The organism is Xanthomonas sp. NCPPB 3761 (assembly GCF_041475705.2).
In the GTDB taxonomy this organism is placed as follows: domain Bacteria; phylum Pseudomonadota; class Gammaproteobacteria; order Xanthomonadales; family Xanthomonadaceae; genus Xanthomonas; species Xanthomonas phaseoli.
In genome coordinates this window covers 1,727,607-1,841,913 of sequence record NZ_CM191262.1, presented here as the reverse complement: position 1 = coordinate 1,841,913, position 114,307 = coordinate 1,727,607, and the positions used below count along the sequence as shown (strand labels likewise).

General features: G+C 65.1%; 96 protein-coding genes, 1 tRNA gene, 1 other RNA gene and 5 pseudogenes (1 of these 103 running past the window's edge). 45 read left to right on the top strand and 58 right to left on the bottom strand.

Going from position 1 to position 114,307, the window contains the following annotated elements; translation table 11 throughout:
* Window positions 1-280: 280 nt before the first annotated feature.
* Entirely contained in the window at window positions 281-2,809 is a 2,529-nt protein-coding gene (rnr, locus tag ACCQ00_RS08095; protein ID WP_372354103.1) for a ribonuclease R, read from the bottom strand.
* A gap of 121 nt (window positions 2,810-2,930) precedes the next feature.
* On the opposite strand from rnr, the gene ACCQ00_RS08090 reads away from it, so the two are divergent.
* Window positions 2,931-3,017: transfer RNA gene (locus tag ACCQ00_RS08090), tRNA-Leu, on the top strand.
* Window positions 3,018-3,367: 350 nt separating this feature from the next.
* Here ACCQ00_RS08090 and ACCQ00_RS08085 read toward each other — a convergent pair.
* From ACCQ00_RS08085 to ACCQ00_RS08075, 3 genes and pseudogenes are all read right to left on the bottom strand, one after another.
* Window positions 3,368-4,888, bottom strand: coding sequence for a platelet-activating factor acetylhydrolase IB subunit (locus ACCQ00_RS08085; RefSeq protein WP_372354102.1), 1,521 nt, complete (start codon window positions 4,886-4,888; stop codon window positions 3,368-3,370).
* Between the two features lie 385 nt (window positions 4,889-5,273).
* A pseudogene (locus ACCQ00_RS08080) lies at window positions 5,274-5,360 on the bottom strand (acyl-CoA dehydrogenase family protein); the annotation flags it as partial.
* A 53-nt stretch (window positions 5,361-5,413) separates the two neighbouring features.
* Complete coding sequence (locus ACCQ00_RS08075; protein ID WP_017156817.1) at window positions 5,414-6,595, bottom strand: acyl-CoA dehydrogenase family protein; 1,182 nt, start codon at window positions 6,593-6,595, stop codon at window positions 5,414-5,416.
* A gap of 88 nt (window positions 6,596-6,683) precedes the next feature.
* Here ACCQ00_RS08075 and ACCQ00_RS08070 point away from each other — a divergent pair, with 88 nt between their 5' ends.
* The 3 genes from ACCQ00_RS08070 (at window position 6,684) to metH (ending at window position 11,885) form a co-directional block, all read left to right on the top strand.
* Complete coding sequence (locus tag ACCQ00_RS08070) at window positions 6,684-7,679, top strand: ArsR/SmtB family transcription factor (RefSeq protein WP_039569111.1); 996 nt, start codon at window positions 6,684-6,686, stop codon at window positions 7,677-7,679.
* A complete protein-coding gene (locus tag ACCQ00_RS08065; protein WP_017156815.1) occupies window positions 7,676-8,815 on the top strand; it encodes a homocysteine S-methyltransferase family protein in 1,140 nt (379 codons plus the stop codon). The genes ACCQ00_RS08070 and ACCQ00_RS08065 overlap by 4 nt, the downstream gene beginning before the upstream one ends.
* A gap of 316 nt (window positions 8,816-9,131) precedes the next feature.
* Window positions 9,132-11,885, top strand: coding sequence for a methionine synthase (metH, locus tag ACCQ00_RS08060; RefSeq protein WP_039569108.1), 2,754 nt, complete (start codon window positions 9,132-9,134; stop codon window positions 11,883-11,885).
* 140 nt (window positions 11,886-12,025) lie between these two features.
* Here metH and ACCQ00_RS08055 read toward each other — a convergent pair whose 3' ends face one another.
* The 12 genes and pseudogenes from ACCQ00_RS08055 to ACCQ00_RS08000 form a co-directional block, all read right to left on the bottom strand.
* The gene (locus ACCQ00_RS08055; RefSeq protein ID WP_039569106.1) at window positions 12,026-13,231 is read right to left on the bottom strand and encodes an AGE family epimerase/isomerase; all 1,206 of its coding nucleotides are present in this window, start codon (window positions 13,229-13,231) and stop codon (window positions 12,026-12,028) included.
* Entirely contained in the window at window positions 13,228-14,214 is a 987-nt protein-coding gene (locus ACCQ00_RS08050; RefSeq protein ID WP_039569103.1) for a carbohydrate kinase family protein, read from the bottom strand. The genes ACCQ00_RS08055 and ACCQ00_RS08050 overlap by 4 nt, the downstream gene beginning before the upstream one ends.
* Window positions 14,211-15,521 carry an L-fucose:H+ symporter permease gene (gene fucP, locus ACCQ00_RS08045; protein WP_033474070.1) on the bottom strand — a complete coding sequence of 437 codons (1,311 nt, stop codon included), beginning with the start codon at window positions 15,519-15,521 and terminating at the stop codon, window positions 14,211-14,213. Before fucP ends, ACCQ00_RS08050 begins: the two co-directional genes overlap by 4 nt.
* 13 nt (window positions 15,522-15,534) lie before the next feature.
* Window positions 15,535-16,710: a LacI family DNA-binding transcriptional regulator gene (locus tag ACCQ00_RS08040; RefSeq protein ID WP_039569098.1), complete on the bottom strand. Its 1,176-nt coding sequence runs from the start codon at window positions 16,708-16,710 to the stop codon at window positions 15,535-15,537.
* Between the two features lie 136 nt (window positions 16,711-16,846).
* A complete protein-coding gene (locus ACCQ00_RS08035; protein ID WP_039569094.1) occupies window positions 16,847-17,692 on the bottom strand; it encodes a transporter in 846 nt (281 codons plus the stop codon).
* Window positions 17,693-17,744: 52 nt separating this feature from the next.
* A pseudogene (locus ACCQ00_RS08030) lies at window positions 17,745-17,927 on the bottom strand (hypothetical protein); the annotation flags it as partial.
* Between the two features lie 91 nt (window positions 17,928-18,018).
* Window positions 18,019-18,753 (bottom strand): DUF2058 domain-containing protein, encoded by a 735-nt coding sequence (locus ACCQ00_RS08025; protein WP_335930296.1) that lies wholly within the window; start codon window positions 18,751-18,753, stop codon window positions 18,019-18,021.
* An 18-nt stretch (window positions 18,754-18,771) separates the two neighbouring features.
* Window positions 18,772-19,008, bottom strand: a complete 237-nt coding sequence (locus ACCQ00_RS08020) for a SlyX family protein (RefSeq protein ID WP_008576524.1) — start codon at window positions 19,006-19,008, stop codon at window positions 18,772-18,774.
* Window positions 19,001-19,222 (bottom strand): annotated as a pseudogene (locus ACCQ00_RS08015) (UDP binding domain-containing protein); the annotation flags it as partial. The gene ACCQ00_RS08020 and the pseudogene ACCQ00_RS08015, both read right to left, overlap by 8 nt.
* Before the next feature lie 56 nt (window positions 19,223-19,278).
* Window positions 19,279-19,350: pseudogene (locus ACCQ00_RS08010) on the bottom strand (hypothetical protein); the annotation flags it as partial.
* A 25-nt stretch (window positions 19,351-19,375) separates the two neighbouring features.
* Window positions 19,376-20,347: an FKBP-type peptidyl-prolyl cis-trans isomerase gene (locus ACCQ00_RS08005; RefSeq protein WP_022559647.1), complete on the bottom strand. Its 972-nt coding sequence runs from the start codon at window positions 20,345-20,347 to the stop codon at window positions 19,376-19,378.
* Window positions 20,348-20,437: 90 nt separating this feature from the next.
* Window positions 20,438-20,995, bottom strand: coding sequence for a glutathione peroxidase (locus tag ACCQ00_RS08000; RefSeq protein ID WP_372354101.1), 558 nt, complete (start codon window positions 20,993-20,995; stop codon window positions 20,438-20,440).
* A gap of 134 nt (window positions 20,996-21,129) precedes the next feature.
* On the opposite strand from ACCQ00_RS08000, the gene ACCQ00_RS07995 reads away from it, so the two are divergent.
* The 7 genes from ACCQ00_RS07995 (at window position 21,130) to ACCQ00_RS07965 (ending at window position 25,767) form a co-directional block, all read left to right on the top strand.
* Entirely contained in the window at window positions 21,130-21,378 is a 249-nt protein-coding gene (locus ACCQ00_RS07995; protein WP_015472303.1) for a hypothetical protein, read from the top strand.
* Window positions 21,379-21,380: 2 nt separating this feature from the next.
* Window positions 21,381-21,743: a GntR family transcriptional regulator gene (locus ACCQ00_RS07990; protein ID WP_022559650.1), complete on the top strand. Its 363-nt coding sequence runs from the start codon at window positions 21,381-21,383 to the stop codon at window positions 21,741-21,743.
* Entirely contained in the window at window positions 21,740-22,615 is an 876-nt protein-coding gene (locus ACCQ00_RS07985; RefSeq protein ID WP_005913764.1) for an ABC transporter ATP-binding protein, read from the top strand. Before ACCQ00_RS07990 ends, ACCQ00_RS07985 begins: the two co-directional genes overlap by 4 nt.
* Window positions 22,612-23,598: a hypothetical protein gene (locus tag ACCQ00_RS07980; protein WP_039569086.1), complete on the top strand. Its 987-nt coding sequence runs from the start codon at window positions 22,612-22,614 to the stop codon at window positions 23,596-23,598. Before ACCQ00_RS07985 ends, ACCQ00_RS07980 begins: the two co-directional genes overlap by 4 nt.
* 10 nt (window positions 23,599-23,608) lie before the next feature.
* Window positions 23,609-24,427: a DUF4097 family beta strand repeat-containing protein gene (locus ACCQ00_RS07975; protein ID WP_039569084.1), complete on the top strand. Its 819-nt coding sequence runs from the start codon at window positions 23,609-23,611 to the stop codon at window positions 24,425-24,427.
* A 31-nt stretch (window positions 24,428-24,458) separates the two neighbouring features.
* On the top strand, window positions 24,459-24,989 hold the full coding sequence (locus tag ACCQ00_RS07970; RefSeq protein ID WP_039569081.1) for a DUF2884 family protein: 531 nt from the start codon (window positions 24,459-24,461) through the stop codon (window positions 24,987-24,989).
* Window positions 24,990-25,344: 355 nt separating this feature from the next.
* Complete coding sequence (locus ACCQ00_RS07965) at window positions 25,345-25,767, top strand: hypothetical protein (protein ID WP_017156800.1); 423 nt, start codon at window positions 25,345-25,347, stop codon at window positions 25,765-25,767.
* A gap of 125 nt (window positions 25,768-25,892) precedes the next feature.
* On the opposite strand, the gene ACCQ00_RS07960 is transcribed toward ACCQ00_RS07965, so the two are convergent.
* Complete coding sequence (locus ACCQ00_RS07960; protein WP_372354100.1) at window positions 25,893-27,296, bottom strand: class II fumarate hydratase; 1,404 nt, start codon at window positions 27,294-27,296, stop codon at window positions 25,893-25,895.
* Between the two features lie 220 nt (window positions 27,297-27,516).
* On the opposite strand from ACCQ00_RS07960, the gene ACCQ00_RS07955 reads away from it, so the two are divergent.
* On the top strand, window positions 27,517-28,902 hold the full coding sequence (locus tag ACCQ00_RS07955; protein ID WP_039569078.1) for a hemolysin family protein: 1,386 nt from the start codon (window positions 27,517-27,519) through the stop codon (window positions 28,900-28,902).
* A gap of 10 nt (window positions 28,903-28,912) precedes the next feature.
* On the opposite strand, the gene ACCQ00_RS07950 is transcribed toward ACCQ00_RS07955, so the two are convergent.
* Window positions 28,913-29,896, bottom strand: a complete 984-nt coding sequence (locus tag ACCQ00_RS07950) for a CAP domain-containing protein (protein WP_039569076.1) — start codon at window positions 29,894-29,896, stop codon at window positions 28,913-28,915.
* Between the two features lie 165 nt (window positions 29,897-30,061).
* Here ACCQ00_RS07950 and purB point away from each other — a divergent pair, with 165 nt between their 5' ends.
* The 15 genes from purB (at window position 30,062) to ACCQ00_RS07875 (ending at window position 50,169) form a co-directional block, all read left to right on the top strand.
* Entirely contained in the window at window positions 30,062-31,429 is a 1,368-nt protein-coding gene (purB, locus tag ACCQ00_RS07945; protein WP_039569073.1) for an adenylosuccinate lyase, read from the top strand.
* Between the two features lie 259 nt (window positions 31,430-31,688).
* On the top strand, window positions 31,689-32,189 hold the full coding sequence (locus ACCQ00_RS07940; RefSeq protein WP_039569070.1) for a DUF3060 domain-containing protein: 501 nt from the start codon (window positions 31,689-31,691) through the stop codon (window positions 32,187-32,189).
* 245 nt (window positions 32,190-32,434) lie between these two features.
* Window positions 32,435-33,925, top strand: coding sequence for a ribosomal protein uL16 3-hydroxylase (locus ACCQ00_RS07935; protein ID WP_039569067.1), 1,491 nt, complete (start codon window positions 32,435-32,437; stop codon window positions 33,923-33,925).
* A complete protein-coding gene (locus ACCQ00_RS07930; protein WP_039583409.1) occupies window positions 33,922-34,851 on the top strand; it encodes a GNAT family N-acetyltransferase in 930 nt (309 codons plus the stop codon). The genes ACCQ00_RS07935 and ACCQ00_RS07930 overlap by 4 nt, the downstream gene beginning before the upstream one ends.
* Window positions 34,852-35,031: 180 nt before the next feature.
* Window positions 35,032-37,860 carry a 2-oxoglutarate dehydrogenase E1 component gene (locus ACCQ00_RS07925; protein WP_039569061.1) on the top strand — a complete coding sequence of 943 codons (2,829 nt, stop codon included), beginning with the start codon at window positions 35,032-35,034 and terminating at the stop codon, window positions 37,858-37,860.
* A 42-nt stretch (window positions 37,861-37,902) separates the two neighbouring features.
* On the top strand, window positions 37,903-39,117 hold the full coding sequence (gene sucB, locus ACCQ00_RS07920) for a dihydrolipoyllysine-residue succinyltransferase (RefSeq protein ID WP_039569057.1): 1,215 nt from the start codon (window positions 37,903-37,905) through the stop codon (window positions 39,115-39,117).
* A gap of 146 nt (window positions 39,118-39,263) precedes the next feature.
* Window positions 39,264-40,700 (top strand): dihydrolipoyl dehydrogenase, encoded by a 1,437-nt coding sequence (gene lpdA / locus ACCQ00_RS07915; RefSeq protein ID WP_039569054.1) that lies wholly within the window; start codon window positions 39,264-39,266, stop codon window positions 40,698-40,700.
* A 213-nt stretch (window positions 40,701-40,913) separates the two neighbouring features.
* Window positions 40,914-41,507, top strand: coding sequence for an LOG family protein (locus ACCQ00_RS07910; protein ID WP_039569051.1), 594 nt, complete (start codon window positions 40,914-40,916; stop codon window positions 41,505-41,507).
* A gap of 267 nt (window positions 41,508-41,774) precedes the next feature.
* Window positions 41,775-42,377, top strand: a complete 603-nt coding sequence (locus ACCQ00_RS07905) for an IMPACT family protein (RefSeq protein ID WP_039569049.1) — start codon at window positions 41,775-41,777, stop codon at window positions 42,375-42,377.
* A complete protein-coding gene (locus tag ACCQ00_RS07900) occupies window positions 42,374-44,143 on the top strand; it encodes an ABC transporter transmembrane domain-containing protein (protein ID WP_039569046.1) in 1,770 nt (589 codons plus the stop codon). Before ACCQ00_RS07905 ends, ACCQ00_RS07900 begins: the two co-directional genes overlap by 4 nt.
* A gap of 241 nt (window positions 44,144-44,384) precedes the next feature.
* Window positions 44,385-45,284, top strand: coding sequence for a hydrogen peroxide-inducible genes activator (locus tag ACCQ00_RS07895; RefSeq protein ID WP_039569043.1), 900 nt, complete (start codon window positions 44,385-44,387; stop codon window positions 45,282-45,284).
* A gap of 89 nt (window positions 45,285-45,373) precedes the next feature.
* The gene (locus tag ACCQ00_RS07890) at window positions 45,374-47,062 is read left to right on the top strand and encodes an ABC transporter transmembrane domain-containing protein (protein ID WP_017156784.1); all 1,689 of its coding nucleotides are present in this window, start codon (window positions 45,374-45,376) and stop codon (window positions 47,060-47,062) included.
* Entirely contained in the window at window positions 47,046-48,131 is a 1,086-nt protein-coding gene (locus ACCQ00_RS07885; RefSeq protein WP_017156783.1) for an efflux RND transporter periplasmic adaptor subunit, read from the top strand. Before ACCQ00_RS07890 ends, ACCQ00_RS07885 begins: the two co-directional genes overlap by 17 nt.
* On the top strand, window positions 48,128-49,531 hold the full coding sequence (locus ACCQ00_RS07880; RefSeq protein ID WP_039569039.1) for a TolC family protein: 1,404 nt from the start codon (window positions 48,128-48,130) through the stop codon (window positions 49,529-49,531). Before ACCQ00_RS07885 ends, ACCQ00_RS07880 begins: the two co-directional genes overlap by 4 nt.
* A 443-nt stretch (window positions 49,532-49,974) precedes the next feature.
* Window positions 49,975-50,169: a hypothetical protein gene (locus ACCQ00_RS07875; RefSeq protein WP_008577231.1), complete on the top strand. Its 195-nt coding sequence runs from the start codon at window positions 49,975-49,977 to the stop codon at window positions 50,167-50,169.
* Between the two features lie 279 nt (window positions 50,170-50,448).
* Here ACCQ00_RS07875 and ACCQ00_RS07870 read toward each other — a convergent pair whose 3' ends face one another.
* From ACCQ00_RS07870 to hrcA, 6 genes are all read right to left on the bottom strand, one after another.
* On the bottom strand, window positions 50,449-51,570 hold the full coding sequence (locus ACCQ00_RS07870; protein WP_039569036.1) for a prephenate dehydrogenase: 1,122 nt from the start codon (window positions 51,568-51,570) through the stop codon (window positions 50,449-50,451).
* Window positions 51,567-52,475 (bottom strand): pyridoxal kinase, encoded by a 909-nt coding sequence (gene pdxY / locus ACCQ00_RS07865; RefSeq protein WP_039569034.1) that lies wholly within the window; start codon window positions 52,473-52,475, stop codon window positions 51,567-51,569. Before pdxY ends, ACCQ00_RS07870 begins: the two co-directional genes overlap by 4 nt.
* A 513-nt stretch (window positions 52,476-52,988) precedes the next feature.
* A complete protein-coding gene (dnaJ, locus tag ACCQ00_RS07860; RefSeq protein WP_017156779.1) occupies window positions 52,989-54,116 on the bottom strand; it encodes a molecular chaperone DnaJ in 1,128 nt (375 codons plus the stop codon).
* A 159-nt stretch (window positions 54,117-54,275) separates the two neighbouring features.
* Window positions 54,276-56,201: a molecular chaperone DnaK gene (dnaK, locus tag ACCQ00_RS07855; RefSeq protein ID WP_017156778.1), complete on the bottom strand. Its 1,926-nt coding sequence runs from the start codon at window positions 56,199-56,201 to the stop codon at window positions 54,276-54,278.
* A gap of 141 nt (window positions 56,202-56,342) precedes the next feature.
* A complete protein-coding gene (gene grpE / locus ACCQ00_RS07850; protein ID WP_003483633.1) occupies window positions 56,343-56,861 on the bottom strand; it encodes a nucleotide exchange factor GrpE in 519 nt (172 codons plus the stop codon).
* A gap of 100 nt (window positions 56,862-56,961) precedes the next feature.
* Window positions 56,962-57,993 carry a heat-inducible transcriptional repressor HrcA gene (hrcA, locus tag ACCQ00_RS07845; protein ID WP_039570458.1) on the bottom strand — a complete coding sequence of 344 codons (1,032 nt, stop codon included), beginning with the start codon at window positions 57,991-57,993 and terminating at the stop codon, window positions 56,962-56,964.
* A gap of 137 nt (window positions 57,994-58,130) precedes the next feature.
* Here hrcA and recN point away from each other — a divergent pair, with 137 nt between their 5' ends.
* The gene (gene recN / locus ACCQ00_RS07840; protein WP_039570454.1) at window positions 58,131-59,795 is read left to right on the top strand and encodes a DNA repair protein RecN; all 1,665 of its coding nucleotides are present in this window, start codon (window positions 58,131-58,133) and stop codon (window positions 59,793-59,795) included.
* Between the two features lie 674 nt (window positions 59,796-60,469).
* On the opposite strand, the gene fur is transcribed toward recN, so the two are convergent.
* Window positions 60,470-60,880: a ferric iron uptake transcriptional regulator gene (gene fur, locus ACCQ00_RS07835; RefSeq protein ID WP_005988392.1), complete on the bottom strand. Its 411-nt coding sequence runs from the start codon at window positions 60,878-60,880 to the stop codon at window positions 60,470-60,472.
* Between the two features lie 104 nt (window positions 60,881-60,984).
* Between fur and ACCQ00_RS07830 the strand changes: the two genes are divergently transcribed.
* Entirely contained in the window at window positions 60,985-61,380 is a 396-nt protein-coding gene (locus tag ACCQ00_RS07830; protein ID WP_039570451.1) for an outer membrane protein assembly factor BamE, read from the top strand.
* Window positions 61,381-61,644: 264 nt separating this feature from the next.
* Here the strand turns inward: ACCQ00_RS07830 and ACCQ00_RS07825 are convergent, their stop codons facing one another.
* Window positions 61,645-61,932 (bottom strand): RnfH family protein, encoded by a 288-nt coding sequence (locus ACCQ00_RS07825; RefSeq protein ID WP_039570448.1) that lies wholly within the window; start codon window positions 61,930-61,932, stop codon window positions 61,645-61,647.
* 1 nt (window position 61,933) lies between these two features.
* Window positions 61,934-62,365, bottom strand: coding sequence for a type II toxin-antitoxin system RatA family toxin (locus tag ACCQ00_RS07820; protein WP_005913723.1), 432 nt, complete (start codon window positions 62,363-62,365; stop codon window positions 61,934-61,936).
* 60 nt (window positions 62,366-62,425) lie between these two features.
* Between ACCQ00_RS07820 and smpB the strand changes: the two genes are divergently transcribed.
* Entirely contained in the window at window positions 62,426-62,929 is a 504-nt protein-coding gene (gene smpB, locus ACCQ00_RS07815; RefSeq protein WP_005913721.1) for an SsrA-binding protein SmpB, read from the top strand.
* Window positions 62,930-63,099: 170 nt separating this feature from the next.
* Here the strand turns inward: smpB and ACCQ00_RS07810 are convergent.
* A pseudogene (locus ACCQ00_RS07810) lies at window positions 63,100-65,546 on the bottom strand (S8 family serine peptidase).
* Window positions 65,547-65,681: 135 nt separating this feature from the next.
* Between ACCQ00_RS07810 and ssrA the strand changes: the two are divergent.
* Window positions 65,682-66,078, top strand: a transfer-messenger RNA (tmRNA) gene (gene ssrA, locus ACCQ00_RS07805).
* 106 nt (window positions 66,079-66,184) lie between these two features.
* Here ssrA and ACCQ00_RS07800 read toward each other — a convergent pair.
* A complete protein-coding gene (locus ACCQ00_RS07800; protein WP_157926047.1) occupies window positions 66,185-66,361 on the bottom strand; it encodes a hypothetical protein in 177 nt (58 codons plus the stop codon).
* 76 nt (window positions 66,362-66,437) lie between these two features.
* Window positions 66,438-66,686 (bottom strand): hypothetical protein, encoded by a 249-nt coding sequence (locus ACCQ00_RS07795; protein ID WP_372354142.1) that lies wholly within the window; start codon window positions 66,684-66,686, stop codon window positions 66,438-66,440.
* Window positions 66,687-66,885: 199 nt separating this feature from the next.
* On the opposite strand from ACCQ00_RS07795, the gene ACCQ00_RS07790 reads away from it, so the two are divergent.
* A complete protein-coding gene (locus ACCQ00_RS07790; protein WP_039583920.1) occupies window positions 66,886-68,541 on the top strand; it encodes a sensor domain-containing diguanylate cyclase in 1,656 nt (551 codons plus the stop codon).
* 190 nt (window positions 68,542-68,731) lie between these two features.
* On the opposite strand, the gene ACCQ00_RS07785 is transcribed toward ACCQ00_RS07790, so the two are convergent.
* Entirely contained in the window at window positions 68,732-69,037 is a 306-nt protein-coding gene (locus ACCQ00_RS07785) for a hypothetical protein (RefSeq protein WP_017155753.1), read from the bottom strand.
* A gap of 94 nt (window positions 69,038-69,131) precedes the next feature.
* Here ACCQ00_RS07785 and ACCQ00_RS07780 point away from each other — a divergent pair, with 94 nt between their 5' ends.
* A complete protein-coding gene (locus ACCQ00_RS07780; RefSeq protein WP_017155752.1) occupies window positions 69,132-70,106 on the top strand; it encodes a GGDEF domain-containing protein in 975 nt (324 codons plus the stop codon).
* 246 nt (window positions 70,107-70,352) lie between these two features.
* Here the strand turns inward: ACCQ00_RS07780 and ACCQ00_RS07775 are convergent, their stop codons facing one another.
* The 6 genes from ACCQ00_RS07775 to ACCQ00_RS07750 all read right to left on the bottom strand — a co-directional run bounded on the left by ACCQ00_RS07775 (window position 70,353) and on the right by ACCQ00_RS07750 (window position 78,081).
* Window positions 70,353-71,777, bottom strand: coding sequence for an efflux transporter outer membrane subunit (locus ACCQ00_RS07775; RefSeq protein ID WP_017159387.1), 1,425 nt, complete (start codon window positions 71,775-71,777; stop codon window positions 70,353-70,355).
* Window positions 71,771-72,499: an SDR family oxidoreductase gene (locus ACCQ00_RS07770; protein ID WP_017159388.1), complete on the bottom strand. Its 729-nt coding sequence runs from the start codon at window positions 72,497-72,499 to the stop codon at window positions 71,771-71,773. Before ACCQ00_RS07770 ends, ACCQ00_RS07775 begins: the two co-directional genes overlap by 7 nt.
* Before the next feature lie 42 nt (window positions 72,500-72,541).
* Window positions 72,542-75,718: an efflux RND transporter permease subunit gene (locus ACCQ00_RS07765; RefSeq protein WP_039570440.1), complete on the bottom strand. Its 3,177-nt coding sequence runs from the start codon at window positions 75,716-75,718 to the stop codon at window positions 72,542-72,544.
* Window positions 75,719-75,896: 178 nt separating this feature from the next.
* Window positions 75,897-77,087: an efflux RND transporter periplasmic adaptor subunit gene (locus tag ACCQ00_RS07760; RefSeq protein ID WP_039570437.1), complete on the bottom strand. Its 1,191-nt coding sequence runs from the start codon at window positions 77,085-77,087 to the stop codon at window positions 75,897-75,899.
* Window positions 77,084-77,857 (bottom strand): SDR family NAD(P)-dependent oxidoreductase, encoded by a 774-nt coding sequence (locus ACCQ00_RS07755; protein ID WP_039570434.1) that lies wholly within the window; start codon window positions 77,855-77,857, stop codon window positions 77,084-77,086. Before ACCQ00_RS07755 ends, ACCQ00_RS07760 begins: the two co-directional genes overlap by 4 nt.
* Window positions 77,854-78,081, bottom strand: coding sequence for a hypothetical protein (locus ACCQ00_RS07750; RefSeq protein ID WP_039570431.1), 228 nt, complete (start codon window positions 78,079-78,081; stop codon window positions 77,854-77,856). The genes ACCQ00_RS07755 and ACCQ00_RS07750 overlap by 4 nt, the downstream gene beginning before the upstream one ends.
* Window positions 78,082-78,208: 127 nt before the next feature.
* Here ACCQ00_RS07750 and ACCQ00_RS07745 point away from each other — a divergent pair, with 127 nt between their 5' ends.
* A complete protein-coding gene (locus ACCQ00_RS07745) occupies window positions 78,209-79,243 on the top strand; it encodes an XC_2801 family transcriptional regulator (protein WP_017155746.1) in 1,035 nt (344 codons plus the stop codon).
* A gap of 832 nt (window positions 79,244-80,075) precedes the next feature.
* Here the strand turns inward: ACCQ00_RS07745 and ACCQ00_RS07740 are convergent.
* The 9 genes from ACCQ00_RS07740 to ACCQ00_RS07700 all read right to left on the bottom strand — a co-directional run bounded on the left by ACCQ00_RS07740 (window position 80,076) and on the right by ACCQ00_RS07700 (window position 92,589).
* Window positions 80,076-80,801, bottom strand: coding sequence for a YiaD family glycine zipper/OmpA-like lipoprotein (locus ACCQ00_RS07740; RefSeq protein ID WP_017155745.1), 726 nt, complete (start codon window positions 80,799-80,801; stop codon window positions 80,076-80,078).
* 271 nt (window positions 80,802-81,072) lie between these two features.
* Complete coding sequence (locus ACCQ00_RS07735) at window positions 81,073-82,491, bottom strand: cryptochrome/photolyase family protein (protein ID WP_039570427.1); 1,419 nt, start codon at window positions 82,489-82,491, stop codon at window positions 81,073-81,075.
* 105 nt (window positions 82,492-82,596) lie between these two features.
* Complete coding sequence (locus tag ACCQ00_RS07730; RefSeq protein ID WP_003483586.1) at window positions 82,597-84,027, bottom strand: replicative DNA helicase; 1,431 nt, start codon at window positions 84,025-84,027, stop codon at window positions 82,597-82,599.
* Window positions 84,028-84,248: 221 nt separating this feature from the next.
* On the bottom strand, window positions 84,249-84,803 hold the full coding sequence (locus tag ACCQ00_RS07725; RefSeq protein WP_017155743.1) for an NADPH-dependent FMN reductase: 555 nt from the start codon (window positions 84,801-84,803) through the stop codon (window positions 84,249-84,251).
* 168 nt (window positions 84,804-84,971) lie between these two features.
* Complete coding sequence (gene asnB / locus ACCQ00_RS07720) at window positions 84,972-86,912, bottom strand: asparagine synthase (glutamine-hydrolyzing) (protein WP_039583915.1); 1,941 nt, start codon at window positions 86,910-86,912, stop codon at window positions 84,972-84,974.
* A gap of 178 nt (window positions 86,913-87,090) precedes the next feature.
* Window positions 87,091-87,729: a glutathione S-transferase family protein gene (locus ACCQ00_RS07715; protein ID WP_039570421.1), complete on the bottom strand. Its 639-nt coding sequence runs from the start codon at window positions 87,727-87,729 to the stop codon at window positions 87,091-87,093.
* A gap of 125 nt (window positions 87,730-87,854) precedes the next feature.
* Entirely contained in the window at window positions 87,855-90,398 is a 2,544-nt protein-coding gene (locus ACCQ00_RS07710; protein WP_039570418.1) for a DUF3857 domain-containing protein, read from the bottom strand.
* 80 nt (window positions 90,399-90,478) lie between these two features.
* Entirely contained in the window at window positions 90,479-91,654 is a 1,176-nt protein-coding gene (locus ACCQ00_RS07705; protein WP_162292276.1) for an acyl-CoA dehydrogenase family protein, read from the bottom strand.
* A gap of 143 nt (window positions 91,655-91,797) precedes the next feature.
* The gene (locus ACCQ00_RS07700; protein ID WP_017155739.1) at window positions 91,798-92,589 is read right to left on the bottom strand and encodes a glycine zipper 2TM domain-containing protein; all 792 of its coding nucleotides are present in this window, start codon (window positions 92,587-92,589) and stop codon (window positions 91,798-91,800) included.
* A 145-nt stretch (window positions 92,590-92,734) separates the two neighbouring features.
* Between ACCQ00_RS07700 and ACCQ00_RS07695 the strand changes: the two genes are divergently transcribed.
* On the top strand, window positions 92,735-92,950 hold the full coding sequence (locus tag ACCQ00_RS07695; RefSeq protein WP_017158523.1) for a DUF6116 family protein: 216 nt from the start codon (window positions 92,735-92,737) through the stop codon (window positions 92,948-92,950).
* On the top strand, window positions 92,950-93,717 hold the full coding sequence (locus tag ACCQ00_RS07690) for a TatD family hydrolase (RefSeq protein ID WP_039570414.1): 768 nt from the start codon (window positions 92,950-92,952) through the stop codon (window positions 93,715-93,717). The genes ACCQ00_RS07695 and ACCQ00_RS07690 overlap by 1 nt, the downstream gene beginning before the upstream one ends.
* Before the next feature lie 55 nt (window positions 93,718-93,772).
* Here ACCQ00_RS07690 and ACCQ00_RS07685 read toward each other — a convergent pair whose 3' ends face one another.
* Window positions 93,773-94,603 carry a tRNA threonylcarbamoyladenosine dehydratase gene (locus ACCQ00_RS07685; protein ID WP_039583917.1) on the bottom strand — a complete coding sequence of 277 codons (831 nt, stop codon included), beginning with the start codon at window positions 94,601-94,603 and terminating at the stop codon, window positions 93,773-93,775.
* Window positions 94,604-94,677: 74 nt separating this feature from the next.
* Here ACCQ00_RS07685 and ACCQ00_RS07680 point away from each other — a divergent pair, with 74 nt between their 5' ends.
* Both ACCQ00_RS07680 and ACCQ00_RS07675 read left to right on the top strand, forming a co-directional pair.
* The gene (locus tag ACCQ00_RS07680; RefSeq protein ID WP_007966688.1) at window positions 94,678-95,106 is read left to right on the top strand and encodes a hypothetical protein; all 429 of its coding nucleotides are present in this window, start codon (window positions 94,678-94,680) and stop codon (window positions 95,104-95,106) included.
* Between the two features lie 132 nt (window positions 95,107-95,238).
* Window positions 95,239-95,718 carry a glycine zipper 2TM domain-containing protein gene (locus ACCQ00_RS07675; RefSeq protein ID WP_007966687.1) on the top strand — a complete coding sequence of 160 codons (480 nt, stop codon included), beginning with the start codon at window positions 95,239-95,241 and terminating at the stop codon, window positions 95,716-95,718.
* Window positions 95,719-95,855: 137 nt separating this feature from the next.
* Here the strand turns inward: ACCQ00_RS07675 and ACCQ00_RS07670 are convergent, their stop codons facing one another.
* Window positions 95,856-96,071 (bottom strand): cold-shock protein, encoded by a 216-nt coding sequence (locus ACCQ00_RS07670; protein ID WP_003483561.1) that lies wholly within the window; start codon window positions 96,069-96,071, stop codon window positions 95,856-95,858.
* Window positions 96,072-96,298: 227 nt separating this feature from the next.
* Between ACCQ00_RS07670 and ACCQ00_RS07665 the strand changes: the two genes are divergently transcribed.
* Entirely contained in the window at window positions 96,299-96,784 is a 486-nt protein-coding gene (locus ACCQ00_RS07665; protein WP_039569613.1) for a DUF456 domain-containing protein, read from the top strand.
* A gap of 257 nt (window positions 96,785-97,041) precedes the next feature.
* A complete protein-coding gene (locus tag ACCQ00_RS07660; protein ID WP_039569611.1) occupies window positions 97,042-98,175 on the top strand; it encodes a phospholipase A in 1,134 nt (377 codons plus the stop codon).
* A 391-nt stretch (window positions 98,176-98,566) separates the two neighbouring features.
* On the opposite strand, the gene ACCQ00_RS07655 is transcribed toward ACCQ00_RS07660, so the two are convergent.
* The 4 genes from ACCQ00_RS07655 to ACCQ00_RS07640 form a co-directional block, all read right to left on the bottom strand.
* On the bottom strand, window positions 98,567-99,205 hold the full coding sequence (locus tag ACCQ00_RS07655; protein WP_180301552.1) for a carbonic anhydrase: 639 nt from the start codon (window positions 99,203-99,205) through the stop codon (window positions 98,567-98,569).
* 185 nt (window positions 99,206-99,390) lie between these two features.
* Window positions 99,391-100,026: a glutathione S-transferase family protein gene (locus tag ACCQ00_RS07650; RefSeq protein WP_039569607.1), complete on the bottom strand. Its 636-nt coding sequence runs from the start codon at window positions 100,024-100,026 to the stop codon at window positions 99,391-99,393.
* A 109-nt stretch (window positions 100,027-100,135) separates the two neighbouring features.
* On the bottom strand, window positions 100,136-100,231 hold the full coding sequence (locus ACCQ00_RS07645; protein ID WP_039569605.1) for a hypothetical protein: 96 nt from the start codon (window positions 100,229-100,231) through the stop codon (window positions 100,136-100,138).
* Window positions 100,232-100,268: 37 nt separating this feature from the next.
* On the bottom strand, window positions 100,269-101,786 hold the full coding sequence (locus ACCQ00_RS07640) for a fumarate hydratase (RefSeq protein ID WP_017155728.1): 1,518 nt from the start codon (window positions 101,784-101,786) through the stop codon (window positions 100,269-100,271).
* A 297-nt stretch (window positions 101,787-102,083) separates the two neighbouring features.
* Here ACCQ00_RS07640 and ACCQ00_RS07635 point away from each other — a divergent pair, with 297 nt between their 5' ends.
* Together ACCQ00_RS07635 and ACCQ00_RS07630 are read left to right on the top strand one after the other, a co-directional pair.
* Window positions 102,084-103,964 (top strand): ABC transporter ATP-binding protein, encoded by a 1,881-nt coding sequence (locus ACCQ00_RS07635; RefSeq protein ID WP_039569601.1) that lies wholly within the window; start codon window positions 102,084-102,086, stop codon window positions 103,962-103,964.
* A gap of 241 nt (window positions 103,965-104,205) precedes the next feature.
* A complete protein-coding gene (locus ACCQ00_RS07630) occupies window positions 104,206-104,985 on the top strand; it encodes a ferredoxin--NADP reductase (protein ID WP_008571411.1) in 780 nt (259 codons plus the stop codon).
* Window positions 104,986-105,132: 147 nt separating this feature from the next.
* Here the strand turns inward: ACCQ00_RS07630 and ACCQ00_RS07625 are convergent, their stop codons facing one another.
* Complete coding sequence (locus ACCQ00_RS07625; protein ID WP_039569597.1) at window positions 105,133-105,618, bottom strand: glutathione peroxidase; 486 nt, start codon at window positions 105,616-105,618, stop codon at window positions 105,133-105,135.
* 375 nt (window positions 105,619-105,993) lie between these two features.
* Between ACCQ00_RS07625 and ACCQ00_RS07620 the strand changes: the two genes are divergently transcribed.
* Window positions 105,994-108,192: a M3 family metallopeptidase gene (locus tag ACCQ00_RS07620; RefSeq protein ID WP_039569595.1), complete on the top strand. Its 2,199-nt coding sequence runs from the start codon at window positions 105,994-105,996 to the stop codon at window positions 108,190-108,192.
* Window positions 108,193-108,425: 233 nt separating this feature from the next.
* On the opposite strand, the gene ACCQ00_RS07615 is transcribed toward ACCQ00_RS07620, so the two are convergent.
* From ACCQ00_RS07615 to ACCQ00_RS07605, 3 genes are all read right to left on the bottom strand, one after another.
* Entirely contained in the window at window positions 108,426-108,926 is a 501-nt protein-coding gene (locus tag ACCQ00_RS07615; RefSeq protein ID WP_017155724.1) for a MarR family winged helix-turn-helix transcriptional regulator, read from the bottom strand.
* Between the two features lie 66 nt (window positions 108,927-108,992).
* Window positions 108,993-109,838 carry a DUF3298 and DUF4163 domain-containing protein gene (locus tag ACCQ00_RS07610; protein WP_039569591.1) on the bottom strand — a complete coding sequence of 282 codons (846 nt, stop codon included), beginning with the start codon at window positions 109,836-109,838 and terminating at the stop codon, window positions 108,993-108,995.
* A 51-nt stretch (window positions 109,839-109,889) separates the two neighbouring features.
* On the bottom strand, window positions 109,890-110,159 hold the full coding sequence (locus tag ACCQ00_RS07605; protein WP_039569588.1) for a GNAT family N-acetyltransferase: 270 nt from the start codon (window positions 110,157-110,159) through the stop codon (window positions 109,890-109,892).
* Window positions 110,160-110,386: 227 nt separating this feature from the next.
* Here ACCQ00_RS07605 and ACCQ00_RS07600 point away from each other — a divergent pair, with 227 nt between their 5' ends.
* Window positions 110,387-110,575, top strand: coding sequence for a hypothetical protein (locus ACCQ00_RS07600; RefSeq protein WP_005911777.1), 189 nt, complete (start codon window positions 110,387-110,389; stop codon window positions 110,573-110,575).
* 303 nt (window positions 110,576-110,878) lie between these two features.
* Here ACCQ00_RS07600 and ACCQ00_RS07595 read toward each other — a convergent pair whose 3' ends face one another.
* Both ACCQ00_RS07595 and ACCQ00_RS07590 read right to left on the bottom strand, forming a co-directional pair.
* Window positions 110,879-111,487, bottom strand: a complete 609-nt coding sequence (locus ACCQ00_RS07595) for a rhomboid family intramembrane serine protease (protein WP_003483519.1) — start codon at window positions 111,485-111,487, stop codon at window positions 110,879-110,881.
* Window positions 111,488-111,494: 7 nt separating this feature from the next.
* Window positions 111,495-113,060, bottom strand: a complete 1,566-nt coding sequence (locus ACCQ00_RS07590) for a POT-type proton-dependent oligopeptide transporter (RefSeq protein ID WP_039583921.1) — start codon at window positions 113,058-113,060, stop codon at window positions 111,495-111,497.
* Window positions 113,061-113,418: 358 nt separating this feature from the next.
* On the opposite strand from ACCQ00_RS07590, the gene ACCQ00_RS07585 reads away from it, so the two are divergent.
* Window positions 113,419-114,307 carry the 5' portion of a M14 family metallopeptidase gene (locus ACCQ00_RS07585; protein ID WP_039569586.1) on the top strand. 881 nt of this gene lie beyond the right edge of the window, so only the first 889 of its 1,770 coding nucleotides appear in the window; it begins with the start codon at window positions 113,419-113,421; the stop codon falls past the right edge of the window.

Below are 114,307 nucleotides of genomic sequence, written 5' to 3'. Positions count from 1 at the left end.
CCTGCTCCGCGTCAGTCTATTACGGACACCATTGCAGATCCGCTTCCCTGCAACGGCCCCACCTGTTTCGCTAACAGCTAATAACACGACTGCGCTCATCACCAAGCGGACGCGGCCGGTAGTGGGAGGGGGACCTGGCCGGAAGCGCCGGCACGCAGCGGTTCATCAGCGCAGCCTACGCCCACCCGACCACCCGCACTCCATTGTTGGTGGCTGCTCTTGTCACCACCACCTCGCGTGGCGGGCTGCCGTTCGGCGGCCCGCAGCGGCGTTCTGCATCTCAGTACGATTTCTTTTTGCGCTTGGTCGGCTTCTCGCGTGGCGGCAGCGGCGCTTCGGGCGCTGCGCCATTTTCTTCGGCCAGGCGGAAGTCGATCTTGCGCTCCTCCATGCTGGCCTTGAGCACCAGCACGCGCACCGGGTCGCCAAGGCGGAACTCGCGACCACGGCGCTCGCCGCTGAGCGTCTTGCGAATCGGATCGAACTGGTAATAGTCCTGCGGCAGCTGCGTGACATGCACCAGTCCGTTGACCTTGGACTGCGTCAACTCCACGAACAAACCAAATCCTGTCACACCGCTGATCACGCCATCGAACTGGCCACCGACGTGCTTTTCCATCCACGCTGCGCGGTAGCGCTCATCCACTTCGCGCTCGGCTTCATCGGCACGCCGTCCACGCTCGGAGCATTGCAGCGCCAGTGCCGCCATCTGCCGCGGCGTGTAGATGAATTTTTCCGGGCTGGCGCCGGTCAGCGCGTGCGCGATCGCGCGGTGCACCAGCAGGTCAGGATAACGGCGGATCGGCGAGGTAAAATGCGCGTATGCCTCCAACGCCAGACCGAAATGGCCGTTGTTCTCCGGCGAATACACCGCCAGGCTCTGGCTGCGCAGCAACACCGATTCCAGCAACGCCGCATCCGGGCGGGCGCGCACTTTCTTCAGCAACTTGGTGTAGTCGCCGGGGCGCACCTTGCTCCATGCCGGCAAGCTCAGCTGGAACTCCTTGAGGAACTCCAGCAGGTCTTCGTACTTGCTCTCCGGCGGGCGCTCATGCACACGGTAAGGCGCGGGCACATGCACGCTCAGCAGGTAGCGCGCCGCCTCGACATTGGCGGCGATCATGCATTCTTCGATGAGCTTGTGGGCATCGTTGCGCACCAGCATGCCGGCCTGGGTGACTTCGCCGGTGTTGTCGAGCACGAAGCGCACTTCGGAGGTTTCGAACTCGATCGCCCCGCGCTGCGTGCGCGCCTTCGACAGCACGTGATACAGCTGATGCAGGCGCTGCACCTGCGGCAACAGCGGGCCGATGAAGGCCTTGGTGTCGGCATCGTCCTCGCCCACCGCCTTCCACACCTGGTTATAGGTCAGGCGTGCGTGCGAATTCATCACCGCTTCGTAGAAGCGCGAGCCGGTCACTTCGCCATCGCGGCCCACCTGCATATCGCAGACGAAACACATGCGGTCGACCTTGGGCATCAGCGAGCAGATGCCGTTGGACAGCGTTTCCGGCAGCATCGGCACCACGAAGCCGGGGAAATACACCGAGGTGGCACGCTTTTGCGCTTCGTCGTCCAGCGGCGTCCCGGGACGCACGTAGTTGGACACATCGGCGATTGCCACCACCAGACGGAAGCCGTCGGCGTTGGACTCGCAATACACCGCGTCATCGAAATCCTTGGCGTCTTCGCCATCGATGGTGACCAGTGGCATCTGCCGCAGGTCCACGCGCCCACCGATCATCTGTGGCTCGACCACCAGCGGCACGGCCGCGGCTTCGTCCAGCACTTCCTGCGGGAATTCGTGCGGCAGTTCGTGGCCGTGGATGGCCATTTCAACCACCAGCGACGGCGTCAGCTTGTCACCCAGCACCGCGATGATCTTGCCGATCGCCGGGCGGCGCGCGTCCGGCGGCGCGATCAGTTCGCAAACCACCAATTGGCCTTCGCGTGCCTCGCCGATACCGTCCGGGGCGATCTGCACATTGCGCTGGATGCGTTTGTCGTCGGGGTCGACGTAAGCCACACCGTGCTCATAGAAAAAACGCCCCAGCATGCGCGACATGCCACGCTCGAGCACGCGCGCGATGGCGCCTTCGCGACGGCCGCGGCGGTCGATGCCGGTGACATTGGCCAGCGCGCGGTCGCCATGCATGACCTTGCGCATTTCGAACGGCGGCAGGAACAGGTCATCGCCGCCCTCGTCGGGCTTGAGGAAACCGAAGCCCTCCGGATTGGCGATGACCACACCGGCGATCAGGCTGGTCTGCTGCACCGGCGCGTAGCCGCCGCGGCGGTTCTGCACCAGTTGCGCTTCGCGCACCATTGCGGCCAGGCGCTTGCCCAACGCATCGATGCGGCCGCTCAGATTGAGCTGCTCGGCAATTTCTTCGGCGGTCTGCGGACCGTCGCAGGCTTCAAGCAATTGCAGGATGGCCTCGCGGCTGGCAATCGGCTCGGCATACCGAAGCGCCTCGCGCTCTGCATGCGGATCCTTGAATTCGGCAGTCGCAGGCGCAGCGGTCTGGAAGCGTTCCGGCGGCGGCGCAGACGGGCCACTCTTGCGCGGATGCGGAGCGCGCGGCGCAGGCGGCGCGGTCGCCGGCTGCGGCGAGGCTTTGGAGGGGTTGGATGCTTTGTCGGCAGCGCGCTTGTTGGCGGACTTGGTCGATGCGCCGGCTGCGGCGCGGACCAGGAAGTCTGGCATCCAGCCCGGCAACTTCTGCTGTTCGGCAGTGCTGGAATCGCCTGCGCCGGTGGATTTGCGGCGACTCGGCCGATCGGAATCTGGGGTTTTTTTCTTTGTCATTGCCTACATGGTACTGCGTGGCGCGGCGAGATGGGCGGCAAGGCCGGCGCGACCGCCGAGGATTGCCGTATAGAAACCATTGACAAGGCTTCCAGGAGCCTGCAAAATTCACGGCTCACCTGCCCAGGTGGCGGAATTGGTAGACGCACTAGCTTCAGGTGCTAGCGGGGGCAACTTCGTGGAGGTTCGAGTCCTCTTCTGGGCACCAGTTTAAAAAGACCTCCGAGCAATCGGGGGTCTTCTGGTTTCTGGGGTTCGAACACGCAGTGCTCTGCACTCGAGCGCCGCGCCAAGCCCTTGCCGGGGGCCCGGCCCCCGGCTCGGCCGTTCGGCGTTGAAACCGCAGACCAGGCCATGCCCGGCCGTACCTGAGACGCAGAAGGCCCGGCTTGAGCCGGTTGGCCGTTACCAGCTCCATGCAAGGAATGCGGGCCCGCGCAATGCTAAAAATCAAGCGCGACTGTCGGCCCGCACGATGCAGCGGCGCGCGGACGGCCGCACTGCACCACTTACCAGCCGCGCTCGCCTTTCCATGAACGCCCCGGCGTGCCGCCCCCGTTACGGCGCAGCGGTAATCCCCGCGTCGCGCAGCGCCTGCGCCCAGATGCGGTAGCCGGACTCGCTGGGATGAGTGCCATCGGGCATCAACGCGTCGGGCAGCGTGCCGTCGGGCTGCAGCATCTTCGGGCCGATATCGACCAACTGCACCGTTGGATCCTTGGCATAGCGCGCAATCAGCAGTCGGTTTGTCTCGGCGATCGGTGCGCGCCGCGCATCGTCGGCGTTGCGGCCACGCGGCATGATTGCCATCAGGATCAGCTTGCTGTTGGGCAAGCGGCGACGCACCTCGGCGACCACCGCCTCAACGCCCTGGGCAGCTTCGGCCGGGGTGCTGGCGCGCGACTGCGCGGTGCCGGTGAGATTGTTGGTGCCGATATGCACCACCACCCATTGCGGATCCAGGCCGTCGAGTTCGCCCTGGCGGATGCGCCACAGCACGTTCTGGGTGCGATCCCAGCCGAAGCCCAGGTTCAGCACCGGCCGCTTGCCGTACAACCATTGCCAGGACTCCGGACCACTGACACGGGTGGCCTGCGGCGGCCCGGACCAGAAATGAGTGATCGAGTCGCCGATCATCACCACCTGCGGCTTCAGGCTGCGCGCAACGGCCAGCGCTGCGTGGTGGCGTGCGTACCAGTCGTAGGAGTCCTGCTCCAGCCAGTCGACCGGCATCAGCGAGGTCGCCGCGTCACGGCCGAGTTCGGCCACCGGCTTCACCGGTGGCTCGCCCAACAGCCGCGCCAGCGTGGGCTCGATCGCTTCGGCCAGCATGCGCTGCCCCCGCGTGTCCGGATGCAAGGCGCCGGCCGCCGGACGGAACCGGGTGTCGTAGAACAGCTCGGTGCGCAGCTTGCCGTCGCGCTGGAAGACCGAGCTCATATCCAGATAGGTCACGCGCGGGTTGTCGCAGTAGCGCACAGCCAGGCCCTGGTTGATCTGTACATCGCGACGCGATTTTTCGCTGGAAAGATCGCTTGGCAACACGCTCAGCAGCAGGATGTGCGTGCGCGGCAGCTTCTGCTCGATCGTCGCGACCACCGCATCGATACCGAGTTGGGTCTGTTCGGCAGTTTGACCGAGATGGCCGGTGTTGTTGGTGCCGATCAGCACCAGCGCGACCTTCGGCTGCAGCCCGTCGACTTCGCCATTGGCCAGCCGCCACAGCACGTTTTCGGTGCCGTCGCCACTGAAACCCAGATTGAGCGCACCGCGGCTGCCGTAGAAGGTTTGCCAGGTCAGTTGGAAGTCTTCGTCCGGCGCCTTGGCTTTTTCGTAGTTTTGAGTGATCGAATCGCCGATCAGCAGCAACTTGGTATCCGGGTGCTGCTTGACCTGTTCCAGCACCTGCGCATGCCGCTGCGCCCACCAGGACTCGCGCAGACGATCGGTTGGCACGATCGAAGGCGGGGTCTGCGCGCCTGCCGTGGCGCAGACCAGCAATAGCGCGCAGCACACCAGCGCGGGCGCGACGGCAGACAGCAAAGGACGGGAAAGCACAGCGTGCAACGACCGGAACATGCGCGCACCAGCAGCGGGAAGAAGCGGCGATTGTGGTCCGCGGGCGCAGCGAACGACAAGCGTGCCCATGCAGCGCCCGTGCTCAGGCGCTGCGCGATAGCGAATGTGTGCGGGCGGCTTGGCGGCTCACGCAAGGCAACTGCATCCAGGCCACGCGCGCCAGCCGGCGCAGGAGCATACCTGTGCGCGATGTGGACTGATCGACAACGCTTCGCCGCACGCGGGCACGCTCCTACCAAGCGATACCTGGCGATCGGGTACACACCGACGCCGGAGCGGCCACTACGGATTTCGGAAGCACCTTTGTGGATCTGGGCGATCGTGGCGTCGCGGAGAGCGCTCCAGCGTTGCCGCGCGTAGCGGCAGCGCTGGAGCGCGGTCGACCTCAGCGCAGGCCGGTCTCGCCGCGCGCGATCACCAGGCGCTGGATTTCCGAGGTGCCCTCGTAGATTTCGGTGATCTTGGCGTCGCGGAGAGCGCTCCAGCGTTGCCGCGCGTAGCGGCAGCGCTGGAGCGCGGTCGACTTCAGCGCAGGCCGGTCTCGCCGCGCGCGATCACCAGGCGCTGGATTTCCGAGGTGCCCTCGTAGATTTCGGTAATTTTGGCATCGCGGAAGTAGCGCTCCAGCGGCATTTCTTTCGAATACCCCATGCCGCCATGAATTTGCACGGCCTGATGGGTGATCCACATCGCCGCCTCGGATGCGGTGAGCTTGGCCACGGCCGCTTCGGTACCGAACTTCTGCCCCTGCCCCTTCAACCACGCCGCGCGCAACGTCAGCAGCAGCGCTGCATCCAGCTTGCACTTCATGTCGGCGATCTTGGCCTGGGTCATCTGGAACGTGCCGATGGCCGCGCCAAATGCCTTGCGTTCCTTCACGTAGGCCAGCGTGGCCTCATACGCCGCGCGTGCAATCCCGACCGCCTGCGACGCAATGCCGATGCGCCCGGCATCCAGCACGCTCATCGCAGTCTTGAAGCCCTCGCCTTCTACGCCCAGCACGTCGTCGGGCTGCGCAACGTAATCGGCAAACTCGATTTCGCAGGTGGCCGAGGCACGAATGCCGAGCTTGGGCTCGGTCTTGCCGCGGTGAAAACCGGCGCGGTCGGTGTCGACCATGAAGGCGGTGATGCCGCGCGAGCCCTTGTCCGGCTCGGTTACCGCAAACAAGACGATGTACTTGGCGACCGGGCCGGAGGTGATCCAGCTCTTCTTGCCATTGATGACGAAGCTGCCATCGGCCTGCTTGACCGCGCGGCAGCGCATTGCCGAGGCATCCGAACCGGACTGCGGCTCGGTCAGCGCGAATGCACCGATGTGGGTGCCTTCGGCAATCGCGCGCACATAGAGCTGCTTCTGCGCTTCGCTGCCGTTCTTCAGAATGCCGGTGCAAAACAGCGAATTGTTGACCGAGACGATGGTGGAATGCGCGCCGTCGGCCGCGGCGATTTCGATCATCGCCAACGCGTAGCTGATCGGGTCCATGCCGGCGCCGCCGTAGTCGACCGGCACCTCGATGCCCATCAGGCCGTTTTCGCCCAGCAGGCGGATATTTTCCAGCGGAAACTCGCCGCTACGGTCGAAGTGCTCGGCGCTGGGCGCGATCTTTTCCTGGGCGATGCGGCGCGCCACATCCTGGATCATCAATTGTTCTTCGGTAAAGCTGAAATCCACGTCGCACCCCTTCAGGCCTGAGCTGGGCCCCATTGTAGCGCCAACCATTCGCATGCGTATGTAGTTGACCGCACCTGCCGCCGGGCCGAAAATATCTCCATATCGCGATATAGAGATATTCATGGATCTGGAAGACTGGTCGGCCCGCCTGAAGGTGTTTGCCGACGCCACCCGAGTGCGCCTGCTGGCCTTGCTGGAGCAGGAAGAACTCACCGTGGCCGAGCTGTCGGCCATCACCCGCCTGGCGCAGCCGCGGGTGTCCACGCACCTGGCCAAACTCAAGGAAGCCGGGCTGGTCCGCGACCGCCGCGCCGGGGTGTCGGCGTATTACCGCTTCGACGAAGTGTCGCTGGACCCGGCCCAGCGGGCGCTCTGGCTGGCGCTGAGCACCGGCAGCGACGATCCGTTGTTGCGCCAGGATGCCGAGCGCGTGGCCGCCGTGCTGGCCAACCGTGCCGCGGACCAGAACTGGGCCGATTCGGTGGCCGGCGACATGGAACGGCATTACTCGCCCGGACGCACCTGGGAAGCGCTGGCGCGCACCGCCCTGCCCCTGCTGGAAACCGGCGACGTACTCGACATCGCTTCCGGCGACGGCGTGCTGGCCGAGCTGGTGGCACCGCATGCCACCCGCTACATCTGCATCGACACCAGCGCGCGCGTGGTTGCGGCCGCCAGCGAGCGCCTGCGCAAACTCCGCAATGTGGAAGTGCGCGAAGGCGACATGCATGCGCTGCCATTCCCCGATGCCAGCTTCGACCTGGTGGTGCTGATGCATGCGCTGACCTATGCGGCCAAACCGGCGCAGGCGGTGGCCGAATCGGCGCGCGTGCTACGCCCGGGCGGCCGCCTGCTGCTGTGCAGCCTGGCCAAGCACGAACACCGCGCCGCGGTGCATGCGTACGGTCACGTCAATCTGGGGTTTGCTGCCAAGGAGTTGCGCAAGTTCGTCGAAAAAGCCGGGCTGGACGTGTCCAGCCTGGAGACGGTGACGCGCGAAAAACGACCGCCGCATTTCGAAGTGATTTCGTTGATTGCGGTGAAGCCGGGAATTGGGAGTCGGGATTCGGGATTGGTGGAAAACAAAGACACCGCTGCACGGAGTACCGGGCCATGACGCACGCGCGAATCCCCAATTCCGAATCTCCAATCCCGTTTTCGCTGCCCTGGCTGCACCCCGAGCGCGCGGCCAAGCTGACTGCCGCGTTGCGCGAGCGCATCCTCATCATCGATGGCGCGATGGGCACCATGATCCAGCGCCACAACCTGCAGGAACCGGATTACCGCGGCACCCGTTTTGCCGACGGCTACGACAGTGCGCACGTGCACGCGCCCGGTTGCGACCACGCACACGTACCGCAGGGCCACGACTTGAAGGGCAACAACGATCTGCTGCTGCTGACCCGGCCGCAGATCATTGCCGGCATTCACCGTGCCTATCTGGATGCAGGTGCCGATCTGCTGGAAACCAATACCTTCAACGCCACGTCGGTGAGCCAGGCCGACTATCACCTGGAACATCTGGTGTACGAGTTGAACAAGGCCGGCGCACAGGTCGCCCGCGCCTGTTGCGACGAAGTGGAGGCGTTGACCCCGCACAAACCGCGCTTTGTGATCGGCGTGCTCGGCCCCACCAGCCGTACCGCCTCCATCAGCCCGGACGTCAACGATCCCGGCTACCGCAATACCAGTTTCGACGCGCTGCGCGAAACCTATCGCGAAGCGATCGAGGGCTTGATCGATGGCGGCGCCGATACGCTGATGGTGGAAACCATCTTCGACACGCTCAATGCCAAGGCCGCGCTGTATGCGATCGAAGAGGTCTTCGAAGCGCGCGGTGGGCGTTTGCCGGTGATGGTCTCCGGCACCATTACCGACGCATCCGGTCGCACCTTGTCCGGACAGACCGCCGAAGCGTTTTATGCCTCCGTCGCGCACGGCCGGCCGTTGTCGATCGGCCTGAATTGCGCGCTCGGCGCCAAGGAGTTGCGCCCGCACGTGGAAACGTTGGCGCAGATCGCCGACGCCTATGTCAGCGCACATCCGAACGCCGGTTTGCCGAATGCCTTCGGCGAATACGACGAGACGCCGGAAGAAATGGCGGCCACGCTGCACGAATTCGCACAGGCCCGCCTGCTCAACCTGGTCGGCGGCTGCTGCGGTACCTCGCCCGACCATATCCGCGCCATCGCCGAAGCGGTCGCCGATCTTCCGCCGCGCCAATTGCCTGGCACGCAGGAGTTGGCGGCGTGATGCGGCAAGTGAGCCCTCATCCGCCCTTCGGGCACCTTCTCCCGCTGGCGGGAGAAGGACAGCGCAGCGCTTGGGCTGCCACGAGGAAGCGCTATGCGCAGTACACACCCTGTCCTTCGCTGGAGGGAAAAGGGATCCGCATTGCTCGGCTTGCCGCAAGGATGCTCCGTGCGCAGCGCACTGCCCTTCTCCCGCCTTCGGGAGAAGGTGGCGCGCAGCGCCGGATGAGGGCCGCATTCCATCGCGCCGCATCGTTCGGCCATGCGCACCACCCCACCAAGACCGTCCGCGCCGTCACCGTCCAGCAGAGCCTTGCATGAGCACTCCCCGCTACACCCGCCTGTCCGGCCTTGAGCCGCTGGTCATTACGCCGGACCTGTTGTTCGTCAACGTCGGCGAGCGCACCAACGTCACCGGCAGCGCGCAGTTCCGCAAGCTGATCAAGGAGGAGCGCTACGAGGAAGCAGTGGAGGTCGCGCGTCAGCAGGTGGACAGCGGTGCGCAGATCCTCGACGTCAACATGGACGAAGGCCTGATCGATTCAGAGAAGGCGATGACGCGCTTTCTCAACCTGATCATGTCCGAGCCGGATATCGCGCGCATTCCGGTGATGGTGGATTCGTCCAAGTGGAGCGTCATCGAAGCGGGATTGAAGTGCCTGCAAGGCAAGAGCGTGGTCAACTCCATTTCGCTCAAGGAAGGCGAGCCAGTGTTCATCGAACACGCCCGCAAGGTGTTGCGCTACGGTGCCGCAGCGGTAGTGATGGCCTTCGACGAACAAGGCCAGGCCGACACCTGCGCGCGCAAGGTCGAGATCTGCACGCGCGCCTACACGCTGCTGACCGAGCAGGTAGGCTTTCCGCCGGAAGACATCATCTTCGACCCGAACATCTTTGCCGTGGCCACCGGCATCGAAGAGCACGACAACTACGCGGTGGACTTTATCGAAGCCACCCGCATCATCAAGGACACGCTGCCGCACTGCCATGTCTCCGGCGGTGTTTCCAACGTCTCGTTCTCGTTCCGCGGCAACGAAACCGTACGCCAGGCGATCCACTCGGTGTTCCTGTTCCATGCGATCAAGGCCGGCATGGACATGGGCATCGTCAACGCCGGCGGCATGCCGATCTACGACGAGCTGGATCCGGAACTGCGCGAACGCGTGGAGGACGTGATCCTCAACCGACGCCGCGACGGCACCGAACGCCTGCTGGAAATCGCCGAGCGCTACAAGGGCACCAAGGGGGCGGCGAAAGTCGAAGACCTGGCCTGGCGCGACAAGCCGGTGCGCGCGCGCCTGGCGCATGCGCTGGTGCACGGCATCGACGCATTCGTGGAAGCCGACACCGAGGAAGCGCGCCAACATTCCACACGCCCTCTGGACGTGATCGAAGGCCCGCTGATGGACGGCATGAACGTGGTGGGCGATTTGTTCGGCGCCGGCAAGATGTTTTTGCCGCAGGTGGTCAAGTCCGCGCGCGTGATGAAAAAGGCGGTGGCCTATCTGCTGCCCTTCATCGAAGCGGAAAAACTGCGCACCGGCGATGTCGGCAAGTCCAACGGCAAGATCATCATGGCCACCGTCAAAGGCGACGTGCACGACATCGGCAAGAACATCGTCGGCGTGGTGTTGGCCTGCAACAACTTCGATGTGGTGGATCTGGGCGTGATGGTCTCGGCGCAGGTGATCCTGGATCGCGCACGCGAAGAAAACGCAGATCTGATCGGGCTGTCCGGCCTCATCACGCCATCTCTGGAAGAAATGTCGCATGTGGCGCGCGAGATGCAGCGGCAGGGCTTCGACATTCCGTTGCTGATCGGCGGCGCAACGACCTCGCGCGCGCACACCGCGCTGAAGATCGACCCGCACTACAGCGCACCCACCGTGTGGGTGAAGGACGCCTCGCGTGCCGTGGGCGTGGCGCAATCGTTGATCTCGCGCGACCTGCGCCAGGCCTTCGTCGCCGCCAACGATGCCGATTACGCGGAAATCCGCGCACGCCACCGTAACCGCGGCGATGCCAAGCGCCTGGTGTCGCTCGAAAAAGCCCGTGCGCAGCGCTTCGATGGCGATTGGGACACTTACACCCCACCGGCCCCACGCCAGCCAGGCATCCGCGTATTCGGCGACTACCCGTTGCAGGAGCTGATCGAACTCATCGACTGGACGCCGTTCTTCCAGGCATGGGAACTGGCCGGCAAGTTCCCTGCGATTCTCAGCGACGACATCGTCGGCACCCAGGCCAGCGAGCTGTATCGCGACGCGCGCCGCATGCTCAAGCGCATCGTCGAAGAGAAGTGGCTGACGGCCAAGGCCGTGTTCGGGCTGTGGCCGGCAAATAGCGTCGGAGATGATGTCGAGGTGGTCCTGACGGACCACCGGGATTCGGAAGTGGAGATTGGAGATTGGCAGCGGCAGAGCCAATCCCGAATTTCCACTCCCCAATCCCGGCAACTCCTGCACTTCTTGCGCCAACAAGTCGACAAGCCCATCGACCGCCCCGACTTCTGCCTGGCCGATTTCATCGCTCCAAAGAGCAGCGGCAAGCAGGACTGGATCGGCGCCTTCGCGGTTACCGCCGGCATCGGTATCGATGCACATGTGGCGCGCTTCGAAGCCGCGCACGACGACTACAACTCCATACTGCTCAAGGCGTTGGCCGACCGTCTGGCAGAGGCGCTGGCCGAACGCCTGCATCAACGCGTGCGCACCGAGTTCTGGGGTTATGTCCAGGACGAAGCACTGGACAACGAAGCCTTGATCGCCGAGCGCTATCGCGGCATACGCCCGGCGCCCGGCTACCCGGCCTGCCCCGAACACAGCGAAAAACGCACCTTGTTCGATCTGCTCGATGCCGAGCGCAACGCCGATATGTCGCTGACCGAAAGCTTCGCGATGCTGCCCACTGCCGCGGTCTGCGGTTATTACTTCAGCCACCCCAAGAGCCAGTACTTCGTGGTCGGGCGACTGGGCAAGGAACAGGTGGCCGATTACGCAAAGCGCAAGGGCATCACGCTGGCACTGGCCGAGCGTTGGCTGGCATCGAACCTGGATTACGACCCGGAGTAAGGGGCATCTGCAGACCGCAGATATCGTAGGAGCGCACCCGGGCGCGACGAGGCTTTCCCGGTAGCGCCTCATCGCGCCCGGGTGCGCTCCTACGCTGCAACGCCGCCGCATTGCGCGGCGGCGCTTGGATCACGCCAACATCAAGCAGCCTGCCGCAACACGTTCAAGACTTCGTAGCACGCACCCATGGTGTGATAATCGGTCTTACCCGCCGGGCTTTTCTCATCGCTGTACTTGCGGTTGTCCGCATCCAGGATGCGATACCACGCGCCATATTGATGGTCGATCATGTGCGCCCACGAATAGGCCCACAGCGTGTCATACCACTGCCAGTAGCGATCGTCGCCGCTGCGCTGGGCCAGCAATGCGGCAGCGGCCAGCGACTCGGCCTGCACCCAGAAATACTTATCGTCGTCGCAAACATTCCCGTCGGGATCGAAGCCGTAATACAGCCCGCCGCGCTGCGTGTCCCATGAGCGCTCCACCGCCACATCGAACAGATGCTGCGCGGTGGGCAGCAACCAGTCGGCCGGTGCATAGCGATCCAGCAGCATCAGCAGCTTGGCCCATTCGGTCTGATGGCCGGGCTGAAAACCCCAGGGGCGGAACAGGTGCTTGGGATTGTCGCGGTTGTAATCCCAGTCGATATTCCACTGCAGGTCGTAATGCTCCCACACCAACCCATCGGCCTTGGCTGCCTGGCGAAGGGTCATGTTCTCCGCGAGCACCAGCGCGCGATCGAGATAACGCTGCTCGCCGCCGGCCTCGTACGCCGCAATCATCGCCTCGCACATATGCATGTTGGCGTTCTGGCCGCGGTAGCTGGTGAAATTGAACTGCGCGTCGGCCTCGTCGCGATACAGCCCGAACTGCGCGTCCCAGAAGTACTTTTCCAGCAGCTGCCAGGTCTCGTCCATCCACGCACGCGCCTCATCGACACCGGCCTTCAAACCACACGCATACGCCAGCAGCACGAAGGCCACGCCATAGCAGTGATTCATGTCGTCTTCGACCACGCCGTCGCGCAGCGTCCACGCATAGCCGCCGGTTTGCGGGTTGCGATGCACGTTGCGCAGATAATCCAGCCCGTGACGCACCGCCTGCAGGTACGCCGCATCGCCGAACTCGCGGTAGGCCATCGCGTAGTTGAAGACAAAGCGCGTACTGCTGACCAGGTGCCGATGCCCGGCGTCGTAGATCGAACCGTCATCGCGGAAATACTGGAAAAACCCACCTGCCGGATCGATCGCGCGCGGATGGTAGAACGCCATGGTATCGGCGATGTGCTGGCGCAAGACGTCAGCCGAACGGAAATCGGGTGCGGGTGTTGCAGGCAAACGGCTCATGATTGTTCCTGGATCAAGGAATGGACTTCATCGATGCTCGGCATTGCCGCGAACGCGCCCTTGCGCGTCACCGCCAGCGCGCCGACCGCGGCAGCAAACCGAATCACCTCATTGACTGCCGCAGGATCGCCGCATAGCTGCTCCAGCGTTGCAGCACGCATTGCCAGCTGATACAGCAGCCCGCCAACGAACGCATCGCCAGCGGCGGTGCTATCGCGCACCTGCACCTGGAACGCCGGCACCTGGCCCGAATCGGTGCGTGTCTGCCAATGCACCGGCCCGCCGCCATCGGTGACCAGCAACCAACTGGCCTTGCCCTGCCACAGCTTTTGCGTGACCGCACTGGCATCGCTGTCGAGCGTTCCCGCCAGATACTCAAGTTCCTCGCGCGACAGCTTGACCACATCGGCCAACGCCAGCGCCTCCCATAGCAGCAGCGCCGGGTTCACATCCTGCGGCCACAGCATCGGGCGCAGGTTGAGGTCCAGGCTGACGATGGCGCCATCGGCGCGCGCACGGCGCATGCCGTCGAGCGTGCACTGGGCAATCTCCGGCTCGGTCATGCTGTTGGAGCACACATGCAAGACCGCTGCCTGCTTAAACCCGTCCGCAGCGAAGTGCTCGGGACGGAACAACAGGTCCGCTGCCGGCGGACGGTAGAAACTGAAACTGCGCTCGCCCGCTTCGTCCAGCGCAACGAACGCCAACGCAGTCTTGGCCTGATCGGTGCGCACGATGCCGTCGGTCGCCACGCCGGATTGCTGCAGGCTTTGCAGCAGGAAATCGCCGAACATGTCGCGCCCGAGCATGCCGACAAAATGCGCAGCGCCCCCCAGGCGCGCCACCGCAACGGCGACGTTGGCCGGCGCACCGCCGGCATATTGCGCGAAGGTACGCGCCTGGTCCGGGTGGGTCTGCGGCAACGCCAGCATGTCGATCAGCGCTTCGCCGAAACACACCACCTGATGCTTGGTCGCACTCATGCGCGTGCCTCCGCCAGTGCGCCGCGCAAACGCGAGCCCCAGATACCGTAGAACACGATGTACAGGTAGCACAGCAATGGCAGCACGAACGACTCATGCAGGCCGATGCCATCGGCGAGCAACCCTTGCAGGTACGGCACGATGGCGCCGCCGACGATGGCCATGATCAGCAGGCTCGACGCGCGCCCGGTCAGCGGACCAAGCCGCTCGATGCCCAAGGTGAAGATGGTCGGGAACATGATCGAATTGAACAGGCCGATCGCCACCAGTGCATACACCGCCAACATGCCGCCGCTGGCCATGGTCAGGCCCAGCAACAGCGCATTGATTGCCGCGAACACCGACAACAACACGCGCGGCGACAGCTTGGCCAGCAGCGCCGAGCCGATGAAGCGGCCGATCATCGCCAGCGTCCAGTAGGCCGACACATACTTGGTCGCCTCGCGCTCGGTGAACCCACCGATCTGCGGCAACGAGAAGTAGTTGACCATCAGGCTGCCGATCGCCACTTCTGCGCCCACATAGAAGAAGATCGCCAGCACACCGAAACGCACATGCGGGTGTTGCAAGGCGTCGAGCAAGGAATGCGTGCTGTCGTCTTTCTGTGCACTGGCGTCGGTCAGCGCCGGCAGACGGAACAAGAACACGAAAACCGCCAGCAAGAACAGCACGATACCCAGCCCGATGTACGGGCCTTGCACAGCCTGCGCTTCCTGCACGCGGTAAGCCAGTTGCTCGGCTTCCGGCAATGCCTTCAGCTGGTCGCCGCTCATCACCGTGTTGGACAGGATCAACCAGCCGCCCAACAGTGGCGCGATGGCGGTGCCGAGCGAATTCAGTGCCTGTGCCAGGGTCAGGCGACTGGAGGCGCTGCGCTCCGGACCTAGCAAGGCGACGTAGGGATTGGCCGCCACCTGCAAGATGGTGATGCCGGTGGCCAGCACGAACAATGCGCCGAGAAATGCGCCGTACACGCGCAATTCCGCCGCCGGCCAGAAACCCAGCGCGCCGACCGCCGCCACCGCCAACCCCGCCACGATGCCCTGCTTGTAGCCCAACCGATTCACCAGCCAACCAGCCGGCAACGACATCAGGAAGTACGCACCGAAGAAGGTGAACTGCACCAGCATCGCCTGCGCGAAGTTGAGCTCGAACACCGCCTTCAGGTGCGGAATCAGGATGTCGTTGAGGCAGGTCAGAAAGCCCCACATGAAAAAGATCGTGGTGACCACCGACAGCGCGACGCCGTTATTGACGGGCGCCTTGCTGCCGCTGGGCACGGAGGATTGCGTGGAAAGGGAAACCATAGGAGTTGCCTGGTCAGCGGCCTGAGGCCTTGGTGGGGGAATGGGCGGGTGAACCGCTCGGGGGAGGTGATGACAGCTGCGTTGTCGGTCCGCAGGCGCTGCTCGCACGAATATTCAAGGCGACTGCGGCGGTCAGCTGTTGTGCGGCGAGCCCCGGGCTACCGATGCGTTGCAGTACCAGTTGCGCAGCCTGCCTGCCACGCGCACGCGGGTCAGCAGCCAGGGTGGTCAATGCAGGCGTGAACAGCGCCGCTTCGGCGATATCGTCGAAGCCGGTCACCGCAAAGTCGCGGCCGGGCACGATGCCGTGCTTGGCCAGCGCCGCCATCAAACCGAGCGCAACGCTGTCGTTGTAGCAGACCGCTGCAGTCGCGGCGTGCGCCGCACTGCTCAGCAAGCGCGCACCGCACACTGCAGCGTCCTGGCGATTTGGAGCCGACTCGACGTAATGCGTTTCCAGGTCCGCCGCCTGCATCGCGCGCGCGTAACCGGCGCGACGCTGCCGGCAGGAACTGGATGCGGCATGACCACCGAAAAACACGATACGCCGATGACCTTGCGCGATCAGGTGCGAGCAGGCCACGAACGCGCCTTGTGCGTTGTCCAGCGCCAGCAGATCCCACTGCGCGCCCTCCACCTCGCGATTGAACAGCACCACGTTGCGTTGGCGGCCGAGCACCTGAGTCAGCGCCTGCGCCTGGCTGCCTTCGGCCGGTGACAGGATGATGCCCGCCGGCGTGTGCTCCATCAGCGAGGTCAGCACTGCTTGTTGACGCTGCGTCGATTCGCCGGTGCTACCGAGCAAGGTGACATAACCGGCTGCGCCCAGCGCCTCGTCCACACCGGCGGCGAACTCGGCAAAAAACGGGTTGGACAAATCGTTGATGACCAGCGCGACGCTGGACGAGGTGCGTTGGCGCAGATTCGCCGCGGCGCGGTTGTAGACGTAATTCTGCCGATCCAACTCGGCCTCCACGCGCGCGCGCGTGCTTGCATGCACAAGCGGGCTTCCGCGCAGCACCAGCGACACCGTTGCGCGCGACACACCGATGGCGCTGGCGATATCGCGTAACGTCACCGCACCGCGCCGCGCGCCCGGCGTATCGCCGTCCGCAGTCATCCCGGGTGTCGGCTCGGCTGGCGTCACGTGGCAAGCCTGGCGGTGGAAGAAAGACGCATGTATTGGCATCAAATTGGATCGATCCAATTAGGCCTCTTCCGCGCAGCCAATGCATGCGGCAGTGCAACATCGGCATTCGCACAGGACTAGAGCCCAGAGCAGTACACCGACCGGCCAGCGACCCGGCAGCGGCGGTTCGCGCCGCTCACTCAAACGCGATCGACAACCCGATGCCACCTTGCCAGTCCGGGCTTTCCGAGGTCAGTCCCCGCAACACCGACACATCCAGCTGCATCGCATGCGGCAGCTGCCAGGCGCCACCCGCGCCGGCCACGCGCGAATGCGCGCTGCCGGTATCCACGCCCGCCTCCACATAGCTGCTGAAATGGTCGCCGGAGAAAAACGTGTAATTGGGCGCGAAGGTCCAGGTGTGCCCGTCGTCGTCGCGCGCGTAATTGACGTACAACGCAATGGCGCGCTGCTGCGCCAGATCCCAGGATGCAGTCACGCCCAGTTCGCGCGAGTAGCCGTCGCTGAAGGCTGGGCTGCCGGTCGGGATGCTGTAAGTGCCCAACGCAGCCCAATGGAAGTGCTCCGAACGCGATGGCAAGGCCACCTTCAACCCGACGCTGCTGTCCCCGCCGCCACGCACCCGCGCACCCGCGCCATGCTGCCAGTTGTAGCTGTCGCTCCCGAGTTGCAGCTCGACATTCTGAAACAGCCCCAGACGCAGCAGCGTGTCGGCCGTGTATTGGGTCGTGCGCTGACCGTCGCTGCGATCGGTACTCGCATCCGGCAAGCCCTGCTCCCAGGCGAACGCACCTGGCTGCAACGCCTCCGCAGCGAATGGAATGCCCGGCCGGTCGAACGCCGGCGCATCGCCTGACTGCGCGCTGGCATGCCCGCTAGCGACACACAGCGCAAGCATCACCGCGGCGAACGCCGTTCGGCGCGGCGCCCGCACCGGCACGCGACTGCGGGCACGCATGTCGACGGCCGCCACGACGTGGAATTTCAGGTATTTCGACGATAGGGACATATGCAGCACCATGGGCAGGACGGAGCAACCAGGCAGGGACGAAGGCACGGCAGAGGCCCCAGCGTGCATCGACACGAACGGCGCGCATGGTGCCGCGCCGCCCGTGACCGGCTTGTAGAGCGGCGCTCTGCACGCTGTGTTCCGTGCCAGCGGTCAGGGTGAGCCCGATGGCATTGCATGAAGCACCATGATCAAGCGACAACCTGCATTGTGCGCCCGACCATCCGATGGCCGCCATCTGGCTCACGCGGTGGCTGCGCGCTTATTGCCTGCGGAAAATGCAATGAAATGGGCACCGGTGCGCGCCCATGCACGCCACACACCACCCATCGCGCGCCTTACCAGACCAGGTCGTCGGGCACCTGATACTTCGGATCAGCGTACGGGTCGTCGCCCGCCGGTGCGTTCGGGTCCACCTTCAGGGCGACCGATGGGGCGAACACCGCTTCGGCTTCGGCAAGCAGCTCGGCAGTCACCAGCAGATAGCGTCCATTGAGTTGCAGCACGCCCAGCTCGCCGACGTTGAGCGCCTTGAGCTGATCGGCGGTGACGTAAATGCGCTTGATCTTGCCGCCATACGGAAAATGCCGGGCGATATCCGCAGCGGCGTCATTCAAACCCTTGTCCTTCACCAGCGCTTCGAGCTTGGCCTTGGCTTCGCGACGCAGGCGTGCTTCTTCCTGCTTCACTCGCTCGGCTTCGATGCGCTCGTCCTTCTCGCGCTGCGCACGGATCGCATAGGCCTTGGCCAGATCGATATCTTCGCGCGTGCGCGCCGGCTTGGGACCACGACGGTCTGCAGCGGAATGCGGTGGACGCGGCGCGGTGCCGGGCTTGCCGTCGTGCCGACGCTCGGGCCTGCCAGCGGGTCTGCGCTCGCCATTGCCGTCGGTTGCCGCGGCGGCATGCGGCCGCTGCGGGCCCCTGCCCTGGCCCGGCCGATTGCCCCCGGGTGCTGGTTTGCCAGCATGGCCATGTGCACGCGCTGCAGGCCGTGCATCGGGTTTGCGTTCGGGCTTGGGCGCGGACTTGAAGCCCAACCCAAGCAACTGGTCACGTAAGGTATCGCTCATGGCGGTGGCAATCTGCAATCAGTAGTGCGGAGGCGGCGGTTCGTCCGCTGCATCGGCAAACAACGTGGAGCGCACCTTGCCCAGGTCCTCGAGCAGGTGGCGGATCAATTCGGCATTGCGTGCACCCGTCAAGCGGGCGTCTGCAAGTGCTTCACTCAGTTCGTTGAGCGCCTGCTCCTGGAAGGAGAGGCGCGTTTCCAATTCGATCAACCGCGCTTCCAGCGCGCGGTCGTGCAGCGGGAGTTGCTCATGCATATAGCGAACGGCCTCGTCCAATGGCGTAGTACGCCAGACCTGCGGCTTCGATCTGCTGCGGATCGTAAAGGTTGCGGCCGTCGAAGACGACATCGTCCTTCAAGGCCTGCTTGATCTTGCCGAAGTCCGGGCTGCGGAACTGCTTCCACTCGGTGACCACCACCAGTGCGTCGGCGCCTTCCAGGGCAGCGAAGGCCTCGTCGCAGAAGGCCAGAACCCGCGATTGAGGGCATCAGGCTTGGCTTGATCGATACCCACGCAGACCACCTGATGCCGCACTTCCGCCAGGCAGGCACCGGTCACAAGACCCACGTAGCCGGTGCCGAAGATCGCAACGCGCATGGAATGGAATGCCTGCCGCGGAAGATCAGGGAAGGATACCCATCAGTTCGACATCGAACGTCAACGTTGCGTCAGGTCCGATCGGCCCGCCCTGCGTGCCGTTCGGGCCATAGGCCAGGTTGGAAGGAATCCAGAAACGGTATTTCGAACCGACCGGCATCAACGCCACGCCCTCGGTCCAACCGGGAATGACTTGATCAAGACCGAACTCCGCCGGCTGGCCGCGCTGGTAGGAACTGTCGAAGACCTGCCCGTTGAGCAGCTTGCCTTCGTAGTTCACACGCACCTTGCTGGTCCGCATTGGGCGCTCGCCGCTGCCCTGGCGCAACACCATGTACTGCAGGCCGGACGCGGTGGTGATCACGCCCTTCTCGGTCTTGTTCTTGGCAAGGAATTCATTGCCCTGCTGACGATTATTAGCAGCGGCAGCGCCCTGCTTGGCAGAGGCGAATGCCTGCATGGTGGCTGCGGCCTCCTGCTGGGTCAGACGCGTGGTGCCCTTGGCGAACACGGTACGCACCGCTTCGATCAGGATCGACAGATCGATCTCACCCTTGATGCCGGCCAGCGACGGACCAACCGCACGATCGCCGAGCATCAGGCCGACATTTTCCTTGGACGGCGCAGCCGGCGCGGCGCCCGGCGCCATGCCTGGCACCTGCTGGCCGTTGCGGGCAGCGAGCGCGGTACGCAGCGCAGTATCGGTGGCCTGGGTCTGCTCATCCGACAACAGCGGCTTGCCGCCCTTGAACGCATTTTCGATGGCGCGTTGCATCGCGTTCACATCGATGTCCTGAGCAATCGGCTCGAACGAACGTGCCACGTCCATACCGATGGCGTAGCTGACGTTGTCGCGCGTGCTCTTATCAGACGATGCATTCAAAGCTGGCTTCTCCTTGGTGGCCGCTGCGGCCGGTTGCTGCGACATCGCCGGCATCGACGCCGCCATTGCCACCATCAGTAACGACGCCGCCGCGCCGCGCTTTCCCATCTTCATTCGATGCACTTCCCAAAAGTGAAAAGACACGCCACCGATGGCGCTGAATGCGCATTGTCGCACGCGCGCGCGGCGATGCGAGCGCTGCGCTCAGCGCGCCGGCGCCTTGAGCTCGCGTTCGATTGCTGCCAGCACGCTCGGATCGTCCGGTTTGATCTTGCTGGGGAACTGCGCAACCACCCGGCCATCGCGACCGATCAGATACTTGTGGAAGTTCCAGCCCGGCGCCACGCCAGTGGCCTGGGTCAGGCGCTGATACAGCGGCGTTGCCTGCGCACCCAGCACATGGACCTTTTCGAACATCGGGAACTTCACGCCATAGGTCAGCGTGCAGAATTCCTGGATCTGCTTCTCAGATCCCGGTTCCTGTCCCTGGAAATCGTTGGACGGAAAGCCCAGCACGGTGAAGCCGCGGCTGCCGAAGCGCTGGTTGAGCGCTTCCAGACTTTCGTACTGTGGGGTGAAGCCGCACTTGCTGGCGGTGTTGACCAACATGACAACCTTGCCGCCGTAGGTACGGTTCAGGTTGATCGGCGTTTTGCCGGCCAGCGGCCGGTACTCCACATCCAGTACCGGGGTGCCGGCAGCGAACGCGGACGTTGCAAAGAAGCCAGTCAATACAAGAGCTAGCAGACGATTGAGCAACATGAGCAATGCCCTTCGAGAGTTGAGGCGGCGCACCGATAAAGGGGTGCCATCAGTTGGGGATGACAAACAGTTGACTACCTGCGTGTCGGTGTTATAGTTGAATACAACACCAGTCATCCAACGCAGGGGAAAGCATGAACAGCACACGCTTCACGCGACCAGTTCCGCTGTTGCTGTTCGGCAGCACCCTGTTTGCCATTGGTTGCCTGGGAGCCGCTTCCAGTCAGGTGACGGAGTCCGGCGCCGATTATGGCGTGTCGGAGGCGGTTACGGAAAACGCGACAACTCCCCCCGAAGCGCGTTCCCGGCCTGGCCGGCATGTGCGCGCTTCGCTGTCGATGCCCTATTTCTCCTTCGCGCAGGCCCTGCGCCCACGGAGCTGATCATGAACGATATTCAGTGGAGCGACGGCGCTCCCATCTACCGCCAACTCAAGGAACGGGTGATTGCCATGATGCTCGATGGAATTCTTAAGCCCGGCGACGCTCTGCCCTCGGTGCGCCAGGTGGCGGCCAATTACCAACTCAACCCCATCACCGTCTCGCGTGCGTATCAGGAACTGGCCGACGAGAACCTGGTGGAGAAACGCCGCGGCCTGGGCATGTTCATGACCCCGGAAGCCGCACAGAAGCTGCGTGGCAGCGAACGCGAGCGTTTCTTGAATGAAGAATGGCCCGCCGTGCTGGAAAGGATCCAGCGCCTGGGACTGTCCATCGACGATCTGTTGCCACAGGGAAAAACACCATGACCGCCGTCTCCTCCGACCATGTGGTCGATGCACGTGGCCTGCGCAAGGCCTACAAGCATCGGCTTGCGCTGGACAACACCAGCTTCACCATCGCCGCTGGCCGCATTATTGGACTGATCGGCCCCAACGGCGCCGGCAAGACCACTGCGCTCAAGGCGGTGCTGGGCCTGACCGATTTCGCCGGCGAGTTGCAGGTGTTGGGCATGGATCCGCGCACGCAGCGCAACGCGCTGATGAACGAGGTCTGCTTCATTGCCGATGTGGCGGTGCTGCCACGCTGGCTGCGGGTCGGCGAAGCGATCGATTTCGTCGCCGGCGTGCATCCGCGTTTCGATCGCGCCAAGTGCGAGCGCTTCCTGGCCAATACCCAGCTCAACCGCAAATCGCGGGTGCGCGAGTTGTCCAAGGGCATGATCGTGCAGCTGCATCTGGCGCTGGTGATGGCCATCGACGCACGCATCCTGGTGCTGGACGAACCGACCCTGGGCCTGGACATCCTCTACCGCAAGCAGTTCTACCAGCGCCTGCTGGAGGACTACTTCGACGAGCAGAAGACCATCATCGTCACCACCCACCAGGTCGAGGAGATCGAACACATCCTCACCGATGTGATGTTCATCCGCGACGGCCGCATCGTGCTCACCGCCGATATGGAAAGCGTCTCCGAGCGCTATACCGAAGTCCTGGTCGGTGCCGACCAGCTGGATGCAGCGCGCGCCCTGAAACCGATCGACGAGCGCGGCCTGCCGTTCGGCAAGACCGTGATGTTGTTCGATGGCGCGCCGAAAGAGCAGCTCGCCCGTTTTGGCGAAACCCGCAATCCCGGCCTAGCCGACCTGTTCGTTGCGGTCATGAAGGGGACCTACGCATGAATGCAGTGACCAACCAAGCGTCACCCGCACGCACCTTCGCCTGGCTGCTCAAACGCGAATATTGGGAGCACCGTGGCGGCTTCGTGTGGGCGCAGTTCATCACCGGCGGCATTGCGGTGTTCTTCGCGCTGCTGGGCGCGGTGATCGGTGCGATCAGTGCGCGCCGCAACATGGTCGGCGACAGCATCGCCATGGACGACCTGGCCGAATACACCCGCACGCTGGGCCAGGTCGGCGACGGCCTGCTGCTGGGCGGCATCGGCATCGCCTCGGTGGTCCTGGCGTTTGTGGTGTTTTTCTATGCGCTCGGCAGCCTGTACGACGACCGCCGCGACCGCAGCGTGCTGTTCTGGAAATCGTTGCCGGTGTCGGACGTGCAGACGGTGTTGTCCAAGGCCGCCTGGGCGTTGCTGCTGGCGCCGCTGATTTCCATCGCGATCGGTGCGGCGGTCGGCATGGCGCTGTGGTTGATCGCCATCGTTGGCGCCTTGATTGCAGGTGTGCCCAGCCCCTGGGCGCTGGCGACCCATTCGCATCCGTTTTCGCTGCTGTGGCTGTTGCTGAAGACCGTTCCGATGAGCCTGTTGTGGGCGCTGCCGACCGTGGGCTGGCTGATGTTCTGCTCGGCCTGGGCCAACAGCAAGCCGTTCCTGTGGGCGGTGCTGTTTCCGCTGCTGGCCTGCGTGATGCTGAGCATTCTCTCGGCGATGCCAGGCGTGTCGCTGCCGATCGGCTGGATCTGGTACGTCGTCGGCTATCGCGGCCTGCTCAGCGCCCTGCCCGGCACCTGGTCGCCACTTGCCGTCAGCGGCAATCTGGACAGCAGCATGATCCAGAACCCCAGCGATCTGGTGCAGTGGGCATTGCAGCACACCGATAGCACACGTGTGTATGGCAGCCCTGACATCTGGATCGGCGCAGCCATCGGCGTTGCGTTGATCGCCGCCTCCATCTATCTGCGCCGTCGGCGCTCCGAAGCCTGAGGGACGTCCCATGCGCCTGACCCTGAGCCTGGCCATCCTGCTCGCATTGCCCGGTGTTGCAGCGGCAGAGGAGCAGTGCAAATTCTCCGAACCGCGCAGCCTGGACCTGCAGCTGACCGGCGTGAAGTCGGTCCTGTTCGAGGTCGCTTCCAACGACCTGCATCTGGACGCCTCGCCCAGCGGCGGCGGAAAACTGAGCGGGCGCGCCTGCGCTGCCAGGGCCGAGTTGCTCAAGAGCCTGACCGTGACCCAGAAGCGCGTCGGCGACAAGCTGGTGGTGAGCTTGAACGATGACCGCCGGTTTTCCTTCGGCAACAGCTATTCCTACCTGGATCTGCGCGGCAGCGTGCCAAACACGCTGCTGGTGCAATTCGACGTGGGTTCCGGCGATGCGCAGATCAACGGGGCCGCCGCAGTGAGCGCGGACGTGGGTTCCGGCGACATGACGATTCGTCACACCAAGGGCCGCGTGACCGCCAAGGTGGGTTCCGGCGATGTCGAGCTGGAAGATCTGGGCGCCCTGCGCGTGCTGGCAGTGGGCTCGGGCGACCTCAAGGCGCGTGAGGTGCACGGTGCGGCAGAGGTGGCGAAAGTGCAGTCCGGCGAAGTCAAGCTGCACGGCGTCGCAGGCAACATCAAGATCGGCACGATCGGCTCGGGCGATGTCGATATCCGCGATGTGCAAGGCAATGTCAACGTGGAGTCGGTCGCTTCCGGCGCGTTGAACGTCCGCAAGGTGCGCGGCGATCTGAACGTGGCGCGCAAGGGCAGCGGCGATATCAGTGTGAGCGATGTCACCGGCAGCACGCGAGTGCCGGCAGACAAATGACGACTTCTTTCAGGATGTGGGGGAATTGCTGATGAAAGTGCTTGTTTCGGCGGTAGTGATGAGCGTGTTGCTGGTGGGTTGCGGCAAATCCGAACCCACCGTCAACGTCTCCGGCCAGGCCAATGGTGCCGGCGTGACCTTTATCGGCAAGAGCCTGACGCTCAAGCGCGATGGCTTGCCGGCCGCCACCATCAGCGTCGATGGCGCGCTCAGCATCGACGGCAAGCCGGTTGACTTGAACCAGGCGCAACGTCAGGCGATGCGCAGCTACTACGCGCAGGTGCAAGGCGTGGCCAAGAAGGGCATCGACATCGGCACCCAGGGCGCGGCGTTTGGCGCACATGCGGCAGGCGAAGCGATCAAGGGCGTGCTCAGCGGCAACTCCGACCAGATCGGCGACAGGATCGAGGCCGAGGCAGACACCTTCAAGAACAAGGCCCTGCAGATCTGCGATCAGCTGGCCACGCTGCGCACCGCACAGGATGCAGCCGCGCACCTGGTGCCGGCCTTTGCGCCGTATTCGACGCTGACGCAGCACGACATCGACGATTGCCGCACGTAGAGCGACCGACAAACCGACCACGCCCACCGCCGGCCGGGCGTGGTCGTCGCACGGAGCGGCATGTGCCGCTCGTCCACTGCGACGCTTGTGCGCCACACGCCTGGTTGACGACCGTTCGCAGGGAGGTGGCAGCGCTTCTTTCAGCAACGCTCGGCAACTGCGTATCGCACCGCCTGCGCAGCCGGTGCGGTGGCTGAGTGGCCGGCCCGGAATGTGCTCCGAGCCGGCGATGCGTGCACGGCGACCAAACAGAACGACGCCCTGCGACATTTTGGCAGGCGCCGAACCGCCGCTTTGCCGATTCGACGACCGGGGCGGGATTACACTAGTGCGCTCCCCTCATTCCATCGACCCCATGAACAAGTTCGTGATGCTCTGCATGGCGCTGCTGCTGTGCACGCTTGCTGCCTGTGGCGACCAGTCGTCTCGCCGCGCCGAACGCGGCAAGCCGCGCGTTGCGGTCACCACGCAGTCGGTGATGATCCGCCGCCCGCCGGCTGCCAATGCCGAAATCACCCCCGACGGCACGCTCAAGATCGACGACATCGCGCTGCCGCAGAAAGAGCCGACACGCGCCAAGCTGCAGCTGCTGTTCGGCCACCTGCAGATGCTGCGTCAGCAGGCGGTCAACGAGGCCGGTCCGGATCCGGAGTACAAGTCGATCAAGCTGACCGCTACGCCGGAAATCCAGACCCTCAGTGGCGAGTTGCTGGATGAAATTCCGTCGTTGCAGCCGTATCGCGAGAGTTTCAGTAACGTGCAAGCCGAGCGGCACTGACGCTCGGGCACCTTAGCCAGGCGACGACCAGGCCGTCAAACCTGTAGGAGCGGGCTTGCGCGCGACAGGCGTCATCGATAACGCCCCATCGCGCACAAGTGCGCTCTACGCAAGCACTGCGGTAATCACCCCCCGCCACCACCGCCGGCCTGGATACCGCCACGCGTCAATGCCGCCGGGTCGAGCAATCGCCGCAGTTCCGCTTCGCCGAGCCCGCTGTCTTCCTTTGCCACATCCAGTACCGGGCGCTGCTCCTTGTAGCCGCGCTTGGCAATCGCCGCGGCTTTTTCATAACCGATGATCGGATTCAGTGCCGTCACCAAAATGGGGTTGCGGTCCAGCGCCTCGCGGACGCGTTCCTGACGCACCTTCAGCCCGGCAATGGCGGTGTCGGCCAACAGACGCGACACGTTGCCCAGCAGGGTGATCGAATCCAGCAGGTTGTAGGCGATCAGCGGCAACGTCACGTTCAACTGGAAGTTGCCGGTCTGCCCGGCGATGGTGATGGCCGTGTGGTGGCCGATCACCTGCGCGCACGCCATCACGGTAGCTTCGGGAATCACCGGATTGACCTTGCCCGGCATGATCGAGCTGCCAGGCTGCAGCGCCGGCAGTTCGATTTCGCCCAGTCCCGCCAACGGGCCGGCATTCATCCAGCGCAGGTCGTTTGCGATCTTGATCAGCGCCACCGCCAGCGCGTTGAGCTGGCCGGACAACTCCACCGCGTCGTCCTGTGCGGCGAGTCCTTCGAACTTGTTTTCCGCGCTCTGGAACCTGGCTCCGCTCAGGCTGGACAAGGCCTTGGCCACCTTGCTACCGAAACGCGGATCGGCATTGATGCCGGTGCCTATCGCCGTGCCGCCCAGCGGCAAGCGGCGCAAGCGTTTGAGCGCGTCGTCGATACGCTCCTGCGCCGAACTCAGCTGCGCCGACCACGCGCCGAACTCCTGCCCAAAGGTGAGCGGCATCGCATCCATCAAATGCGTGCGACCGGTCTTGACGATCTTGTCCAGCGATTTGGCGCGCTTGTCGATGGTCTTGCGCAGATGCTTGAGCGCCGGTTGCAGATGTTCCTGCACGGCGAGCAAGGCCGACACGCGAATGGCGGTGGGCACCACATCGTTGGAACTCTGGCCGAGATTGACGTGGTCGTTGGGATGCACCGCATCCGTGCCGGCACGCGTGGCCAAGGTGGCAATCACCTCATTGGCATTCATGTTGGATGAAGTGCCCGAACCGGTCTGGTAGACATCGATGGGAAACTGCGCATCGAAGCGACCCTCGGCCACTTGCAATGCAGCGGCCTGCACGGTCTTGCCGATCGACTTGGGCAGCAATCCAAGCTCGGCGTTGACGCCGGCTGCCGCGGCCTTGATCAAGCCCAACGCGCGAATGAAACCGCGCGGCATCGGCTGCCCGGACACCGGGAAATTCTGCACCGCGCGCTGGGTCTGCGCACCCCACAGCGCATCGGCGGGCACCTGCAGTTCGCCCATGCTGTCGTGTTCGGTCCTGAAACGTTCGCTCATCTGCACTCTCCGCACATTGCTGATTTGTGGTGATGGATGGCTGGCGGCGGGCGTACCCACGCTGGCGAGGCTGTCTACGATACTCGCTCGCCGCGTTGCGACGATGTCGTCGCACGCCGTCGGCTAGACTGCCTGCTGATCTTGACGAGATACCAAGCCGCCATGGGCGATGAGCCTGACTGTAGAAACGTAAGTTCCGCATCGATTTCCGCGACACCGCTTGTCGCCGCTGCACATGCGGTCGCATGCCGATGTACCGCTCCCGCAGCGCATGGAGGCGGCCATGTGGGGTAACGTCCTGCTGCTGTTGGTGGCATTGCTGCTGGTGCTGTTGAATGGGTTTTTTGTCGCCGCCGAATTTGCGCTGGTCAAGCTGCGGCACACGCAAGCGGTGGGCCTGGCGCAGACCAACGGCTGGCGCGGGCGTTTGCTGCTCGGTGTACACGCGCATCTGGATGCGTATCTGTCGGCCTGCCAGCTCGGCATCACCCTGGCCTCGCTCGGATTGGGCTGGGTCGGCGAGCCGGCGTTCGCGCATCTGCTGCAACCGCTATTCGACACACTGGGCCTGTCGCCAGAAGCGGCACAGTTCACTGCGCTGGCAATCGCGTTCAGCCTGATTTCGTTCCTGCACATCGTGCTGGGCGAATTGGCGCCCAAGACCATGGCGATCCGCCGCCCGGAACGCATGTCGTTGTGGACCGCCGCGCCGCTATACGTTTTCTATTGGCTGATGTACCCGGCCATCTGGGTCCTCAATACCAGCGCCAATCGCTTCCTGCGCCTGCTCGGCTGGGGCGAAGTGGAACATCACTCGCATCGTTATTCACGCGAGGAATTGATGCTGATCGTCGGCCGCCAGGACCCAAACGCCGCAACGCCCGACCAGGGGCTGGCCTTGATGAGCCACGCGTTGGAATTGCCGGATCTGGTCGCCGGCGATCTGATGCGTCCGCGCGAGCACATGCGCAGCCTGCGCGAAGGCATGAACCTGCAAGCGGTGCTGGCCGAATTCAGTGAGTCGCGCTACAGCCGCTACCCCTGGTTCGATGCCGATGGCGAGCAAGTGCTGGGCATCCTGCACACCAAGGATCTGCTGGTGGCGATGGCGCGCGGCCAGAACCTGGACGATCTGCGCCCGCTGCTGCGCCCGCCCACCGTGCTGACCCTGGAAACGCCGATTCCCAACGCACTGGAGCAATTCCGCACCGGCACCACCCACCTGGCGCTGTGCGTGGAAGAAGAAGGCCGCATCCTGGGCTTTTTCACCCTGGAAGACCTGCTGGAAGTAGTGGTCGGCGACATCGAGGACGAGCACCGTCATGCGGTGCGCGATGCCCCGATCCGTGGCCAGGACGGCTCGCTGCTGGTCGCCGGTAGCACCTCGATCTTCCGCCTGGAACGCCTGCTCGGTCAGGATCTGAGCGCACCGGACCACGTCAATTCGGTCGGCGGACTGATTTTGTATCAGCTGCAGCGCCTGCCGGAGGAAGGCGAAACGCTGGAACTGGATGGGCACCTGCTGACCGTGCGGCGCATGGCAGGCCACCGCATCCAGGCCGTCACGGTGCGTCCGGTGGGCGAAGCCGTCGACGCGGCAAGCTGAAGCCGTCGAGTCATTCGGCGGACGCGCCAGGCGATTGGCCGATGCGAAACCAGTAACGGTAATCGCGCGACTGCCCGCCGAACCGCACCCCGCGAATGGTCACGTCGTAGATCACACCCGGCTGCAGGCGCGGCACCCGGAACTGCAGGCTGTTGGGTACCCCGAAACCTTCGTGGTCGTCGCTCAGGTTGCGCACCTGCAGTTGGCGTCCATCGCGCTCGCGGACCTGCACCTGCGCATCGGCGTAGTCGACATCGCGATTGGCGAACTTGCGCTTGCGGTCCGGCAAGGCGGTGAACGACAACAGCGCATCGTCGACGTAGTAGCGGCGCGGGTACTCGCCGATCGGCCAGGCGATGAAATCCTCGCGCGTGCGCGCAGCGACGCCGACCGTCGGAACCAAGCGCAGCGCAGCACCGCTACTGACCGCAGCGCCGTCGCGACCGGCCACCATGCCGAAGGCGACGCGTTGCAGAAACGGATCCAGCAGCCAGCGCCGGTGCCCCAATCCACCGGCGCTGACGTTGTTGGCGTCGGTCAGCCATTCGATCACGATCTGTTCGGCGCTGGAAAAACGCAGCAGCGGCGAGCTGACCCCGCCATAGATCAGGCTGCGGCGCGCGCCCCTGGCTGCGGTGTCGGAATAACAGCGCCAGTGGGGCGTCGGCGTATGGCTGAGGCGGCCGTTGGCGGCAATGACCAAGGCCGCCTGGGTGGCTTCGGTCTCGGCCGCCGGGTCGTCGTCGACCGCCTCCAGACCGTGCAGCCGACGGATGTCGTTGATCAGCGCCAGCACGCGTTGTCGCTGCGCCGGCTGCAGCTCGCCGGCGCGGCAGCTGGCGATCGCGGGCGGGGTGCGATACAGCGCCGCCGCCTGCGCGGCGAAGTCGGCATCCTGCGCGGCGGCGGGCAGCGCGGCGGACAAGATCGCGAAGGCGAGGCGAGCGAAGATCGGGCGCATGGCAGGCCGGAACAGCGCGGGGAGCTCTACCATAAAGTGCAGCTCGCGCCATGTCGGGGCTTCTCTGCCGCGCCGATAGCCCGCCATTCAGCCCACGCCGACGCGGGTTGGAGGACCGGTTTTGCAGCGCTGCGAGCCTGCCTGCGGCCCTGGCGGCGTAGAATGCTGGCCCCACCGTCACCGCTGCCTCCCTTGCCCATGTCGGATTCCGCCCTGCTCGCCCTGTCCCCGCTCGACGGCCGCTACGCCTCCAAGGTGGATGCGCTGCGCCCGATCTTTTCCGAATACGGCCTGATCAAGGCCCGGGTCAAGGTCGAAATCGAATGGCTGCTGGCACTGGCCAGCGAGCCGGGCATCGCCGAACTGGCGCCGTTCTCGGAAAGCGCCGCGCAGCGCCTGCGTGCGCTGGCCGATGGCTTCAGCGTCACCCATGCCGCCCGCGTCAAGGAGATCGAGCGCACCACCAACCATGACGTCAAGGCGGTGGAGTACTTCATCAAGGAGCAGCTCACCGACGACGCCGAGCTCGGGCCGGCACTGGAATTCGTGCACTTTGCCTGCACCAGCGAAGACATCAACAACCTCAGCTACGGCCTGATGCTGGAGCAGGCCCGCCGCGAGGTGCTGCTGCCTAGCCTGGACGGCATCGTCGCCTCGCTGCGCAGCCTGGCGCATGCGCAGGCGGCCCAGCCGATGCTCTCGCGTACCCATGGCCAGACCGCCTCGCCCACCACGCTGGGCAAGGAAATCGCCAACGTGGTCGCGCGCCTGGAGCGCCAGCGCAAGCAGATCGCCGCAGTCGAACTGACCGGCAAGATCAACGGCGCGGTCGGCAACTACAACGCACACCTGGTGTCGTACCCGGACCTGGACTGGGCGGCGTTCGCACAGCGTTTCGTGGAAAGCCTGGGCCTGGTGTTCAACCCCTACACCACCCAGATCGAACCGCACGACAATGTGGCCGAAATCGGCGATGCCAGCCGCCGCGCCAACACCATCCTGATCGACCTGGCGCGCGACATCTGGGGCTATATCTCGCTGGGCTACTTCAAGCAGAAGCTCAAAGAGGGCGAAGTCGGCTCCTCGACCATGCCGCACAAGGTCAACCCCATCGACTTCGAAAATGCCGAGGGCAATTTCGGCATCGCCAACGCGCTGTTCGAACACTTTTCCGCCAAGTTGCCGATCAGCCGCTGGCAGCGCGACCTCACCGATTCCACCGTGCTGCGCGCACTCGGCACCGCGTTCGGCCACACCCAGGTCGCGCTGGATTCGCTGGCCAAGGGCCTGGGCAAGCTCACCGTCAACCCCGAGCGCCTGGATGCCGACCTGGATGCGGCCTGGGAAGTGCTGGCCGAAGCCGTGCAGACGGTCATGCGCCGCCACGGCCTGCCCAATCCGTACGAACAACTCAAGGCGCTGACCCGCGGCCAGGGCATTCCCGCCGCCTCGATGCAGGCCTTCGTGGAAAGCCTGCAACTGCCCGAAGACGACAAGCAGCGCCTGCGCGCGCTCACCCCGGGCGCCTACACCGGCCTGGCCGAGCAGTTGGCGCGCGCGATCTGAGCTGACCGAAGCGCACGCGCGGTGCGAGCTTGCGCAGCGGGTCACGTCATCGACCTTATCGGCGAAGCTGCATCGGCGAGCCTGCAGCGACATGACCACATGTCGATGCAGGCCGATCACGGCCAGTGATAACGAGTCCACGACACCTCGCACCGGACGCACTCCACATCGTTGGCGGGTTGGACGCCCGGCCAGCGCCTGCACATGGGTGACCCAACCGCACTGCTATCGTGCCGGCCTCACCTTCAGGAGATCGGCGATGCGCGTCACTCACACGGCACTGTCACTGTTGACGCTGGCAAGCGTCCTTGCACTGAACGGATGCGGCGGCGAGGGCCCCGCTGCGCAGGCGCCATCGGCGGTCTCCACTCCCCTGACCGATCCGGCCAGCGGCGCAGACTGTGCCGGCAAAGACGTCCGGCTGACCCGCAATGACAGCGAATGGATCCTGCACGGCGAGTGCGGCACGGTCACCATCACCGCCTCGCGTGGCACGATGAATCTGGACACTGCACGCAGCATTCGGCTGGAGGGAAGCAACTTCACGGTGCTCAACGAGCAACTCGGTCAGCTCAGCGTGAGCGGTCACGACAACACGCTCAATCTGACCGATGTCGACACCGTGGATATCCAGGGCAACAAGAATCTGGTGCTGGCGCGCGCCGTCAAACAGGTACGGTTTTCGGGCAACGACAACACCGTCAACCCATCCAGCAAACCCGCACTGGACGACCGTGGCAGCGGCAACAAAGTGATGTGATGCGTGCTGGTGCGCTACCCGCGCACGCGACGATCGGCGTGCGCGGCAGGCGCCACCATGCCGCTGGCAAGGCCATCAACACGAAGAAGCGATCGGAAACGCCGGCCAGCCCTGCAGCGGCGAACCGGAGCGGGCACGTTGCGCGCCGCACAGGTGCACATCCGGCTCGGGCAGTCGACAATAGGCCATTGGCGCCGGCCGATGCCGCGCACCGCACTCTCTTCTACATCGTGTAAGGACCCCAAATGGCCGTACGTAAAGCGACCCCACTTGCCATCGAAGTCCAGGCCCGTCCGGGACAGCCGCTGGGCATGCCGGTCGAGCGTTTCCTGCGCAATTACTGGCACAAGCACCCGCTGTTGATCCGCAATGCGTTCGCGGATTTCGCCTCGCCGCTGCAGCCGGAAGACCTGGCCGGGCTGGCCTGCGAAGACGGCGTGCTGGCACGCCTGATCAGCCACGACCGCACCACCGACGGCTGGGACGTGCGCACCGGCCCGTTCCAGGAAACCGATTTTCCCGGACTGCCCGACCATGACTGGACCTTGCTGGTGCAGGACGTGGACAAATGGGACGCCGACGTGCGTGCCCTGCTGGAGCACTTCCGCTTCCTGCCGCGCTGGCGTATCGACGACATCATGATCAGCTTCGCGGCCACTGGCGGTTCGGTGGGCGCGCATGTCGACCATTACGACGTGTTCCTGCTGCAGGGCCAGGGCCACCGCCGCTGGCAGATCGACGCGCGCACCGTCCAGGGCCGCAAGGCCACGCCGCTGGCGTTCCGCGACGATGTCGAGCTCAAGCTGCTACGCGAGTTCAAGCCCACCCACGATTGGGTGCTGGGCCCGGGCGACATGCTCTACCTGCCGCCGCTGATCCCGCACCACGGTGTGGCCGAAGACGCCTGCCTGACCTTCTCCATCGGCACCCGCGCACCGTCCTCGGCCGAGCTGATCGGCGATTACCTGGACACCTTGATTGCCGATGCCGACGAGGCCGTGCGCTATCACGACGAAGACCTCAAGGTGCCGGCCGATCCCTACGAAATCGACGTTACCGCGATGAACCGCGTGGTCGCTGCGCTCAATGCGCTGCGCATGAACGACCCCGACCGCCTGGGCGACTGGTTCGGCCGCTTCATGACCACCTACCGCGCCTCCGGCGACGTGGTGCCGGCGCCCGAGCCGATCCCGCGCGAAGCGGTCGAGCAGGCGCTGGAAGAAGGCGTGCTGCTGCACCGCCACCCGTGGTCGCGGCTGGCCTGGCGGCGCGCCAAACGCGGCGCCACGCTGTTCTGCAGCGGCCTGGAGTTTGCGCTGTCGGCCAAGGATGCGTCCCGTCTGGCCGCGGCCGAAGAGATCGACGGCACTTTGTACGCGCAGTTGTCCCCGCGTGGCCGCGAGGTGGTACTGGAGCTGCTGGCACAGGGCCACTACCAGCGCGCCCACGAAGATGCCGAGGACGACCTCGCAGACGACCACGCGCATGCCCTGAGCGTGTCGGCCGACCACGACGACGAAGATGCCGATGCCGAGGACGACGCGCCGGAGGCGGACGAAGACATCGATGCCGACGCCGATGTCGAACAGGTTGCCGACGCTGCCGACACCCCGGCAGAGGCGCTGGAGGCCGATGTCGAACCCGGCGACGATGCCGAAGCCGAGCAGGACGTCGACAGTGCGATCGCCGACAAGACCGATTCCGACGACAGCGACGACACCACCAAGCCTGCATGACCGCGCACGCCAGACCGCAGATCGTCACGCTGGACCCGGCCGCCGACGCGGCGGCGCTGCGTGCGCTGCGGCTGGCCTGCGCCACCGACACCGCTGGCGCCACCGGCGGTGTCCAGTGGGATGCATTGGATCCGCTCAGCCTGCATCTGGCCGTACGCGACGAGGGCCAGCTGATCGCCTCGGTGCGGCTCACCGCCGATCGCCGCCTCGACCGCCTCGGCGTTCTGCCCAACTGGCGCCGCCGTGGCGTGGCCGACCAACTGCTCGCTGCCGCAGTCGACGCGGCACGGCGGCACGGCTGGCCTAGCCTGCGCGCATGTCCCAGCCCAGCTGCGGAAGCGGTCTTCGCGCGCCTGGGCTTTCTGCCCGACGCTGGCACCCTCTCCTCACCCGAGCGCATTGGCCAGGCCCACGATGCGCCCGGTACCGTCGTGCACCGTCGCCTCGACGGCCCGATGGCAGTGGACTCCTTCACCGCAGCCTTGGCCGCCACCACCGGGTTGCTGTGCGCCGCGCGCCGCCAGGTGCTGATCTACACCCGCGCCCTGGACCCGCCCCTGTTCGACAACGCCGCGGTGCTCGACGCGCTGCGTCGTTTCGCCACCGCCCGCCACGACAAGCGTGTACATGTCCTGGTGCAAGACACCGCCAGTGCCGCGGCCAGCAGCAGCGCGATGCTGCGCCTGGCACAGCGCCTGCCCAGCGTGTTCCGGTTCCGCGCGGTCAGCGACCCGGTCGATGCAAGTTTTGCATCGGTCTATGTTGTCGGCGACGACGCCTACTACTTTCGTCCAACGGGTCATCGCTTCGATGATGGCGAAACCTGGCTGTCGGGTGCAGCGCGCAGCCGCCAGTTGGAGCGCGAATTCGCGCAGATATGGGAGCGCAGCGCGCTCTGGAACGAGCCGCGCGCGCTCGGCATCTGACCCCACAGCGCCGCTCGCACGTAGGCGCGCGCGCAATTGGTCTACCCCGCCGGTCAGCTTGCAGACGCCCCCTCACTAGCGCAAGGGGGTATAATTTTTCGAGATTTGAGACCGACCGACGGGGCATCTCGCCCTGCCGCTTCCGCACAATCATCCCCACAGCAGACCCGACTTACCATCGTGGATAATCTCCTAAAGCAGTTCGCGCAGTCATCGCAGCTCGCCGGCGGCAACGCCGCCTACATCGAGGATCTGTACGAGCAGTACCTCGTCGCCCCGGACAGTGTCGATCCGAAGTGGAAGAGCTACTTCGATGGTTTCGAAGGTCGCGGTGCCGGTGACGTACCGCATTCGGCGGCCATCGCCCATATCCTCACCGCCTCCAAGCAAGCTGCCAACGCCGGTACCGGCGCAGGCGCCAGCGACGAGCGCGAGCGCAATGTCGGCCGTCTGATCACTGCCTACCGCGCCCGTGGCCACCTCGGCGCACAGCTCGACCCGCTGGGCCTGGTCCCGCCGGTCAACCCGCCCGACCTGGACCTGCCGTTCCACAGCCTGTCCCAGGCCGATCTGGACAGCGAGTTCAGTACCGGCGGCATCGGTGGCCAGCCGCGCATGAAGCTCAAGGATCTGCTGACGCGCCTGAAGGCGACTTACGCCAGCAGCATCGGCGCCGAGTTCATGCACATCCAGGAGTTCGACCAGCGCCAGTGGATTTACAAGCGCCTGGAAGACGCCGGCGGCAAGATTGCCGGCGATGCGGCCAGCCGCAAGCGCACCCTGGAGCGGCTCACCGCTGCCGAAGGCCTGGAGCGCTACCTGCACACCAAGTACGTCGGCCAGAAGCGCTTCTCGCTGGAAGGCGGCGATTCGCTGATCCCGATGATGGACGAGATCATTCGCCAGTCCGGCAACGATCAGGTCAAGGACATCGTGATCGGCATGGCCCACCGCGGCCGCCTCAACGTGCTGGTCAATACGCTGGGCAAGAACCCGCGCAAGCTGTTCGACGAATTCGAAGGCAAGTTCGAGCACGCCCATGACGACCGCGCGCACACCGGCGACGTCAAGTACCACATGGGTTTCTCGGCCGATATCGCAGTCGGCACCGACAAGCAGGTGCACCTGGCACTGGCGTTCAACCCCTCGCACCTGGAAATCGTCGACCCGGTCGTGGTCGGCAGCGTGCGTTCGCGCCAGGAGCGTTTCGGCGATGCCGAGCGCAAGGCCGTCCTGCCGATCCTGATCCATGGCGACGCCGCATTCGCCGGCCAGGGCGTGGTGATGGAACTGTTCCAGATGTCGCAGGCGCGCGGTTTCGCGGTCGGCGGCACCGTGCACATCGTGGTCAACAACCAGATCGGCTTCACCACCAGCACCCGCGACGACGCCCGCTCCACGTTGTACTGCACGGACGTGGCCAAGATGATCGGCGCGCCGGTCTTCCACGTGAACGGCGACGATCCGGACGCGGTGATGTTCGTGTCCAAGCTGGCCTACGAATTCCGCCAGCAGTTCAAGAAGGACGTGGTCATCGACCTGGTCTGCTACCGCCGTTGGGGCCATAACGAGGCCGACGAACCGGCAGCGACCCAACCGGTGATGTACCAGACCATCCGCAAGCACAAGACCACCCGCGAGCTGTATGCCGCCAAGCTGGAAAGCGACGGCGTGCTGAGCGCCGACGAGGCCAAGGCCCTGGTGGACGGCTACCGCAACAAGCTCGATTCGGGCGAGTACACCACCGAACTGGCCAAGCGCAAGCCGGACGAATTTGCCATCGATTGGTCCAAGTACCTGGTCGGCACCGCTGCCGATCCGGTGGACACGCGCGTCAAGCGCGAGCAGCTGGACCGTCTGGCCAAGCTGATCACCACCATCCCCGAAGGCGTCGAATTGCATGCCCGCGTGGCGAAGATCTACGAAGATCGCGTCAAGATGGCGGCAGGCGACCAGCTTGGCGACTGGGGCTTCGCGGAAAACCTGGCCTACGCCACCTTGCTGGCCGAGGGTCACAAGCTGCGTCTGGTCGGCCAGGACGCCGGCCGCGGCACGTTCTTCCACCGTCACGCGATCCTGCATGACCAGAAGACCGACGATTACTACCTGCCGCTGCGCCAGCTGGTGCAGAACCCGGAAGACGCCACCGTCATCGACTCGCTGCTGAGCGAAGAAGCGGTGATGGGCTTCGAATACGGCTACTCCACTACCGACCCGAATGCGCTGTGCATCTGGGAAGCGCAGTTCGGCGACTTCGCCAACGGCGCGCAGGTGGTGATCGACCAGTTCATCGCCGCCGGCGAAGCTAAGTGGGGCCGCATCGCAGGCCTGTCGCTGTTCCTGCCGCATGGCTACGAAGGCCAGGGCCCGGAGCACAGCTCTGCACGTCTGGAGCGTTTCCTGCAGCTGTGCGCGCTGGAGAACATGCTGGTCTGCGTGCCGACCACGCCGGCGCAATGCTTCCACATGATCCGCCGCCAGATGCGCATGACCACCCGCAAGCCGCTGGTGGTGATGACGCCCAAGTCGTTGCTGCGCCACAAGCTGGCGGTGTCGAGCCTGGAAGAACTGGCCGACGGGCAATTCCAGCACCTGATCCCGGACGCCAAGGCCGACGCGGCCAAGGTCAAGCGCGTGGTGCTGTGCTCGGGCAAGGTCTATTACGACCTGCTCGAAGACCAGACCAAGCGCGGCCAGGACGATGTCGCCATCCTGCGTGTGGAGCAGCTGTATCCGTTCCCGCGCGCGCAGCTGGCGGCCGAGCTCAAGGCCTATGCCAACGCCACCGGCGTGGTGTGGTGCCAGGAAGAGCCGCAGAACCAGGGTGCGTGGTACCAGATCCGCCACCACCTCAACTTCTGCCTGGCCAGCGGCCAGAGCCTGCATTACGCCGGCCGTGCCCGTTCGCCCTCGCCTGCCGCCGGCCACATGGCCGACCACATCATCGAGCAGCAGAAGCTGGTTGCCGATGCGCTGCTCAACCCGTTCAACGACCAAGTCGCTGAATAACTCCTCTTCCCCAAAGAACGAAAACCCTAGGACGCTCCCCGAATGGCCACCGAAGTCAAAGTTCCGGTACTGCCCGAATCCGTTTCCGACGCCACCATCGCCAGCTGGCACAAGAAGGCCGGCGAAGCGGTCAAGCGCGACGAGAATCTGGTCGACCTGGAAACCGACAAGGTCGTGTTGGAAGTTCCTTCGCCGGTCGACGGCGTACTGAAGGAAATCAAGTTCGACACCGGCAGCACGGTCACCAGCAACCAGATCCTGGCGATCATCGAAGAAGGCGCCGTGGCTGCCGCTGCACCGGCTGAAGAGAAGAAGGCCGCTGCACCGGCGCCTGCCGCTGCTGCGCCAGCAGCCGCTCCGGCACCGGCTGCCGCCGCCGCGCCTGCGGCTGCGTCCAAGTCCGCTGCCGATGCGCTGCCGCCAGGTGCGCGCTTCTCCGCAATCACCCAGGGCGTGGATCCGTCGCAGGTCGAAGGCACCGGCCGTCGTGGCGCGGTGACCAAGGAAGACATCGTCAACTTCGCCAAGGCCGGCGGCGTCGGCAAGGCTTCGGGCGCCCGCCCGGAAGAGCGCGTGCCGATGACCCGCGTGCGCAAGACCATTGCCAAGCGCCTGATGGAGTCCAAGAACTCCACCGCGATGCTGACCACCTTCAACGAGGTCAACCTGGCCAAGGTGTCGGCCGCACGCAAGGAGCTGCAGGACGAGTTCCAGAAGGCGCACGGCATCAAGCTCGGCTTCATGAGCTTCTTCGTCAAGGCCGCCGCCAACGCGCTGCAGCGCTTCCCGCTGGTCAATGCCTCGATCGACGGCGACGACATCATCTATCACGGCTACAGCGACATCTCGATCGCTGTGTCGACCGACAAGGGGCTGGTCACGCCGGTGCTGCGTAATGTCGAGCGCCAGTCGTTCGCCGACGTCGAGCAGGGCATCGCCGACTACGCCGCCAAGGCGCGCGCCGGCAAGCTGGGCCTGGACGACCTGCAGGGCGGCACCTTCACCATCACCAACGGCGGCACCTTCGGCTCGCTGCTGTCGACCCCGATCATCAACCCGCCGCAGAGCGCCATCCTGGGCATGCATGCGATCAAGGAGCGTCCGATCGCCGAGAACGGCCAGGTCGTGATCGCCCCGATGATGTACCTGGCGCTGTCCTACGACCACCGCATCATCGACGGCAAGGATTCGGTGCAGTTCCTGGTAGACATCAAGAACCAGCTGGAGAACCCGGGCCGCATGTTGTTCGGCCTGTAAGAGCCGGGAATCGGGAATGGAGAGTCGGGAATGGGACAAGCGCCCACCGCCCGCTCCATTCCCGCCTGGACCTGGATGGCACGCGACAGGCGCATGCGCTGTTGCGATTCCCCATTCCCTATTCCCCATTCCCGTGAGCAAATGAAATGAGCGAACAATTCGACGTCGTCGTCATCGGTGCTGGCCCGGCCGGTTATCACGCCGCCATCCGCGCGGCCCAGCTGGGCATGAAGGTCGCCTGCATCGACGCGGCACTGGGCAAGGACGGCAAGCCGGCGCTGGGCGGTACCTGCCTGCGCGTGGGCTGCATCCCGTCCAAGGCGCTGCTGGATTCCTCGCGCCAGTTCTGGAACATGGGTCACCTGTTCGGCGACCACGGCATCAGCTTCAACGACGCCAAGATGGACGTGCCCACGATGATCGGCCGCAAGGACAAGATCGTGAAGCAGTTCACCGGCGGCATCGCGATGCTGTTCAAAGCCAACAAGATCACCCCGTACTACGGTTTCGGCCAGCTGCAGCCGGGCAACATCGTCAAGGTGAGCCAGCACGAAGGCGGCGAGATCGAGCTCAAGGGCACCAATGTGATCCTGGCCGCCGGTTCGGAATCGATCGAACTGCCGTTCGCCAAGTTCGATGGCGACACCATCGTCGACAACGTCGGCGGGCTGGACTTCACTGCGGTGCCCAAGCGCCTGGCGGTGATCGGCGCTGGCGTGATCGGCCTGGAGCTGGGCAGCGTGTGGAAGCGCCTGGGCGCCGAGGTCACCATCCTCGAAGCGCTGCCGGACTTCCTGGCGCTGGCCGATGCCGAAGTGGCCAAGACCGCACTGAAGGAATTCAAGAAGCAGGGCCTGGACATCAAGCTGGGCGCCAAGGTCAGCAAGACCGAGATCACCGGCAGCGGCGACGCCAAGCAGGTGGTGCTGAGCTACACCGACGCGACCGGCGAGCAGACCCTGACCGTGGACAAGCTGCTGGTGGCCGTGGGCCGCAAGGCCGCGACCAAGAACCTGCTGGCCGAGGGCACCGGGGTCAAGGTCACCGACCGCGGCCAGATCGAGGTCGATGGCCATTGCCACACCGGTGTGGATGGCGTCTGGGCGATCGGCGACTGCGTGCGCGGCCCGATGCTGGCGCACAAGGGCTTCGAGGAAGGCATCGCGGTGGCCGAACTGATCGCCGGCCTGCCCGGCCACGTTAACTTCGACACCATTCCGTGGGTCATCTACACCGAGCCGGAAATTGCCTGGGTCGGCAAGACCGAGCAGCAGTTGAAGGCCGAAGGCGTTGCCTACAAGGCCGGCAGCTTTCCGTTCGCGGCGATCGGTCGCGCGGTGGCCATGGGCGAGCCGGCCGGCTTCGTCAAGGTGATCGCCGATGCCGAAACTGACCGCGTGCTGGGTATGCACCTGGTGGGCGTGGGCGTGTCCGAGCTGGTGCACGAAGGTGTGCTGACGATGGAATTCAACGGCTCGGCCGACGACCTGGCGCGCATCTGCCACGCCCATCCGACGCTGTCCGAAGCGATCCACGACGCCGCCATGGCGGTCAGCAAGCGCGCGATCCACAAGGCCAACTAAGACCGGGATTCGGGATTCGGGCGTGGGGATTCGTAAACGACTCCCTCTCCTGATCATCTCCCGGCAAGCACATGACGCCGGGCTAAAAACCCGGCGTTATGTTTTTCAGGCACGGTCAAAACAATCCTGCAACGTTCATTTCGGCGGGCCTCTAGATGGCATCGACGCAGCGCGCCCGGTTTTACGAATCCCCAATCCCCAATTCCGAATCCCATGAAAAGCATCTGCGTCTATTGCGGCTCCAACGCCGGTAACAAACCGGCCTATGCCGAACGCGCCACTGCCCTGGGCACGCGCATTTCCGAGCAAGGCCTGCGACTGGTCTACGGCGGCGGCAACGTCGGCCTGATGGGCACGGTGGCCAACGCCGTCCTCGCTGCCGGCGGCCAGGTCACGGGCGTGATCCCCAAGCAACTGGCGGACTGGGAAGTGGCCCACCGCGGCTTGACCGAACTGGAGATCGTCGGCTCGATGCACGAGCGCAAGATGCGCATGTTCGAGTTGTCCGATGGCTTCGTCGCCCTGCCCGGCGGCTTCGGCACCATGGAAGAGATCTTCGAGATGCTGACCTGGCGCCAGCTCGGCATCGGCAACAAGCCCTGCGCCTTCCTGGATATCGAAGATTTCTACGCGCCGCTGATCGGCATGATCGATCGCATGGTGGAAGAGCGCTTCCTGCATCCAGATCAACGCACCGACCTGTGGTACGGCGCAGATATCGAGCAGATGCTCGAATGGATGCAGCACTACACGCCGGCGCAGGCATCGAAGTGGATCGACGAGAAGCGGCGCTCCACCCTGGTGTGAGCGAAGGCAGCCAAGACAAACGGCGTCTCACCGCGCGTCGGCCGGGTTGCCGAGGCGCCGCTCCCTGATCGCCCAACCCACAATGACAGGCGTACGTCGCCGCTGCAGCGGCGTCGGCAAGCACGATGCCACGGTGAGCGCACCACCCGTCGTCACTGCGACCCTGCGCAGGTGCTGCAGCACGATGGCACGTACACGGCGCGGTGTTGCCAGCTTGCAACGGCAGTCACGATGGCTGCGGCAATCCGCCGTACCGCCTCGCATAGAATGGCGGCGATGCTCGATACCCTCGCCGCTGATGCGCACCACAGTCTGGACATCAAGCACAGTCGCTTTGTGGCCCATGCTGTCGCACTGGAGGCTCCCGCGCATGCGCTGGAGATCGTGCAGCGCGTGGCAGTGCCGGACGCGACGCACAACTGCTGGGCCTACCGGTTCGGGCAGGACTACCGTTCCAGCGACGACGGCGAGCCAAGCGGCACCGCCGGCCGGCCGATCCTGGCCGCCATCGATGGCCAGGGCTTCGATCGGGTGGTGGTGGTGGTCACGCGCTGGTATGGCGGCATCAAGCTCGGTGCCGGCGGGCTGGTGCGCGCCTACGGCGGTACCGCGGCCGAGTGCCTGCGGCTGGCAACGCGACAGCCATTGATCGCGTTGTCGCTGGTGCAGGTACAGTGCCGGTTCGACGATCTGGGCCTGGTGCACGCAGCGCTGGCGGCCTTCCATGCCGACAAACTGGACGAACACTTCGACGCCGAGGGTGCAGCGTTGCGCGTGCAACTGCCTGCCGATCAGCTCGCCGGCTTGAAAACCCGCCTGTGCGACGCCACTCGCAATCGTGTCCATCTCTCATCCCCGGAAGCCGCATGACCGAGCCAGCCGCTGCACGTCCCAGCCCGTTGCGGAAGCTGGGCAGCCTGCGCACCTTGTGGCCATTCGTCCAACGCCAGCGCGGCCTGTTTGCCGCCTGGCTGGTCGCACTGTCGATTTCCGCTGCCGCCACGCTGAGCCTGCCCGCAGCGGTCAAGCGCATGATCGACCAAGGCTTCTCCGGCGATGCGCAGATCAACCAGGCGTTCTCGCTGCTGTTCGCAGTCTCGGTCGTGCTGGCGTTGGCAACGGCGGCGCGCTTCTATTTCGTCGCACTGCTGGGCGAAAAAGTGGTCGCCGACCTGCGCGGGCGGCTGTATGCGCACCTGATCGGCCTGGACGCCGGATTTCATGACCGCAGCCGCAGCGGCGAATTGGTGTCGCGCCTGTCGGCCGACAGCGAATTGCTGCGTGGGCTGATCGGCACCACCATGTCGGTGGCCTTGCGCAGTTCGGTCACGGTGATCGGCAGCATCGTCATGCTGTTCGTCACCAGCCCGCGGCTGGCCGGCTTCACCTTGATCGGCATCCCGCTGGCAGTGCTGCCGATCGTGCTGGGCGCACGCCGCCTGCAGAAGATTTCGCGCGCAAGCCAGGACCGTGTGGCCGATGCCAATACGCTGGCCGCCGAAACCCTGGGCGCAGTGCGCACCGTGCAGGCGCATGCACGCGAGCGTTACGAAAGCCAACGTTTCAGTACGGCACTGTTGACCGCCATCGACACCGCGAAGGTGCGCATCCGCACCCAGGCCACCGTGACCGCGGTGGCGATCATGCTGATCTTCGGCGCGATCGTCGCGGTGTTGTGGCTTGGCGCGCACGATGTGATTGCTGGCCGCATGACGCCCGGCACGCTCGGCCAGTTCGTGTTGTACGCGATGATCGGCGGCGGTTCGGTCGGGGCGCTGGCCGAGGTCTGGAACGAGTTGCAGCGTGCCGCCGGCGGCATGGGCCGGGTGAGTGAATTGCTCGACGAACAACCGCTGATCGTGGCGCCGGCCACGCCGCAGGCCTTGCCGCAGCCGCTGCGCGGCGCGATCCATTTCGACCGGGTGGTCTTCCATTACCCGCAACGCCCGGACGCGCCGGCGCTGGACGGGTTCGACCTGCATGTCAGCCCCGGCGAAACCGTGGCGCTGGTGGGTCCGTCCGGTGCGGGCAAGAGCACGGTGCTGTCGATGCTGCTGCGCTTCCACGACCCGGACAGCGGCAAGGTGCGTATCGACGACATCGACCTGCGCGAGGTCGACCCGGTCCTGTTGCGCGAGCACATCGCGCTGGTACCGCAGCAACCCACGTTGTTTGCCGCCAGCGCCGCCGACAACATCCGCTACGGGCGCCTGCAGGCCAGCGACGCCGAGGTGGAAGCGGCGGCGGCGGCGGCCGAAGCCGATGTGTTCATCCGCGCCCTGCCCCAGGGCTACGCCAGCGAACTGGGTGAGCGCGGCACGCGCCTGTCCGGCGGCCAGCAGCAACGCGTGGCGATTGCACGTGCGCTGCTCAAGGACGCGCCGATCCTGCTGCTGGACGAAGCCACCAGCGCGCTCGATGCGCAAAGCGAGCGCGCCGTGCAGCAGGCGCTGGAGCGACTGATGCAAGGCCGCACCACGCTGGTGATCGCGCACCGCCTGGCCACCGTGCTCAAGGCCGACCGCATCGTGGTGATGGATGCCGGGCGCATCGTTGCGCAGGGTACGCATGCGCAGTTGATCGCCGAAGGCGGTCTGTATGCGGAGCTGGCGCGGCTGCAGTTCATCGACCAATGAGCGCCGCCAGGCGCCGTCGTGCCAGCGATGGCACCTGGCGCAACCAGCGAAACGCCTGCGCTCGCCGCGAGACGGGCGCGGCCTTCGCTCGGCATCGGCCTGCGCCGCTCGTACACTGCGGTGACCGCGGCTCGCCCACCCTCGCCGGACGCGCTGCCGCTGCACTTGCCCGCCGCACGTGGCCCGTCTTGTCTCACCGGCCACGCCGGCCGTGCGCTCCCACGCAATCCGATGTGACCCCATGCCCCGCCCCAAAACCACTCTTCGCCAGCTGAGCTATTTCGTCGCGCTGGCCGATACCGGCAGCTTTACCCGTGCCGCCGAGCAGATGGGCGTCTCGCAGCCATCGTTGTCGCAACAGATCCGCGCATTGGAAGCGATCATCGGCGCGCCACTGTTCGAGCGCGGCGCGCAGGCAATCCTGACCCCGCTCGGTCGCGAGCTGCTCGACCGCGCACGCAGCATCCTGCTCGATGTCACCGATCTGGAAGAGGTCCGCGCCACCGCCGCCGATACCTTGATCGGCACCATCCGCCTCGGCGTCTCGCCCACGCTCGGCGCCTATCTGATGCCCAGCCTGGTGGCACGCCTGCATCGCGAGCATCCGGCCCTGCGCGTGCATGTGCGCGAAGGCCTGCCAACCGACCTCGCCGCCGACCTGAGCAACGGCACGCACGACCTGGTCCTCGCGCAACTGCCGGTAGCCGGCCGCGGCCTGCACAGCGAGCGGCTGTTTCGCGAACTGCTGCATGTGACCATGGCTGCCGATCATCCGCTGCGCACCAAGGCCTGCATCACCCCGGCCGACCTGCGCGGCGCCAACTTGCTGACCTTGATGCCGGAATACCGACTGGCAGAACAGGTTGCCGCGATCGCCATGGAGGTGGGCGCCAATGTCTTGCGCGATTACGAAGGCACCAGCCTGGACGCGATCCGCCAGATGGCCGGCATGGGCATGGGTCTTGCCTTGCTTCCGGACCTGTACGTGCGCCAGGAAATCCGCGAAGGCGACGACGTGGTGGTTCGGCCGGTCAAAGGCGGGCGCTACTATAGGGAGATCGGTCTGCTCTGGCGCCAGGGCGCCGGTCGCGCACCGGCCTTCGGCTTGATCGCCGATCTGCTGCGCGCGGTGGCTGCATAGGAAAATCCTATGCGGCACATAAGCGCTTCGGCCTTGTTTGCGGGCCGGCAACTCGTCAATGCTTCACTGAACTCATCAACGGATATCGAATGGCGGCCAAGCGGATTGGATGGCGGGAAGCGGCGAGCTGGCTGACGGAAGTTGTCGGCCCGGACATGCCGTATGTGCGCCTGACCCTGGTGTACGGCGTTGCGATCAGCCTGCTGTCGCTGGCCACGCCGATCTCGGTGCAGTTGCTGATCAACAGCGTTGCCAACACCGCGCTGCCCACGCCGCTGTGGACCTTGTCCGGGCTGTTGCTGGGCCTGCTGCTGCTGGTGGCGGCACTGAGCGCGATGCGGGTGTGGGTGATGGCGCTGTTCGAACGTCGCCTGTTCGCACGCGTGGTGGCGGAGATCACCGTGCGTGCGGTGCACGCGCAGAACCCGTTCTTCGCCGACCAGAACCGCGGCGATGTCTTCAACCGCTACTTCGATCTGGTGGTGGTGCAGAAAGCAGTGCCCAGCCTGGCGGTCGGTGCGTTCACCATCGTGCTGCAGTCGGCGGTCGGCCTGATCGTCACCAGCTTCTATCACCCGTTCTTCCTCGGCTTCAACGCGCTGCTGCTGCTGACCATCTTCTCGATCTGGATGATCTGGTCGCGCGGCTCGATCCGCTCGGCGGTCGAACTGAGCCAGGCCAAGCACAACGCCGCGCATTGGCTGGAAAGCGTCGGCGGCTCCAACGGGTTCTACAAATCCAGCCGCCATCTCAACTTCGCGATGGATCGCTCGGAAAAGGTGACCGCCGACTATGTCGACCGGCATCGGCGCCACTTCCGCTACACCTTCACCCAGACGCTGGCCTTCCTGCTCACCTATGCGGTGGCCAGCGCGGCGCTGCTGGCGCTGGGCGGCAGCCTGATCCTGCGCGGCGAGCTGTCGATCGGCCAGCTGGTGGCAGCCGAACTGATCCTGAGCGCGGTGTTCTACGGCATTGCACAGCTGGGCAGCTACCTGGACACGTTCTACGACCTGGTGGCCAGCGCGGAGGAATTGTCGCTGCTGTACGCCATCCCCCAGGAGCGCCCGGTGCTTGCCGCCGGCGAGGCGCCGCGCAATAGCGGGGTCCGCCTGGACGGGGTGGTGATCGAGGGCGCGCGTTTTGATTTCGCGCTGGAAGCCGGCGAGCAGCTGGTCACGCTGGCCGATGGCGGTGCCGAGCGCCTGCTGGCCATGGTGCTCAAGCGCCACGTCGTTCCCGACCGCGGGCTGGTGATGGTCGGTGGCGCGGACATGGCCACCTTCGATATGTACCTGCTGCGTTCGGAAGTCACCGTGCTCGACCGCCCGACCATCGTGGAAGTCACCATTCGCGAATACCTGGCAATGGCCTCGGCCGACGTGACCTCCGAAGCGATGCTGCAAGCCATCGATGCGGTGGGCCTGCGCGCGCGCATCGCCGCGTTGCCGCAAGGCCTGGACACCCGGCTTGCCGCGTCCGGCTTCCCGCTGTGGATTGGCGAGGTCATGGCGCTGAAGCTGGCCAATGCACTGCTGGTGCGCCCGCGCGTATTGATGCTGTCGCAGCTGTACGACCTGATCCCGGCCGAGCGCCTGACCCAGGTTCTGCGACGCTTGAAGGATGCAGGAACCACGGTGCTGCTGTGCACCGGGCGGCCGGAGGACATCACCCTGGATGGCTGGTTCCGGCTGGAGCCGGAGCGCCAGCAACGCTACGCCACGCGTGCCGAGCTGATCGCATCCACGCAGGAGGTGTCGCATGCCGCACGCTCCTGATCGCCTGGCGCACTTCCCCACCCTGGCGGCGATGCGTCCGCCCAGCATCGCCAAGGCGGTGGCCTGGATGCTGCTGATCGGCATCGGCATCGCTGCGGCGATCCTGGCACTGGCGCCGTGGGTGCAGACCGCCAGCGGCAAGGGCCAGGTCGTGTCGCTGGATCCCAGCGACCGCCAGCAGCCGGTCACCGCCTTCGTGCCGGGCCGCGTCGAACGCTGGTACGTGCATGACGGCCAGCATGTGTCCAAGGGCGACCCGATCGCGCGTGTCGGCGACCTGGACCCGGACCTGCTCACCCGCCTGGCCAGCGAACGCGCGCAGGCGCAGGCGGAAATCGCCGCCATCCAGCAGTCGCGTGCGGTGGCCAGCATCGATGTGGCGCGCAGCAGGCAATTGCTGGCCGAAGGCCTGGCCGGCCGCCGCGACTACGAGCTGACCCAGATCAAGGTGGCCGAAGCCGATGCCAAGCTGGCCGAATCGCGCGCCAAGCTGACCCGCATCGACATTCAGTTGAATCGCCAGTCTGCGCAGCTGGTGCGCGCCCCGCGCGACGGCCGCGTGCAGCAGCTCAATGCCGCCAGCGGCAGCGCCATGGTCTCGCCGGGCACCGTGCTGGCGGTGATCGCGCCGGAACGGGTGGAACGCGCGGTCGAGCTGTACATCGACGGCCGCGACGTGCCGCTGATCCGCCCCGGCCGCCCGGTGCGGCTGGAGTTCGAAGGCTGGCCGGCGATCCAGTTCAGCGGTTGGCCGTCGGTGGCGCACGGCATGTTCGACGGCCGGGTGCGCGCCATCGACCCCAATGCCGCGCCCGATGGGCTGTTCCGCATCCTGGTGGAGCCGATGCCGGGCAAGCCGGCATGGCCGGCGCAGGAATTCGCCCGCCAGGGCGGCAAGGTGCGCGGCTGGGTGCAGGGCGAAACGGTCAAGGTCGGCTACGAACTGTGGCGCCAGCTCAACAACTTCCCGCTGGAATTCGGCCGGCGCCCGGCTGCGACCACGCAGGAAGAGAGCAAGGCCAAGCCGGCCGCACCCAAGTCCGAAGACGAAGCGACGGGCAAGAAATGATCGGCCGTCTTGTCGTCCTGTTGATCGCACTCTGCCCCGCTGCGGCACTCGCCCAGACCGCTGCACTGACGCTGGATGAGGTACTGCAGTCGTCGGCACGCTCCGCACCGCAGATCGTCGAAGCGCTGGCGAAGGTGCGCCAGGCCGAAGGCAAGGGTATCTCGGCCGATGGCGCCTTCGACACGGTGTTCGACATTGAAGGCCGTTCGCGCGAGGCCGGCTATTACGACGGCAGCACGATCGAAACCGGGGTCAAGCGGCCGTTCGAAGAGAACGGCGGCTATTACTACGGTGGCTACCGCTCCTCGCGTGGCTCCTTCCCGATCTACGAGGACAAGTCCTATACCGATCGCGGCGGCGAAGTGAAGGTCGGCGCGCTGTACGCGCTGCTGCGCGACCGCGTGATCGACGAACGCCGCACCAAGCGCAGTATCGCCAGCACCGATATCGATGTGGCCAAGTACGAGGCGGAAATGGTGGCCATCGGCGTGCAGCGGCGCGCCGTGGATGCGTACCAGAACTGGGTCGCCGCCGGGCTGAAGTTGCGCGCCTACAACGAGCTGCTGCAACTGGCCGAGCAACGCCGCAATGCGATTTCGCGCCAGGTCACGCTTGGTGCGCGCCCCACCATCCTGCTGACCGAAAACGACCAGAATCTGGTGCGTCGTCGCGCCTTGGTAGTGCGCTCGGAACAGGACTTCGCCAATGCGGCCAACGCCTTGTCGCTGTATTTGCGCGACGACGCCGGCATGCCGCTGATCGTGTCCGCCGAACGCCTGCCGGCCGACACCACGGCGCTGGAAGGACTGGCCGGCGCCAGCAAGATCACCGCGCCGGTGGAGCGCCCGGATTACCGCGCCGTGCTGACCCGCATCGACCAGGCCACCGCACGGCTGATGCTGGCCCAGAATGATCTCAAACCGCGCCTGGATGTCAGCGTGGAAGTCAGCAAGGATCTGGGCCCGCCCGGCGTCGGCGGCCCGAACCGGTCGCTGACCGACGCCATCATCGGCTTCCGTTTCAGCGTGCCGCTGGAAAACCGCGCCGCCAGGGGCCGCGTGGCCGAAGCGCGCGCCGAGATCGAAGCGCTGGATCAGCGCAGCCGTTTTCTGCGCGACCAGATTTCGATCGAAGTGGAATCGATCGTCATCTCGCTCAATGCCGCCGAACGGCTGGCCAAGATCGCCGATGAGGAACGCGGCCTGGCAGACCGCCTGGCCGCGGCCGAGCGGCGGCGCTTCGAGCTGGGCTCGGGTGACTTTTTCCTGGTCAACCAGCGCGAGGAGACCGCCAACGACGCACGCGTACGCCTGATCGATGCGCAGGCGCGCATCGCCTCCGCGCGTGCCGAACTGGCGGCGGCCACCGCCGACCGGGATGCGTTGCAACTGAGCCGTTGACGGGGTGGCTGTGTGTCGGGCGGACGCGGTGATGCCGCAGCCATCGCGCCGTTGTGCATGTGACTTCGCGATGCTGCAGCGTGGCATCCGTTGGGTGCAAGCGAAGCCTACGCGACGGACGCATTCAACCGCCACGAAGGTTGCTGGCTGCTGTGCCCAGCGACGTTTCAGCGTGCCTGAAGCCTTGTCGAGCCCGAGACTGCAGCTGTCTGCTCCATCGCGGCAGCCGCCCATGCAACGCACGCGTACCCAGCCGCTTGTCGGAGCGGCCAGACACGATCGCCACCTCGCCTGACGAGCTCAACCACCAGATCTTGCAGACCTCACTGCATCACGACATCTGGGTAACACTCGCGTGCGCATGCTCGCCATACCGGCTCGACGCCGGGCGTGCGGATCCATCGAACTCTGCACTGCAACCTTAGGAACTTTCGGAGGTGCGTATGTCTTTCCGGCAATTTCCCGCAATCGGTGCAGATGGCGAGCCCTACGTCATCATCGAATTTCGCGACGAGCAACAACCGCGCGCAAACCCACAGTCGGCGCCGCGTTACGAGCTTCCCGACGGCCGACATCTGCAACGTCAGGGGCAGCGCTTCGTCACCGACGGCGGCGAGCTGCGCCTTTCCGCGCTCTAGGAACGGCAGCCAACCCTGCGCGCGTGGTCGCCTTGCAGCCCTGGGCGGCGCACGAAGAATCAGGACGTATTAGAAGTGTCGACTCGTGGCACGGCGGCGGTCGGAAGCTGGCGCCGTCATGTAGTTAGCTGACTCAGGCGGCACTGGTCAATTTTTGACCACCCACTACCTGGCCCTTGCGCTGCAAGGGCTAGGCGCAGTTATCCACACGCTTGTGCAAGTTTCATCCACACCCTGTGTGGATGAAATCGATCGCGATGGGCGGGCTTGGTCGCGCCACTAGCCACTGGAACGCTCCAGCACCCGACCGATCCCGCTGCGATCGATCTCGCTTGCTGCTTGCGCCAATGCGGCACGATCGCTTGCCACCTCGAAGCCGATACGGAAATGCAACTCGCCCATTGGCGTGCGCGATGAGTGGATCGAGGACAGGTTCACTCCATGCCGCTCGAACACATGCAGCAAGGCGCGCAACGAGCCGGGCTGGTCCTCGGGCAGGTACACGCTCAGTGTCAACGGCTCGGTGAGATCGGCCAGCAGGTAGCCCACGCGCTCGTAGGTGTAATTGCCTGCTGCAAGCGCGTCGTGCTGCAAGGCTTGCGCGTTGTCGTGCAGGAATTGAGTGCGGAACTGCGCACGCGCGGCATCGTCGCCCTGCGCCACCAGCGCACGCAGCTGCTGCAATTGCTGCAGCAAGCGGTCGAGCATCTCGCCCACGTACGGGTTGCCGAACTGGATGTCCTCGTAGATCGAGGGATTGAGCGAAAGAATGCGCGCGATCACCGCGGTATCCAGCTCGAACGATGCCGAGCGATACGGCATCAGCGCGCGCAGCTCGCCCAGCAGCGGTGCGTAGTCGCGCAGGGTGCCGGCCTGCGCCAGGTGAGTGGCATGCACCATCGCCTGCACCAGCGCCATCACGCGGTCGTGGTGCTCCGGCGTGGCGTACACGCATTCGGCCTGCAGCGCGCTGCACAAGGCCTGCACCCAGGCCGACCAGTGCCGCAGCCGCGCTTCGCAGACCACCATCACGCGCCCCTTCAAGGTCGGCGATTTTGGCGGTGCAGTCATCGGATGCAGGCCGACCACGTCCGCCTGCGAGGTCAGCATTGCGGCAACCGGCGCCTGTTTGATCGAGGTGACATCCAGCCACAGCTGCGCTGCAGCGCGCGCGCCGGCGAGTTCCACATACCGTTCGATCAATGCGGCGGTATGGCGAATCGGAGCGGCGAAGATCAGTACGTCCGCACGCTGCGCCAGTGTGGCTTCGTCCATGCTGCCGCTGTCGGCCGGATCGAACCCGATCACTTCCAGCTGCATGCGCGTGCGCAGGAACTGCGCCAGCCAACGCCCATACGCACCGGCGATGCCGACGATGCCGACTACCGGCTGCGCGATCATGCCAATCGCTCGACGGCAAATCGTGGCGTCGCGGCAAGTGCGGCCGGCGCCGCGGCCAGCACGTCGAACTCCTCGAATCCCGCAGCCAGGGTCGCTTCCAGCGCGCTATGCACTCCGCTGAGCGCGTGCCCCACCGCCTGCTCGAACGGCACATCGCGCAACAAGAAGCCAATCAGCAAGGCCATCAGCACATCGCCGGTGCCTGCCACATCGACCGGCAGGTGCGGGCTGGCCCAGCGATACACCGCCGCATCGCTGACTGCCAGGGTCACCAGCTCGCCCGCAGCACCGGCCACGCTATGTGCAAGGACCCATTGCGGCCCACGCGCCAGCAAAGCGCGCCCGGCAGCAATGGCATCGTCCTGCTGCAGGCTCGGCAAGCCGGTCAACCGCCCCAACTCGAATGCGTTGGGCGTCACCAGCCAGGCGTGCGGCAGCAAGCGCTCGGCGAACACGCGCTCCAGCCCGGGTTCCACATACGGGCCGGTGTGCGTGTCACCAATCACCGGGTCCAGGCAGTAGCGCAGCTGCTGGGCCTGCGGCAAGGTCTGCGCCAACCAGTCGGCGAAGGTTTCGCCGTTGGCCAGGCTTCCGAAATAGCCGGACACCAGCATGCGTGCACGCTGTGGCAAGCCGCGTTCGGTGGCGCCCAGCAACAAATCCGCCAACCAGTCGGCCGGCAGGATGCGCCCGCGCAGGGTGGCGTAGAACGGCGCGTTGCTCAGCAGCGTGGTGGGCACTTCGGCCACACGCAGTCCCAGCGCGCGCAGCGGCGGTACCGCAGCGCTGTTGCCGGCATGGCCATAGACCAATTGCGATTGCACCGAAATCACATCGATCGGCGAAGGGCCGTCCGGACGCTGGCGGCGACCATGGACGAGGTGGCTGTCGGTTGCATCGCTCATGCGGGCGGCCGTGCTGGAAAGGATGGCACCGATTATCCGCGCAACCTTGCAAGGATGTCGTGGATGAACGATGTCGCCGGCACGGCACTGTTGAACACGCGCATTCGGTCACCTACACCAAGGCCAGAGACTCAAAGCCGCCAGTGCAGCACGATCGGCAACACCGTCGTTGCACAAGGTCAGACGCGGAGGCGCATCGACGATGCTGCAATCCAAGGGCCCGAATGCACGATCGGGATGGCTTTGGCCCGCATTGCGGGCAGCAGCGTGGCGTCTGAAGGCACTGACGATGCTTCAAACGCAGGTGCCATGCGCGTGCACGCCCCTGGAAATCCCACCCCGAGGCGTTGCTGAAAAGCATGCGCCGACCGGCCATTCTCACGCGCACATCGCGTTGCATCTGCAGCGTCGTCGCACATCGGCCACGTCGCGTGCGACCTGCCGGGAAAACCAAAAAAAGCCCGACGTGCAGCAAGCCGCACGCCGGGCCATCGTGACATCACGCCGCCTGGGTCAGGACGTCATCCGATCCCAAAACCCCTTGACGCCATCGATGAAGGTGGCCGACTTGGGCGAATGCTTGCGTGCATCCTCACCGGTGAACGTGGCTTCGAACTGCTGCAGCAGTTCGCGCTGATCGGCGGTGAGATTCACCGGCGTTTCCACCACCACGCGGCAATACAGATCGCCCTCGCTGCGGCTACGCACCGAACGCACGCCCTTGCCGCGCAGGCGGAACAGCTTGCCGGTCTGGGTCTCGGCCGGGATGCGGATCTCCGCTTCGCCGCCCAGGGTCGCCACGCGGACGGTATCGCCGAGTGCGGCCTGCGAAATACGGATCGGCACCTCGCAATGCAGATCGTCGCCGTCGCGCTGGAAGATCGCATGCTCGCGCACGCGCACTTCCACATACAGATCGCCCGGCGGCGTGCCGGCCGGACCGGCCTCGCCCTCGCCTGCCAAACGAATCCGGTCGCCAGTATCCACGCCGGCGGGCACCTTGATCGACAGTACCTTGTCTTCTTCCACGCGACCGGCGCCGTGGCAGGTCTTGCAGGGGTTCTGGATCAGCGTGCCGCGGCCGTCGCAATGCGGGCAGCTCTGCTGCATGGCGAAGATGCCGCGCTGGATGCGGACCTGGCCGCGCCCATGGCAGGTGCCGCAGGTCTCGACCTTGCCGTCTTCCGAACCGCTGCCGTGGCAAGGCGTGCATTCGACCAGCGTGGGAATCTCGATGCGGCGCTCGATGCCGGCAACGGCTTCTTCCAGATCCAGTTCCAGCACGTAACCGACGTCGGCACCACGTCGCGCAGCGCGCGGACCGGCGGCGCCACCGCCGAAAATATTGCCGAAGATATCGCCAAAGATATCTCCCATGTCCGGGCCACCCGGCCCGCCCCCACCGCCCATGCCGTGCTCGAACGCCGCATGGCCGTGCGCGTCGTAGGCGCGCCGCTTATTGCCATCGGACAGCACTTCGTAGGCTTCCTTGCATTCCTTGAACGCCGCTTCGGCAGCCGCATCGCCAGGATTGCGGTCCGGGTGGTGCTTCATCGCACAGCGCCGGTACGCCTTCTTCAGCTCCTCGTCGCTGGCGCCACGGGCAACGCCCAGCACTTCGTAGTAATCGCGTTTGCTCATAAGCCGGGATTCGGGATTCGTGATTTGAGATTCGTTGAAACGCAAAAGCGGACAGCGTGTGCTGGTCCGCCCTGGCGACGCGACGCGTAAAGGATATCGGGATGGGGAAGGCGCGCTTTAGAGCTTGCCAATCCCCACTCCCGACTCCCAAATCACGGCTTACTTCTTGTCGTCCTTGACCTCGGTGAACTCGGCGTCCACCACGTCGTCGGCAGCCTTGGAGGCCTGGGCGTTGCCGCTGGCCGCATCTGCGCTGCCGCCTTGCTCTGCTGCCGCAGCGGCTGCGTACAACGACTGGCCGGCTTCTTCCAGCGTCTTGGTGCGTGCTTCGATCTGCGCCTTGTCGTCGCCCTTCATGGCGGTTTCCAGATCCGACAGCGCCGCTTCCACCTTGCCGATCACATCGCCGCCGACCTTGCTGCCATGCTCGGTGATCGCAGTCCGGGTGGCGTGGATCAGACCGTCGGCCTGGTTGCGGGCCTGCACCAGCTCCTGGAACTTCTTGTCTTCTTCGCGGTTGGCTTCCGCGTCGGCGACCATGCGCTGGATCTCTTCATCCGACAGGCCCGAACCGGCCTTGATCTCGACCTTCTGTTCCTTGTTGGTCTTCTTGTCCTTGGCCGAGACGTGCAGGATGCCGTTAGCGTCGATGTCGAAGGACACTTCCACCTGCGGCATGCCGCGCGGGGCCGGCTCGATGCCGGACAGGTCGAACTTGGCCAGCGACTTGTTGAAGCGGGCCTGCTCGCGCTCACCCTGCAACACATGCACGGTCACGGCCGACTGGTTGTCTTCGGCAGTGGAGAAGGTCTGCGAAGCCTTGGTCGGGATGGTGGTGTTCTTTTCGATGATCTTGGTGAACACGCCGCCCATGGTTTCGATACCCAGCGACAGCGGGGTCACGTCCAGCAGCAGCACGTCCTTGACGTCGCCAGCCAGCACGCCGCCCTGGATCGCGGCGCCCACGGCCACCGCTTCGTCCGGGTTGACGTCCTTGCGCGGTTCCTTGCCGAAGAAATCGGCCACCGCCTGCTGCACCTTCGGCATGCGGGTCTGACCGCCGACCAGGATCACCTCGTTGATGTCGCTGGCGCGCAGGCCGGCGTCGTTCAACGCGGTGCGGCACGGCTCGATCGACTTCTTGACCAGGTCTTCCACCAGCGCTTCGAGCTTGGCACGGGTCAACTTGATGTTGAGGTGCTTCGGGCCCGAGGCATCGGCGGTGACGTACGGCAGGTTCACTTCGGTCTGCTGGCTGGACGACAACTCGATCTTGGCGCGCTCTGCCGCGTCCTTCAGGCGCTGCAGGGCCAGCGGATCCTTGCGCAGGTCGATGCCCTGGTCCTTGTTGAACTCATCGACCAAGTACTCGATGACGCGGTTGTCGAAGTCTTCGCCGCCCAGGAAGGTGTCGCCGTTGGTGGCCAGCACCTCGAACTGCTTTTCGCCATCGACTTCGGCGATTTCGATGATCGAGACGTCGAAGGTACCGCCGCCCAGATCGTACACGGCGATCTTGCGGTCGCCGCCGTTCTTGTCCAGGCCATAGGCCAGGGCTGCGGCGGTCGGCTCGTTGATGATGCGCTTGACGTCCAGACCGGCGATGCGGCCGGCATCCTTGGTGGCCTGGCGCTGGCTGTCGTTGAAGTACGCCGGCACGGTGATCACCGCCTCGGTGACCTTCTCGCCGAGGAAGTCTTCGGCGGTCTTCTTCATCTTTTCCAGCACGCGCGCGGAGATTTCCTGCGGCGCCATGCGCTTGGCATCGCTGGTCTGCACCCAGGCGTCGCCGTTGTCGTGCGCCAGGATGCCGTACGGCACGTGCGAGATGTCCTTCTGCACTTCGCCGTCGGTGAACTTGCGGCCGATCAGGCGCTTCACCGCGTAGAAGGTGTTCTTCGGGTTGGTCACCGCCTGGCGCTTGGCCGAGGCACCGACCAGCACTTCGCCGTCCTTGGTGTAGGCGACGATCGAAGGCGTGGTGCGATCGCCCTCGGAGTTTTCGATGACGCGGGCCTTGCCGCCGTCCATGATCGACACGCACGAGTTCGTGGTGCCGAGGTCAATACCAATGATCTTGCCCATGGATACGCTCCTGATGAGTCTTTAGCTGTGTCCGGCGACGCCGGGTCTGGCTGAGATGTGGGGGTGGTGCGCAGGTGTTCAAGCCACCGGCGCACATCTGTGTTTCATGCCTGCGCCTGGCAGTTCAGCCGGCGCTGCGGGTCAGTCGTGCTTGGCCACGACCACCAGGGCCGGGCGCAGCAAGCGGTCGTTGAGCAGGTAGCCCTTCTGGAACACCTGCACCACATGGCCCGGCGCGACGCCCTCGGCCTCGCCCTGGCTGATCGCCTGGTGCTGGTCCGGGTTGAACGGCTGGCCGACCGGATCGAGCAGGGTCAGGCCGTTGTCTGCGGCCACCTTGAGCAATTGCTTGTAGGTCATGTCCAGGCCATCGCGCAGCGGGCTGGGCTCGGTACCGGCGGCGGTGAGTCCCGCGTCCAGGCTATCGAACACCGGCAGCAGCTCGCCCAGCAGCTTCTCGTTGGCGAACTTGCGCGCGTTTTCCACGTCGCGGGCGATGCGCTTGCGCTGGTTTTCCAGGTCGGCGCGCTCGCGCAAGGCGTCGGCCTTGACCAGGGCGATCTCGCTGCGCAGCGATTCGATCTCGGCCTTGAGCGGATCGGTCTCGGGTGGATTCTGGGACAGGTCTTCGGAGTCGAATTCGGGGTGGTCTTGGTTCATATGCAGTTCCCGGGCAGGCGGAACGCCCGCCCCAACGTCACCCCGTATATGGGCGCCTGCGCGCGTTTCAAGCAAACACGATCGCGCCGATCGATGCCGGTTATCGCGTACCGGGCGACTCCATGGCCGCACCCAGGACGTCGGCGGCGGTCTGCACCAGTGGAATCAGCCGGTCGTAGGCCATGCGTTTGGGCCCGATCACCCCCAGCACGCCCAGCACCTGGCCATTGGCGGCGTAAGGTGCAGTGACCAGCGAGACGTCTTCCAGCGACACCATGCCGGTTTCCTCGCCGATGAAGATGCGTACGCCCGGGGCCTGGATGGTGCGTTCGAGCAGTTGCAGGATCTCGCGCTTGCTAGCGAAAACCTCGAACAGTTCGCGCAGGCGATCCAGGTCCGACAGATCCTGCACGCCCATCAGCCGGGTCTGCCCGGCCATCACCATGTCGTCGGCATCGGCCGGCACCAGCGCCTCGCTGGCCAGGTCCACGCTGTGCGCCAGCAGTTGTTCCATCTCGCTCTTGGCCATGCGCAGCTCGCGCAGCAGGCAGGCGCGGATGTCGGCCAGCGCGCGCCCGGCGAACTGCGCATTGAGGTAATTGGCCACCCGTTCCAGCTCGACAGGCTCGTAGGCGCGCCGCGGCTCGATCACCCGGTTCTGCACCTCGTTGTCGGCAAACACCAGGATCGCCAGCACGCGGCGCGCATCCAGCGCCACGAAATCGATATGCCGGAACGCGAACTGCTCGCGGCGCGGCGCGCTGACCACGCCGACGAAGTGGCTCATCGCCGACAGCATCTGCGAGGCGCTGCCCAGCAACGATTGCGTGCCGTTGCCGCTGGCCAGCTCCGCGCGCAGGCGGCGTACTTCCTCTTCGCCGGGCGGCTGCATCTGCACCAGGCTGTCGACGAACACCCGGTAGCCATGCGCGGTCGGCACGCGTCCGGCCGAGGTATGCGGGGAGCTGAGCAGGCCGACGTCCTCCAGGTCGGCGAGGATATTGCGGATGGTGGCCGGACTGACGTCCAGGCCCGCATGCTGGGCCAGCGTCTTGGAGCCCACCGGCTCGCCGTCGCGGATGTAGCGCGCAATCAGTGTGCGCAGCAACTGACGGGCGCGGGGGTCGAGCATTGGGGACTGGGACGCGCGCATGGGATCATCCGGTGAGACAGCGCATAGATAATGTCTGGCCCCGGGGATGGCAAGCATCCGATTCCCCGTTTGCCCCTGCCACCCTAAGCTTCCCCAAAGCGTTCACACTCGACCTCATGCTCAGACACCTCTCGATCAAGGATTTCGCCGTTGTCCGTGCCACCGAACTGGAATTCGGGCCGGGAATGACCGTGGTCTCGGGCGAAACAGGCGCCGGCAAGTCGCTGATGGTGGACGCGCTGGGCTTTCTGTCCGGCCTGCGCGCCGACAGCGGCGTGGTCCGTCATGGCGCCGAGCGCGCCGAACTGTCGGCCGAATTCCAGCTGCCAGCCGAGCATCCCGGCCTGGGCTGGCTGGCCGACAACGAACTCGACGACGAGGCGCAATGCCAGCTGCGCCGGATCATCCGCGCCGACGGTGGCTCGCGCGCGTGGATCAACGGCCGCCCGGTCACCTCCTCGCAGCTGGCCGAACTGGCCTCCAAGCTGGTGGAAATCCACGGCCAGCACGAGCACCAGGCGCTGATGGCCCGGCACAGCCAGCTCGCCCTGCTCGATGCCTATGCCCGCAACAGCGCCCAGCGCGAGCAGGTGCGCCAGGCCAGCCAGCGCTGGCAGGCGCTGCTGGACGAGCGCGATGCGCTGTCGGCGCAGGGCGATGTCTCCGACCGGATCGGCTTCCTGGAGCACCAACTGGCCGAACTGGAGCGCGAGGACCTGGACCCGGCCGCGATTGCCGCACTGGACGTCAATCACCGTCGCCAGGCCCACGCCACCGCGCTGATCGGCGCCTGCGACAGCGTCGCCCAGCAGCTCAATGGCGACGACGGCGCCAGCGCCCTGGGCCTGTTGCAGGACAGCCGCCACGATTTGTCGCGCGTGGCCGAGCACGAACCGCGCCTGGGCGAGGTCGACGCGCTGCTGGACAGCGCCGTCATCCAGATCGAGGAAGCGCTGGCCCTGCTCGACCGCGTGCGCGACGACCTGGAGGCCGACCCGGCCCAATTCGAGGCGATGGAGCGCCGCCTTGGCCGTCTGCACGACCTGGCGCGCAAACACCGCGTCACGCCTGACGAGCTGGCCGCGCATCGCGATCATCTGGCTGCCGAGGTCGAGAGCCTGCGCGGCGCCGATGAGCGCCTGCAGCAGCTCGACAAGCACATCGAAACCGCCACGGGCGCCTGGCGCAGTGCGGCCGGTGCGCTCAGCGACAGCCGCACCACCGCCGCCGAGGCGTTGTCGGCCGCCACCACCGCGCTGATCGGCGAGTTGGGCATGGGCGGCGGGCAGTTCCTGATCCAGCTGCAGCCGCACGAGGGCGCCCGCCCCGATCCCAATGGCGCCGAACGGGTGGAATTCCTGGTCGCCGCCAACGCCGGGCAACCCCCGCGTGCGTTGCGCAAGGTCGCCTCCGGCGGCGAGCTGTCGCGCATTTCGCTGGCCATCGAAGTGGCCGCACTGGGCCTGGACAGCGTACCCACCATGGTGTTCGACGAAGTGGATTCGGGCATCGGCGGCGCGGTGGCCGACATCGTCGGGCAGAAACTGCGCGCGCTGGGCGAAGAGCGCCAGGTGCTGTGCGTCACCCACCTGCCGCAGGTCGCCGCCAAGGGCCACGCGCATTACCGGGTCAGCAAGGCGCCGGTGGACGGCATGACCCAAAGCGCGGTCGAACTGCTCGGCCCGCAGGCCCGCCAGGAAGAGCTGGCGCGGATGCTGGGCGGCGTGGAAGTGAGCAAGGAAGCACGCGCAGCGGCTCGCAAGCTATTGCAGAGCGCCTGATCGCGTCGAGCGCTCGCAAATTCAGAGTCCCCGTTCCCTCCCCCGCTCACGAGTCTCCCTTCCCGGCTGACAAGGCTCCCTTCCCCCGCCTGCGGGGGAAGGTGCCCGAAGGGCGGATGGGGGTGACTTCTCCGCGACGCGACCACGACAGGCGCAACAGGCGCAAACGGTGTTTCCCCGCATCCGGCGCTGCGCGCCACCGTCTCCCGCCAGCGGGAGAAGCGATTCCTGGCTGCGCGTGATCTATCGGTTGCGCTGCATCTATCGATTTCACTGCAACCGACCACCACCTGCTCCCTTCCCCCCGCCTGCGGGGGAAGGTGCCCGAAGGGCGGATGGGGGCGAGCCCTCCGCGACGCGACCAAGACAGGCGCGACAAGCGCAACGGACGCAACGGTATCTTCCCTCATCCGGCGCTGCGCGCCACCTTCTCCCGCCAGCGGGAGGAGCGATGCCTGGCTACGCGTGAGCTGTCGGTTGCACCGCATCTGTCGGTTGCACTGAATCTGTCGGTTGCACTGCAACCGACCACCAACCGCTCCCTTCCCCCGCCTGCGGGGGAAGGTGCCCGAAGGGCGGATGGGGCATAGGCCAGCAGCAAACCCACCGACACGCCCCAGCACGCACAAGGCGGCCGAAGCCGCCCCGTCGTTACATCTCCACAGACACCGAACTCAGCGCGGACGCTTCTTGCGCACGTACAGCACCAGCGAGTGCTCTTCCAGTTCGTAGCCGTGCTTGGCGGCGATCTGGCGCTGCAGCGCCTCGATCTCCTCGCTCTCGAACTCGATCACATGACCGGTATCCACGTCGACCATATGGTCGTGGTGACCGCCTCGATCCAGCTCGTAGACGGCCTGCCCGCCTTCGAAATTGTGCTTCAGCACCAAGCCGGCCGCCTCGAACTGGGTCAGCACCCGGTACACCGTGGCCAGCCCGATCTCATCGCCGTGGTCGAGCAGTTGGCGATAGATGTCTTCTGCGCTGAGGTGATGCTGGTTGCTCTTCTGTTCGAGCAATTCCAGGATCCGCATGCGCGGATGGGTCACCTTGAGCCCGACTTTGCGCAGGTCGTGGGTTTCCATACGTTCTCCGTTCATTGGCGATTTAGCGCCAGCTGCCATCAAACGGGTCGCGGCGACCGGCGGAAGTGTATCATCGGCGTGATTTCCTCAGCACTTAATCCCCGATGCGTAATCTCCTGCTGGTCGCCGCCATTGCTCTTTCCACCGCTGGCTGCGGCATCATCTACAAGCAGCCGATCTACCAGGGCAATCTGATCAAACAGAACGCCGTGGAGCAACTGCAGGTAGGCCAGAGCAAGCAGCAGGTCAGCGCGTTGCTGGGCACGCCCTCGATCCCCGACCCGTTCCATGCCCAGCGCTGGGACTACACCTCCACGCAGCGCGTGGACCGCCTGGCGCGTACCGAGATCAAGAGTTTCACGGTCTTCTTCGAGAACGAACAGGTCGCGCGCTGGGAAGGCGACTATTTTCCGTCGCAGGACGAGCAGCTGGCCAAAGCCGCACCCAAGCAGTTCGGCCGCAACCTGGCACGCGACAAGAAGAAGCAACGCGGCCGTTGATACCGCTGCTCGACGGTGTCGTGATCGTCTGATCGGACCAAAACGCATCCCTTCGAACGGATGCGTTTTTCGTTTGCCTGATGCCAAGAGGGCGCTTCAGTGACCTCGCAGGGCTGCCGCCAGGACCGATCCATCGCGCCTTGTCTGGCATGTCGTAGGTCCAAGCGCGCTCGTTCGACTCATCGAACACATCTGATTTGCGAGACAACGGCCAGCAGCGCCGGCTTTGCAGCGACCTGACCTGCTTCGCAGCGCCGGGAATCGCTAGCGATTTGAGCCTGCTCTTTTGCTTGGTCCGGCACGCCGCCGCCGCGCCTCCTTCGGGTCCAGCAATAGCGGCCTCAGCAATTCGACCCGGTCGCCATCGCGCAATACCTGCTCCGGTCGCGCGATCAGTCCGTGCACCGCATGCGCGGCAGGGGCCTGCTCCAACGCCAGACCGGACGTGGCGACGGCTTCGGCCACCGTTGCGCCCTGCGGCAATTCCAGTTGCACCGAGCTGTAGCGATCCGGCCAGGCCAGCACGACCTCGATACGCATGCCGGCGCGCACCCTAAACGTCGCCGCGGTCGGCGACGCGCACGAAGTCGTTGACCATGCGGTCGGCCAAGCCCTGAAACCCCAGCGCCAGCGCCGGGCCCAACAGTCGCGAGCTGGTTTCGACCTCCAGGGTCAGACTCACCTTGCAGGCGCCCTCGCCCAGCGCCTGGAACTCCCACAGGCCTTCCAGGCGCTTGAACGGGCCATCGCGCAGGTGCATGACGATGCGCTCCGGGCGCTCGAGGATGTTCTCGGTGGTGAACCAGGTGCGGAACGACCCCAGCCCCAAATCCAGGCGCGCCACGATGTGCGCCTGGTCCTGCTCAAGCACATTGGCAGCGTCGCACCAGCCGAAACGGCGCGGGTAGGCGGCGACATCATTGACCAGATCGAACATGCGGGTGGCGCTGTGTTCGACCAGGGCGCTGCGACGGATGGTAGGCATTCGCTAACTTGTGAAAGACGGAAGATCGTTTGACGACACCGAATCGGCGACAATGGGCGGATGAGCAAGAAACAGACCAAGGATAAAGCAAACGGCGCGAAGGCCACGAAAACCATCGCGTTGAACAAACGTGCGCGCCACGAATACCACCTGGAAGAACGCTACGAAGCCGGCCTGGCACTGCAGGGCTGGGAGGTCAAGGCGATCCGCGCCGGACGCGCCAACATCGTCGACGGCTATGCCTATGTGCGCTCGGGCGAAATCTACCTGATCGGCGCACAGATCACGCCGCTGATCCAGGCCTCCACCCACACGGTGCCTGTGGAACGGCGCGACCGCAAACTGCTGCTGCACCGGGCCGAGATCGACAAGGTGCTCACCCGCGTGGAGCGCGAAGGCTACACCCTGGTGCCCACCGCGCTGTACTGGAGCAGCAACAAGGTCAAGCTGGAAATCGCCCTCGCCAAGGGCAAGCAGAATCACGACAAGCGCGACGCCGCCAAGGACCGCGACTGGCAGCGCGACAAGCAGCGCGTAATGCGGCGGCATAATCGTGATGCCTGAGGGGCCGGGATTTGGGATTCGGGATTAGGGATTGGCTACAGCGGTTTTGCGTGGCTTTTAGCACTGCTGGCTTGAGATCCATACATGCAGAGCGGCGAAGCTAGCCCCGCCGCTCTTGCCAATCCCCAATCCCCAATCCCCAATCCCGACTCACGACTCACGGCTCCGAATCACGTCGCTCCAAGCATCCGCATCAAATTCGGCACTCCCCTGCCCTGCACATAGCGGTCGCGCTGCAGGTCTGTGCAGGTATCCAGCAGCAATTGCTTGACCCGGTCCGGGAAGCCAATGAACTCGCGGCGCGCCGACAAGAAGCCCGCCAGCAAGCCGGAAACATGCGGTGCGGCCATGCTGGTGCCGCTCATCTCCACCATCAGGCTGGACGGGTCGTTCGGGTCGAAGCCGTAGTAGGCCGACAGGATCTTCTCCCCTGGCGCAACCACACCGGCTTGCTGCGGCCGTCGGCGGTCGGCCCGCGCGAGGAAAAATACGACACGCCATAATTGTGCGGGCTACTCTTGTGCACCGAGCCGACCACGATGGCGTCTTCCAGATTGCCCGGGTCGCTGATCGACAGATCCATGTTGGCCGCATATGCGTCACCGTCGTTGCGCATCAACCAGGCCAGGCCTTCGTTGCCGGCCGCGACCACCACCAGCACGCCTTGCCGCCACAGCCGGCGTAATTCGTTGCACAACGGCGTAAACCCGCAGCCGTAGCTCTCCGGGTCGAAGCAGCCGCCCAGGCTCAGATTGACGCCATGGATGACCAGCTCGCCGGCGCGCTCGTTGATGTCGGCCACCTGCTGCACCGCCTTGATCGTCCACGAGTCGCGGCCGTTTCCGGCATCGTCGAGCACCTTGAAGCCATATAACTGGGTCTCCGGCGCCATGCCGGACACTTCCAGCGTACGGCCGGGCGTGCCGCTCGCATCCGGGATCGACGCGCGGCACTGGCCGGCGATGATGCCGGCGATATGCGTGCCGTGGCCATGCCGATCGAGCCGGGTAAACGCCGTGCCATCGCCGCGGGTCAGCCGTTTGGGCGCACCGCGTCGCGTGCAATCCCACTGGGCCACCACGTTGTCGCGCTCACCCTTGACGAAAAAATGCGGGTGATCGGCCGCGATGCCGGTATCCATCACCGCCCAACCGATCTGTTGCCCGCGCGCGCGATACGCCGTGCGTGCCGCATCGGCATGCAGCACATTGCCCGATACATGGATCAACGCGCGTTTTCCGGCATCGCGCCACACCCGCCGAAAGCCCAACGCGCGGTAGCGATCCTGCAGCGATTCGATCTCGAACCGGGTCAGCCGCGCAGACACGAAACGCTGCAGACTGTCTTCCAGCTCGATCGCCTCATCCAGCGCATCGCCGCTCAGGCCGGTGGTACGCGCAGCGGCCTGACGCACATGCTGCAACAGCAATGCGCGCACACCGGCGGGGTCGTGCCCCAACACGCGCCGATCCAGTTCGATCAGCACATCGTGTCGGTACTCCGGGCCATGCGCTTCGAGCTGCTCGCTGAGGTCCTTGATCAGCACTGCGTTGGACACCGGCTGATCGAAACCCACACCCACGGCTTGGCGCACCGCGGCGCGCACCTGCGGAATCGACAGATAACCCGACGCCGAATGCGGGTTGTGCTGCCAGTCCGGATTCAAACGCGCAGCGGCCAGGTTTTCGAAACGTCCTTTCGCATTGGCGATGTCGTCGGTGAGGTCCGGGTCCAGCGCGATCGGGTCGCGCGTTTCGGCCACATTGATCCAGCGCTGTACGCACTCGGGGAACGGCAGTTTGCGCGTGCCGGTCCAGCGCTTGAACATGCTACGCACCTGCGGCAAGCCCAGTGGCGAGCCCAGGGTGAGGAACAAACTGACCTCGCAGTCGGCGGCCTTCAGCTGGCGCAGCACATCGAAGGCGATCATCGAACCCTGGCTGTGCGCCACCATCACGAATGGCCCGCCGCCTGCGCGCAGCCGCTGCGCCAGACTTTCGCGCATCAGCGCCGCACGTTCCGGCACGAAGAACAGGTCATGTACGTCCTGCAACAATGCGGCGGAAATCAGCCGTAGCAACACCCGGTTGATCGCATCGATGGCCCCCTTGGCCTGCACGCTGCCGGGCACGGAGGTGCCCTGAAGCTCGTCCAGCAGCCGATGCAGATCGGCACGTTCCTGCTCGCTCTGCGCCAGCGCGTCTGCCAACAGGTGCAGGTCCTGTTCGCCCGGCACCAGGCCAAGCGTACTCAAGGCGCGCTGCACGCTTTGATTGAGCGCCGGACCCACATCGCGCGCATCGCAATTGCCCGGCTCGGCCACCGGATACCGCTCGCGATTGACCCAGTACGCCAGCCGCGTGCGCTCACCCATGGGCCGCCCGAACAAGGCCTTGTCCCATTGGCAACGCAGCACATCGGCCGGCGGCTTGTTGCCGATGCCATGGATGTAGATCACCGTACGCGCCTTGCCTTGCACGCGGGTCGCCGCGGGCTCCTCGGCCCCGGCTTGCTGCGCACGCGCCGCGCGCGGCCGCGCCGCATGTTGCGTGCTAGCAGCAGCCTTGCGCGGCAACGCGCGTGCAGGTTTCGAACGTGGGGGCTTGCCTGTCGCCATCGCATCGCTCCTTCGTTTGCAGACTGTTCCGTCCGGTACGGGACTGAAGCCACTGTAAGCGCTGCGCATCTCACTACTTGTGACAGGGCGCGCCGATCCCTACACTGAGCCGGTCAGCGTTTTACTGCTTTCCCCGGGGGTGCACTGGTTTCGACGGGGGTCGCGAAGTCGCTTGGCGCATGCCGAGGGGGCAGCTTTCCTCGTTAATCCAGCAGCAAACTTTTAGTTGCCAACGATGACAACTACGGTTCGGACTTCGCTATCGCCGCTTAATTGGCTTTAGTTGTAGTTCTACAGCCGCCTAAGGCGAACCCCCGAACCTACTTGTGCCCGTGCTCGTAGGTGTAGGGTCATTATCACGGAACCATCGGTAGTGGCTGCCTGTCAGCTACCGGTCAGATAAAGCAGGCTGGTTTCCAGGTGCGCTTTGCCAACCGTGCTGCCTGGGAACGAGATCTAACGGAGGGCTAAGCATGTAGTGCTGGGGATGGAGTGCTTCCGGACGGCGGTTCGATTCCGCCCACCTCCACCAAACCACGGTCCTAAGACGACCGACCAAGGCCGGGAATTCTCGATGCAGAGGATTCCCGGCCTTTTTCATGAGTGTTGCCTGACCCAATGCGAGACTGCGCGCTGCGTCAGTTAGTGACGTGCACTGCGTGTTGGTGCTCTTGGTCACCGTCGACCGCGTCTGCAAGTCCTCCGGCGTCTGCGCACCGCGGGACGGCATCAACGCGGAGTTGATCGAATAAGGCCAGCAACGCACTGGCTTCCAATTGCAGCAGCACCAGGGCGCTTTTGTTGGGCTCTTCCATTGAACTTGCTCCAGGGACGCTCGACGGCGCCCTGATCCGACCTGAGCAAATCGCGTGCCAGCCGTCAGCACCTTGCTCAGGCGTGCTCGCGCTGTTCTTGCGCCTTGGCGTGCATGGCTTCCAGCGTGACCTTGCCGGCAATGCGGGCGGCGGCCATGGCGCTGCGATGGTCAGGAAAGGTCGACGACAGCGCAGCGCCTGCCAGGTTCGCGCCGCGGCCAATGCCGATCTGTGCGATATCCCAGCCGGCAACCCAGCCATGGGCGGGGGTATCGCCTTTGGCGGCATGACAGGTGAGCTGGTAGTTGCCTAGAAAAATGACCAAAGGGCGCCCTTTTCGGTGACTGCTTGCCAGCATACCGTCACCATGCTGCGGCCGGGGGCAATGCGCCGTCTGCCAGCTGACTCGGCAAAGCGAAGTGGAGCGTAGGCACGCGACTTGCATCGGCCTCGACCAGACAATCGTGCCGGGGAACGCGGTGTTGACCAAAAGAACCAAACGTCGCGCTGCCGGGGCCCTGCTGGTGGGCGGGCTGATCTTTGTGCTGATCGGCGTGGGTGGATATCTCACCACGCAGCGTTCGTTATCGGACGCCGGCTGGGTGACGCACACGCAGGAAGTGATTGCCAGCATCGACGAAATCCAGGCGGGCATGCTATCGGCGGAATCGTCGGCGCGCGGCTACGTACTGACCGACAACGAGGCCTTTCTGGGCGTGTATGCCGACGCGATCGGCCGCCTGCCCGAGCGCATCGTGCGGCTGGACGCCCTGGTGCAGGACAACCCGACGCAGCGGCGCAATGTGGTCGTGCTGAGCCGTTTGGTGGACGCGCGCCTGGTGCAGATCGACGAGCTGTTGCATCGCTATCGCACGCAAGGCCTGGAGGGCGCGCGTGCTGCCATCGCGCGCGGGGTGTTCCAGACCTCTTCATCGCTGCGCCGCCAGGTGCAGACCATGACGGAGCTGGAACGGCAGCAACTGATCAGGCGCAACGCGGCCACCACACGCAGCGCACAGTGGGCGCTGTGGGTGACCGTGATCGGCATTGTCAGTGGCTTGCTGGTGATGCTGCTGGCCTATCGCCTGCTGTCGCGCGAGCTGGAACGGCGCACGCGTGCCGAAGACGACGCCAGCCGGACCAGCGAGCGCCTGATCGAGTCGTTTGCCGCACTCGAACGCACCTCCGCTGGCCTGGAGGCGCTGGCACGCTACTCCGGGCTGCTGCAGAACTGCCGCAACGCCGAAGAAGCGCTGGAAATCACCACACGCACGATTGCGCCGCTGATTCCAGGTGCCGCCGGCGCGGTCTACCTGCTACGCGCCTCGCGCGATCGTGCCGAACAGGTGGTCGCCTGGGGCGAGATGGCCGACGACGCCAGCGCCAGCATCGCGCCGGACAACTGCTGGGCGTTGCGCCGCGACCGCACCCATGTGGTGATGGACGCCAGCGCCGGGATGCTATGCCAGCATGCCGGCGTCAACCTCCCGGCGAATGCGGCCACCGCCTGCATTCCGCTCTCGGCGCAGGGCACGCAGTTGGGGATGCTGGCATTGCGTAGCGAAGGCCCCGACGATCTGGCCTCGTTGACCGTGGCCGAGGCGGCAGCGGAACAACTCTCCCTGGCGCTGCACAACCTGCGCTTGCGCGAAACGCTGCGCCAGCAGTCGATCCGCGACCCGCTGACAGGCCTGTACAACCGCCGCTATCTGGAAGAAACCCTCAATCACGAGTTGGCGCGCTGCACGCGCCGGGCGCTGCCGTTGTCGGTACTGATGCTGGATGTGGATCACTTCAAGCGGTTCAACGACCTGCATGGGCACAGCGGCGGCGACCGCGTACTGGCGGCCATTGGCGAATTGCTGCTGGCGCAAACGCGTGGCGAGGACATCTGCTGCCGGTACGGCGGCGAAGAATTGACGATCATCCTGCCCGAGGTCGATCTGCCAACCGCCTGCATGATGGCGGAGAAACTGCGCGCCAGCATCGAGGCCTTGCAGGTGATGGGCGATGGCGTCTGTCTGCCGAAGGTCACCGCCTCGTTCGGCGCGGCCAGCTTCCCCGATCATGCCGCCACCGTGGCTTCGTTGGTGCAACGGGCGGACGCGGCGCTGTATCGCGCCAAGCAGGGTGGCCGCAATCAGGTGATGAGCGCGGACGTCCTTGCATTCGTGGCCTGAACAACGGCCAGGCGTGCTCCTGCGGCCCGTTGCCAAAGACGGGTGTTGCGCGGTCCACACTCAGATCCGCATCGCGCGCGCTTTGCGGACCCTGTTGCGAGCATCTACGCGAAGATGCTCGGATCGTTCGCCAGCGCCCGCATTGCAGCGACTAACACTCAAGCACCTGGGCTCATGCCAAGACGAGGCCTCAGCCGCAGGCCTGGCCCGCATCATCGGTGGGAATCAATCCCGCACCAGCCAGCATGCCGTCGATACGCGTGCGCACATAGGCGGCATCGTCCTGCGCGGCGCTGCTCAGGATCGCTTCTGCACGCGCCTGAAAATCCAGGTAGTCGAAATCCGCATCTTCATCTGCCGACAACTTGGGCAACTGTTCCTGCAACGCGTCCAGGCGCGTGGCCAGTTCTTCGCGGGTGGGCATGGCAGACTCCGACAACCAAAACGATACGTTTGCGGCAACGCCGTCAAGGATGTGCGAAGCCTTGCGCTGCAACGCTTCACTTTCCTACCCATTGCGGCGATGAAGGCATGCTCAACTTTGACCGCGCTCCGCCGATAATGATGCCGACTCCTATAGAACCTTCCCTGTGATCCTCCACCTGCGGCGGGATTTTCGACTCGGCATCGTCAAGATGCTTGGGCCAATCACCGCGCTGTTGCTTTGCCTCTATGCGGTGTATCTGGCCATGACCGGTCAGGCAGTTGCGTGTCTGGTCACCGCTGCGCTGGGCGTGCTGGCGGTATGGCGGGGCTGGCAGATGCGCAGTGCCGAAGACACCGGCGCTGGCGGCGTGTGGCTGGCGTCGATCAATGTCGGCGGGTGCCTGGTGGCGTGCTGGACCGGGGGCGATGGCGCCCTGCCCTGGCTGTTCCCGGTGCTGGCCACCAATTATTTCCTGTGCGGCCCACGGCGCGCGGTGTTGTTGAGCTTGCCGCTGCTGGCCGCCTTGTTGTTCTTGCCCGGCCTGATCACCAGCCCCGGCCAGGGCGTGTCGACGATCGTGGTGACGCTGGTGACGCTGGCGGTGGGCTATGCGTTTTCGCTGCGGATGCAGGACGACCGCGTGCATCTGGAAGAACTGGCCTCGCTGGATGCACTGACCGGCTTGCCCAACCGTCGCATGCTGGAACGTGCGCTGACCCACCAGATCGATCAACGCCAACCGCACGACCGGCTCAACAGCCTGATCATCCTGGACCTGGATCACTTCAAGGAGGTCAACGATCTGTACGGGCATGCCGCCGGCGACGCGGCGCTTTCGGACCTGGCCACCATCCTGCGCTTCGAAGTACGCGACCCGCACCAGGTGTTCCGTTTTGGTGGCGAAGAATTCGTGGTTCTGCTGCGTGCCGGCTCGCTGGCCGAACTGGAAGCGGCCACCGAACGCTTGCGCAAGGTGATACGCAACGGCTTGCGCGGACCCGGCGGGCGCATCACCGTGTCGCTGGGCGCGGCGCGCCACGATGGCGAAACGCATTGGCAGGACTGGTTTTCGCGTGCCGATGCAGCGCTGTACCTGGCCAAGAACGGCGGACGCGACAGCGTGAGGATCGCCGAATAGATGCCTGGCGGTATGCATGCGTCGGCGTCGGCGTATGCACCTGGCAGATGGGTTGATGCATGGCACGAATGCGATGGTGCTGACGAAATGCCGGTCGCGCACCTGCCAGAGAGGCGAGCGAACCGATGGCGTCGGATGCATGGCCGGTATCGCCCGCCATCACTGCATACCTTCGATCGCCTCGCTGAACGCTGACGCTGCAGCCAGAACTGCGGGGCGACCCACTGGCCGCCCCGCGCGCATCGTTCAACGATCGACCACGGCCACCGGTGCCGCAGGCGCTTGATCCTGCTTCCAGCCACCGAGCGCCTTGTACACGCCGACCACGCCGACATTCACCGCCGCTTCGGCCTGCGCCAACGCATCATCGGCCGCCAGCTGGGTACGCTGCGCGTCCAGCAGGGTGAGGAAGTCTTCCGAGCCCTCGCGGTAGCGGATCTGCGCCAGCTGCTCGGCACGCCGCGCGGCATTGGCCTGCTCCACCACGATGGCCAGGCGCGCCTGCTGGCGGCCATAGCCGATCAAGGCGTTTTCGGTGTCTTCCAGCGCCAGCAAGACGGTTTGTTGATACTGAGCCAACGCACCTTCGGCCTGCGCCTTGCTGGCGCGCAACCGCGCGCGCACGGTGCCGAAATCGAAGGCGGCCCAGCTGATCGACGGGGTCACCGACCAGGCCTTGGCATTGCCTTCGGTCAACCTGGCCGCGTCGCCGGTCAGGAAGCCGACGAACCCGCTCACGCTGATGCGCGGAAACAGGTCGGCCGTGGCCACGCCCACTTGCGCGGTGGCTGCCGCCAGCCGGCGCTCGGCGCCGCGCACATCTGGACGCTGACGCAGCAAGCCGGCGGTATCGCCCAGCGGCAGCGGCCGCGCAAACGCCGGCATCTCGCGCGCGGCCAAGGTGGCATCCAAGGCATCGGGTTGCTGGCCCAGCAATACTGCCAGACGGTGGCGGTATTGCGCCTCGGCGGTTTCCAGCAGCGGAATATCCGCTTCGATCGCCTTCAACCGCGCCAGGCTGCTCTGCACATCCAACTCGCTGCCGGCACCCAGATCCCACCGCGTCTGCGTCAGCTTCTGGGTGTCGCGCAGGTTGGTGAGCGTGCGCTTGGAGACATCCAGCCGCTTCTGGGTGCCGCGCAGTTCGAAATAATTGCGCGCCACTTCGGCAGCAACGGTGACCTGCACGTCCTGCAGGTTGGCCTGCTCGGCATCCAGGTCGGCACGCGCGGCCTCCGATGCACGCCGCTGCCGGCCGAACAGGTCCAGCTCCCAGGCCGCATCCAGACCAAGCGTGGTCTGCTCGGTCAGAAAGCGCTGATTGCCGGCGATCACCTGCTGCTGTTCGCGACGATCGAAGCTGCCTTGCGCGGTGATATGCGGCGCCTGATCCAGACGGCGCTCGACGAACACCGCGCGCGCCTGCTTGACGCGCGCCACCGCGATGCGCAGGTCGTGGTTGGCGAACAAGGCGTCGCGCACCAGCTGTTCCAGCACCGGGTCGTCGAATTGCGACCACCAGTTGCCGACCGGCGATTCGGTGCTGAAGGATGCGTCCTGCGCGCCTTGCAGCGTCACCGCCGCGGGCGGATCGGGGCGGTAATCCGGCCCGACCGCGCAACCGCTGAGCACCAGCGCAGCCAAGGCCACGCTCAGGAAGTTTCTTACCATGGCAACACCTCTCCCAGATGGGTAAAGCTGCCGGTGGCACCGTGCGCATCCAACAGCGCCATTTGCACACTGCTGGCAGCGCCCTGCTCCACCTCGAGTTCCCCACCACCGTTCATGTCGGTCTTGACCGAGCCCGGATGCACGGCATTGACCTTGATGGCGGTGTCGCGCAATTCGTGGGCCAGATGCACGGTCCAGCTGTTCAACGCGCTCTTGGAGATGTTGTAAGCCGGAATCTTGAAATCGTAGATCGGCGAGCCGGGTTGGCTATGCAAGGTCAGCGAGCCGAGGAGGCTGGACACATTGACGATGCGCCCGGCCAGCGAGCGACGCAGCAGCGGCAGGAAGGCCTTGGTCACCTCGACCACGGCGAACAGGTTGGTGTCGAAGGTGCGCTTCCATACCTCCAGGCTCTGCTGCGACGGGGTGCGCTGCAGGTCATCGAGCATGATGCCGGCGTTGTTGATCAGGATGTCCAGATGGCCATGACGCTGCTCCACCGTGCCCACGGCGGCAGCAACGCTGATGTCGTCGTTGACATCGAGCTGGATGGCCTCCACCGGCAGGCCTTCGGCCTGCAACTTGAGGGCCGCGGCCACGGCGTCGTCGCGCTTGCGCCCGGCCAGCAGCGTGTGCACGCCGGCCTGTGCGAGTTGACGAACGGTCTCCAGACCGATACCGCGGGTGGCGCCGGTGACCAGTGCGATCTTGGTATTGCTCATGTGTAAATCCTTCGAATGTATGGAGGGGGAAGTAATGCGCGCTCAGGCGTTGACGTGGGCGTGATCGTGCGCAACTGCGGGCGGTGTCGCGGGACCGCGACCGGTCACCCACTTGCGCAGCGCCACGTAGAACACCGGCGTCAGGAACAGGCCGAACAAGGTCACACCCAGCATGCCGGCGAACACCGTGATACCGGTGACCGAGCGCACTTCGGCGCCGGCGCCATGGCCAAACACCAGCGGCACGGTGCCGGCGATGAAGGCGATGGAGGTCATCACGATGGGGCGCAGGCGCAAACGGCAGGCTTCCAGTGCCGCTTCAACGATGCCCTTGCCGTGCATTTCCAGTTCGCGGGCGAACTCCACGATCAGGATCGCGTTCTTGCATGCCAGGCCCATCAACACCACCAGACCCACCTGCACGAACACGTTGTTGTCGCCGCCGGTGAGCCACACACCGAACAACGCAGACAGCAAGGTCATCGGCACGATCAGGATCACGGCCAGCGGCAGCGTCCAGCTTTCGTACAACGCGGCCAGCACCAGGAACGCGAGCAACACCGCCATCGGGAACACGATCAATGCCGAGTTGCCTTGCGTGGACTGCTGGTAGCTCAGGTCGGTCCACTCGATGTTCATGCCGTTGGGCAGCACCTGCGGCGCCATGCTGGACAGCTTCTGCATCGCCTCGGTGGACGACAGCACGCGCGGATCCGCCTCGCCAATGAGGTCGGCAGCCGGATAGCCGTTGTAGCGGATCACCGGGTCCGGGCCGTAGGTCTGGCCCAGCGTGACCATGCTGCCGATCGGCACCATGTCGCCGTTGGCATTACGCGTGCGCAGGTTGGCGATGTCTTCCACGCTATCGCGGAACTGTCCATCGGCCTGGGCGATCACCTGGTAGGTGCGACCGAAGCGATTGAAGTCGTTGATGTAGGACGACCCCAGATAGGTCTGCAGCGTGTCGAACAGGTTGGTCAACGGCACGCCCTGCGCCTTGGCCTTGTCGCGGTCGACCTTGGCGTCGAGCTGCGGCACGTTGGCCTGGTAGGTGCCGATCGGGAACTGCATGCCCGGCGTTTGCGAGATCGCACCGGACATCGCATTCACCGCACTCTGCAACTGGCCATAGCCCAGGCCGGCACGGTCCTGGATGTACAGCGAATAGCCCGAGCCCTGGCCCAAGCCCAGAATCGGCGGCGGCATGAAGGCGAATGCGAAGCCCTGCTGGATCTGGCTGATGCGTGCGTTGATTTCCGCATTGATCTGCGCGGCGGTGCGGCTGCGCTGGCTGAATGGCTTGAGCGTCAGGAACACCGTGCCGGTATTGGGCGTATTGGTGAACTGCAGCGGGTTCAGGCCGGGGAACGCAATGGCGTGATCCACCCCGTCGGTCTGCAGCGCGATCTGGGTGATCTGGCGGATCACCTCATTGGTGCGCTCCAGCGACGATCCTTCCGGCAGCTTGGTACCGGCAATCAGATACAGCTTGTCCTGGGTCGGAATGAAGCCGCCGGGCACCAGCTTGAACATGAAACCGGTACCGACCAGCAGCAGCAGGTAGACCACGAACACCGCACCTCGCTTGCCCAGCGCGCGCGACACCGCACCTTGGTACTTGTGCGAGCTGGTGTTGAAGAAACGGTTGAACGGGCGGAACAACCAGCCGAACAAGCGGTCGATCAACCGCGACGGACCGTCCTTGGGCGCGTCGTGCGACTTGAGCAGCATCGCTGCCAGCGCCGGCGACAAGGTCAGCGAGTTGATCGCCGAAATCACCGTGGAAATGGCGATGGTCACCGCGAACTGCTTGTAGAACTGGCCGGTCACGCCCGACAGGAACGCCATCGGCACGAACACCGCGCACAGCACCAGCGCGATGGCGATGATCGGCCCGGACACTTCGCGCATGGCCTGATGCGCGGCCGCCAGCGGGCTCAACCCTTCTTCGATGTTGCGCTCGACGTTTTCCACCACCACGATCGCGTCGTCGACCACGATGCCGATCGCCAGCACCAAGCCGAACAGGCTCAGCGTATTGATGGAGAAACCCAGCAGATACAGCGCCGCAAACGTACCGACCACCGACACCGGCACCGCCAGCAACGGAATGATCGAAGCGCGCCAGGTCTGCAGGAACAGGATCACCACCAGCACCACCAGCAGCACCGCTTCCAGCAGCGTGTGCACTACCGCGCTGATAGAATCGCGCACGAACACGGTCGGGTCGTACGCGGCCGACCATGCCATGTCCTGCGGAAACTGCTTTTCCAGCTCGGCCATCTTGGCGCGCACCGCATCGGACAATTCGATCGCGTTGGCACCGGGCGACTGGAACACGCCCATGCCCACCGCGTTCTGGTTGTCCAGCTGCGAGCGCAAGGTGTAGTTGCCGGCGCCCAGTTCCAGGCGCGCCACATCGCTCAAGCGCACGATCTCGCCGCTGTTGCCGCTGCGGATGACGATGTTGCCGAACTCTTCTTCAGTGGTGAGGCGGCCCTGCGCGTTGATCGAGAGCAGGAAATCGCTCTTGTTGGGCATGGGCTCGGCACCGAGCTGGCCGGCGGAGACCTGCACGTTCTGCTCGCGGATGGCGGCGACCACATCGCTGGCGGTGAGCCCGCGTGCGGCCACCTTGTCCGGGTTCAACCAGATGCGCATGGCGTAGTCGCCGGCACCGAAGATCTGGATCTGGCCCACGCCGGGCAGGCGCGACAGCTCGTCCTTGACCTTCAAGGTGGCGTAGTTGCTCAGGTACAGCGAGTTGTACTTGCCCTTGGGCGAGGTCAGATGCACGACCATGGTCAGCGTCGGCGATTGCTTCTGCGTGGTCACGCCCTGGCGGCGCACGTCTTCGGGCAGACGCGCCTGCGCCTGGCTGACTCGGTTCTGCACCTGCACCTGCGCCTGGTCCGGATCGGTGCCGGGCTTGAAGGTCACGGTGACCACCAGCACGCCGTCCGAGCCGGCCACCGACTTCATGTACATCATGTTTTCCACGCCGTTGATGGCTTCCTCAAGCGGCGTGGCGACGGTTTCGGCAATGACCTTGGGGTTGGCGCCCGGATACACCGCGCGCACCTGCACGCTCGGCGGTACCACTTCGGGGTATTCGCTGATCGGCAGCAGCGGCATGGCGATCAGGCCGGCGGCGAAGATGATGATCGACAGCACCGCGGCAAAGATCGGCCGGTCGATGAAAAAACGGGAAAAGTCCATTGGGATGGTCCTGAAAGAGGGTGCCGCCGGGTGGCGGCGCGGCACGGCGGCTCCGGGCCGGCCTGATGACGAGGCCGGCAGTCATGAGCTGCGATGCAGCGATGGATCAGTGCAGCCGTGGCAGGTGGCGCGCAGTCGCCGGGAAGGCGCGACGGCGCGCAACGCGCGTTGGCGATACCTAATTGGAAGCGGTGCGCTTGTCCGCCGCCGGCGCCATGGCCACGGTCTTGGCGTCCACCGGCATGCCGGGCATGAAGATCTTCTGCACGCCATCGACCACCACGCGGTCGCCGGCGGCCAGGCCGCTACGCACGATGCGCAGACCATCGGCACTGCGGCCGAGCTCCACATCGCGGCGCTGCGCCTTGCCGTCCTTGTCCACCACGTACACGTACTTGCGGTCCTGGTCGGTGAGCACGGCCTTTTCGTCCACCAGCATGGCCTTGAACTGGCCGCTGCCCAGCAACTGCACATGCGCATACAAGCCCGGCGTGAATTGCCGTTGCGCGTTATCCAGTACCGCGCGGACGCGGATGGTGCCGGTGCTGCGGGTCACCTGGTTGTCCAGGAAATCCACGCGACCGTTATGCGGGAAGCCTTGCTCGCCGACCAGCCCGATCCGCACCGGCAACTCGCCGCCACGTTCGTCCGGGCGCTCGCCGTTGCGGGCCATCTGCGAATAGCGCAGGAAGGTACCTTCGTCGGCGTCGAAATAGACAAATACCTCGTCCAGCGACACCAGCGTGGTCAGCACGCTGGCACTGTCGCCAGCCGTGACCAGGTTGCCGGCGGTGACCATCGCACGCCCGGCGCGACCGTCGATGGGAGCGCGCACGCGCGTCCAGTCCAGGTTGAGCCTGGCGGTGTCCACCGCGGCCTGGGCGGCCTGCAGGTCGGCATCGGCCTGATCGGCAGCAGCGCGGCGTTGCTCCCAGGTTTCGGTGGAAATGGCCTGCTGCTCGGACAATTTGCGTGCACGCGCAGCTTCGCTACGTGCCAGCGTGGCCTGGGTGCGGGCACGCACCAGCGACGCGTTGGCACGCGCGAACTCGGCGCGGTAGCTACGCTCGTCGATGGTGAACAGCACATCGCCCTTCTTCACTTCCGCACCTTCGGTGTAGTTGACCTTGTCGATATAGCCGGACACGCGCGGACGCAGTTCGACGCTTTCCACCGGCTCGATGCGGCCGCTGAATTCGTCCCACTGGCTGATCTGCTTCATCAGCACCGGCGCGACGCTGACACTGGGCGGCGGCGGTACGCCGGTCTCGGCGGCCTTGCTACCGCAGCCGGCGAGCACGACCGCAAGCACGGCGCCCGCCAACACGGTACGCAAGGGAAAACGGAACGGGGTGGCGTTCGTGGTCATGGGGAAATCTCTCGGGTGGGGATGGGAAATTGCAGACCGGCCAGCCGGCTCGCCGACGGTGCGGCCGGCGGGCGACGACTCACGGTCACGATGGCTTGTCCGGGCTGGCCAGGTCCGGCGATCAGGGAAACAGCGGCGCGGCCGACGTCCACGGCACGGATCCATTCCGGACAGGCGTCCTTGGCGCGACCGGGCGTGCAGACCGGCTGCTCGACCGAGAGCAACTGCACGCGCACGCCCAACGGCTTGGCTTCCTCGTGCAACACCTGGGCAAGCATGCGCGTGGCGGAGGCCGCAACCGACCGATCGCCATGCGCCGACCAGGCACGCAGCGCGCACGGGCTGCCGAGCAGCAGATAGCGGCCGCCGCCGTCGGCTTCGGCCAGCAGCGGCAGCAGGTGGCGGGCGGCAGCCAGATGCGGCAGCACGTCGCGGTCCAGGCGACGACGCAGGGCGGCCACCGGCCGATCCACCAGCCGCCCGGCCTTCGGCGGGCTGCCCAGGCTGGCGATCACCGCACCCAGCGGTCGTTGCCGCTGGGCCAGTTCGGTGGCCAGGCGCTGCGCGGACGCATCGTCGGCCACCGATCCCTGCACGATGTCCAGCAGCGGCGAGTGACCGTGCTGCGCGCGCAGTGCGTCCAGCTTGGCGGCGTCGCGCCCAATCGCCACCGTTGGCATGCCGGCGTCCAGCAACGCAGAGACAATGCCCATGCCCACGTTGCCCGCGCCGCCAATGACGGCCGTCTCGGATTGAACCGTCCCGCTCATGGGATTTTCGCTCCCGAGATCGGGATAATTCCGCGCCGCGCCCAGCGCGCCTGCAGTCCAGTTCGCTGCGCAGGCGCGCCGCCAGCCTGCCACCGTGGCGAGCTGGAGAATTCGCGCAAGGCACTGTCGTAAGACCGTTTTTCCGTGGAAACGACCGGATCGAAGGCGTTTTCGATCGCACTGCGCTTGTTGGAAGACACGCCGAAGACGTTGCACAACCACATGGCCGTGCTCCTGCATGGAGGGATGCCGCATAAGTTAGGCTTCAAAGCAGCACTTGATTAGTCCGGATTTAGGGGAATAATCGTCCCGTAAGCGGTCTAATCCCTCCTGACCCCCGGAAGGCATCCCATGACTCACGATCTCAACGACACCTTGATCTTCGTCAAGGTGGTCGAACAAGGCAGCTTCATCGCCGCCGCCAATGCGCTTGGCCTGCCCAAGACCACCGTCAGCCGCAAGGTGCAGGAACTTGAAACCCGGCTAGGTGCGCGCCTGTTGCATCGAACCACGCGCCGCATCGGGCTGACCGAAGCCGGCTCGGTGTACCACGAACATTGCCAGCGCATCGCGCGCGAGCTGGAAGAGGCCGAAAGCGCGGTGGGGCAACTGCAATCTGGCCCGCGTGGCTGGTTGCGTTTTACCGTGCCGTATTCGTTGGGCATTACCTGGATCGCGCCGTTGCTGGGCGAATTCCACGCGCAATATCCGGAAATCCAGCTGGACATGCATCTGGGCAACGAGAAGCTGGACCTGATTGGAGGCGAAGCCGATCTGGCATTGCGGGTTGGCGCGCTGCCCGATTCCAACCTGGTGGCGCGCAAGCTCGGCAGCTTGCGCACTCAGGTATTCGCCAGCCCGTCCTACATCGAACGCTATGGCGAGCCGCTGCATCCGGACGAATTGCAATTCCATCGCACGCTTGCCTTGCGCAAGAACCGCAACGTGCACAACAACCGCTTCTTCTGGTCGCTCAGCGATGGCAGCGACGTACGCGATTTCCCGGTCAATCCGCTGATGGTGGCCAACGATCCGGCTGCGCTCAACGGTGCAGTGTTGTGCGGCGAAGGCCTGTTGCTGACTGGCGATGTGATGGCCAAGCCATTCGTGCAATCGGGCCTGGTGCGCCGCGTGCTGGCCGGTTGGACCGGGCCTGAGGTGGACTTCAACGCGGTGTTCGCCGGTGGCCGACTGGTGTCGCCGAAAGTACGTGCGTTCGTGGACTTTTTGGTGACGCGCATGAACTTCGATGCGGACTACATGATGGCGCAGTGCCCTGCCCGTCTGGCCGCACAAAAGGCCGACCACGATGCAAAAGTCGACGTGGGCGCAGACGCGCAGTTGCGCGCTGAAGGGAAGCGGATTCTGGAAAACGTCACGGCGTAGTGGCCGATCAAGCGTGCGCCGGCGGTGCCAGCCGTCCGGCGCAGCCCATAAGTTCATCGATGCAACTCAGTGAATGCATCTCTGTCACCACACGCGTACAGCCGACGATAGCTCGGTCGGTTTGCAAATGGTCTCACTGCCGTAAGCGGTGAGTTGGGAAAGATCCAGACGTCCGTCGTGGCGTCGTCGGATGCGATCACCCGATGAGCGCAAAGCCGACTCGGTCACGCGCGCGGTGCCCTCGCCGCTCGCGGGACGCCGTCAACCCATCCATGGGGGCTCGATGGCGGCACCCATGCCGCCAACGGTCCCGCACGCGGCGAGGACACCGCACCAGAACGTTGGCCGGTCGCTCGGAAAGCGGCCCATCGTAGGAAAGGTGGTGGAGATACCTTCGCTTGAGCACTGCGAGCTAGCCGCGCCTCCTTAAATCGCTAGCGAACGCATCAATCGCTTGCACAAATACAGCGACCAACTCGACTGGTCCTTGCCCGCTCACCGTCGCGGGACCTTGAGCGGCATGGATGCCGCCAAGGAGCTTACATGGACGTCCTTGCAGCGTGTCCCGCGATGGTGGGCGGGCAAGGGCCCTGCAACAACACTCAGATCCGCGCTTTGAAGTTCCACAGTTGCGCCGACACATCAGCGCCGATGACATCGGAAGATCGAGACCTCAAAGCCGTGCAGACCAGCCGTTCTAAACCCGAGCGATTGGTTAGCTGCTCTTGATCACACCATGCAGCAGAAAAACAGGCCGCTTTCGCGGCCTGTTTTGCGTACATCAGCACATCGCGGGTGAGTCATCCGACTCGCCACGATTCACTGCATCCCCTCAACGCATGCCGCTATTGCTGGCAGCGCCTTCTGCACGCAAGGGAATCAGGCGGATTTCGACGCGGCGGTTCTTGGCCCGGCCGGCGTCGGTGGTGTTGTCGGCAATCGGATAACGCTTGCCGGCCCCCATGGTTTCCATGCGCTCGCGCTGCACACCTTGCGCCGTCAGGTACTGTGCAACTGCGCTGGCGCGCTCTTCGGACAGGCGCTGATTGACCGCATCGCTACCCACGCTATCGGTATGCCCCACCACTTCCACCATGGTCTGGTTGTACTCGCGCAGCGTGGAGGCCACGCCGTTGAGCGCGGTGTAGAACTGCGGCTTCAAAGCCGACTTGCCGAAGTCGAAGGTGATGCCGTCGGGCAGGTTCAGGCTGATGTTGTCGCCCTGGCGTTGTACTTCGATCCCGGTGTTGGCAGTGCGCTCGCGCAGCGCGCGCTCCTGGCGATCCTGGTACTGGCCGATCGCCGCACCGCTCAGTGCACCGATGCCGGCGCCGACCATCGCGTGCTGACGACGCTCGGTGGCGCTATCGCCGGTGAGCAGGCCTGCAGCCACACCAATGGCGGTACCGATCAGCGCGTTGCGGCCGGTTCGATTCTGCTGTTGTGTCTGCTCGCCGTATTGGTCGCGCTGCACATACGAGCCGCCGGTGGCGCAAGCGGACAGCGCAATGGCGCTGGCCAGTGCAACGGCAAGACTCTTGGTGGCTGCTGGGGACATGGTGTTCTCCTATGGCCGGACCATCCGGCACTCAATCGTGTGCGCGAGGATAAACAGGCCCACGCGACTGGCGCATGATGAAAACCGCCGCAATCCATGTGCAGCAGGTGCGCCATTCAGGAAAACGTTTTCGGCCATGACACGCACACGTGCACCGCCACATCAATCAGCGCAGGCCGATCAACGACGCGCGTTGCAGGCCCTGTACTCACTCATCAAACAGCACGGTGTGCACCATGCAAACGGGCACACGCGCATCGATCAGCGGCGACTAGGCACGCGACCTCGCATACGCGGCCAGCGCCGCATCGCGGCCCTCGGCCAAGCCGATGATTGGATGGCGCGGATACTCCGGAGCAAAGCGAGCCAGCGCCAATGGATGCAACCACGGCGCGAAGCGTTCTTTCACCGCAAGCTTGCCCAGCTCAGGCACCCAGCGCGTGATGTAGGTCGCGTGCGGGTCGAATTTTTCTGCCTGCGTCACCGGATTGAACACGCGGAAATAGGGCGCCGCATCGGCGCCGGTGCCGGCCACCCACTGCCAGCCCAGCGTATTGTTGGCCAGGTCCGCATCGACCAGCGTGTCCCAGAACCAGCGCGCGCCTTCGATCCAGTGGATGCGCAGATGCTTGCACAAAAAACTGGCGACGATCATGCGCACGCGGTTGTGCATCCAGCCGGTATGCCAGAGCTGGCGCATGCCGGCATCGACGATGGGAATGCCGGTGCGGCCACGCTGCCAGGCCTGCAATGCCACCGGGTCGACCGTTGCCCAGTCGAATCCTGCAAAGCGTGGATTGAGATTCTGGTTGGTGGTGTCCGGGAAGTGATGCAGCAAGTGATACGCAAAGTCGCGCCAGCCCAGCTGCCGGATATAGCCATCGATTTCCGCGCCATTGCGCGCAGTGCGCTGCGCTTCCAGCGCGCTGGCAATCCGCCACGGAGCAATCTCGCCAAAGTGCAGATGCGGCGACAGTTGCGAGGTGCCGACGCGATCGGGGCGATCGCGGTTTTCGCGATATCCAGACAGCGCGCCGTCGATAAAGATCTCCAGCATTTCGTGCGCGCCGGCTTCGCCGGGCTGCCAGTGCTCCCAAAAGCCCTGGTCCCACTGCAGGCCCGGCACCAACTGCAGCGTGTCGAGCGCATCGGTCTTCAAGCTCGCAGGCAGCGGCGGCAGGCGACGCGGCGCATCCATGGCGGCGGGCAATTGCAGCTGCGTCAGCGCATTGCGCCAGAACGGGGTAAACACCTTGTACGGGCCGCCCTGCTGCGTGGACAACTGCCACGGTTCGAACAGCAGCGCGGCATTGCAGCTCTGCACCTCGATGCCGCGCTCGCGCAGGTCGCGCTTGATCTGTGCGTCGCGCGGCTGCGTGGCCGGCTCATATTTGCGGTTCCAGTACACCGCCACCGCGCCGGTCTGCGCGATCACCTCATCCAGCACCTGCGCGCTGTTGCCGGAGCGAATGACCAGGCCGCTGCCGAGCGCACGCAACGCGTCATCCAAGGCTGCAAGGGCGCGATGCCGCCAGCTGCGCGATGCGGCGCCAGGCGTCCATTCGCCCTCTTCGTGCGGCGCGTCGATGTACAACGGAATCGGGTGATGCCCCGCATCGAGTGCGGCGCGCAAGGCCGGGTTGTCTTGCAGACGCAGATCGCGACGGAACCAGACGATGGCGTATGACATACGAGCTCGGCAGCGAACGATGAGGCTGCGCAGCATAAGCCAGCGGGCGCAACGATGGCGCGATGCCGGGCGCCGTACGACTGCCCGGCCGATCCACCGCAGCGCTTACTCGAAACTGCCCACCGAGTCGTGCGCCAGGTTGTCGAAGCGGGTGTATTCGCCGAAGAACTTGAGCTTGCACGAACCGGTCGGTCCGCCGCGGTGCTTGCCGATGATGATTTCGGCCAGGCCCTTGTCCGGCGAATTTTCCTTGTTGTAGTAATCGTCGCGGTAGATGAAGACGATCATGTCCGCGTCCTGCTCGATCGCGCCCGACTCGCGCAAGTCCGCCATCACCGGGCGCTTGTCGGTGCGGGTTTCCAGCGAGCGGTTGAGCTGCGACAACGCAATCACCGGCACGTTGAGTTCCTTGGCCAGGCCTTTCAGCGAGCGCGAGATTTCCGAAATTTCGGTCGCGCGGTTCTCGCTGTTGCCCGGCACCGACATCAGCTGCAGGTAATCGATGACGATCAGGCCCAGGTCGTGTTCGCGCTTGAGTCGGCGGCACTTGGAACGCAGCACTTCCGGCGACACGCCCGGCGTGTCGTCGATGAAGATCTTGGTTTCCTTGAGCATCTTGATCGCGCCGGTCACGCGCGCCCAGTCTTCGTCTTCCAGCGCACCGGTCCGCAGGCGCTGCGCATTGATGCGGCCATTGGAGGAGATCAGGCGCATCGCCAGCTGCGAGGCCGACATTTCCATCGAAAACACCGCCACGCCCTTCTTGGACTTGATCGCGGCGTATTCGGCAATGTTCAGCGCGAAGGTGGTCTTGCCCATCGCCGGACGCGCCGCCAGGATGATCAGGTCGGTCGGCTGCAGGCCGGCGGTCATCGCATCGAAATCGGTGTAGCCGGTCGGCAGGCCGGTGATGTTGCCGCCGTTTTCGAAGCGGTTGCGCAGCTCTTCGAAGGCATCCTTCAATGCCCCGGGCATGGCCACGAAATCGGTGCGCCCGCGCGCGCCGGCTTCGGCGATCTTGAACACGGCCTTTTCCGCCGAAGACAGCAACTCGACGCTGTCGCGCCCTTCCGGCTGAAAGCCGTCGTTGACGATGGTGGTGCCCACCTCGATCAACTGCCGCAGCACCGCCTTGTCGCGCACGATTTCCGCATACGCGGCGATGTTGGCTGCCGACGGCGTGGTGCTGGCCAGCTCGATCAGGTACGCGCCATCGCCCACCTGCTCCAGCTTGCCCTGCGACTCGAACCATTCGCCCAGGGTCACTGCATCGAACGGGCGGTCTTTCTCGTTCAGTTCGCGAATCGCGCGGTAGATCAGCCGATGGTCGCGTCGGTAGAAGTCGTTTTCGGTGAGCTGGTCGTTGACCCGGTCGAACGCGTCAGGCGCCAGCATCAAGCCGCCCAGCACCGCCTGCTCGGCCTCGACCGAATGCGGCGGTACCCGCAGCTGGTCCAGACGCGGCTCGGGACGATCGTAATCGTCGTCGTCGCGATCGCGACTGCGCTTGGAACGGAAACCAGGACGAGCGGACATGGACAAACAGACCTGACGCGGGGAGACGAGGGCAGGAAGCATAGTCATCGGCGCGGCCGACGACCATGCACAACTCTGTGGATAACTGCTGTATAGCCGGTGCATCCACGTTCTACGCGCGGGCCGTCGCAGATGCCGAGACCCTTGCGCCGCCTGGGTTTCCACCCTCGCCCAAGTCCCAGCACGGCGCCGCATCGACGTGCGGCGCCGCTGTGGTCAACTCAGCGCTTGAGATGCCCGATCAGGCCCAGGAACTGGTCGATGAAGCCCTGCAAAAACTTGCGGCTGTCGGCATTGGCGATCTGGTCATCGGGCCCGAACAGGCCGTCCTTGTATTGCAGGAACACTTCCGGCTGGCCGAGCACATGCATATCCAGGTATGCCAGCACGTTACGCAGGTGCTGCTGCGCGGTGGCAGTGCCGATCGCGCCGACCGAGATGCCCACCACCGCCGCCGGCTTGCCGGCAAACGCGCTATCGCCGTAGGGGCGCGAGCCGGTGTCGATGGCGTTCTTGAGCACGCCGGGAATGGAGCGGTTGTATTCGGGGGTGACGAACAGCAGCGCATCGGCGGCGCGGATCTGCTGCTTCAGCCGTGTGCCTTCGGCGGGATAATCGCCGTCGCGGTCCTGGTTGTACAACGGGATATCGCCGATCTCCAGGTACTGGAACACGGCCTTGTCGCCGGCCAGATGCTCCAGCGCGCGCGCCAGCTGGCGGTTATACGACTCGGCGCGCAGGCTGCCGACCAGCACGGCAATGGTGAGCTTGCTCATGGGGAATGCTCCGTGGAAACAGGGCCCCACCCTACCCAGCCGGATGCTCAGGGCCGGTGAAACGCCGCCGGCATCTGCGCCGCAGCGGCAATACGCAAACGCGCGCGCGGCAACGCGCATCGGCGGCTTTGCCCACCCCGCCGCGTGTGCAGACCCCAGTCTCAGGCGTCAGCGCACCACGGCCGCGCGCTGTTCGCGCCAGTGTGCCTGCCAAGCCTGGAACATCAGCACCGTCCACAGATGCGTATGCCATTTGCGCTCGCCACCGTTGAAGTCGCGCCACAGGCGGGCCACGCTGTCGGCGGCGAACACGCCTTCGCGCTGCAGGGCGCCGTGCGCCAGCAGATCGTCCGCCCAGCCGTGCAGATCGCCGCGCAGCCATGCGCTGACCGGTGCACCGAAGCCGCGCTTGCCGCGGTACACCATTGCGTCCGGCAGGTAGCGGCACAGCACGCGCTTGAGCAGATACTTGCTCACTCCATCGCGATATTTCAGCGACAGCGGAAGCGACCAGGCGAATTCGGCCACGCGCCAATCCAGCAGCGGCGCACGCGCTTCCAGCCCCACCGCCATGGTGGTGCGATCCACCTTGCACAGCAGGTCGTCCGGCAGGTAGGCGGCAAAATCGGCCAGCATCATCGCGTCGGCCGGCGTACCGGACCCATGCAGCGGATCGGCCAGGCTATAGAAACTGTCGGGTTCGGTGGCACCCAGCACCACCGCGGCCGGATCGCGCCAGCGCGAAATGCGGTTGCGGTAGATGTCGCCGATGCCGCGTGCGCCGGCCTCGGCCACCAGCGCGGCGAGCCCGCCGGTGCGCGAGGATTCCCCATTACTGCGCGCTGCCACCGCCATCAGGCGGCGCAGCGGGCCTGGCACCAGGCCGTGCATGCGCCAATTGCGCAGTGCGCGCTGATATCGGCCATAGCCGAAGAACAATTCGTCGCCACCATCGCCGGACAGCGCCACCGTGACCCCGCCGCGCGCCAGCCGTGCGACCAGCGCGGTCGGCACTTGCGACGCATCGGCAAAGGGTTCGTCGAACATGTCCGGCAGGTTCGGCACCACCGCCAGCGCGTCGGCGCCGCTGACATAGAGTTCGGTGTGGTCGGTGCGCAGATGCGTGGCCACCTCGCGCGCCAGCGGCGCTTCGTCGTGGTGCGAGCCTTCGAAGCCGATGCTAAAGGTGTGCACCGGTTGCGCGCTCTGCGCCTGCATCATCGCAGTGACGATGGACGAGTCGGTGCCGCCGGACAGGAACACGCCCACCGGCACATCGGCCACCATGCGCAAGGCCACCGCATCGCGCAGCACGCTGTCCAGATGGTCTTCAGCCTGCGCATCGGTGCCGGTGAACGGCGTTGCCAGCGCGCGCTGCATCGCCTCGCGCGCATTCCAGAACGGTTGCTGTGCCTGATCGGGCCGATGCGCGGCCGCACCGGCTGCGACAGCTTGCGCATCCATGCGCAGCACCCGGCCGGGCATCAGCTTGAAGGTGTGCTCGTGGATACAGGCCGGTGCCGGGATATAGCCCAGCCGCAGCAGCAGCGTGAGCGCATCGCGATCCACGCCGTTGTCGAAATCCGGATGCTGCCACAAGGCCTTGAGTTCGGAACCGAACACCAAGGTGTCGCCGGCCCACCCGTAGTACAGCGGCTTCTTGCCGACGCGGTCGCGGGCCAGGAACAGGCAGTTGTCGCGCTCGTCCCACAACGCAATGGCGAACATGCCGTTGCAGCGGATCAACGTCTCATCCAGGCCCCACTCCACCACGGCCGCCAGCAGCACTTCGGTATCGGAGTGGCCGCGGAAGCGATGCCCAAGCGCGGAAAGCGCTGCGCGCAGCTGCGCGAAGTTATAGACCTCGCCGTTATAGGCCAGCACGTAGCGGCCATCGGCCGAGCGCATCGGCTGATGGCCGAGCGGCGACAGATCCAGAATGCTCAAGCGCTGATGTGCCAGCGCAATGCCTGCCTGCGCATCGCACCAGGTGCCGGCATCGTCGGGACCGCGGTGGCGCAAGGCGGCCCCCATCGGCCGCACCAGCGCATCGAGCTGTTCGCCATGCAGGCGCGGCGAAGCCAGCAACATTCCTGCCAATCCGCACATCGTCAGCGCTCCTGCCGGCCGGCCACGGCCAAGCGGGCGGGCCCGGCTCGCCTGACGCGTTGCACCCGCCCGAGCAGACGCACGGCGCATGCCGATACCGATGCGGGAGCGTCAAGACAGCCGTCCGCCGGGCACACAGCACTGACCCGGCAAGCCACCTGCAGATCGCGCAGACGGCTCATGCCGCCACCGATGCAGCGGCCGGCATCGGCACGAAACGCGGCAGCGCCTGCACGCGATGCAACCACGCGCTAATCGCTGGCCAGCGATCAAGATCGAAACCACCGTCTTCGGCGCAGTGGGTGTAGGCGAACAATGCGATATCGGCGATGCCGTAGTCGCTACCGGTGAACCAGGCGTGCTGCTGCAGATGTTGCTCCATTACCGCCAGCGCCTGCTCGCCGCGTGCGCGCAGCTGTGGCAACTCGGCGCGGCGTGCGGCGTCGCGCGGCGTCCACAGGCTGATGAACCGCGCCACCGCCACATAAGGCTCATGGCTGTATTGCTCGAAGAACATCCAGCTCAATGCCTGCGCCCGCTGCCACGCATCGGTGGGCAGATACGGTGTGCCTTCGGCCAGCCAGAACAGGATCGCGTTGGATTCGGTCAACACGCGGCCATCGTCGCGCTCGACCATCGGCACCTTGCCGTTGGGGTTCTTGGCCAGATACGCGGGCGTGCGGGTCTGCCCGGCCACACTGTCCACCTCGACCCAGTGATAGCGGCTGCCCAACTGTTCCAGCAGCAGGCGCACCTTGTAGCAATTGCCGGAACTGGACATGCCATGGACGGTCAACGGGGGACGCACGCTCGACATCTGGCTGGCTCCGCGACAGCAACGAGGGGGCTGGCAGTGTCACAGCCCCGCGTGCCTTTGCAAAGCCCCGCACACAACAGCGGCGCACCGATGCCGGTTTGCATGCACTGCCGCGCCGACCTGCGTCAGGCCAAGGCCACCACCGCCACCGGCACGCTCAACACCGCCATCAGGATGCCCAACGCCGCCACCGTCAGCGCCCAGGCGCCGAACGCACGCGTGCGCGCGCAGCCGACAGCGGCGGCCGCGGCCTGCACCGAGCAGACCGACCACCACAGCGCCCCCAGCATCAGCAGCAAGATGCATGTCGCCAGCTGCGCCATGCCGGCCGGATCGGTCGCGCCGGTGCGCAGTAATGCAACCTGGCCCTTGAGCGCGACCACGGCCGCCAACAGGCATACCAGCCACGGCAAGGCGCAGCCGGCCATCGCCGGCAACACCTGCCCAAGCGGGTCGCCGCTGCCCATCCAACGCAGGATCTGCTTGAGCAGCACGCCTCCCAGCAAGGCGATTGCAATCACGACAATGACACCACCGGCCTTGGCCCATAGCGGCAGCGCGTGCAGCCACACCCACGCCGACAGCAGCGTGGTCGCCGCAAACACCGCCCAGGCGCTCCAGCGCAACCGAACGCGCTGCGGCATCCGCGTCACCGTGGCATAGGGATCGAACATGATTCCGCCCAGGCCACCGCCGCGCCACCAGAAAAAGCACGCCACCAGCAACAGCACCAGGGCCACCAAGCCGGCCAGCGGATAGCTGAGCGCACGCCAGTCGGGAGGCTGGGTGCGCCGCTTTGGCGTGAGATCGTGATTGAAGTACAACAGGTCGCGCGCGCGTTCCATGTCGGCAGCCGCACGCGCCACGCCGTTGGCAGGAATACGGTCGGTGAAGCGCTGCCATTCGCCCACGATGACCATCTTTCCCTCGTGCATCGCAATGCTGCGCGAGAAGCGGAACCACGGATTGGCGACCACTTGCGTGTCTGCTTCCACCTGGATCGCCGGGTCGCTGTGCACGCGCACGGTCTGCCGCGCCAGCTGCGGGCCGCCCAGCGCCAGCGGACTCTTGCGCGCCTCTTTCGGTAACGCATCCATCCACTCGCCAAGCTGGAACAACGGGAAGCCCAGCTCATCGCCCTCCTCGGCTGGCCACTCCAGCCGGTAGGCCTCATGCGTGCGCACATTGAGCGGATCGGCAGCGTCGATGCTCGGCACGCGCACCTGGGTCAGCGCGGTGTAGTACTGCTGCATGAATTCCAGATAATGCTCGCCCACCGTCTGCGCACCATCGTCGTCGAAGCTGCTGGCGACACGCTCGCCGCGGCCCTGGCGATACATGGTGTCCACCGTGAAGCTTGCCAAGCGCTGCGGCTTGCGCAGCAAAATGGAAATTTCTTCATTCACTTCGATCTGCGGCAACGCAGGCATCGGCGCAGGCACGTCAACCAACGTGTCCTGCCCCGCAAGCACGGGCAATCCGCGCACGAACGGCAGCGGCCGACGCTGTGCCAACGGACCCTCTTCGCGATCGCGCGTGGCATCCACCCATACCTCGCCCTGCGGCAGATGCGCACGCACCACCACATGATCGAAGGCGTACGGACTGGGCAACCGCTTTTCCAGCCCATGCCCTTTGTCGCTGCTGACCAGCACCGGCTCGGCGCGGATGCCGGCCAGCTGCAGCAGTGCGATCAGCAGCGTCGCCTTGTCCTTGCAATCGCCGTAGCGGTTGCGCAGCGTCACTTCGGGCGCGTGCGGGGCGTGCGAGTTTTCGCCCATGTCCAGGCCGACGTAACGGATCTCGCCCTGCACGAACGCCACGGCGCGCAGCAACGCACCTTGCGGGTCGTCGCTGCGCAACATCAGGCTCTGCGCCATCTTGGCGGCCACCTGCGGCTGCTCGAATGCACGCGGATACAGCTGCGCCGCCCAGGCCGCCACCGCCCCCCAACTGCCGGCGGTGGAGACTTCGATTACGCCATACGGGTCCACATCGTCCGGCGCATCTTTTTCTTCCTGCACCGCTGCAATGTTGCTGGCGCCGATGTCCAACTGCGTCACCCCATCGAGCGTGCGCACGTTCCGGCCGAACCCCGGCGCGCTGATGCGCCACTGCATCGGCAACTGGGCGGGATAGCGCACCCGCACCCGGCGTTCACCCAGCGGCACGCCGTAGCGCGCTTCGAACACGTCGTAATAGCCTTTGCCGAATACCGGATTGCTGCCGCTGATGGTCACGCCATAGTCGACACGGTCACCCACGCGCAGATCCGGCAATGTGATCGACAGCGTCAGCGCGCCATCGATCAACCCATTCTCCAGGCCGCTCTCGCGCCGCAATTTGGCGTAATGCGCCTGGCTGCGCATATCGATGCGCTTGCCGGCGCGCCAGACATCCAGGCTGTTGAGCTCCAGCTGCTGGTACTGCGGCTGGTAGTCGATGGAAATCTGCCCGGCTTCCTCCAGGCTTTTGGCGCGCTGCACGGTGTAGCTGAGCCGGCGGTAGGCCTGCGGCGCGCGGCCGGTCAGATCGACCTGGTCGGACACCAGCTCATAACGCAGCCCGGTGGCGCCAGGCACCTTGTCGGGCACGGCGTCGGCCACCACCCACGCCGGCGTCGGCGCCATGCGTGGTGCCTCGTTGGCCCGCGCTGGCGCGATTGCCATGCCCGCGAGCGAACAAACGGTCCAGAAAACGCCGCGTAGGCGTCGCCTCACATCCTTGCCGATCAAGCCCCCACTCCTCGTCAAAACGCATTGAGTCCTGTCAGCGCACGTCCCACTACCAGCTGATGCACGGTTTCGGTGCCTTCGTAGGTGATCACCGATTCCAGGTTCAGCGCATGCCGGATCGCCACATGATCGGTGGTGATGCCAGCCGCGCCCAGCAGGTCGCGGCATTGGCGCGCCACATCCAGCGCCATGCGGCAATTATTCCATTTTGCCAGCGAGATCTGCTCCGGCTGCAGCGTCCCGGCCTCCTTCAAACGCCCGAGCTGCAACGCGAGCAGCTGGGCGGTGGAAATCCGCCGCGCCATGTCGGCCAGTTTGATCTGCGCGCTTTGCGTGGCGGCCAGCGGTCGGCCAAACAGGATGCGCTCGCCGGCATAGGCCAGCGCCTCGCGCAGGCAGGCCACTGCCGCGCCGATCGCGCCCCAGGCAATGCCGTAGCGTGCCTGGTTGAGGCAACTCAGCGGCGCCTTCAAACCAGCCGCCCGCGGCAACCGCATCTGCTCGGGCACGAACACATTGTCCAGGAACAGTCCCGAGGTGACCGACGCACGCAGGCTCATCTTGTGGCTGATGTCCTGCGCGCTGAAACCGGCGCTGTCGGTTTCGACCAGAAAGCCGCACACGCCATCGTCGGTATGCGCCCAGATGATCGCCAGCCCCGCAATGCTGCCGTTGGTGATCCACAGCTTGGCGCCGTTCAAGCGCCAGCCATCACCCTCCCGCACCGCGCGGGTCGTCATCGCGGCCGGGTCCGACCCGCCCTGCGCCTCGCTGAGGCCGAAACAGCCGATGACCCGGCCGGCCGCCATTTCCGGCAGCCAGCGCTGCCGCTGTTCGTCGCTGCCGTAGGCGTGGATGGGGTACATGCACAACGACGACTGCACGCTGACGAAACTGCGCAGGCCGCTGTCGCCGCGCTCCAGTTCCTGGCAGATCAATCCATAGGACACCGCGCCCAGGCCCGCACCGCCCTCGCGCACCGGCAGGCTGGCGCCCAGCAGCCCCAGTTCCGCCAGCTCCGGAATCCACTCGCGCGGAAAGCGGCCGGCATCGAAGGCATCGCCGATCGCCGGCACCACCCGCGTATCGGTAAAGCGCGCGACCGCATCCTGCACCGCCCGCTCTTCGTCGGTGAGCAGCGCGCGTACGTCGAACAGGTCATCGGGGCGCACCGGCATGTTGGCTTCCATCGCAAGCTGAAGGCACGATTATCCGCCAGTTGCCGCCCCAACATGGCAGAACACCAGTCCGGCACTGGCGCTAACGAAAAGAGCCGGCAATGCCGGCTCTTTTCCAACGACTGCACCGACTGCGTGTCGCTGCGGTTGACCCGTTACTGCCGGGTGCTCACACCGTCCTGGCGCACGTTGGAGTCGCCCGCCGTCGATGCCATCTGGGTCACCAGCTGGCCATCGACCACCGGCAGACGGTCGCCGGTGGGCTTGTCGTTCATGCGCACGGTCTTTTCGAACCCGTCGTAGCGGTAGGTGACGTCATAGGCCACCACATTGTCGGCGTCGCCCAGCGAGATGCGTTCGCCCGGCTTGCTGTCCATGCGCATGGTGCCAGTGGTGCCATCGGCATTGCGATAGGTCACGTCGTAACCGACCACACGCGAGGACGAGGAGTTGGCATTTTCGGTATGGCACTGACGCTCGGTGCGATCGACGACCCGGCCGCCGACGTGGTTTCGGTCGACGCGGTTACCGATGAAGCCGCCGCCCACCGCACCTGCGGCGGTCGCCAGCTTGCGGCCGTTGCCGCCACCCACCTGGTTGCCGATCAGGCCGCCGATGACCGCACCGGCCACGGTGCCGCCGACGTTACCGTCGCGCTCGGGCAGACGCTCCTGCACCACGACATCGCGGCACACTTCACGTGGCGACGTGCTGGTGGTGGTCTCGCGGACGGCGTTGCTGTTGATCACCTGCGCGTACTGCGGCTCGCGTTGGGTGATGGGGGCAACCTTGACCACATCGGCATATTCCAGGCCGCGCGGCGCCGGCTGGCCGTTGGCGACAAAATCGCCAGACGATGGGCGGTTATTCATGAAAGCGGCAGTGGCGACACCTCCGACCAGCAAGGCACCAGCAGCGACCAGTATAGTTGTCGTATTGCTCTTCATCACCAGCTCCCTGCGGACGCACCGCGTTGTTGACGGCCGTGATTCCAGCATGGGAACCCTGAACGAAAAGGCGCTCGCTCATGAACACGGCGGTTAAGTTCAGCTAGCGGTTACTTCATGCATCTCTAACAGCCGGAGCATTCGCATGCGAAATCCCTTGACCGCACGCGCGCTGGATTGGGCCAGCACGCTGCGCTATCCCACCTTGTTCAAGCTGGCCGCCGCGCTGTTTCTGATCGACGTGGTGATGCCGGACCCGATCCCGTTCCTGGACGAATTGCTGTTCGGCCTGACCACGCTGCTGCTGGCCAATTGGAAAACCCGCAAGGCGCCCGTGCCGGCACCGGTACGACGCGACTGATGCAGCTGATCGACAGCCATTGCCATCTGGATGCAGGCGAGTTCGGCCACGACCGCGCGGCGGTGATCGCGCGCGCGCGCCGCGCGGGCGTCATGCAGCAAGTGGTCCCGGCGATCACCGCTGCCAGCTGGCCGGGCCTGCGTGCGGTCTGCGATCAGGCGCCTGGCCTCTACCCCGCTTATGGCCTGCATCCATTGTTTCTGGACCAGCACCGCCCCCAACACCTGGAGCTGCTGGCCGAGTGGATCGAACGCGAGCGGCCCTGCGCGATCGGCGAATGCGGCCTGGACTTTTTCGTCGACGGACTGGATGCGCAGGCGCAACGCGCCTATTTCGATGCTCAGCTGCAGCTGGCCAAGCGCTTCGACCTGCCATTGATCGTGCATGCCCGCCGCGCCACCGAGGAAGTCATCGCCCGCATCAAGGCGACAGGTGGCCTGCGCGGCGTGGTGCACAGCTTTGCCGGCAGCCCCGAGCAGGCGCAGCAGTTGTGGAAACTGGATTTCATGATCGGCCTGGGCGGCCCGGTGACCTACCCGCGTGCCAATCGCTTGCGCGGGCTGGTGGCCAGCATGCCGCTGCAGCACCTGCTGCTGGAAACCGATGCGCCGGATCAGCCCGACGCCGGCAACCGCGGCCAACGCAACGAGCCGGCGTATCTGCGCACGGTATTGGACTGCATCGCCCAGCTCCGCGGGCAAGACCCTGCGCACATTGCTGCGCAGACATCGGCCAACGCACGCAGCCTGTTCGGCCTACCGCACTAGCGCAGCGTGCGTACCGGCACAAACCCACGGCCAGCACGACAGCGCGCAGGCCACATCACGACGCCGCAACCGCCTCGGCCGCCGGCGTCGCTGCCACGGCCTTGGGCTTGAGCAACATGTCCAACGCCTTGCCCACGGCCACGAATGCAAAGGTCCCGGTGATATGCGTGGCCGCACCCAGCCCTGCACCGCAATCCAGCTTGAGCGTGGCATCGGCATCGAGCTGCGGGCGGATGCCGCAAACGCTGCCATCGGCCTGCGGGTATTTGACGTTTTCCAGCGAATACACCGCGGGCACGCCGAAGTAGCGCTGCGGGTTCTTGGGAAAATTGAATTCGCTGCGCAGCTTCTTGCGGATCAGCGCCAGCATCGCATCATGCTCGGTGCGCGAGACATCGCGCACGCGCACCAGCGTGGGGTCGGTGCGCCCGCCGGCCGCACCCACGGTCAGCAGCGGCAATTTGCGCCGACGGCACCAGGCAATGGTTTCCACCTTGACCCGAAAGCTGTCGCAGGCATCGATCACCAGATCCAAGCCTTGACCCAGCAAGGTGTCGATATTGCCCGAGGTCAGGAAAGCCTCGACCGCGTCGGCTTCGATGTCAGGGTTGATCGCCACGCAGCGCTCGGCCATCGCCCGCGCCTTGTTGCGACCGTACTGCCCGGCCAGCGCCGGCAACTGCCGGTTGGTGTTGGACACGCATATGTCATCGGCATCGATCAGGCGGATGTGCCCCACCCCGGTGCGTGCCAACGCCTCGACCACCCACGAGCCCACCCCGCCCATGCCGACCACCGCCACGCGGCACGCCGACAAGCGCTCGACCGTGCCGACCCCATATAGCCGGTCGATACCGGCAAAGCGTTCACGCCATTGTGCTTTCATCGGCCTATTTTACGCGCCCCGCTCAGGGCGCGCCCACGCTGCCGCAACGAACGTTGCGTCCCAGGAGCCACCTCATGCACGCCCCGCCTCCCACCCAGTCCCGCGCGGCCCGCTACGCCTTCATGCTGGTGCTGGGCCTGCTGATCGGCCTGGTCGCCACGGTCATGGTGGCCAACGCACTACGAGCGCGGCGCGACCCGGTGCCCGACAGCCTGATGCAGATCATGGCCTACCAGTTACGCACGCTGCGACCGGACGCAGGCGCCGCCTGCATGCCGGCGCAGCAACAGCGGCGACTGCAATCGCTGCGCCTGCTGGCCGACGAAGTCGAGCCGGCCTTCCCCGCGATTGGCGAGGACCGCCGCTTCGGCGAGCACGCCCAGGCATTGCGTGCCGTGCTGGATCGGGCCCAGGGCGTGACGCTGACCGATTGCAGGCAGCTGGGCCAACTCCACAGCCGCATCTCCGATGCCTGCGAGGCTTGCCACCGCGACTTTCGCTGAAGGTTGATGAATACGACGCTCGGGTTTCGTTAAGCCTGCAGTGCCGTAGTTGGCGGGCCGTTCACCTGGACCATCACAGGATGACGTCGCCGCGGCCCCGGCCGCCTTTTCGAACCACCCCGGAGAGATTTCATGAAGACCCGACTGCTCGTCATTGGCCTGGCTGCAACCGCGACCCTGGTTGGCTGCGCCACCTCCCAACCCCAATACGGCAGCTATCGCGGCGACCGCGGGTATGACCAGGGCTACTCGCAGACGCAGCGTTGCGTCGATTGCGGCATCGTGACCCGGATCGACGAAGTCGGCCCGACCCGCACCGCGCCGACCGGCACCGGCGCCGTGCTTGGCGGCATCGTGGGCGCGGTGGCCGGCCGCCAGATTTCCAAGGAAACCGGCGGCAGTACGGGCAACAAGAACGTTTCGGCCGTGGCCGGTGCCGCTGCCGGCGCGCTGGCAGGTAACGCCATCCAGAACAACGTCACCAGCTCCAGCTTCGACGTGCAGGTGCGCATGGACGACGGCCGCGTGATCGTGGTCAACCAGCGCGACCTGGCTGGCGTGCGCGAGAACGCGTACGTGCGCGTGGTCAACGGCAAGGTCGTGCTGCGCTGATCCTTCCGCCCGGCGGGGCCTATGCCCTGCCACTGCGTCGCCAGTTGGCAGGTCCCGCGAACGACACCGTTGCAAACAACAAAAAGGCCCGGTGACGGGCCTTTTTGTTGCGTGGCTGATGCGCTTGGCGCAGCGGCTCAGACCACCTGCACTGCATCGGCCTGCAGGCCCTTCTGGCCTTGCACGACCGTGAAGCTGACCTTCTGACCTTCCTTGAGACTCTTGAAGCCCTGGATCTGGATCGCGCGGAAATGCACGAAGACGTCTTCGCCATTTTCGCGGCTGATGAACCCAAAGCCCTTGGCATCGTTGAACCACTTCACGACACCATTTTCGCGTTCGATGTTGGACATCTCGACTGACTCCCTACGACACTGTGATGGACGAGCGGTGGTGGCTGTGATTGCAAGGAGGAAGCGAGGTACAAGGATGTAGCGGATCAGGCGATCTACCGCATCAGGCCACGATTCACGGTGACCTTTGCAAACAGCAGCGGCTGCAACTTAACCCGCACAAAATGAATTTTCAAGCACCCCTTGCACCTTTTTGTCAAGCCTGAATTAGGACCTGTGTAACCATCATGGACACCGTCGTTGTCTACTACGTCTTGGCCACGGCGCTCGTGCTGATCGGCCTGGCTGGCGTCATCCTGCCGGCCCTGCCGGGCCTGCCGCTGGTGTTTGCCGGCCTGCTGGTTGCCGCTTGGGCTGACGATTTCACCCACATCGGCTGGGTGACGCTGGTCGTGCTGGGGGTGATCACCGCGCTGTCGTATCTGGTCGACTTCCTGGCCACGCTATACGGGGCGCAGCGGGTAGGTGCCAGCAAGATGGCATTGTGGGGTTCGGTCATCGGGGGCATTGCAGGCATTTTCTTCCTGCCGATCGGGCTGTTCGTCGGCCCGTTCGCAGGCGCCTGGCTCGGCGAGTACTACCAGACACGCAAGTCCGGCCAAGCTACCAAGGTCGGTCTCGGTACCTGGGTGGGCATCATGCTCGGCACCGCCACCAAGCTGGCGCTTGGCCTGTGCATGTTGGGCGTGTTCGCCATCGGCTGGTTTTTCTAGGGCTTTGCAACGGCTCGACGGCGGTGCACGCCTCTTCTCCAGAAGGCGCGTAACAGCCACCTGCGCTCACTCGACCGACACGTGGCGGGAACACTCCCTGCGCATACCGGCCTTCGGCAACAGGTTGCAGGCAATTGCTGGGGCGACGCCATTCGATCGAATGTTATGCCGTCGTGTACACACTGCGTATGCAGACGCGACCGTTAAGCTGGGGATCTCTGCGCCTGCCTGGCGCCTTCACTTTGGCCAGACCGCCCATGTCCAAGCACCACACCCGCCCCCTGATGCTGATCGCACTGGCCGCCGCGCCAGTGGCACATGCGCAGGAAATCGCACCGCAGCCGGCCTCGCCGCAAGCCTGCACCTCGGTGACCTCCGATGCCGCTCGCCTGGCCTGTTACGACAAGGCGTTGGGCTACACGCCGCAGCAAACTGCAGAGGCAGACGCCGCAGCGCAACTGGCCAAGCAGAAGGACGCCAAGCCCGACGATACGCGCACCATCAGCCGGGTCGGCGATTTCTTCCGCGCCGACGGCCAGGACCAACCGAAAGAAGAGGCCGTGGCCAATGCCGGCCGCGGCTCCTTGCTGGACCGACGCTGGGAACTGGCCAAGGACTCCAAGCTGGGCACCTTCCAGCTGCGCGGCTACAAGCCGGTGTACCTGTTGCCGGCGTTCTGGACCAGCGACACCAACCGCACCCCGCAGTCGCCGAATCCGGCCAACTCGCTCGATACGCCGCAGCAGCTGGACAGCACCGAGCTCAAGTTCCAGCTCAGCTTCAAGACCAAGGTGGTGGAAGACCTGTTCGGCGACAACGGCGATATCTGGATGGGCTACACCCAGAGCTCGCGCTGGCAGGCCTACAACGCCGATGCGTCGCGCCCGTTCCGCGAAACCAATTACGAGCCCGAAGCGATGCTGGTCTTTCGCAACAACTACAGCATCTTCGGCTGGAAGGGCCGCATGAGCGGCATCAGCCTCAATCACATGTCCAATGGGCGTGCCGACCCGCTGTCGCGTTCGTGGAACCGGGTGATCCTGAATTTCGGGCTGGATCGGGAGAACTGGGCGCTGACGCTGCGCCCGTGGTTCCGTATCAAGGAAGACCGCGCCGACGACAACAATCCCGATATCGAGGATTACATGGGCCGCGGCGATGCCACGCTGGTGTACAACAAGGACGGCCACGAGTTGGCGCTGATCGCACGCCACTCGCTGCGTGGCGGCGACCGCTCGCACGGCTCGGTGCAGCTGGATTACGGCTTTCCCATCACCAACCTGTTGCGCGGCCATGTACAGGTGTTCGATGGCTACGGCGAAAGCATGATCGACTACAACCACAAGGCAACCTACATCGGTGTGGGCGTGTCATTGCTGGAGTGGTTCTAGGCACCGCGCGCAAACCGGCTGCGTTCGCCGCCAGGCGGCAGCAGCCGATGTTCGGCATGTACTGCTTCAGCGTTGCTAGCCCTACGCGCCGCATGTACTGCTTCAGCGTTGCAAGCCCAACGCGCCGTCCGCATTGCCGGCGACGTCGCTTGATCGCTCTGGCCGCGCCCAATGGTGTTGCAGGGTGCTCACGACAAGCGCTGCTGCCGATGATCGCCGGCACACGGGCCGGCGCATCGTGCAACGCAGTCAAACGGCGAACTGCACCGAGTTGATCAATCGCAGGCCGGCATGTGCGCATGTCGGCCTTTTTCTTCTGCACACCCATGCGGAAAGACATTGCCCGCGGACCAACGCATGTCGCGCTGGCCGAGGCGTGCCTGTGCTCGATTCAGACGTCGAAGAAGTCCACCTTGCCGTCCTGCAAGGTGTAGTACGCACCGACCACGCGCACGTTGCCGGCGCGCAATGGTTCGAGCAGTGCAGGTTCGGATGCCGCGCGCAAGCGGTCGACAGTACGCTTGACGTTGGCCTTGACCGAGTCGGCCAGCAGGTTGGTACCGCCCTTGGCCTTGGCGGTCAGCACCGCCGGAACGATCGGCTCGATCATCGCGCCGATTGCGCCAGGGAAGAACGTGTTGTTCTCCACGACCGACACTGCCGCGACCACCGCACCGCAGCTTTCGTGGCCCATCACCACCACCAGCGGCACGCCGAGCTGGCTGACTGCATATTCGATCGAACCGAGCGCGGTGGTGTCGACGGTATCGCCGGCGTTGCGCACGATGAACATTTCGCCCAGGCCGCGGCCGAACAGCAGTTCCGGTGGTACGCGCGAATCCGAGCACGACACCAGGATGACGAACGGGGTCTGGCCCAGCGCAAGCTCCAGGCGGCGCTTGCTGTCGGAGATCACTTTCTTGGGGCGGTTTTCGACGAATGCGTTGTTGCCGTCTCGCAGAATCTGCAGCGCCTGCTCGGCATTCAAATCGGTTTTCTTGGACGGCGCCGCGCGCAAGGCGAACGGCACGGACACGGCAGCGGCCGCGATCGGCGCGCAACACGCGCACTGAAGCAATTTTCGACGCGATGCGGAATGCGACATGGACCAGGCCCCCTGCTCTGTGGTTGGTGTCGCGATCGTACTATGTGGCGGACGCGACCAAACGGGCGGATGGAGATTGCGATCAAAAGGCGCAGTCCGCGGACGCAGGTTCAGGTCCAGTCCGTCAGGCCCTCCCGGCGATAGGTTTCCTGAAACGCCGGGCGCGCCTTCATCCGCATTGCGTGCGCCAGCAGCGCAGGCCAGGTATCGGTCGGCCGCGGCATGTTGCGCGACCAGCGCATCAGCATGGTCAACATGAAGTCGGCTGCCGACACGGTTTTCCCGAGCAGATATGGGCCGTGGGCCTGCAGATGCGCATCGACCTGGGCCCAGGCCGCTTCGAGCGTGCGGCGGGCGTGCATCTGCGCCGCCTCAGCCTGCCCGGCCCCGGCCGGCTCGCTCGGGTAGAACCAGGCGCGGTACGCCGGCTGCAGGGTGTTGGCGCAGAAGAACATCCACTTGTAGTACGCCGCACGCTCGGGCGTGCCGACTGCCGGGGCCAGCCCGGCCTGCGGATGCAGGTCGGCCAGGTGCAGCACGATGGCTGCAGCTTCCGTGAGCACTTGGCCATCAAGCACCAGCGTGGGCACCACGCCGGCCGGGTTGAGCGCCAGGTACTGCGGCGATTTGTGCTCGCCGCGTTCGAAATCCAATGGGTGCAGTGCGTGCGGAATATCCAGTTCGATCAGCAGCCAATGCACCACCAACGCTGCGGTGCTGGGGGAGTGGTACAGCGTGGCGACCATGCGGGGCTCCGGGATCGGTAGGGACAGGCGCGCAAGGCGGGCGACGTCTGCGCGGCGCACGGCGATTGTCGTTGTTTTTACCGCGCTGTCGAAGACCTGTGCCGTGCAATCACTGCTGCACCGGCGCGCGCACCGGCACCACGACGCCCTCGACACGATGCGGCATGCGCGCATCGTGCCTGCAGCTCACCGGCACCGGCCACACCCGCGCAACGGCGGTGCAGCCGGCTCGATCGCCGCCGTTACTCAACCACCACTGGAATCTTGCCGATCCGCGACTGCCACTGCCGCGGACCGGTCTTGTGCACCGATTCGCCGCTGGAATCCACCGCGACCGTCACCGGCATGTCCTTGACCTCGAATTCGTAGATCGCTTCCATGCCGAGATCCTCGAACGCCAGCACGCGCGCGGCCTTGATCGCCTTTGACACCAGATACGCCGAGCCGCCGACCGCCATCAGGTAGACGGCCTTGTTGTCGCGGATCGCCTCGATCGCCGCATCGCCGCGCTCGGACTTGCCGACCATGCCGAGCAGGCCGGTCTGTTCCAGCATCTGCCGGGTGAACTTGTCCATGCGCGTGGCGGTGGTCGGGCCGGCCGGGCCCACCACTTCGTCGCGCACCGGATCGACCGGGCCGACGTAGTAGATGAAGCGATTGGTGAAATCCACCGGTAGGGTTTCGCCGCGGTTGAGCATGTCGATCATGCGCTTGTGCGCAGCGTCGCGGCCGGTCAGCAGCTTGCCGTTGAGCAGGATCACCTCGCCCGGCTTGAAGCTGGCCACTTCTTCCTTACTGATGGTGTCCAGGTTGACCCGGCGCGCATTGGTCGGGTTGTAGGTGAGCTTGGGCCAGTCTTCCAGCGACGGCGGATCCAGCATCACCGGGCCGCTGCCGTCCAGGGTGAAATGCGCATGGCGGGTGGCGGCGCAGTTGGGGATCAGCGCCACCGGCAGGTTGGCCGCATGGGTCGGGTAATCCTTGACCTTGATATCCAGCACGGTGGTCAGGCCACCCAGGCCCTGCGCGCCGATGCCCAGCGCATTGACCTTTTCGTACAGCTCAAGCCGCAGTTCTTCGGCACGGTTGGCCGCGCCACGCGCCTGCAGGTCGACAATGTCGATCGGCTCCATCAAGGCTTCCTTGGCCAGCAGCATCGCCTTCTCGGCGGTGCCGCCGATGCCGATGCCCAGCATGCCCGGCGGGCACCAGCCGGCGCCCATGGTCGGCACGGTCTTGAGCACCCAGTCGACGATGGAATCGGACGGGTTGAGCATGGCGAACTTGCTCTTGGCCTCCGAACCGCCGCCCTTGGCCGCGACGATCACCTCGACATGGTCGCCGGGCACGATCTTGGTGTTGACCACTGCCGGCGTGTTGTCGCGGGTATTGGCGCGCTTACCGGCCGGGTCGGCCAGCACGCTGGCGCGCAACTTGTTGTCGGGGTGGTTGTAGGCGCGGCGCACGCCCTCATTGACCATGTCTTCCACGCCCATGGTGGCGTCGTCCCAGCGCACGTTCATGCCGATTTCCAGGAACACGGTGACGATGCCGGTGTCCTGGCAGATCGGCCGGTGGCCTTCGGCGCACATGCGCGAGTTGATCAGGATCTGCGCAATCGCGTCCTTGGCGGCCGGCGATTCTTCGCGCTCGTAGGCGGCGGACAGGTTCTTGATGTAGTCGACCGGGTGGTAGTAGCTGATGTACTGCAACGCATCGGCGACGGACTGGATGAGGTCTTCCTGCTTGATCGAGGTCACGGCTGGCTCTACGGCTGGCGGGGGTGCAATCCGGGCATTTTAGAGCAAACCGCAGGCGCGTCCGGGTGCAGCGTCTATCGCTGCGATTGACCGATGCGGCCTTTCGCCGGTGGTCGCCGCAGTGCTGCGGCCCTGCTGCGGTGATGGCAAGCCACCAATCCACCGACCGTTGCCGGCGCGGCGGCTGACGGTGAGCCCTGGGCGCCGCGAGGCGAGCACGCGCCTGCCTGGGCCCTGCCCCTTTCTTATGGTTGGCCCAACACCCCGCGCCCACGCCGGGCGCGGCACACTAATACGATGTCAGCTTCCCGTTCCGGCGCTCCTGCGCCCGCCGCCCCCCGTACCGGCCCTACCCTGCGCGAGCGCCTGGATGCGCTGCGCAATCTACCGCCGTTCCTGAAGCAGATCTGGCAGACCAGCCGCTGGCTGAGTGCCAGCAGCATCGGCTTGCGCGTGCTGCGCGCGCTGATGCCGGTGGCGACGCTGTACATCGGCAAGTTGATCATCGACGAGGCGATCCATCTGGTCGGCCAACCGTCGGCATTCGACTCGTTCGCGCAGGCCCTGGGCAGCGGCCGCCTGAACCGGCTGCTGGAACTGCTGGCGCTGGAACTGGCGCTGGCGATCGGCTCGGACCTGCTCGGCCGGCTGGTCGGCTACGCCGATGCGCTGCTGTCGGAGTTGTTCAACAACGCCGCCAGCGTGCGACTGATGGAACATGCCGCGCAGCTGGATCTGGAGGATTTCGAAGACCCGGACCGGCAGGACAAGCTGGATCGCGCGCGACGCCAGACCATGAACCGCATGAACCTGATGAGCCAGCTGTTCGGCCAGGTGCAGGACGCCATTACCGTGGTCAGCCTGGCGGTGGGCCTGGTGGTCTACGCGCCCTGGTTGATGGTGCTGCTGGCGGTTGCGTTGATTCCGGCCTTCATCGGCGAGGCACACTTCAATGCGTTGGGGTATTCGCTCAATTTCCAGTGGACGCCGGAACGGCGCCAGCTCGATTACCTGCGTCAGGTCGGCGCCAGCGTGGAGACGGCCAAGGAAGTCAAAATCCTCAACCTGCACCGCTTCCTGATTGCGCGCTACCGCCGGCTGGCCGACAAGTTCTTCCAGGCCAACCGTGCGCTGGCACGCAAGCGCGCAATGTGGGGCGCGCTGCTGGCCGCGCTCGGCACCTTGGGCTACTACATGGCCTACGGCTACATCGCCTGGCGCACCGTGCGCGGCGACTTCAGCATCGGCGACCTGACCTTTCTGGCCGGCAGCTTCCTGCGCCTGCGGCAATTGCTGGAAGGCTTGCTGATCGGCTTTTCGCAGGTCGCCGGCCAGGCGCTGTATCTGGACGATCTGTACTCGTTCTTCAACATCGTGCCGGAAATCCGCTCGCGCCCGAACGCGCTGCCGGTGCCGCGCCCGATCCGCCAGGGCTTCGTGTTCGAAGATGTCGGCTTCCGCTATCCGGATGCCGAACAGTGGACGGTGCGGCACCTGGATTTCGAATTGCGCGCCGGCGAAGTGCTGGCGCTGGTCGGCGAAAACGGCGCCGGCAAGACCACCCTGGTCAAGCTGCTGGCACGGCTCTACGACCCCGACGAAGGCCGCATCCTGCTCGATGGGCAGGATCTGCGTCACTACGATTTGGACGACTTGCGCGCCAACCTGGGTGTGATTTTCCAGGACTTCGTGCGCTATCACCTGAGCGTTGGCGAAAACATCGGCGTCGGCCAGGTGGACGCGATGGACGACGCGCCGCGCATCCGTGCCGCCGCACAACGCGCGATGGCCGGCGAGCTGATCGACAGCCTGCCCGACGGCTACGACCAGCTGATCGGGCGGCGCTTCAAGAACAGCGTGGATCTGTCCGGCGGGCAATGGCAGAAGATCGCCATCGCTCGCGCCTACATGCGCGATGCGCAGCTGATGATCCTGGACGAACCCACCGCCGCGCTGGATGCGCGCAGCGAATTCGAGGTGTTCCAGCGCTTCAAGGAACTGTCGGACAACCGCACCGCGGTGCTGATTTCGCACCGTTTCTCCAGCGTGCGCATGGCCGACCGCATCCTGGTGCTGGCTGCTGGCCGCATCGAGGCCAACGGCACCCACGACGAGTTGATGGCCCAAGGCGGGCGATATGCGGAATTGTTCGAACTGCAGGCGGCGGGGTATCGGTGAGGTCGGGATTCGGGATTCGGGAGTCGGGATTGGGGATTGGTAAGAGCTGCCGGCTCATCCGCGAGCCCGACGCGCCCAGGACCCAGGACCCAGGACCCAGGATCTGCTCTTGCGAATTGCAAATTGCGAATCCCCAATCCCGACTCCCGAATCCCGAATCCCTGCGCCTAAATGAGAGTTCATCTCATTTGTCCGGCTTGAGGTAGAATTGCCGGGTACTCTTCCCACGACACTTACCGGTATGTCTTCCGCTTTTGGCGCCGAAACGGTGCTTGAGGTCCGTCACTGGACCGATGCCTACTTCAGCTTCACCACGACCCGCGATGCTGGGTTCCGTTTCGAAAACGGGCAGTTCGTGATGATCGGGCTGGAAACCGAAACGCGTCCGTTGCTGCGTGCGTATTCGATCGCCAGCGCCAATTGGGAAGAACATCTGGAGTTCTTCAGCATCAAGGTGCCCGACGGCCCGCTGACCTCGCGCCTGCAGCACATCCAACCGGGCGACAAGGTGCTGGTCGGCAAGAAACCCACCGGCACGCTGCTGATCAGCGACCTGCACCCCGGGCGCAACCTGTATCTGCTGGGCACCGGCACCGGCCTGGCGCCATGGCTGTCGATCATCAAGGACCCGGAAACCTACGAGCGTTTCGACAAGGTGATCCTCACCCAGGGCGTGCGCTTCGTGCAGGATCTGGCCTACCGCGATTACTTCGAACGCGAGTTGCCGCAGCACGAGTTCCTCGGCGACCTGCTGCGAGAGAAACTGCTGTACTACCCGGCGGTCACGCGCGAAGCCTTCGCCAACCAAGGCCGTTTGACCGAACTGATGGCCGACGGGCGCATGCAGCAGACGCTCGGGTTGCCGACATTGGATCCGGCCAACGACCGCTTCATGATCTGCGGTAGCCCGCAGATGCTGGCCGACCTGCGCACCCTGCTCGATAGCCGCGGTTTCCAGACCTCGCCGCGCATCGGCACGCCGGGGCACTACGTGTTTGAGCGCGCATTCGTCGAAAAGTGACGTGCCACCGGTGAAATACCAGCACGTTGGGGCGTTTCGTTGAAGCACCCGATGTCGTAAGAGCGCATCCGGGCGCGACGAGGCGTTACGGGAAAAGCTCCGTCGCGCCCGGGTGCGCTCCTACGGTTCAACACCATGCCTGCCGGATCACGCGCCCAGCGCGCGCTCGATGTCGGCGGCCAACGCTTCCGGCTTGGTGGTGGGCGCATAACGTTCCAGTACGCGGCCGTCGCGACCGATCAGGAACTTGGTGAAGTTCCACTTGATCGCTTCGGACCCGAGCACGCCGCGTTGTTCGTGCTTGAGCCATTGCCACAGCGGATGCGCGCCGTTGCCGTTGACCTCGATTTTTGCTGCCAGCGGAAAATCCACCGCATAGTCGAGCGAGCAGAACTGGCGGATCTGCGCCGCATCGCCCGGCTCCTGATGCCCGAATTGATCGCATGGAAAGCCGATCACCACCAGCCCACGTTCGCGATAACACTGCCACAGCGCCTGCAGCCCCGCATATTGCGGCGTAAACCCGCACTTGGAGGCAACATTGACCACCAGCAGGACGTTGCCGGCGTAGTCGCGCATCGACTGGGTGCGGCCTTCCAGGTCGGTGAATGCGAAGGTGGAGATGTCGCTCAAGGTTGCCCTGCGGTGTGCGAAACGGGCAGCGTACCGTAGCCGCCTGCACGGCGGCCACGCAGCGGCCGAAAGATTGCAGCAGGCAACCGTGCGGCAGATCGCTTGCGGCGCGGCAGGTCGGGAGCGTCAAGCAGACGCCCTGGGAGCTCGGCAAGCCCGCCCGAACACAGCTAGCTCGCGGGTGCCAAGGGGTGCAGCCGGCACACGTCCGCCGGCGGTACAGGCCCAGCTTGCATCGACTCGTACCCTCGCAACGCGAGCAACGGTTGTGCCCGCCTGCTCGCGTCGTCTTGGCCTGGCAGCCATGCCTTTTGTCACACGCCTGTCCCGACCGGCTGGGTTAGCCTCGGGGGTTCGCACTTTGGAGCAACTCTCTTGACCACCCGTCTCGCTTTTGCCCTGGCCGCCGCCCTGGGACTTGCCATGCCGTCCTACAGCATCGCCGCCCCCGCTGCCACGCAGGCCGCCACCCAAGCCAACCCCTTCTTTGCCGACAGCACGCTGCCGCTGCATTACCCGCAGTTCGACAAAATCAAGGACAGCGATTTCGCACCTGCCTTCGATGCCGGCATGGCCGAGCAGCTGAAGGAAGTCGAAAAAATCGCCAACCAGAAGGCCAAGCCCAGCTTCGAGAACACCATCATCGCGCTGGAAAAGAGCGGCGCCACGCTCGACCGCGCCACCACGGTGTTCTTCAATTTGGTGGGCGCAGACACCAACGATGCGCGCAAGAAACTGCAGGCCGACTATTCGGCGAAGTTCGCAGCGCACCGCGATGCGATTTCGCTCAACGGCAAGCTGTTCGCACGCATCCAGCGCCTGTACGACCAACGCGCCACGCTGGGGCTGGATGCGCAAGGCGTGCGCCTGGTCGAAAAGTACTACAGCGATTTCGTGCGCGACGGCGCCAAGCTCTCCGACGCCGACAAGACCACGCTCAAGGCCATGAATGCCGAGCTGGCCAACCTGGGCACCACCTTCAGCCAGAACGTGCTGGCCGAGGTGAATGCTGCCGCGGTGGTCGTGGATGACGTCAAGCAGCTGGACGGTTTGTCGCAGGAGCAGATTGCCGCTGCCGCCGAAGCGGCCAAGGCGCGCAAACTCGATGGCAAGTACGTCATTGCCCTGCTCAACACCACCGGCCAGCCGCCATTGACCCAGCTGAAGAATCGCGAGCTGCGCAAGAAGATCTACGACGCCTCGGTGTCGCGCGGCAGCCACGGCGGCCAGTACGACAACACCGCGCTGGTCTCGCGCATCATGAAGCTGCGTGCCGACAAGGCCAAGCTGCTCGGTTTCCCCACCTATGCCGCCTACTCGCTGGAAAACCAGACCGCCAAGACGCCTGAAGCGGTCAACGCGATGCTGGGCAAACTGGCGCCGGCCGCGGTGGCCAATGCCAAGCGCGAAGCCGCCGATCTGCAGGCGATGATCGACAAGGAACAAAAGGCCGCGCGCAAGCCGACCTTCAAGCTCGAAGCTTGGGACTGGGCCTATTACAGCGAAAAAGTGCGCCAGGCCAAGTACAACTTCGACGAATCCCAGCTCAAGCCATACTTCGAGCTCAAGAACGTGCTGGAAAACGGCGTGTTCTATGCGGCCAACCAGGAATACGGCCTGACCTTCAAGCAGCGCACCGACTTGCCGACCTACCGCGACGACATCACCGTCTACGACGTGTTCGATGCCGACGGCAAGCAGCTGGCCATCTTCATTGCCGACATGTACGCGCGCGAATCCAAGCGCGGTGGCGCATGGATGAATTCCTATGTATCGCAGTCGGAGCTGACCGGTTTCAAGCCGGTGGTGGCCAATCACCTCAACATTCCCAAGCCGCCGGCCGGCCAGCCGACGCTGCTGACCTGGGATGAGGTGACCACCATGTTCCATGAGTTCGGGCATGCGCTGCACGGCATGTTCTCCGACGTCAAATACCCGTATTTCTCCGGCACCAGCGTGCCGCGCGACTTCGTCGAGTTCCCCTCGCAGGTCAACGAGATGTGGGCCGACGAGCCGTCCATCCTGAAGAACTACGCCAAGCATTATCAGAACGGCACCCCGATGCCGCAGGCGTTGCTGGACAAGGTGATTGCCGCATCCAAGTTCAACCAGGGCTTTGCCACCACCGAGTATCTGGGTGCGGCAATGCTGGATCAGAACTGGCACCAGGTCAGCGCCAGCCAGGTGCCGGATGCTGCCGGCGTGATGGCATTCGAAGCCAAGGCGCTGCAGCGGGACGGCATTGCCTACGCGCCAGTGCCCCCGCGCTACAAGACCCCGTATTTCAGCCACATCATGGGCGGTTACGCGGCAGGCTACTACGCCTACATCTGGTCGGAAGTGCTGGACGCCAACACCCAGCAGTGGTTCAAGCAGCACGGTGGCCTGAGCCGCGCCAATGGAGATCGTTTCCGCAAGACCCTGCTTTCGCGTGGCGGTAGCGTGGATGCGATGGAGCTGTTCCAGAACTTTGCCGGGCATGCGCCGCAGATCGAGCCGCTGCTCGAAAAGCGCGGTCTCAGCGCGCAAGGCGGCGATGGTGCCACTCCGGAAGCGCCGCAGTCCAAGCCATAAGTCGGCTGCACGATCCGCGCACGGTCACCAGGCCGGGTGCATGGCAACAGGATCGGCATGTCCCGTGCGGGCATGCCGGTCTCCGACACCAGACGAGCCATCCGACTGCTCGCGAAGGTATCGGCAAGTCCTTGTTCGAGAACCAATGAGATGACAACGCCGCCCCGGGCAATCAGGGCGGCTTTTTGCTGGCTGTAGTTGCAGCGCCTTGTCGCAGGCGCAACGCGCAGTGCCTAGAGTTCGACCGCGTCTACCCCGTCCAGGAGCTTTTTCAACAGCTTCTCCAAACGCAGCTGCTCGGCCTCGCTCATGCTGGCGGTCTCTGCATCCAACAGCGTGCAGGCATCGGGCAACAGTCTTTCGATCAAGGCCAGGCCCGCGGGCCGCAGCGTCAGTACGATCTTGCGCCGATCTTCGGGGCTGCTGGTGCGCGTGATCAGGCCTTTCTCGCACAGCTGATCGGTGAGCCGGGTGATGTTGGCCGGCTTTTCGCTGGCGGCCTCGGCCACCTCGGTCGGAGTGATCGACTGCTCAGGTGTGCCATAGAGCATCATCAGGATTTCGTATTCCGGCGGACTGATGCCATAAGGCTTGAGCCGCACGCACCCGAGTGTATGCAGGCGCTTGTGGAGATGCTTGATCAGTCTCACCAATATTGCCGGCTCCCGTGGGAATGCCGGATAACGCACGCAGGTGTGGTCCACGCGACTTGCGGTTGAGTCGAAACTACTCATATCACCCGTTGGAGTACGTTGCTGAATGGCCGGGCCATTCAATCACAACATGCGCGATGCAACACCTCAGCGCGCGAAGAGATGTACATGTTCCGGTGCGACCGAAGGCAATAATGTGGAGGCAGCGACCTCTGCCATCTGCGTGCCATCCGAGTAGGGACCCACCTGATAGGGCGGAAACACAAAGCGCACGGCAGTGATCTGCCCGGTTGCATTCAACACCGGGACGAACTGCGCAAAATTTTCCACCTGCGCGGCGGTGCCTTCAGCAATCATGCGATCGGCCGAAGCCACCTGCTCAGCCTGCTCTTCTACCGGCACGCGATCGGCCTGGACGCGCTGGGTCGCTGCTGCATGCAATTGCGCCGCGACCTCGCGACCGATCTTTTCCCAGCCTGCCGGATCCGGAATCAGCGCCTGCGCGGTCAGTTGCTTGCGCTCCTTGACCAACCAGACGAAGCGCGCCACCAGCGGCTCGCCGTGCGCACCACCGGTGTACCTGCTGCCGTCGGCTGAAATCACGATCAGGTCTGGGGTCTGCAACACGGTTTCGAAGGCCAGCGACAGCTCATACGGCGCGGGCGGCTTGTCGTTGCCCAGACCCGAGACTGCCTGCATCAGTTCGGCACGCGCATCCTGCGCATACCCGCGAATGAGCGCAGTGAGTTCTGGATATGCATCCAGCCCGCGCGGATAGCTGATGCCCACCATGTAAGCCGGAGCATGTTCGATCACATCTTCCAGCGGGCCGCTCTGTACGACGGTCGGCTCTGCGGGCGCCGCCGCCGCGGGCGCCGCATCGGCGGCCGGCCCACTTGGCTCTGCCGTTGTCGGTGCGCGCTGCGTACATCCTGCCAACACGGCCAGCACCAGCAAGCCCTGCACTGCCTTGACTCCAAGCAACCGCCCCATTACCACCCGCTCCCCTGATATGAATCGTGTTACGAAAAGAACCGCTGCTGGTCAGGCCAGCAAATCGTGATACTGCGGATGCCGCCGCACGTATGCATCGGCATAGCTGCACGCCGCAACCACCTTCAAACCGTGTTGCCGCGCGAATGTCAAAGCGTCCTCGACCAATGCCGCGGCAATCCCGCGTCCGCTGACCGCGTCCGGCACCTGCGTGTGCGTGATGGTCATGATCTCACCCTCGCGCCGATAGGCGAGCTCGGCGCGATGTCCATCGGTGTCTATGTTGAAACGCTGCCGGTCCGGATCGTGTTCTGCGTGCACTGTCGACGCCTCTCTCAAGTTCTGCGCCAGCAAAAAGTGGTGGTCAGTGTGACCAGCGCGATGCCGCGCCTGCGTGAAAGTGAATCGCTGCTGTGATCGGCTGCCCAGCTTGCGCAACGCGCGCTCAAGTTCGTCCGGGCAGCGCCGATAGCTGACCCGAAGGCAATCGCGGCAACCGGTGTGCGGTAGCAGCGACGTCTTCGTCTTACCTACGAGGGAGCCACCGCATGAACAACGATTCGGCAGGACACAGCGCAGACAGCGACAGCTCGTTGCTGGAGGGCCTGTTCCAGTTCGCCCTCAAGGGCGACACCCACAATCCGGATTTCACGCAGCTCAACGATACGGTGTACGAGCGCCTGCAGCAGGCGTACGGCGTGGCATCCAGCGCCGACCAGGAACGCAACGCGGCCTGAGCTGGCGCATCGCTGCACAGCGGTCTCATCCGCTGTGCAGTCGTTGATCGCATCTAACACGTCTGTCGAGACCGTGCCACTGCGCGGCAGGACATGGCTGGGCCTTACCAAACCGGGTTCTCACCCGCTTACCGCAACGGGCCAGTCCGTACACCCCAGCAGTCGTTGGGCATCCCGTCGCGCGAGCTGCAATCACGCGTTCGGCGTGCAGAAGGGACGCGCTGCGCGCAATCAAACGTCACTTCCTACCTGCGACAGCGTCCTGTGCATTGAGCTTGGCAGCGTAACCGCAGCGTATCGCGCTCAGCCGAAGCGCGGGTTGGACAGCTGCTCCAGAAACACCTGCCACACGCGCGGTTCCATGATCAGCATGAACATCACGCCGAACGCGGCGCCGGCCAGATGCGCGCTGTGGTTGATGCGATCGCCGCCGCGGCGGTCCATCCACAGGCTGTAGCCCACATAGAACACCGCATACAGAATCGCCGGGGCCGGAATGAACAGCACCAGGATGATCGTCCATGGTTGCAGCAGGATGAAGGCAAACAGCACCGCCGACACCGCACCGGAGGCGCCCAGACTGAGGTAATTCGGATTCTTCTGGTTCTTTAGGTAGCTGGGCAGGATCGAGACCACCAGTGCGGCCAGATAGAACAACGGATAGGTCAGCACGCTGCCGGTAAGCTGGGCCATCACGTTCTCGATCACCCGGCCGAAGAAGAACAGCGTGATCATGTTGAAGATCAGGTGCCCCAGGTCGGCATGGATGAAGCCATAGGTCACCAGGCGGTCGTATTGCTTGTGCTTGTCCACCGCCGGCGGCCACAAGATCAGCCGGTCGCTCAACTTGCGGTTGTTGAACGCCATCCACGAGACGATGCCGGTGATGGCGATCAGGATCAGGGTAATCATGCAGACCTCAGGCAGTACGGTAATTATCGACCATGCGATACCGGCGTGCGTACAAGCCGAAGGCAAGTGCCGCCAGGAACGCGAAGGCCGCGAAGAAGAACATCAAGAAGGCCGCTTCGCTGAGCCCAGTATCGGCGATATGCGCAGTCACCGTCGCGTTGCGCACCGCCAGGTTCGACAGCAGCACCCATAGATTGCCGACGGTGGTGGTGAGATACCAGAAACTCATCACCACCCCCTTCATCGACGGCGGCGCCTGGCTGTAGGCGAACTCGATACCGGTGGCCGACACCAGCACCTCGCCGAAGGTGAGCAGTGCGTACGGCAGGATCTGCCAGGCGATGTGCATCGGCTCGCCACCGTCCATCACCATCTGGATCGCGCCTACCGCAATCCAGGCCACGCCACTGAAGGCGATGCCGCTGGTCATGCGGCGTAACGGGGTGGGCTCCCAGCCGCCACGTCGCAGCAGCGGGTACAGCACCAGGTTGTTGAAGGGGATCAGCAGCATCACCAGCAGCGGATTGAGCGCCTGCATCTGCGATGCGGTGAACCAGGCCGGCATGGTCATCTCGCGCCCCTGCAGCACCCAGGTTGAGGCCTTCTGGTCGAACAACGAAAAGAACGGCGTCACCAGCGCGAAGATCACCAACACCCGCAACAGCGCACGCACGCCTTCCACCGCAGCATCCGGATGGGTGCCCCGCGCGCGTTCCAGCTGCCACCAGGTCCCGCCGCCGATCCCGGCCAGCAACAGCACCAGCGCAATGCACAGGCACACGACGATGCCCAATTGCTCGACCAGCGCGAAGCCGGCCAGCGCCAGCAACACTGAGACGACCGCCAGCATCAAGCCCGGACGCCCCTGCCCGGGCGTGTGCGTCAATAACGCCGTGCGCACCACCGCGCCGAACCCATGCGGGTCCTTCGGCGGCAGCGGCACCAAGACATAGCGCTTGCGCCCCAGCCAGAACACCAGCGTGGCCACGAACATCAGGGTGCCCGGGATGCCGAATGCCCAGGCCGGGCCAAGATTCTTCAGCGCCAGCGGAATCAGCAGCGAGGCGAACAGCGAGCCGAAGTTGATGATCCAGTAGAAAGCGTCGAACACCACCTTGGCCAGGTGCTTGTTGGACTGGTCGAACTGATCGCCCATGAACGAGGCCACCAGCGGCTTGATGCCACCTGCGCCCAGCGCGATCAGGCCCAGACCCAGAAAAAACCCGTCGCGGCTGCCTTCAAACAGCGCAAGGCAGGCGTGCCCGGCGCAATACACCAGGCTGAACCACAGGATGGTGTTGTACTTGCCGAAAAAGCGGTCGGCCAGCCAACCGCCCAGCAACGGGAAGAAATACACCCCGATCATGAAACTGTGCAGGATGTGCTTGGCCTCGGCTTCGCGCCCCGGCCCGCTGATTTCCTGCAGCAACAGCGAGGTGATCAGGAACTGCACCAGGATGTTGCGCATGCCGTAGAAGCTGAAACGCTCGCAGGCCTCGTTGCCGATGATGAAAGGAATCTGTCGCGGCAGCCGCGCGCCGGCAGAAGCGCCTGGCGAGATGGAGGTGGTCAAAGGCAGTCCGTCGTGCTGAAAACAGGCCCTATCGTACCGGCGCCCGACCGCCGGCCGCCATTGCCGCCCGAACATGCCGGACGCAGGCGCTGGGCGGACGCGGCTGGCGGACCTCACCTTGGCGCGACCGGTGTCGTCCAGGTCGGCCGAAAACACCATGGCGCCAAACGTCGCACGGCAGCCGCATTGCCTGCGTCTACCTCGAATGCCGCCCACCCGGTCAACGGAAAGCCGCCTCGCATCCAGGTGAAACCCGCGCTTGGCACCAGTCACAGCAGGACCATGACGCAGTGCAGATTGGCCTTGCACACCGGCTCGGCTACATTGCAAACGTTTTCCTGGAACACTGGACCGCTGGATGCCCCGCTTCACTCGCCTGGCCCTGAGCCTGTTACTGCTGACTGCCGCCCCCGCCGCACTGGCTGCCGCGCCGCTGACCACCCAGGCAGAGCGCAGCGGTTTCATCCAGACGGGCCGCTACGACGAAGTCATTGCACTGTGCGATGCATTTGCGCAGCGCTACCCGCAGGCGGTGCGTTGCATCCAGTTCGGCACCACGCCCGAGGGCAGGCCGATGAAGGCCTTGATCGCCTCCACCAGCGGCGCGCTCGACGCGCAATCGGCAGCGCAACGCACGCTGCCGGTGGTCTTGGTCCAGGGCGGCATCCATGCCGGCGAGATCGATGGCAAGGATGCGGGCTTTCTTGCTCTGCGCGAGTTGCTCGACGGCAAGGCCGGCAAAGGCGCGCTCGACAAACTGGTGTGGGTATTCGTGCCGGTGTTCAACGTCGATGGGCATGAGCGCTTCGGTGCCTGGAACCGCCCCAACCAGCGCGGCCCCGAGCAGATGGGCTGGCGCACCACCGCGCAGAACCTCAATCTCAACCGCGATTACGTCAAGGCTGACGCGCCGGAAATGCAGGCCATGCTGCAACTGGTGCAGCAATGGGACCCGCTGATGTATGTAGACCTGCACGTCACCGACGGCGCCAAGTTCGAGCACGACGTCTCGGTGCAGGTGGAACCGGTGCATGCCGGCGATGCGAGCTTGCAGCGCGATGGCACACGCTGGCGCGATGCAGTGCTTGCCGATTTGAAGAAACAGGGCTCGTTGCCGCTGCCGTACTACCCGTCCTTCGTGCACGAAGACGACCCCAGTTCCGGCTTTGCCGATGATGTGTCGCCGCCACGCTTTTCGCATGGCTATTTCCTGCTACGCAACCGCTTCGGCATGTTGGTAGAAACGC

What these genes read in the sequence shown, in the direction of transcription:
- ACCQ00_RS07830 (WP_039570451.1), top strand. Translation starts at nt 60,985, where the DNA reads ATGCGTAATCTCCTGCTGGTCGCCGCCATTGCTCTTTCCACCGCTGGC.
- ACCQ00_RS07905 (WP_039569049.1), top strand. Translation starts at nt 41,775, where the DNA reads ATGGCGGCGATGCTCGATACCCTCGCCGCTGATGCGCACCACAGTCTG.
- ACCQ00_RS07615 (WP_017155724.1), bottom strand. Translation starts at nt 108,926, where the DNA reads ATGAGTAGTTTCGACTCAACCGCAAGTCGCGTGGACCACACCTGCGTG.
- ACCQ00_RS07895 (WP_039569043.1), top strand. Translation starts at nt 44,385, where the DNA reads ATGCCCCGCCCCAAAACCACTCTTCGCCAGCTGAGCTATTTCGTCGCG.
- ACCQ00_RS07600 (WP_005911777.1), top strand. Translation starts at nt 110,387, where the DNA reads ATGAACAACGATTCGGCAGGACACAGCGCAGACAGCGACAGCTCGTTG.
- ACCQ00_RS07935 (WP_039569067.1), top strand. Translation starts at nt 32,435, where the DNA reads ATGGCCGTACGTAAAGCGACCCCACTTGCCATCGAAGTCCAGGCCCGT.
- ACCQ00_RS08005 (WP_022559647.1), bottom strand. Translation starts at nt 20,347, where the DNA reads ATGAAGATGGGAAAGCGCGGCGCGGCGGCGTCGTTACTGATGGTGGCA.
- grpE (WP_003483633.1), bottom strand. Translation starts at nt 56,861, where the DNA reads ATGAACCAAGACCACCCCGAATTCGACTCCGAAGACCTGTCCCAGAAT.
- recN (WP_039570454.1), top strand. Translation starts at nt 58,131, where the DNA reads ATGCTCAGACACCTCTCGATCAAGGATTTCGCCGTTGTCCGTGCCACC.
- ACCQ00_RS07995 (WP_015472303.1), top strand. Translation starts at nt 21,130, where the DNA reads ATGAACAGCACACGCTTCACGCGACCAGTTCCGCTGTTGCTGTTCGGC.
- ACCQ00_RS07775 (WP_017159387.1), bottom strand. Translation starts at nt 71,777, where the DNA reads ATGGTAAGAAACTTCCTGAGCGTGGCCTTGGCTGCGCTGGTGCTCAGC.
- purB (WP_039569073.1), top strand. Translation starts at nt 30,062, where the DNA reads ATGTCGGATTCCGCCCTGCTCGCCCTGTCCCCGCTCGACGGCCGCTAC.
- ACCQ00_RS07965 (WP_017156800.1), top strand. Translation starts at nt 25,345, where the DNA reads ATGAACAAGTTCGTGATGCTCTGCATGGCGCTGCTGCTGTGCACGCTT.
- ACCQ00_RS08040 (WP_039569098.1), bottom strand. Translation starts at nt 16,710, where the DNA reads ATGCCAATACATGCGTCTTTCTTCCACCGCCAGGCTTGCCACGTGACG.
- ACCQ00_RS07765 (WP_039570440.1), bottom strand. Translation starts at nt 75,718, where the DNA reads ATGGACTTTTCCCGTTTTTTCATCGACCGGCCGATCTTTGCCGCGGTG.
- metH (WP_039569108.1), top strand. Translation starts at nt 9,132, where the DNA reads ATGAGCACTCCCCGCTACACCCGCCTGTCCGGCCTTGAGCCGCTGGTC.
- ACCQ00_RS07950 (WP_039569076.1), bottom strand. Translation starts at nt 29,896, where the DNA reads ATGGTAGAGCTCCCCGCGCTGTTCCGGCCTGCCATGCGCCCGATCTTC.
- ACCQ00_RS07985 (WP_005913764.1), top strand. Translation starts at nt 21,740, where the DNA reads ATGACCGCCGTCTCCTCCGACCATGTGGTCGATGCACGTGGCCTGCGC.
- ACCQ00_RS07610 (WP_039569591.1), bottom strand. Translation starts at nt 109,838, where the DNA reads ATGGGGCGGTTGCTTGGAGTCAAGGCAGTGCAGGGCTTGCTGGTGCTG.
- ACCQ00_RS07695 (WP_017158523.1), top strand. Translation starts at nt 92,735, where the DNA reads ATGCGAAATCCCTTGACCGCACGCGCGCTGGATTGGGCCAGCACGCTG.
- ACCQ00_RS07595 (WP_003483519.1), bottom strand. Translation starts at nt 111,487, where the DNA reads ATGATTACCCTGATCCTGATCGCCATCACCGGCATCGTCTCGTGGATG.
- ACCQ00_RS07730 (WP_003483586.1), bottom strand. Translation starts at nt 84,027, where the DNA reads ATGTCCGCTCGTCCTGGTTTCCGTTCCAAGCGCAGTCGCGATCGCGAC.
- ACCQ00_RS07630 (WP_008571411.1), top strand. Translation starts at nt 104,206, where the DNA reads ATGTCTTCCGCTTTTGGCGCCGAAACGGTGCTTGAGGTCCGTCACTGG.
- ACCQ00_RS07670 (WP_003483561.1), bottom strand. Translation starts at nt 96,071, where the DNA reads ATGTCCAACATCGAACGCGAAAATGGTGTCGTGAAGTGGTTCAACGAT.
- ACCQ00_RS07675 (WP_007966687.1), top strand. Translation starts at nt 95,239, where the DNA reads ATGAAGACCCGACTGCTCGTCATTGGCCTGGCTGCAACCGCGACCCTG.
- ACCQ00_RS08050 (WP_039569103.1), bottom strand. Translation starts at nt 14,214, where the DNA reads ATGAGTGCGACCAAGCATCAGGTGGTGTGTTTCGGCGAAGCGCTGATC.
- ACCQ00_RS08085 (WP_372354102.1), bottom strand. Translation starts at nt 4,888, where the DNA reads ATGTTCCGGTCGTTGCACGCTGTGCTTTCCCGTCCTTTGCTGTCTGCC.
- ACCQ00_RS07755 (WP_039570434.1), bottom strand. Translation starts at nt 77,857, where the DNA reads ATGAGCGGGACGGTTCAATCCGAGACGGCCGTCATTGGCGGCGCGGGC.
- ACCQ00_RS07725 (WP_017155743.1), bottom strand. Translation starts at nt 84,803, where the DNA reads ATGAGCAAGCTCACCATTGCCGTGCTGGTCGGCAGCCTGCGCGCCGAG.
- ACCQ00_RS08070 (WP_039569111.1), top strand. Translation starts at nt 6,684, where the DNA reads ATGGATCTGGAAGACTGGTCGGCCCGCCTGAAGGTGTTTGCCGACGCC.
- ACCQ00_RS08035 (WP_039569094.1), bottom strand. Translation starts at nt 17,692, where the DNA reads ATGGTGCTGCATATGTCCCTATCGTCGAAATACCTGAAATTCCACGTC.
- ACCQ00_RS08000 (WP_372354101.1), bottom strand. Translation starts at nt 20,995, where the DNA reads ATGTTGCTCAATCGTCTGCTAGCTCTTGTATTGACTGGCTTCTTTGCA.
- fur (WP_005988392.1), bottom strand. Translation starts at nt 60,880, where the DNA reads ATGGAAACCCACGACCTGCGCAAAGTCGGGCTCAAGGTGACCCATCCG.
- ACCQ00_RS07980 (WP_039569086.1), top strand. Translation starts at nt 22,612, where the DNA reads ATGAATGCAGTGACCAACCAAGCGTCACCCGCACGCACCTTCGCCTGG.
- fucP (WP_033474070.1), bottom strand. Translation starts at nt 15,521, where the DNA reads ATGGTTTCCCTTTCCACGCAATCCTCCGTGCCCAGCGGCAGCAAGGCG.
- ACCQ00_RS07800 (WP_157926047.1), bottom strand. Translation starts at nt 66,361, where the DNA reads ATGGAAGAGCCCAACAAAAGCGCCCTGGTGCTGCTGCAATTGGAAGCC.
- ACCQ00_RS07875 (WP_008577231.1), top strand. Translation starts at nt 49,975, where the DNA reads ATGTCTTTCCGGCAATTTCCCGCAATCGGTGCAGATGGCGAGCCCTAC.
- ACCQ00_RS07665 (WP_039569613.1), top strand. Translation starts at nt 96,299, where the DNA reads ATGGACACCGTCGTTGTCTACTACGTCTTGGCCACGGCGCTCGTGCTG.
- ACCQ00_RS07760 (WP_039570437.1), bottom strand. Translation starts at nt 77,087, where the DNA reads ATGACCACGAACGCCACCCCGTTCCGTTTTCCCTTGCGTACCGTGTTG.
- ACCQ00_RS07770 (WP_017159388.1), bottom strand. Translation starts at nt 72,499, where the DNA reads ATGAGCAATACCAAGATCGCACTGGTCACCGGCGCCACCCGCGGTATC.
- ACCQ00_RS08075 (WP_017156817.1), bottom strand. Translation starts at nt 6,595, where the DNA reads ATGGGGCCCAGCTCAGGCCTGAAGGGGTGCGACGTGGATTTCAGCTTT.
- ACCQ00_RS07715 (WP_039570421.1), bottom strand. Translation starts at nt 87,729, where the DNA reads ATGTCGAGCGTGCGTCCCCCGTTGACCGTCCATGGCATGTCCAGTTCC.
- smpB (WP_005913721.1), top strand. Translation starts at nt 62,426, where the DNA reads ATGAGCAAGAAACAGACCAAGGATAAAGCAAACGGCGCGAAGGCCACG.
- dnaJ (WP_017156779.1), bottom strand. Translation starts at nt 54,116, where the DNA reads ATGAGCAAACGCGATTACTACGAAGTGCTGGGCGTTGCCCGTGGCGCC.
- ACCQ00_RS07700 (WP_017155739.1), bottom strand. Translation starts at nt 92,589, where the DNA reads ATGAAGAGCAATACGACAACTATACTGGTCGCTGCTGGTGCCTTGCTG.
- sucB (WP_039569057.1), top strand. Translation starts at nt 37,903, where the DNA reads ATGGCCACCGAAGTCAAAGTTCCGGTACTGCCCGAATCCGTTTCCGAC.
- ACCQ00_RS07910 (WP_039569051.1), top strand. Translation starts at nt 40,914, where the DNA reads ATGAAAAGCATCTGCGTCTATTGCGGCTCCAACGCCGGTAACAAACCG.
- ACCQ00_RS07735 (WP_039570427.1), bottom strand. Translation starts at nt 82,491, where the DNA reads ATGTCATACGCCATCGTCTGGTTCCGTCGCGATCTGCGTCTGCAAGAC.
- ACCQ00_RS07740 (WP_017155745.1), bottom strand. Translation starts at nt 80,801, where the DNA reads ATGTCCCCAGCAGCCACCAAGAGTCTTGCCGTTGCACTGGCCAGCGCC.
- ACCQ00_RS08025 (WP_335930296.1), bottom strand. Translation starts at nt 18,753, where the DNA reads ATGAGCGATACCTTACGTGACCAGTTGCTTGGGTTGGGCTTCAAGTCC.
- ACCQ00_RS07635 (WP_039569601.1), top strand. Translation starts at nt 102,084, where the DNA reads ATGTCAGCTTCCCGTTCCGGCGCTCCTGCGCCCGCCGCCCCCCGTACC.
- ACCQ00_RS07990 (WP_022559650.1), top strand. Translation starts at nt 21,381, where the DNA reads ATGAACGATATTCAGTGGAGCGACGGCGCTCCCATCTACCGCCAACTC.
- hrcA (WP_039570458.1), bottom strand. Translation starts at nt 57,993, where the DNA reads ATGCTCGACCCCCGCGCCCGTCAGTTGCTGCGCACACTGATTGCGCGC.
- ACCQ00_RS07750 (WP_039570431.1), bottom strand. Translation starts at nt 78,081, where the DNA reads ATGTGGTTGTGCAACGTCTTCGGCGTGTCTTCCAACAAGCGCAGTGCG.
- ACCQ00_RS07880 (WP_039569039.1), top strand. Translation starts at nt 48,128, where the DNA reads ATGATCGGCCGTCTTGTCGTCCTGTTGATCGCACTCTGCCCCGCTGCG.
- ACCQ00_RS07705 (WP_162292276.1), bottom strand. Translation starts at nt 91,654, where the DNA reads ATGGAAGCCAACATGCCGGTGCGCCCCGATGACCTGTTCGACGTACGC.
- dnaK (WP_017156778.1), bottom strand. Translation starts at nt 56,201, where the DNA reads ATGGGCAAGATCATTGGTATTGACCTCGGCACCACGAACTCGTGCGTG.
- ACCQ00_RS07960 (WP_372354100.1), bottom strand. Translation starts at nt 27,296, where the DNA reads ATGAGCGAACGTTTCAGGACCGAACACGACAGCATGGGCGAACTGCAG.
- ACCQ00_RS07870 (WP_039569036.1), bottom strand. Translation starts at nt 51,570, where the DNA reads ATGATCGCGCAGCCGGTAGTCGGCATCGTCGGCATCGCCGGTGCGTAT.
- ACCQ00_RS07660 (WP_039569611.1), top strand. Translation starts at nt 97,042, where the DNA reads ATGTCCAAGCACCACACCCGCCCCCTGATGCTGATCGCACTGGCCGCC.
- ACCQ00_RS07685 (WP_039583917.1), bottom strand. Translation starts at nt 94,603, where the DNA reads ATGAAAGCACAATGGCGTGAACGCTTTGCCGGTATCGACCGGCTATAT.
- rnr (WP_372354103.1), bottom strand. Translation starts at nt 2,809, where the DNA reads ATGACAAAGAAAAAAACCCCAGATTCCGATCGGCCGAGTCGCCGCAAA.
- ACCQ00_RS07745 (WP_017155746.1), top strand. Translation starts at nt 78,209, where the DNA reads ATGACTCACGATCTCAACGACACCTTGATCTTCGTCAAGGTGGTCGAA.
- lpdA (WP_039569054.1), top strand. Translation starts at nt 39,264, where the DNA reads ATGAGCGAACAATTCGACGTCGTCGTCATCGGTGCTGGCCCGGCCGGT.
- ACCQ00_RS08065 (WP_017156815.1), top strand. Translation starts at nt 7,676, where the DNA reads ATGACGCACGCGCGAATCCCCAATTCCGAATCTCCAATCCCGTTTTCG.
- ACCQ00_RS07820 (WP_005913723.1), bottom strand. Translation starts at nt 62,365, where the DNA reads ATGCCTACCATCCGTCGCAGCGCCCTGGTCGAACACAGCGCCACCCGC.
- ACCQ00_RS07900 (WP_039569046.1), top strand. Translation starts at nt 42,374, where the DNA reads ATGACCGAGCCAGCCGCTGCACGTCCCAGCCCGTTGCGGAAGCTGGGC.
- pdxY (WP_039569034.1), bottom strand. Translation starts at nt 52,475, where the DNA reads ATGAGCGATGCAACCGACAGCCACCTCGTCCATGGTCGCCGCCAGCGT.
- ACCQ00_RS07975 (WP_039569084.1), top strand. Translation starts at nt 23,609, where the DNA reads ATGCGCCTGACCCTGAGCCTGGCCATCCTGCTCGCATTGCCCGGTGTT.
- ACCQ00_RS07940 (WP_039569070.1), top strand. Translation starts at nt 31,689, where the DNA reads ATGCGCGTCACTCACACGGCACTGTCACTGTTGACGCTGGCAAGCGTC.
- ACCQ00_RS07710 (WP_039570418.1), bottom strand. Translation starts at nt 90,398, where the DNA reads ATGGCAATCGCGCCAGCGCGGGCCAACGAGGCACCACGCATGGCGCCG.
- ACCQ00_RS07680 (WP_007966688.1), top strand. Translation starts at nt 94,678, where the DNA reads ATGCACGCCCCGCCTCCCACCCAGTCCCGCGCGGCCCGCTACGCCTTC.
- ACCQ00_RS08055 (WP_039569106.1), bottom strand. Translation starts at nt 13,231, where the DNA reads ATGAGCCGTTTGCCTGCAACACCCGCACCCGATTTCCGTTCGGCTGAC.
- ACCQ00_RS07885 (WP_017156783.1), top strand. Translation starts at nt 47,046, where the DNA reads ATGCCGCACGCTCCTGATCGCCTGGCGCACTTCCCCACCCTGGCGGCG.
- ACCQ00_RS07650 (WP_039569607.1), bottom strand. Translation starts at nt 100,026, where the DNA reads ATGGTCGCCACGCTGTACCACTCCCCCAGCACCGCAGCGTTGGTGGTG.
- ACCQ00_RS07690 (WP_039570414.1), top strand. Translation starts at nt 92,950, where the DNA reads ATGCAGCTGATCGACAGCCATTGCCATCTGGATGCAGGCGAGTTCGGC.
- ACCQ00_RS07890 (WP_017156784.1), top strand. Translation starts at nt 45,374, where the DNA reads ATGGCGGCCAAGCGGATTGGATGGCGGGAAGCGGCGAGCTGGCTGACG.
- asnB (WP_039583915.1), bottom strand. Translation starts at nt 86,912, where the DNA reads ATGTGCGGATTGGCAGGAATGTTGCTGGCTTCGCCGCGCCTGCATGGC.
- ACCQ00_RS08020 (WP_008576524.1), bottom strand. Translation starts at nt 19,008, where the DNA reads ATGCATGAGCAACTCCCGCTGCACGACCGCGCGCTGGAAGCGCGGTTG.
- ACCQ00_RS07970 (WP_039569081.1), top strand. Translation starts at nt 24,459, where the DNA reads ATGAAAGTGCTTGTTTCGGCGGTAGTGATGAGCGTGTTGCTGGTGGGT.
- ACCQ00_RS07930 (WP_039583409.1), top strand. Translation starts at nt 33,922, where the DNA reads ATGACCGCGCACGCCAGACCGCAGATCGTCACGCTGGACCCGGCCGCC.